Source organism: Pseudaeromonas sp. HNCC25DJ180 (assembly GCF_055413345.1).
This window is the reverse complement of the sequence record NZ_JBVAYF010000002.1, coordinates 114672-230014: the sequence shown is the minus strand read 5'-3', so window position 1 is coordinate 230014 and position 115343 is coordinate 114672. Positions and strand designations below refer to the sequence as shown.

105 protein-coding genes and 7 tRNA genes (2 of these 112 cut by a window edge) are annotated in these 115343 nt (G+C 56.8%); 57 read left to right on the top strand and 55 right to left on the bottom strand.

Annotated elements, in window-relative coordinates; translation table 11 throughout:
• The 12 genes from ACZYTD_RS02955 to ACZYTD_RS02900 form a co-directional block, all read right to left on the bottom strand.
• Window positions 1-28 carry the start of an ATP-dependent zinc protease family protein gene (locus ACZYTD_RS02955; RefSeq protein ID WP_463888986.1) on the bottom strand. The gene continues 608 nt to the left of window position 1, outside the view, so the window shows 28 of its 636 coding nt (coding positions 1-28); the start codon lies at window positions 26-28; its stop codon lies off the left edge, out of view.
• Between the two features lie 146 nt (window positions 29-174).
• Window positions 175-750 (bottom strand): GNAT family N-acetyltransferase, encoded by a 576-nt coding sequence (locus ACZYTD_RS02950; protein WP_463888983.1) that lies wholly within the window; start codon window positions 748-750, stop codon window positions 175-177.
• Window positions 747-1157 (bottom strand): hypothetical protein, encoded by a 411-nt coding sequence (locus tag ACZYTD_RS02945; protein WP_463888980.1) that lies wholly within the window; start codon window positions 1155-1157, stop codon window positions 747-749. Before ACZYTD_RS02945 ends, ACZYTD_RS02950 begins: the two co-directional genes overlap by 4 nt.
• A 71-nt stretch (window positions 1158-1228) precedes the next feature.
• Entirely contained in the window at window positions 1229-1654 is a 426-nt protein-coding gene (gene arfB, locus ACZYTD_RS02940) for an alternative ribosome rescue aminoacyl-tRNA hydrolase ArfB (protein ID WP_463888977.1), read from the bottom strand.
• Window positions 1655-1686: 32 nt separating this feature from the next.
• Window positions 1687-1890 (bottom strand): hypothetical protein, encoded by a 204-nt coding sequence (locus tag ACZYTD_RS02935; RefSeq protein ID WP_463888974.1) that lies wholly within the window; start codon window positions 1888-1890, stop codon window positions 1687-1689.
• A gap of 126 nt (window positions 1891-2016) precedes the next feature.
• The gene (locus ACZYTD_RS02930; RefSeq protein WP_463888970.1) at window positions 2017-2445 is read right to left on the bottom strand and encodes a hypothetical protein; all 429 of its coding nucleotides are present in this window, start codon (window positions 2443-2445) and stop codon (window positions 2017-2019) included.
• Between the two features lie 115 nt (window positions 2446-2560).
• Entirely contained in the window at window positions 2561-3820 is a 1260-nt protein-coding gene (locus ACZYTD_RS02925; RefSeq protein ID WP_463888967.1) for a glutamate-5-semialdehyde dehydrogenase, read from the bottom strand.
• Between the two features lie 25 nt (window positions 3821-3845).
• Window positions 3846-4949 carry a glutamate 5-kinase gene (gene proB, locus ACZYTD_RS02920; protein WP_463888964.1) on the bottom strand — a complete coding sequence of 368 codons (1104 nt, stop codon included), beginning with the start codon at window positions 4947-4949 and terminating at the stop codon, window positions 3846-3848.
• Between the two features lie 111 nt (window positions 4950-5060).
• Window positions 5061-5441, bottom strand: a complete 381-nt coding sequence (locus ACZYTD_RS02915; RefSeq protein ID WP_463888962.1) for a Crl family RNA polymerase assembly factor — start codon at window positions 5439-5441, stop codon at window positions 5061-5063.
• Window positions 5442-5522: 81 nt separating this feature from the next.
• Entirely contained in the window at window positions 5523-6794 is a 1272-nt protein-coding gene (gene frsA / locus ACZYTD_RS02910; protein WP_463888960.1) for an esterase FrsA, read from the bottom strand.
• Between the two features lie 93 nt (window positions 6795-6887).
• The gene (gene gpt / locus ACZYTD_RS02905) at window positions 6888-7355 is read right to left on the bottom strand and encodes a xanthine phosphoribosyltransferase (protein WP_463888957.1); all 468 of its coding nucleotides are present in this window, start codon (window positions 7353-7355) and stop codon (window positions 6888-6890) included.
• A gap of 616 nt (window positions 7356-7971) precedes the next feature.
• Window positions 7972-8871: a beta-1,6-N-acetylglucosaminyltransferase gene (locus tag ACZYTD_RS02900; RefSeq protein ID WP_463888954.1), complete on the bottom strand. Its 900-nt coding sequence runs from the start codon at window positions 8869-8871 to the stop codon at window positions 7972-7974.
• A gap of 879 nt (window positions 8872-9750) precedes the next feature.
• Between ACZYTD_RS02900 and ACZYTD_RS02895 the strand changes: the two genes are divergently transcribed.
• Window positions 9751-10155 (top strand): type II toxin-antitoxin system TacA family antitoxin, encoded by a 405-nt coding sequence (locus ACZYTD_RS02895; protein ID WP_463888953.1) that lies wholly within the window; start codon window positions 9751-9753, stop codon window positions 10153-10155.
• A gap of 40 nt (window positions 10156-10195) precedes the next feature.
• A complete protein-coding gene (locus ACZYTD_RS02890) occupies window positions 10196-10606 on the top strand; it encodes a GNAT family N-acetyltransferase (RefSeq protein ID WP_463888950.1) in 411 nt (136 codons plus the stop codon).
• A gap of 109 nt (window positions 10607-10715) precedes the next feature.
• On the opposite strand, the gene ACZYTD_RS02885 is transcribed toward ACZYTD_RS02890, so the two are convergent.
• Complete coding sequence (locus tag ACZYTD_RS02885; RefSeq protein ID WP_463888947.1) at window positions 10716-12035, bottom strand: NCS2 family permease; 1320 nt, start codon at window positions 12033-12035, stop codon at window positions 10716-10718.
• Window positions 12036-12885: 850 nt separating this feature from the next.
• On the opposite strand from ACZYTD_RS02885, the gene ACZYTD_RS02880 reads away from it, so the two are divergent.
• Both ACZYTD_RS02880 and ACZYTD_RS02875 read left to right on the top strand, forming a co-directional pair.
• Window positions 12886-14349 carry an aminoacyl-histidine dipeptidase gene (locus ACZYTD_RS02880; RefSeq protein WP_463888945.1) on the top strand — a complete coding sequence of 488 codons (1464 nt, stop codon included), beginning with the start codon at window positions 12886-12888 and terminating at the stop codon, window positions 14347-14349.
• 100 nt (window positions 14350-14449) lie between these two features.
• Window positions 14450-14935, top strand: a complete 486-nt coding sequence (locus ACZYTD_RS02875; protein ID WP_463888942.1) for a hypothetical protein — start codon at window positions 14450-14452, stop codon at window positions 14933-14935.
• A gap of 58 nt (window positions 14936-14993) precedes the next feature.
• On the opposite strand, the gene dinB is transcribed toward ACZYTD_RS02875, so the two are convergent.
• Window positions 14994-16058: a DNA polymerase IV gene (dinB, locus tag ACZYTD_RS02870; protein ID WP_463888940.1), complete on the bottom strand. Its 1065-nt coding sequence runs from the start codon at window positions 16056-16058 to the stop codon at window positions 14994-14996.
• Window positions 16059-16190: 132 nt separating this feature from the next.
• On the bottom strand, window positions 16191-17225 hold the full coding sequence (locus tag ACZYTD_RS02865; RefSeq protein WP_463888937.1) for an FAD:protein FMN transferase: 1035 nt from the start codon (window positions 17223-17225) through the stop codon (window positions 16191-16193).
• Between the two features lie 438 nt (window positions 17226-17663).
• Here ACZYTD_RS02865 and ACZYTD_RS02860 point away from each other — a divergent pair, with 438 nt between their 5' ends.
• A complete protein-coding gene (locus ACZYTD_RS02860; protein WP_463888935.1) occupies window positions 17664-17861 on the top strand; it encodes a hypothetical protein in 198 nt (65 codons plus the stop codon).
• A gap of 2 nt (window positions 17862-17863) precedes the next feature.
• Here ACZYTD_RS02860 and ACZYTD_RS02855 read toward each other — a convergent pair whose 3' ends face one another.
• From ACZYTD_RS02855 to ACZYTD_RS02845, 3 genes are all read right to left on the bottom strand, one after another.
• Entirely contained in the window at window positions 17864-18799 is a 936-nt protein-coding gene (locus ACZYTD_RS02855; RefSeq protein ID WP_463888932.1) for a DUF1848 domain-containing protein, read from the bottom strand.
• Between the two features lie 69 nt (window positions 18800-18868).
• Window positions 18869-20236: an anti-phage deoxyguanosine triphosphatase gene (locus tag ACZYTD_RS02850; RefSeq protein ID WP_463888930.1), complete on the bottom strand. Its 1368-nt coding sequence runs from the start codon at window positions 20234-20236 to the stop codon at window positions 18869-18871.
• Window positions 20237-20301: 65 nt separating this feature from the next.
• Window positions 20302-21264: a DMT family transporter gene (locus ACZYTD_RS02845; RefSeq protein WP_463888927.1), complete on the bottom strand. Its 963-nt coding sequence runs from the start codon at window positions 21262-21264 to the stop codon at window positions 20302-20304.
• An 83-nt stretch (window positions 21265-21347) separates the two neighbouring features.
• On the opposite strand from ACZYTD_RS02845, the gene ACZYTD_RS02840 reads away from it, so the two are divergent.
• A complete protein-coding gene (locus ACZYTD_RS02840; protein WP_463888924.1) occupies window positions 21348-21956 on the top strand; it encodes a LysE family translocator in 609 nt (202 codons plus the stop codon).
• A gap of 41 nt (window positions 21957-21997) precedes the next feature.
• On the opposite strand, the gene ACZYTD_RS02835 is transcribed toward ACZYTD_RS02840, so the two are convergent.
• The 6 genes from ACZYTD_RS02835 to hrpB all read right to left on the bottom strand — a co-directional run bounded on the left by ACZYTD_RS02835 (window position 21998) and on the right by hrpB (window position 30491).
• A complete protein-coding gene (locus tag ACZYTD_RS02835) occupies window positions 21998-22297 on the bottom strand; it encodes a DUF1889 family protein (RefSeq protein WP_463888922.1) in 300 nt (99 codons plus the stop codon).
• A gap of 269 nt (window positions 22298-22566) precedes the next feature.
• Window positions 22567-23700 (bottom strand): glycerate kinase, encoded by a 1134-nt coding sequence (locus ACZYTD_RS02830; RefSeq protein WP_463888919.1) that lies wholly within the window; start codon window positions 23698-23700, stop codon window positions 22567-22569.
• Between the two features lie 30 nt (window positions 23701-23730).
• On the bottom strand, window positions 23731-24156 hold the full coding sequence (locus ACZYTD_RS02825; RefSeq protein WP_463888916.1) for a GNAT family N-acetyltransferase: 426 nt from the start codon (window positions 24154-24156) through the stop codon (window positions 23731-23733).
• Window positions 24157-24259: 103 nt separating this feature from the next.
• Entirely contained in the window at window positions 24260-25378 is a 1119-nt protein-coding gene (locus ACZYTD_RS02820; protein ID WP_463888913.1) for a hypothetical protein, read from the bottom strand.
• Between the two features lie 258 nt (window positions 25379-25636).
• A complete protein-coding gene (mrcB, locus tag ACZYTD_RS02815; RefSeq protein ID WP_463888910.1) occupies window positions 25637-27991 on the bottom strand; it encodes a penicillin-binding protein 1B in 2355 nt (784 codons plus the stop codon).
• A gap of 1 nt (window position 27992) precedes the next feature.
• Window positions 27993-30491, bottom strand: coding sequence for an ATP-dependent helicase HrpB (gene hrpB, locus ACZYTD_RS02810; RefSeq protein WP_463888907.1), 2499 nt, complete (start codon window positions 30489-30491; stop codon window positions 27993-27995).
• A gap of 319 nt (window positions 30492-30810) precedes the next feature.
• Here hrpB and ACZYTD_RS02805 point away from each other — a divergent pair, with 319 nt between their 5' ends.
• Both ACZYTD_RS02805 and thpR read left to right on the top strand, forming a co-directional pair.
• Window positions 30811-31980, top strand: a complete 1170-nt coding sequence (locus tag ACZYTD_RS02805; RefSeq protein WP_463888905.1) for an iron-containing alcohol dehydrogenase — start codon at window positions 30811-30813, stop codon at window positions 31978-31980.
• A gap of 91 nt (window positions 31981-32071) precedes the next feature.
• A complete protein-coding gene (gene thpR / locus ACZYTD_RS02800; protein ID WP_463888902.1) occupies window positions 32072-32587 on the top strand; it encodes an RNA 2',3'-cyclic phosphodiesterase in 516 nt (171 codons plus the stop codon).
• Here the strand turns inward: thpR and sfsA are convergent.
• Window positions 32584-33345, bottom strand: coding sequence for a DNA/RNA nuclease SfsA (sfsA, locus tag ACZYTD_RS02795; protein ID WP_463888900.1), 762 nt, complete (start codon window positions 33343-33345; stop codon window positions 32584-32586). The genes thpR and sfsA overlap by 4 nt on opposite strands.
• Window positions 33346-33767: 422 nt before the next feature.
• Between sfsA and dksA the strand changes: the two genes are divergently transcribed.
• From dksA to ACZYTD_RS02745, 10 genes are all read left to right on the top strand, one after another.
• A complete protein-coding gene (gene dksA, locus ACZYTD_RS02790) occupies window positions 33768-34217 on the top strand; it encodes an RNA polymerase-binding protein DksA (protein WP_463888897.1) in 450 nt (149 codons plus the stop codon).
• A 158-nt stretch (window positions 34218-34375) separates the two neighbouring features.
• A complete protein-coding gene (gene gluQRS, locus ACZYTD_RS02785) occupies window positions 34376-35266 on the top strand; it encodes a tRNA glutamyl-Q(34) synthetase GluQRS (RefSeq protein ID WP_463888894.1) in 891 nt (296 codons plus the stop codon).
• A gap of 152 nt (window positions 35267-35418) precedes the next feature.
• Window positions 35419-36780 (top strand): polynucleotide adenylyltransferase PcnB, encoded by a 1362-nt coding sequence (gene pcnB, locus ACZYTD_RS02780; RefSeq protein WP_463888891.1) that lies wholly within the window; start codon window positions 35419-35421, stop codon window positions 36778-36780.
• Window positions 36777-37268 carry a 2-amino-4-hydroxy-6-hydroxymethyldihydropteridine diphosphokinase gene (gene folK / locus ACZYTD_RS02775; protein WP_463888888.1) on the top strand — a complete coding sequence of 164 codons (492 nt, stop codon included), beginning with the start codon at window positions 36777-36779 and terminating at the stop codon, window positions 37266-37268. The genes pcnB and folK overlap by 4 nt, the downstream gene beginning before the upstream one ends.
• 12 nt (window positions 37269-37280) lie before the next feature.
• Window positions 37281-38075, top strand: coding sequence for a 3-methyl-2-oxobutanoate hydroxymethyltransferase (panB, locus tag ACZYTD_RS02770; RefSeq protein ID WP_463888885.1), 795 nt, complete (start codon window positions 37281-37283; stop codon window positions 38073-38075).
• A gap of 68 nt (window positions 38076-38143) precedes the next feature.
• Window positions 38144-39007, top strand: coding sequence for a pantoate--beta-alanine ligase (panC, locus tag ACZYTD_RS02765; protein WP_463888883.1), 864 nt, complete (start codon window positions 38144-38146; stop codon window positions 39005-39007).
• Window positions 39008-39057: 50 nt separating this feature from the next.
• Window positions 39058-39438, top strand: a complete 381-nt coding sequence (gene panD / locus ACZYTD_RS02760; protein ID WP_463888880.1) for an aspartate 1-decarboxylase — start codon at window positions 39058-39060, stop codon at window positions 39436-39438.
• Between the two features lie 230 nt (window positions 39439-39668).
• Entirely contained in the window at window positions 39669-40262 is a 594-nt protein-coding gene (gene pth, locus ACZYTD_RS02755; RefSeq protein WP_463888878.1) for an aminoacyl-tRNA hydrolase, read from the top strand.
• 23 nt (window positions 40263-40285) lie between these two features.
• Complete coding sequence (gene ychF, locus ACZYTD_RS02750) at window positions 40286-41377, top strand: redox-regulated ATPase YchF (protein ID WP_463888875.1); 1092 nt, start codon at window positions 40286-40288, stop codon at window positions 41375-41377.
• Between the two features lie 141 nt (window positions 41378-41518).
• Window positions 41519-41908 carry a ribosomal maturation YjgA family protein gene (locus tag ACZYTD_RS02745; RefSeq protein ID WP_463888872.1) on the top strand — a complete coding sequence of 130 codons (390 nt, stop codon included), beginning with the start codon at window positions 41519-41521 and terminating at the stop codon, window positions 41906-41908.
• Window positions 41909-41945: 37 nt separating this feature from the next.
• Here the strand turns inward: ACZYTD_RS02745 and ACZYTD_RS02740 are convergent, their stop codons facing one another.
• The gene (locus ACZYTD_RS02740) at window positions 41946-42875 is read right to left on the bottom strand and encodes an AraC family transcriptional regulator (protein WP_463888870.1); all 930 of its coding nucleotides are present in this window, start codon (window positions 42873-42875) and stop codon (window positions 41946-41948) included.
• Between the two features lie 193 nt (window positions 42876-43068).
• Here ACZYTD_RS02740 and ACZYTD_RS02735 point away from each other — a divergent pair, with 193 nt between their 5' ends.
• The 9 genes from ACZYTD_RS02735 to ACZYTD_RS02695 all read left to right on the top strand — a co-directional run bounded on the left by ACZYTD_RS02735 (window position 43069) and on the right by ACZYTD_RS02695 (window position 47342).
• A complete protein-coding gene (locus ACZYTD_RS02735) occupies window positions 43069-44085 on the top strand; it encodes an aldo/keto reductase (RefSeq protein WP_463888869.1) in 1017 nt (338 codons plus the stop codon).
• Window positions 44086-44216: 131 nt separating this feature from the next.
• Complete coding sequence (locus ACZYTD_RS02730; RefSeq protein WP_463888867.1) at window positions 44217-46205, top strand: methyl-accepting chemotaxis protein; 1989 nt, start codon at window positions 44217-44219, stop codon at window positions 46203-46205.
• 178 nt (window positions 46206-46383) lie between these two features.
• Window positions 46384-46460: transfer RNA gene (locus tag ACZYTD_RS02725), tRNA-Met, on the top strand.
• Between the two features lie 4 nt (window positions 46461-46464).
• Window positions 46465-46539: transfer RNA gene (locus tag ACZYTD_RS02720), tRNA-Gln, on the top strand.
• An 89-nt stretch (window positions 46540-46628) separates the two neighbouring features.
• Window positions 46629-46703: transfer RNA gene (locus tag ACZYTD_RS02715), tRNA-Gln, on the top strand.
• A 54-nt stretch (window positions 46704-46757) separates the two neighbouring features.
• Window positions 46758-46832 (top strand) — tRNA-Gln (locus tag ACZYTD_RS02710).
• A gap of 170 nt (window positions 46833-47002) precedes the next feature.
• Window positions 47003-47079, top strand: a tRNA-Met gene (locus ACZYTD_RS02705).
• Between the two features lie 5 nt (window positions 47080-47084).
• A tRNA-Gln gene (locus ACZYTD_RS02700) sits at window positions 47085-47159 on the top strand.
• A gap of 106 nt (window positions 47160-47265) precedes the next feature.
• Window positions 47266-47342: transfer RNA gene (locus ACZYTD_RS02695), tRNA-Met, on the top strand.
• 86 nt (window positions 47343-47428) lie between these two features.
• Here the strand turns inward: ACZYTD_RS02695 and ACZYTD_RS02690 are convergent.
• A complete protein-coding gene (locus ACZYTD_RS02690; RefSeq protein ID WP_463888864.1) occupies window positions 47429-48634 on the bottom strand; it encodes an FAD-dependent monooxygenase in 1206 nt (401 codons plus the stop codon).
• A 232-nt stretch (window positions 48635-48866) separates the two neighbouring features.
• Between ACZYTD_RS02690 and miaB the strand changes: the two genes are divergently transcribed.
• The 5 genes from miaB (at window position 48867) to lnt (ending at window position 54456) form a co-directional block, all read left to right on the top strand.
• Complete coding sequence (gene miaB, locus ACZYTD_RS02685) at window positions 48867-50297, top strand: tRNA (N6-isopentenyl adenosine(37)-C2)-methylthiotransferase MiaB (RefSeq protein WP_463888861.1); 1431 nt, start codon at window positions 48867-48869, stop codon at window positions 50295-50297.
• A 65-nt stretch (window positions 50298-50362) separates the two neighbouring features.
• A complete protein-coding gene (locus tag ACZYTD_RS02680; protein ID WP_463888859.1) occupies window positions 50363-51427 on the top strand; it encodes a PhoH family protein in 1065 nt (354 codons plus the stop codon).
• A complete protein-coding gene (ybeY, locus tag ACZYTD_RS02675) occupies window positions 51424-51888 on the top strand; it encodes an rRNA maturation RNase YbeY (RefSeq protein WP_463888856.1) in 465 nt (154 codons plus the stop codon). Before ACZYTD_RS02680 ends, ybeY begins: the two co-directional genes overlap by 4 nt.
• A 17-nt stretch (window positions 51889-51905) precedes the next feature.
• Window positions 51906-52793: a CNNM family magnesium/cobalt transport protein CorC gene (corC, locus tag ACZYTD_RS02670; RefSeq protein ID WP_463888854.1), complete on the top strand. Its 888-nt coding sequence runs from the start codon at window positions 51906-51908 to the stop codon at window positions 52791-52793.
• A 97-nt stretch (window positions 52794-52890) separates the two neighbouring features.
• On the top strand, window positions 52891-54456 hold the full coding sequence (lnt, locus tag ACZYTD_RS02665; protein ID WP_463889071.1) for an apolipoprotein N-acyltransferase: 1566 nt from the start codon (window positions 52891-52893) through the stop codon (window positions 54454-54456).
• Here lnt and ACZYTD_RS02660 read toward each other — a convergent pair.
• The 4 genes from ACZYTD_RS02660 to ACZYTD_RS02645 form a co-directional block, all read right to left on the bottom strand.
• Entirely contained in the window at window positions 54431-55006 is a 576-nt protein-coding gene (locus ACZYTD_RS02660) for an NADAR family protein (RefSeq protein WP_463888852.1), read from the bottom strand. The two genes, lnt and ACZYTD_RS02660, sit on opposite strands and share 26 nt — an antisense overlap.
• A 30-nt stretch (window positions 55007-55036) precedes the next feature.
• A complete protein-coding gene (locus ACZYTD_RS02655; protein ID WP_463888849.1) occupies window positions 55037-55513 on the bottom strand; it encodes a hypothetical protein in 477 nt (158 codons plus the stop codon).
• 209 nt (window positions 55514-55722) lie between these two features.
• Window positions 55723-56646 carry a L,D-transpeptidase family protein gene (locus ACZYTD_RS02650; protein WP_463888846.1) on the bottom strand — a complete coding sequence of 308 codons (924 nt, stop codon included), beginning with the start codon at window positions 56644-56646 and terminating at the stop codon, window positions 55723-55725.
• Between the two features lie 251 nt (window positions 56647-56897).
• Entirely contained in the window at window positions 56898-57374 is a 477-nt protein-coding gene (locus tag ACZYTD_RS02645) for a zinc ribbon-containing protein (RefSeq protein WP_463888844.1), read from the bottom strand.
• A 163-nt stretch (window positions 57375-57537) separates the two neighbouring features.
• On the opposite strand from ACZYTD_RS02645, the gene leuS reads away from it, so the two are divergent.
• The 19 genes from leuS to ACZYTD_RS02550 all read left to right on the top strand — a co-directional run bounded on the left by leuS (window position 57538) and on the right by ACZYTD_RS02550 (window position 78271).
• The gene (gene leuS / locus ACZYTD_RS02640; RefSeq protein WP_463888842.1) at window positions 57538-60117 is read left to right on the top strand and encodes a leucine--tRNA ligase; all 2580 of its coding nucleotides are present in this window, start codon (window positions 57538-57540) and stop codon (window positions 60115-60117) included.
• 10 nt (window positions 60118-60127) lie between these two features.
• Window positions 60128-60616: an LPS-assembly lipoprotein LptE gene (locus ACZYTD_RS02635; RefSeq protein ID WP_463888839.1), complete on the top strand. Its 489-nt coding sequence runs from the start codon at window positions 60128-60130 to the stop codon at window positions 60614-60616.
• Window positions 60616-61641: a DNA polymerase III subunit delta gene (gene holA, locus ACZYTD_RS02630; protein WP_463888838.1), complete on the top strand. Its 1026-nt coding sequence runs from the start codon at window positions 60616-60618 to the stop codon at window positions 61639-61641. The genes ACZYTD_RS02635 and holA overlap by 1 nt, the downstream gene beginning before the upstream one ends.
• Window positions 61638-62285 carry a nicotinate-nucleotide adenylyltransferase gene (nadD, locus tag ACZYTD_RS02625; protein WP_463888836.1) on the top strand — a complete coding sequence of 216 codons (648 nt, stop codon included), beginning with the start codon at window positions 61638-61640 and terminating at the stop codon, window positions 62283-62285. Before holA ends, nadD begins: the two co-directional genes overlap by 4 nt.
• A gap of 66 nt (window positions 62286-62351) precedes the next feature.
• A complete protein-coding gene (rsfS, locus tag ACZYTD_RS02620) occupies window positions 62352-62693 on the top strand; it encodes a ribosome silencing factor (RefSeq protein ID WP_463888833.1) in 342 nt (113 codons plus the stop codon).
• 2 nt (window positions 62694-62695) lie between these two features.
• A complete protein-coding gene (rlmH, locus tag ACZYTD_RS02615) occupies window positions 62696-63166 on the top strand; it encodes a 23S rRNA (pseudouridine(1915)-N(3))-methyltransferase RlmH (protein WP_463888831.1) in 471 nt (156 codons plus the stop codon).
• A 1-nt stretch (window position 63167) separates the two neighbouring features.
• On the top strand, window positions 63168-65057 hold the full coding sequence (gene mrdA, locus ACZYTD_RS02610) for a penicillin-binding protein 2 (protein ID WP_463888828.1): 1890 nt from the start codon (window positions 63168-63170) through the stop codon (window positions 65055-65057).
• A complete protein-coding gene (gene rodA, locus ACZYTD_RS02605; protein WP_463888825.1) occupies window positions 65054-66157 on the top strand; it encodes a rod shape-determining protein RodA in 1104 nt (367 codons plus the stop codon). The genes mrdA and rodA overlap by 4 nt, the downstream gene beginning before the upstream one ends.
• Before the next feature lie 14 nt (window positions 66158-66171).
• On the top strand, window positions 66172-67143 hold the full coding sequence (gene mltB, locus ACZYTD_RS02600) for a lytic murein transglycosylase B (protein WP_463888822.1): 972 nt from the start codon (window positions 66172-66174) through the stop codon (window positions 67141-67143).
• Window positions 67133-67909: a septal ring lytic transglycosylase RlpA family protein gene (locus ACZYTD_RS02595; RefSeq protein ID WP_463888819.1), complete on the top strand. Its 777-nt coding sequence runs from the start codon at window positions 67133-67135 to the stop codon at window positions 67907-67909. The genes mltB and ACZYTD_RS02595 overlap by 11 nt, the downstream gene beginning before the upstream one ends.
• Before the next feature lie 210 nt (window positions 67910-68119).
• Complete coding sequence (locus ACZYTD_RS02590; protein WP_463888817.1) at window positions 68120-69016, top strand: septal ring lytic transglycosylase RlpA family protein; 897 nt, start codon at window positions 68120-68122, stop codon at window positions 69014-69016.
• Window positions 69017-69145: 129 nt separating this feature from the next.
• On the top strand, window positions 69146-70375 hold the full coding sequence (locus tag ACZYTD_RS02585; RefSeq protein ID WP_463889069.1) for a serine hydrolase: 1230 nt from the start codon (window positions 69146-69148) through the stop codon (window positions 70373-70375).
• Between the two features lie 134 nt (window positions 70376-70509).
• Complete coding sequence (gene ybeD / locus ACZYTD_RS02580) at window positions 70510-70773, top strand: DUF493 family protein YbeD (RefSeq protein WP_463889066.1); 264 nt, start codon at window positions 70510-70512, stop codon at window positions 70771-70773.
• A 58-nt stretch (window positions 70774-70831) separates the two neighbouring features.
• Window positions 70832-71494, top strand: a complete 663-nt coding sequence (gene lipB, locus ACZYTD_RS02575) for a lipoyl(octanoyl) transferase LipB (RefSeq protein ID WP_463889064.1) — start codon at window positions 70832-70834, stop codon at window positions 71492-71494.
• Window positions 71494-72459 (top strand): lipoyl synthase, encoded by a 966-nt coding sequence (gene lipA, locus ACZYTD_RS02570; RefSeq protein ID WP_463888814.1) that lies wholly within the window; start codon window positions 71494-71496, stop codon window positions 72457-72459. The genes lipB and lipA overlap by 1 nt, the downstream gene beginning before the upstream one ends.
• A gap of 77 nt (window positions 72460-72536) precedes the next feature.
• Complete coding sequence (locus ACZYTD_RS02565; protein ID WP_463888812.1) at window positions 72537-74270, top strand: hypothetical protein; 1734 nt, start codon at window positions 72537-72539, stop codon at window positions 74268-74270.
• 37 nt (window positions 74271-74307) lie between these two features.
• Window positions 74308-75798, top strand: a complete 1491-nt coding sequence (locus ACZYTD_RS02560; RefSeq protein ID WP_463888810.1) for a hypothetical protein — start codon at window positions 74308-74310, stop codon at window positions 75796-75798.
• Window positions 75799-76025: 227 nt separating this feature from the next.
• Window positions 76026-76889 (top strand): DNA adenine methylase, encoded by an 864-nt coding sequence (locus tag ACZYTD_RS02555; RefSeq protein ID WP_463888808.1) that lies wholly within the window; start codon window positions 76026-76028, stop codon window positions 76887-76889.
• A gap of 59 nt (window positions 76890-76948) precedes the next feature.
• On the top strand, window positions 76949-78271 hold the full coding sequence (locus tag ACZYTD_RS02550) for a hypothetical protein (RefSeq protein ID WP_463888806.1): 1323 nt from the start codon (window positions 76949-76951) through the stop codon (window positions 78269-78271).
• Window positions 78272-78284: 13 nt separating this feature from the next.
• Here the strand turns inward: ACZYTD_RS02550 and ACZYTD_RS02545 are convergent, their stop codons facing one another.
• From ACZYTD_RS02545 to ACZYTD_RS02530, 4 genes are read right to left on the bottom strand one after another with little or no spacing between them, the layout of a single operon-like run.
• Window positions 78285-79304: a TniQ family protein gene (locus tag ACZYTD_RS02545; protein WP_463888804.1), complete on the bottom strand. Its 1020-nt coding sequence runs from the start codon at window positions 79302-79304 to the stop codon at window positions 78285-78287.
• Window positions 79304-80203: a TniB family NTP-binding protein gene (locus ACZYTD_RS02540; RefSeq protein ID WP_463888802.1), complete on the bottom strand. Its 900-nt coding sequence runs from the start codon at window positions 80201-80203 to the stop codon at window positions 79304-79306. Before ACZYTD_RS02540 ends, ACZYTD_RS02545 begins: the two co-directional genes overlap by 1 nt.
• Window positions 80200-82086, bottom strand: a complete 1887-nt coding sequence (locus tag ACZYTD_RS02535; RefSeq protein ID WP_463888799.1) for a transposase — start codon at window positions 82084-82086, stop codon at window positions 80200-80202. Before ACZYTD_RS02535 ends, ACZYTD_RS02540 begins: the two co-directional genes overlap by 4 nt.
• Complete coding sequence (locus ACZYTD_RS02530) at window positions 82083-82652, bottom strand: TnsA endonuclease N-terminal domain-containing protein (RefSeq protein ID WP_463888797.1); 570 nt, start codon at window positions 82650-82652, stop codon at window positions 82083-82085. Before ACZYTD_RS02530 ends, ACZYTD_RS02535 begins: the two co-directional genes overlap by 4 nt.
• A gap of 419 nt (window positions 82653-83071) precedes the next feature.
• Between ACZYTD_RS02530 and ACZYTD_RS02525 the strand changes: the two genes are divergently transcribed.
• Entirely contained in the window at window positions 83072-83548 is a 477-nt protein-coding gene (locus ACZYTD_RS02525; RefSeq protein ID WP_463888795.1) for a WbuC family cupin fold metalloprotein, read from the top strand.
• 170 nt (window positions 83549-83718) lie between these two features.
• A complete protein-coding gene (locus ACZYTD_RS02520) occupies window positions 83719-84396 on the top strand; it encodes a SanA/YdcF family protein (protein ID WP_463888792.1) in 678 nt (225 codons plus the stop codon).
• Here the strand turns inward: ACZYTD_RS02520 and ACZYTD_RS02515 are convergent.
• Window positions 84393-88217, bottom strand: a complete 3825-nt coding sequence (locus tag ACZYTD_RS02515; RefSeq protein WP_463888790.1) for a response regulator — start codon at window positions 88215-88217, stop codon at window positions 84393-84395. The two genes, ACZYTD_RS02520 and ACZYTD_RS02515, sit on opposite strands and share 4 nt — an antisense overlap.
• A gap of 435 nt (window positions 88218-88652) precedes the next feature.
• Between ACZYTD_RS02515 and norR the strand changes: the two genes are divergently transcribed.
• A complete protein-coding gene (norR, locus tag ACZYTD_RS02510) occupies window positions 88653-90206 on the top strand; it encodes a nitric oxide reductase transcriptional regulator NorR (protein WP_463888788.1) in 1554 nt (517 codons plus the stop codon).
• A 54-nt stretch (window positions 90207-90260) separates the two neighbouring features.
• Here the strand turns inward: norR and acuI are convergent, their stop codons facing one another.
• Window positions 90261-91241, bottom strand: a complete 981-nt coding sequence (gene acuI, locus ACZYTD_RS02505; RefSeq protein WP_463888785.1) for an acrylyl-CoA reductase (NADPH) — start codon at window positions 91239-91241, stop codon at window positions 90261-90263.
• Window positions 91242-91516: 275 nt separating this feature from the next.
• Here acuI and ACZYTD_RS02500 point away from each other — a divergent pair, with 275 nt between their 5' ends.
• On the top strand, window positions 91517-92395 hold the full coding sequence (locus tag ACZYTD_RS02500; RefSeq protein WP_463888783.1) for a GGDEF domain-containing protein: 879 nt from the start codon (window positions 91517-91519) through the stop codon (window positions 92393-92395).
• Window positions 92396-92471: 76 nt separating this feature from the next.
• Here ACZYTD_RS02500 and tilS read toward each other — a convergent pair whose 3' ends face one another.
• From tilS to rpsB, 18 genes are all read right to left on the bottom strand, one after another.
• Complete coding sequence (gene tilS, locus ACZYTD_RS02495; RefSeq protein ID WP_463888781.1) at window positions 92472-93845, bottom strand: tRNA lysidine(34) synthetase TilS; 1374 nt, start codon at window positions 93843-93845, stop codon at window positions 92472-92474.
• Window positions 93846-93968: 123 nt separating this feature from the next.
• Complete coding sequence (gene accA, locus ACZYTD_RS02490; protein WP_463888779.1) at window positions 93969-94925, bottom strand: acetyl-CoA carboxylase carboxyl transferase subunit alpha; 957 nt, start codon at window positions 94923-94925, stop codon at window positions 93969-93971.
• A gap of 17 nt (window positions 94926-94942) precedes the next feature.
• Window positions 94943-98431 (bottom strand): DNA polymerase III subunit alpha, encoded by a 3489-nt coding sequence (dnaE, locus tag ACZYTD_RS02485; RefSeq protein WP_463888776.1) that lies wholly within the window; start codon window positions 98429-98431, stop codon window positions 94943-94945.
• 92 nt (window positions 98432-98523) lie between these two features.
• Window positions 98524-99126: a ribonuclease HII gene (rnhB, locus tag ACZYTD_RS02480; RefSeq protein ID WP_463888773.1), complete on the bottom strand. Its 603-nt coding sequence runs from the start codon at window positions 99124-99126 to the stop codon at window positions 98524-98526.
• Window positions 99123-100265 carry a lipid-A-disaccharide synthase gene (gene lpxB, locus ACZYTD_RS02475; protein ID WP_463889061.1) on the bottom strand — a complete coding sequence of 381 codons (1143 nt, stop codon included), beginning with the start codon at window positions 100263-100265 and terminating at the stop codon, window positions 99123-99125. The genes rnhB and lpxB overlap by 4 nt, the downstream gene beginning before the upstream one ends.
• Window positions 100266-100279: 14 nt before the next feature.
• Complete coding sequence (lpxA, locus tag ACZYTD_RS02470) at window positions 100280-101068, bottom strand: acyl-ACP--UDP-N-acetylglucosamine O-acyltransferase (RefSeq protein WP_463888771.1); 789 nt, start codon at window positions 101066-101068, stop codon at window positions 100280-100282.
• A 3-nt stretch (window positions 101069-101071) separates the two neighbouring features.
• Window positions 101072-101533, bottom strand: a complete 462-nt coding sequence (gene fabZ / locus ACZYTD_RS02465; protein ID WP_463888769.1) for a 3-hydroxyacyl-ACP dehydratase FabZ — start codon at window positions 101531-101533, stop codon at window positions 101072-101074.
• A 17-nt stretch (window positions 101534-101550) separates the two neighbouring features.
• Complete coding sequence (gene lpxD, locus ACZYTD_RS02460; RefSeq protein WP_463888766.1) at window positions 101551-102576, bottom strand: UDP-3-O-(3-hydroxymyristoyl)glucosamine N-acyltransferase; 1026 nt, start codon at window positions 102574-102576, stop codon at window positions 101551-101553.
• A gap of 3 nt (window positions 102577-102579) precedes the next feature.
• Window positions 102580-103095 (bottom strand): OmpH/Skp family outer membrane protein, encoded by a 516-nt coding sequence (locus ACZYTD_RS02455; RefSeq protein ID WP_463888763.1) that lies wholly within the window; start codon window positions 103093-103095, stop codon window positions 102580-102582.
• A gap of 25 nt (window positions 103096-103120) precedes the next feature.
• On the bottom strand, window positions 103121-105547 hold the full coding sequence (gene bamA, locus ACZYTD_RS02450) for an outer membrane protein assembly factor BamA (RefSeq protein ID WP_463888760.1): 2427 nt from the start codon (window positions 105545-105547) through the stop codon (window positions 103121-103123).
• A gap of 31 nt (window positions 105548-105578) precedes the next feature.
• Window positions 105579-106928 (bottom strand): sigma E protease regulator RseP, encoded by a 1350-nt coding sequence (gene rseP / locus ACZYTD_RS02445; RefSeq protein WP_463888758.1) that lies wholly within the window; start codon window positions 106926-106928, stop codon window positions 105579-105581.
• Window positions 106925-108121 (bottom strand): 1-deoxy-D-xylulose-5-phosphate reductoisomerase, encoded by a 1197-nt coding sequence (gene ispC / locus ACZYTD_RS02440; protein WP_463888755.1) that lies wholly within the window; start codon window positions 108119-108121, stop codon window positions 106925-106927. Before ispC ends, rseP begins: the two co-directional genes overlap by 4 nt.
• An 11-nt stretch (window positions 108122-108132) precedes the next feature.
• Window positions 108133-108990: a phosphatidate cytidylyltransferase gene (locus ACZYTD_RS02435; RefSeq protein WP_463888753.1), complete on the bottom strand. Its 858-nt coding sequence runs from the start codon at window positions 108988-108990 to the stop codon at window positions 108133-108135.
• Window positions 108991-109019: 29 nt separating this feature from the next.
• Window positions 109020-109790 carry a polyprenyl diphosphate synthase gene (gene uppS, locus ACZYTD_RS02430; RefSeq protein ID WP_463888750.1) on the bottom strand — a complete coding sequence of 257 codons (771 nt, stop codon included), beginning with the start codon at window positions 109788-109790 and terminating at the stop codon, window positions 109020-109022.
• Between the two features lie 75 nt (window positions 109791-109865).
• Window positions 109866-110423, bottom strand: a complete 558-nt coding sequence (gene frr, locus ACZYTD_RS02425) for a ribosome recycling factor (protein WP_463888748.1) — start codon at window positions 110421-110423, stop codon at window positions 109866-109868.
• 75 nt (window positions 110424-110498) lie between these two features.
• On the bottom strand, window positions 110499-111233 hold the full coding sequence (gene pyrH / locus ACZYTD_RS02420) for a UMP kinase (protein ID WP_463888745.1): 735 nt from the start codon (window positions 111231-111233) through the stop codon (window positions 110499-110501).
• A 73-nt stretch (window positions 111234-111306) separates the two neighbouring features.
• Complete coding sequence (tsf, locus tag ACZYTD_RS02415) at window positions 111307-112185, bottom strand: translation elongation factor Ts (RefSeq protein WP_463888743.1); 879 nt, start codon at window positions 112183-112185, stop codon at window positions 111307-111309.
• 113 nt (window positions 112186-112298) lie between these two features.
• Window positions 112299-113027 carry a 30S ribosomal protein S2 gene (gene rpsB / locus ACZYTD_RS02410; RefSeq protein WP_463888741.1) on the bottom strand — a complete coding sequence of 243 codons (729 nt, stop codon included), beginning with the start codon at window positions 113025-113027 and terminating at the stop codon, window positions 112299-112301.
• Between the two features lie 359 nt (window positions 113028-113386).
• On the opposite strand from rpsB, the gene map reads away from it, so the two are divergent.
• Both map and glnD read left to right on the top strand, forming a co-directional pair.
• Complete coding sequence (gene map / locus ACZYTD_RS02405; protein WP_463888739.1) at window positions 113387-114172, top strand: type I methionyl aminopeptidase; 786 nt, start codon at window positions 113387-113389, stop codon at window positions 114170-114172.
• 90 nt (window positions 114173-114262) lie between these two features.
• Window positions 114263-115343: the start of a bifunctional uridylyltransferase/uridylyl-removing protein GlnD gene (gene glnD / locus ACZYTD_RS02400; RefSeq protein WP_463888736.1), read on the top strand. 1547 nt of this gene lie beyond the right edge of the window; only the first 1081 of its 2628 coding nucleotides appear in the window; it begins with the start codon at window positions 114263-114265; its stop codon lies off the right edge, out of view.

Below are 115343 nucleotides of genomic sequence, written 5' to 3'. Positions count from 1 at the left end.
GCCGGCCAAACCAATCTCTTGATCTCATCTTCATGTTCCGACTACCTCACTGAGGTGTACACATCAGGGGGAATACCCGCACGGCGGCGCCACCATATGACCAGTGCCACAGTTACAACTAACACGATCCCGGCAACAGGAGCATATGGTGCCATCAATCCAGTGGATCCATAGCTACAAGGTCTGATCCGGCGTGAAACCTGCCTGCCACTGCGTCCGATGAAGACCATAGATAAGATGGTCAACCAGCCGATCTGCCAACTGCTCGGCCTGCGGGCAGCGCCTCTCCAGAACAAAGCCCAGACGTTCACAGACAGCCCGACTGGGGTAGTTATCTTCCGCCGTCGCTATCACTATGTGCTCCAACCCCAGGACACCAAAACCATGGGCCAATAGCAGGCGACAAGCCCGAGTCACTATGCCGCGCCCCTGCCAGGCGTCAGCCAGCCAATAGCCCAGTTGGGCCTGTTTGCGGCTATGATTGAGGCTCTGGAAACCGCACATCCCAACCAGCACGCCCTGATAGCGCAGCGTACACTGCAAGGCTCGGCGCTGGGCCAGTTGCAGTAGGGACGTGCGGATAAAGTGCTGGAGATCCGCCACCGAGCCTATGCCCTGTGGCCAGAGCAGCCAATGGGCCAGATAGGCTCGATCCTGCTGGATCAAGGCAAATAGCGGCTCGGCCTGAGCCGAGTGCAAGTGCAATAGGGCCAGCTCCGACTCTTCAACCAGCAGCAACTCGTTCTTCACGGGCCGGGCTCAGTGTCGGGGCTAGCCCGCTGTTTCTCTTCATCGAAGCGTCTTTCGGCCTCGCTCAGGTGGCTGATCATCACATGAGCGATGAGATTGATGCCAATCCCGGCTGCCGTCAGCGGTAACAGATAGAGGGCCACCGACACCTCGGAGGCAAAGATGCGCTCATCCCAGAGACTGGGGGTGAGGTGCGCCAGCTTGGCCAGATAGTTGAGCAGCACAGTATCAGCCGCCGAGAGTAACAGCAGCACCATCCCCAGCAGCAGGACGGTCCAACGGGAGATGGAGCGGGAGAACATCAACCAGCCATAGATGAGAGCCGGGATGAGAAAGGAGAAGAGGATGAGCAGGAAGAACTCCAGCTCCAGAAACACGCTCTGCGACACCATATCTTGCAACATCATACTCTGCGCCCCCTTGACCAACTCATGCCAGATCCGGCCCTTTCCACGCCCAAGCAAGCAGCGACTCTCGGCTAATAATCGACCTTACGCAATGCCTTGACTTCACCGCGCCGGGCCTTGCTCTCGACCCGACGCCGCTGGGAGCCGCGAGTGGGCTTGGTGGCGATCCGCTTGGCCTGAACCTGCCCCACGCTGCGGATAAGCTCGGCTAGCCGCGCCAGGGCATCCTCCCGGTTCTGCTCCTGAGTCCGGTATTGCTGGGCCTTGATGACGATGACGCCATCCCGGGTCAGACGCTGATCCTTGAGCGCCAGCAACTGCTCCTTATAAAACTCCGGCAAAGAGGAGGCCGCCACGGCGAAGCGTAGATGGATGGCAGAGGAGACCTTGTTGACATTTTGCCCGCCCGCCCCCTGAGCACGGATAGCGGAAAACTCAATCTCCGCCAGCGGCAGGGTGACACGGGCCGAGATCAACAAAGGATCAGTCACAGACATGGGGGTTCTCGAAGTGAATAGTCGTACTTATGTTACGGCTTGATGAACCAGGGCGCCAGCAGCGGCGGCAGACTCAGCAACAGGAGCAAAGGGATAGAGTCAATAAAATAGGGAATACCGCACAACAACAGGCCACAGAGCAACGCCAGCAGATGCTGCTGTCGCTTGCCATAGATAAAATAGCCCATGCCAAACGAGCTCAGGACAACGCCGATAAACAGTGACCAGGGGTCCATACTCTCTCCACACCACCAGCCACAAGGCCGGAGTCTCACTCTGCTGCCAACATAGCATATTCCCCTACTGCAGGGCAGAGCGCCGCGCAGGGGGAAAACCCTGGTTGCGTCAACACGCTCCCATGGTTAAAACAGGAAGCGGCGTCCTTCCAGACAACGGCGGCAGGCGGGCTGGCCATGCAGACTGCCTAGCGACTCCTGAGGCACCCGCTGACCACAACAGCTGCATTCACGAAAGCCCTTCATCCGCAACAGCATGGTTCGCTCGATCAACGCCTGCAGTTCAGACAAGGAGCCCGTGGCGGGAACCACCCCTTGGGAAATGGGCTTCAAGCGCGCGACGCTGCTCATGGTGGACTCCAGCTGAGGCAACAGCACCTCGACCCGCTGAGCATCAAAGGCGATGATCACCTTAAGCGGCTCACCGACAAACAGGGTCTGCTCACCCGTGATGGGGGCAGGTAACTGACGCAGCAGAGTCTGCCGCCACTCCTCTAGGGTAGGCGGCAACGGCAAATTGGGCGGCAGCAGATCCGTCAATCTCGACTTATTCATACAGGTCATCCATATAGCCATCACTCATGACGCCAGCATCCATAAAACCGGAGGGCGGCTCATCATAACTGATGAGCCGCCCTCCCTACCAGCCTAAGCGCCTAGCGACTCCGCCTTAAGCCCGGCTCAGGTAGTCAGCCTGCCCCACCCACTTGTAGCTGGTGAGCTCGGTTAACCCCATAGGGCCCCGGGCATGCAGCTTCTGGGTCGAGACCGCCACCTCGGCACCTAACCCAAACTGGGCGCCATCGGTGAAGCGGGTCGAGGCGTTCACATAGACGGCGGCCGAGCCAGCCCCATTGATAAACTGCTCCGCATGACGCAGATCGTTGGTGAGGATGGCATCGGAGTGACAGGCGTTGTGCTCCCGCAGATGGGCCAAGGCCTCACCCACATTCGCCACCAGCTTGACCCCCAGGGTCAGCGCCAACCATTCAGTGTCGAAGTCGTCCGCACCGGCCTCACGCAAGGAGGCGGCGCCCGCTTGCAGCAGCAGGGCATGAGCCTTGGGCTCCGCCACCAGGGCCACCTTGCGCTCATTCATCCTCGCCACCAGCAAGGGTAGGAACGGGGCGGCAATGGCTTCGTGAACCAGCAGGGTGTCCAGGGCATTACAGGCCGAGGGACGCTGCACCTTGGCGTTATCGATCACCTCCACCGAGCGCGCCAGATCGGCACTGGCATCGACAAACAGATGGCTAACCCCGAACCCACCGATGATCACGGGTATGGTGCTCTGCTCCTTGCACAGCTTGTGCAGGTTGGCGCCGCCCCGCGGAATGATCATGTCCACATACTGATCCAGACGCAGCAGCTCGCCCACCAGCGCCCGATCCGGGCTCTCGATATATTGGACTGAGGCGGCCGGAAAGCCGCTCTTGGCCAAGGCCGCCTGGATCACCTGTACCAGCGCCATGTTGGAGTGGAAGGTCTCACGGCCCCCTCGCAGTATGCTGGCGTTACCCGTCTTCAGGCACAGAGCGGCAATGTCGATCGTCACATTGGGACGCGCCTCGTAGATGACTCCGATGACGCCGATCGGCACCCGACGACGGGAGAGGCGCATGCCATTCTCCAGCACCCGGCTGTCAATTTCGGCACCCACGGGATCATCCAGCGTTACCACCTTGCGCACATCGGCCACAATCCCGGCCAGACGGGACGGATTGAGCAGCAGACGATCCAGCATGGCCTCGGTGAGACCCGCGCTACGACCGGCCTCGATATCCAGGGCATTGGCGGCCAGGATGGCCTCTTGCTGGCTTTCCAGCTCATCGGCCATGGCCAACAACGCCTGGTTCTTGCAGGCGGTACTGGTCACGGCCAGCTCGAAGGCGGCGGCGCGTGCCGCCTGGCCCATAGCGACTAAACTCATTCCTTACTCCTCATTTTGCAAACCGTTACAGCAGCACCAGATCATCGCGATGGATAGCCACGGGGCCATAACCATAGCCGAGGCAGGCTTCAATTTCATCGGAGTGCTTGCCAGCGATGCGTGTCAGATCGGCGGCATTATAGCGACAGATACCCCGGGCCAGTTCCTTACCCTCAGGGGTCAGAATGCGCACCACATCCCCACGTTCAAAATCGCCACGCACTTGGGCAATCCCCTTGGGCAGCAGACTGGAGCCCTTGTCATGGACGGCGGTGACCGCCCCGGCATCCACCTGCAATTCGCCATGGGGCGGCGGGCCGGTCAGGATCCAGCTCTTGCGACTCTCCAGCGGGTTAGCCTGGGCAACGAAGCGGGTGCCCACCCGTTCCCCCTGGGCCAGACGGCCGATTAGCTCCGGCTGTTTTCCGCTGGCAATCACCACCTCGATCCCGGCACGGGTGGCCACATCGGCGGCCTGCAGCTTGGTGGCCATGCCCCCAGTGCCCAGACCACTGACGCTATCGCCCGCCAGGGCGCGCAGCGCATCGTCAATGAGATCGACCCGCTCTATAAGCTGGGCATCTGGATTGGAGCGCGGATCGGCGGTGAAGAGACCCTGCTGGTCGGTGAGCAGGATCAGCAGATCCGCATCGGCCAGGATGGCGGCACGCGCCGAGAGGTTATCGTTGTCACCCACCTTGATTTCGGTGGTGGCCACGGCATCATTTTCGTTGATCACCGGGACTATGCGATGGGCCAACAGAGTGTTGAGCGTATCTCGCGCATTCAGGTAGCGCTCTCTGTCTTCCAGATCGGCGCGGGTCAGCAACATCTGGCCCACATGTAATTCATAGATGGCAAACAGGCTCTGCCAGATCTGAATAAGGTGACTCTGGCCGACGGCGGCCAGCATCTGTTTGTTGGGCATGGTAGCCGGCAGGGTCGGATGCCCCAGCAGCTCACGGCCAGCGGCGATGGCACCCGAGGTGACCACCACAACCTGATGACCCGCTCTGTGTAGGGCGGCGAGCTGACGGACCAACTCCACCATGTGGGCCCGATCAATACGGCGCGTCCCACCGGTCAGAATGCTGGTGCCCAGCTTCACCACAATGGTTTTCTTTTCCATAAGAAGAAGGCTCTGCGAAGAGAAGTCCCCCTTTATACCCATGCCTCCGCTCACCTGCAACGGGATTTGCAAGCAAGGGGCGAGCCAACGGAACGGCTGCTTATCTCTGCGTCAACTTAACACCGATGTTAGCCGAGCTAGCTCGCGCCTCTCGATGTCCAGCAACTCCAGTCGCCACTGCCGACACAACCCCTCCACCCGGCCGAGAAACTGATCGCGGGAGGACGCCAACTCAGGCCAGAGGCTGCGGGGAACGGGGCGGTTCAACCAGATGCCGGTGGCCGAATAGCCAGCCAACTCGCTCTGGCCACTGAAGCCGCCTTCACAGGGCTCCAAAAGCAACCACCAGCCCCAGCCAGAGTGGCGCGGAAACAGAGCAGGGTTACGGGAATCGAAGAAAAAACGGTCAGGTTCACACTGCTCTGGGCGCAAATAGGGGCCGAGGGCCCCAAATTCGCGAAGCAGATGCGAGTAGGACAATCTATATGCCATGAGTGACAGCCTCCCAGATGTGGAGCCTTCCCTGACAGGGGGCGTCAGGGAATGAGCACCACGCTGCCGTCACTCTATCCTTCAAATATTAAAATGAAGTTTCAACCACTCACCGGTTTCCGACAGGGCACGATCAAATACCTCCATCACCGGCAGCTTGTCGAGTACCAACGCCTTGCCGTAATGGCTGGAGGAGGCCAGGGTGCGAATATCCGACTCGGGGCAGATGAAGTCGCGCCTGTGGCCTATGCTCAGGATGGGCACCCGGGTACGGGTCACCCCCACCAACCCCTGACGCTTGAGGGAGAAGATCTGGTATTGGGGCTGCAACTCGTCCCAGTGGGCCGCATCAGCCCCCAGCCGGTTGGCCAGGGAGGCCCGCAACATGGGCGGCGCCTGGTTGAACAGTTGCGGATCGGTAAAGAACTGATTGAGTCCCGGACCGATGCACGCCACCGCCTTCAGATGAGCCGGCTCCAGATAGGCCAAACGGGCCGCCACGTTGCCACCCAAACGGATGCCCACCATGCCGATACGCTGGTTATCCACCCAAGGCACCTGCTCCCGCAAGTAGTGCAGCGCGGCCTGGTGCAGACGACTGGTATCCTGAACCAGCGGGAACTGACTGGAGTAGCCGATCCCCGGCATATCCAGGGTCAACATGCCGATGCCATTGGGCGCCAGATATTGCTCGTAGAGGCGATAGAAGTCGATCTGCAGGCTGTCGATGCTGCCGCTGACCATGACGACCGGCATGGGCTTATCATCGTGAGGCAGGTGCAGATAACCCGAGATCTCCTTGTCACGAAACGGGATCTTCAACTCCTTGAGCGGCACAGGCATCAAACGCCCAGCATCCCGATAGGCCACATTGCCCAGCACCTGAGCCTGTTCCGCTAGCTCATCCCCCTTGAGATGGGGATAGCTGGCAATGGAGTAGTAACGAGCCGCACGCAGATAGCAGTGCCGTGCCGCGGGCAAACTCCCCTCCTGCTCCTTGGCTTTACCCTGCTTGTGATAGTGACTCGCCAATTGACTGAATTCGAAGATCCAGTTGCCTGGCACATAGCCTTGCAGGGTATCGAGTTTATCAGGGCGACTGCGCTCCCCCTCGCCGGTGGCGACATGGGAGAGAATATCCTCCAACTCGATGGGATCGGCCCCCTGCCAGATCCAGAAGGAACGGCGCAGGACCCGATACCAGGCGCTGGAGCAGATCCCCTCGATCAACACCTGCTCGCACTGACTTGGATCCAGGGATTCCGCCGAATTGGAGATAGTGGACGTCTCCTGCACCTTGCGGACTCGGCTAAAGAGCTTTTCGCTCAGATTGAGTTCTTCGTTATCAAGCATCTCTTTTTCCACAAGCGTAGTGGCTCTGCTTTAAAGGTATGACAAGAAGCCGTAAAAGGAAAAGGCCCCGTCAGGAGCCTTTCATTCTATCACTTACTCTTCGCTCTCACACAGGGGCGGCACGAAGGAAATCGCCATGTCCCACGGCTGCTCGATCCAGGTGTCCTGAGGAATGCTAACCTCGAAATCATCCACCAGGTGCTCGCCCTTGGGCTTGGCAAAGATGGTGATAAATTTGGCCTTGGGGTAAAGCTCGCGGATCACTTTGGCCGTGTTGCCACTGTCCACCAGATCATCGACCACCAGGAAGCCTTCACCATCCCCCTCCACCTTCTTCAGCACCTTCATCTCGCGCTGATTGTCATGGTCGTAGCTGGAGATACAGATGGTATCCACAAAACGGATGCCAAGCTCACGCGCCATCAAGGCCGCCGGCACCAGACCGCCACGACTCACGGCAATAATCCCCTTCCACTGGGAAGAGGGTAGCTGACGACGGGCCAGACGACGGGCCTCCCGTTGCAGGTTGTCCCATGAGACATAAAACTTTCTGTCACCCATATTCCACTCAACCATTCAGATATAAATCAATATGCATGTGTCTGACCTGCACCAGCGACACACCCTCACGCGAACAACCCGCTAACCAAGGTCAACTGACCCTAGTCTGATACACAGCCACGCCGCCAAGCAAGCGTCAGCTTACCTACCGACGCGAGGCTCAGATCAGAGGAGATCGCCGCCGTTCGCCGAAAGTGGCGAATAATAGCGCCATTTCATGATAAGTGCGATGTTTACATCGGGATAGGGCGGAACAAAACGCTGAAATGCAGCGGGAAACGAGCGAGTAACAGATGACATGCAGACAAAGATGAGCCCCTGTTCCTTAGGGTGCAGGGCAGGACTGGAACACGGCCCATGCGCCCGGAGCATGACTCTCGGGGAGAGGTTATTGTCCCGGCCGACAAATAGTGGGGCCCCAGACCCAGCTCCCCCTCACCCACTTTCAGGTGGCTAGCGAGCGATTCCCCCGCGCCTTCATCCGCGCCCTGGGCCTGGTCAAACAGTGCGCCGCCCTGACTAGCGCCTCTCACCAAAGAGGGGGCTAGCAACCGGCTAGCCGCATACCCGTAAGCTTAGCCGACCAGCAGAAGCTAACCTCACCAGCCGCTCAGGTTCAGCTCAACACAACGGCTTGGCTTGAGCGTGACTCACGCCCACGCGCTGCGCTGGGCTGAGTGGTCGATGCCAACAGACCGGCCTCCAGAATATCCAGGATCTCCGAATCTACGGTCTCATCAAATTTACGGGCAAACAGGTGCTCACTGTGCTGTAACGTCATGGCATCGTCCACCGTGTAATCCCGTGGCCGCAGCTTGATATCGCCCATGGGCACCCAGTCGATGGCCCGCTTATCGTCATTTACCAGATCACTTTGATAACTGGTGTTCATGATCACGGTCTGAAAGAAGCCTTCATCGGGGATCAGGGTATGCTGATAGAAGTGTTTGATCGCATCGACCTCCTCGCTATGGGTGACAAACTCGCAAAACTCCCGGCTCACTATCATCCACTGATTGCCAATATAGGGTGTCATCCCAGCCAGAAACGGACGGGTGGCGGTGGATTCGCACAGCAGATCATGTTCGGTCTCGGTTACATACTGAGTGATGCGATGCAGGGTATCGGGCCGACACTGGCGCTGATCGGCCACCTTGATAAAATCCTTGCCACTGTGACGGCGCAGGAAATCGTGAATATCGTCCTGGCTACGCAGCGGGAAATCTTGGGCGCTCAGATTGATGAAAAACTCCCAATTGGCATCCTTCTTCAACAGCGCGGCAATACCGCGTAATTCGGCATCGACCAGGCTATAGCCACCCCACAGGGCGTTTTCACTGGGCAACAACTCCGCATTGGGATAATCCAGCAAAAAAGTGGCAATCTCCTGCTGCAGTTCGCTCCCGGAGCGTTTATCCACATGGATCAGGTAGTGATTGGTCGGGTGATAGATCGCCTTGAACATGCGTTTGAATAGCTGGGGATAGCGATGAACAAGGATCAGATAGGCAATCATGAGGAGGTATCCTGTTGGGCATAGGGCAAGACAAGCAGGCAGCGACCACCTACCTCAAAGAAGTGAGGGAGCAGTCGTTACGAAACAAGCAGCCGTGAGCGTCGGAGCATTGGAACAGTCAGAACAACTGAACAGAGCAAGGCGCTATGTCAGCCGATCGGCATAGTAGGTATGTGTGAAGTAAAAACAGAAGAGGGCAGTGATAGCCCTAGATCGCGGCTCCCAGAATATGCCCCAGTGGAGCGAAGGGCTAGAGAGCGGCCAGCGAGATGAAGTGACAGGCCACTGTAACACAGATCACACATTCAGCGTGGTTTATCCCACCCAGAGCACAGCTCAGCACCTAACCCAGGCAGCACCACGAGATCCGTATAGCGATAAATCGCCGATAAAAAAATCCGCGCCCCTTGCGAGGGTCGCGGATTTTTAGCCATGCACAGGTCAATGACGCTTAACCGGCTCGCCGAGCCGATAACCTAGACGAGTGCACCATGAAAGCGGCGTCATGACGGCAAGCCGCTCACGACAGCCCCGGTATTTCACCCTGCATTCTCGTCATTAAGTGTTTACTGAATGGATGTTCAGATTAAGTGATGGGGCAAAATGTAAGATTAATGCAGATCAATATTACTAGGTACTGCCTACATCACGGAGTTAGGGGTGAAGAAGGTAAGTACGGAATAATGCCGTACTTCCTCAGGATCCACTTGATAGTCCGGGAGTCGGCGAGTATATTTACAGTGTACGGCATAGAGCTGTACACAATATAGCGAGCTAATAAAGAGGAACTCAGCAATGGAGCAAGTCTCAGCGAGAAAACCAAACAGTTAAAAAAAAAGGAGATAGATGCGAAAAAAATAAACCCTAGTGGAGAGTCAAATGCAAAAAACCATTAATTCCATTACCCCAAACAGGCTCAAGAGCCATGGGGACACTGCCGATTCAGAGCGACTTGACCTTCGCCTGAGTCGGGAACTTAAAAGCCTATTGGAAGCAGCGGCTTCAACTGCGAGCTTATCAATGTCTGCCTTCGTGAAGGCGGCTGCGAAGCAAGCGGCTGAGGAGGTCATAGAGCGTGAAAGAGTGATCAAGCTGACTAGAGAATCGTCCTTCATCATTATGGAGCTTCTCGAAAATCCGCCTGAACATAACGAACGCCTGATTGCTGCTATGAATAGAGCTAAATCGGGAGAACTGAACATTGTTGGCACAAGAGAACAACGCAAGCGTAAACGCGCAGAGTCAGCCAGAGACGGAGAACGCCCTCGTCTTTGTGAAGTTTGACGGACAGATAGACCAGAGCTTTAGCTGTGGGAATGAACAGTTGGACGACTACTATCGGGACAGAGCGACAGAGCATTCGGACAAAGGCCTTAGTCGAATGTATGTGGGGAGGTTGGGAGGGGAGACCGTTTCATTCGCTACATTGTCGAGCGCACACCTGTCTCGCGAATCATTCGATGATATAGGCTACACGCTGCCATTCCCGGACGTACCAGCGCTGAGAATAGGGAAGCTGGCGGTAGATAAAGAGTTCCAGGGAGAGGGGATCGGCGAGACGATGGTTGGGCATCTGCTTAACGTGGCAGAGCAGATAAGAGACCTGGCAGGATGCTTAGGAGTATTTGTGGATGCTGTACCGGAGGCCGAGGGGTTTTACTCAAAGCTGGGGTTTTTAAAGCTGAAACAAAAGGGCAGGGCTCGCAGAACCATACTGATGTTCAAGCCGTTATAACGCGAATGAAAAAGGGGGTTTATCCCCCTTCCTCGTTTCTGTCAGGCCGATCTGACAGTCTGAAAGTGAGCGCTAATGACGCTGAAGGCATGAGCGAACAGATCAGTAATCACGCCGCGTGAGAAAGCACTATGTGCGCCAGGAACAGCACAGACAGTACCCAAACACTGATGCTCACTTCCTTATGCCGGCCGCTCAACAGCTTGATGGCCGCATAGGAGACAAAACCCAGCTCTATGCCATGGGCAATGGAGAAGGAGAGCGGCATCATCAGGGTGACGACGGCCACCGGTGCCGCTTCAGTCAGATCGTCCCAATCTACCTTGGCCAGTGACGACATCATCAGGATGGCCACATAGAAGAGTGCCCCCGCTGTGGCGTAGGCCGGAACCATACCCGCCAGCGGCGAGAGAAACAGGGCCAGCAGGAATAGGGCACCGACCGTTACAGCGGTCAGACCGGTACGGCCACCCACGGCGACACCGGAGGCACTCTCGATATAGCTGGTGGTAGAGGAAGTCCCCAGCACAGAGCCTGCAACGGTGGAGACCGCATCAGACATCAGTGCCTTGCCCAGGCGGGGCAGGCGCCCCTGCTTGTCCAGCATGCCCGCCTTGTCGGCCACAGCAATCAGAGTACCCGAGGTGTCAAACAGGATGACAAACAAAAAGGCAAACACCACTGAGAGCATGGCCACGTTGAAGGCACCGGCAGGAGTGGTGAAGCCGCTGGTCAGATCCAGTTGCATAAAGGTCGGAGCCAGACTCGGCGGCATGGAGAATACGCCACCAAATTTCACATCACCCAGGGCCAGACCCAGCGCTGTGATGATGAGGATGGCATAGAGCACGGCCCCCTTGATCTGTCTGTGCGACATGGCAATGATGAGGAAGAAGCCCAGTACGGCCAGAGCCGATGGCAGGGCAGTCACATCCCCCAGACCCACTATGGTGGCCGGGTTGCTCACCACTATGCCGGCATTCTTCAAGGCGATCAGTCCCAGGAACAGACCGATACCGGCACCTATGCCGATACGCAGGCTGTTGGGGATGGAGTTGACGATCCACTCCCGCACCTTGAACATGCTGAGGAACAGGAAGGCCACGCCAGAGAGGAAGACAGCGCCCAGCGCCACCTGCCAGGTGTAACCCATACCCATCACCACCCCGAAGGTGAAGAAGGCATTGAGCCCCATGCCTGGCGCCTGCGCCACCGGATAGTTGGCGTACAGACCCATAATGAAACAGCCAAATGCGGCGGCAAGACAGGTGGCCACAAACACGGCACCATGATCCATACCGGTCTGGGACAAAATTCCCGGGTTAACAAAGATGATATAGGCCATGGTCAGGAAGGTCGTTACCCCTGCCAGGAGCTCGGTGCGCACACTGGTGTTGTGCTCAGAGAGTTTAAACAGTTTCTCTAACATGGATTTTCGATTCCTTGGAGAAGTTGCAATAGTCCTGTGTCTTGTCGAAGGTACTCACCCATTCCCCATCGCACAGTCGACACAACAGTCCCGGCAAGCGCCTGAACCATTATCTCATCTCTCAGCGTAGAGACGGTTCGGTTAAAAACAGCAGAGGGAACAGCCTTGGCCCGACACTTATCCTGCAGAGAGCAGGATTGGAGCGCAATTATAGAGGGGGGCTCCGGCGCATGCCAGCAGAAAACCAGGAGGCGACAAGCAAAGCGGGAGAAAAACAAAAGCCTTTCGGCAGACGCCGAAAGGCCAAACAGCGGAATTAAAACTCTACGAAGGAATCGTACCTGATAGCATGAGCTCAATCAGGTCTTGCGACGGGTACAAACGGCTCTAAATCCAAAGAGAGTGGCGACTTATACCCCCTCTCCTCTTCTCGGCACACCACGCTTTTGGGCTGGCCCAAGGCTGACTCATCACTCATCGAGATCCTGGTGCAGAGGTCGGACAAACGGATCCAACACTGGCTGACACCCCTCCCTCAACAACGCCCGGCACGGATACTACGCCCAGCTTTGGTGCGATGCAACTGGGGCTACTGGCGCCATTCGCCCTCAGGGTGGCATCGCCATTCTCATGTTAATGCCCAGCTAATCTAAACATTACGCTGTTAAAAAATCACGTAACAGAATAAACAGCAGAGCAATAGCCAAGTTGCTGACATAAACCGCTAATGGCGCGTATGATGTATTTTCTGACTATTGACGCCATAGCCAGGCCGCATTAGCCGGCTAACTATTGAGCCCAATCCACATTGGCCTTAGCCTTAGATCCCACCCAAGTTAGGAGCCCTGCCGTGACCGCCTTGACCGAACTCTCCCCCAAGTTACTCTGGTTCTTTTTCGAGCAGATATGTGCCATCCCCCACCCCTCCAAGCATGAGGCGGCGCTCAGTCGCTGGATCCAGTCCTGGGCTCAGGCCCAAGGCTTGAGTGTGCAGGAAGATAGGGTGGGCAACCTCATCATCAAGAAAGCGGCGACACCAGGGATGGAACAACGCAAGGGCGTGGTGCTGCAGGCCCACATCGATATGGTGCCTCAAGCCAATGCCGATACGCCCCATGACTTCACCCGCGACCCCATTCGGCCCTATATCGATGGCGAGTGGGTGCGAGCCCGCGGCACCACACTGGGCGCCGATAACGGCATAGGGGCCGCCGCCTGCCTGGCGGTGTTGGCCGATGACACGCTGCAACATGGCCCGCTGGAAGTGCTGCTGACCATAGATGAAGAGGCCGGGATGACTGGTGCCTTTGGTCTGGAGCCCGGCCTGCTGCAAGGAGAGATACTGCTCAATACCGACTCAGAGCAGGATGGCGAGGTCTACATGGGGTGTGCCGGCGGCATAGATGCCAACATCCACTTCGACTTTAACAGCGAAGCCATTCCGGTCGGCCATCAAGCCCTGCGCCTCTCAGTCAAGGGGCTGCGTGGCGGCCACTCCGGGGTCAACATCCATCAGGATCGCGGCAATGCCAACAAGTTGCTCGCCCGTCTGTTGCAAGGTGCCTGCGAGCAACTCCCCCTGCGCCTGGCTCACATCGAGGGGGGCACACTGCGCAACGCCATTCCCCGTGAGGCCTCGGCCCTGCTGCTGGTGCCCGAAAACCAGGTGACCAGGCTACAACACCTCATTGCCGAGCATGGTCAACGGCTGCAAACCGAGTTGCAGGAGGTGGAACGCAACCTGACTATCGAGTTGCAGAGCAGCGAACCGCCGCTCCACTGCCTGGATGGTGACACCCAGCAGCGACTGCTCGCCGCCCTCGTCGCCTGCCCCAATGGGGTGATCCGCATGAGCCAGGCGATCGCGGGCGTGGTGGAGACCTCCACCAACCTGGGGGTCATCCAGACCGAAGGCCAGCAGGTCTACATCCAGTGTCTGATCCGCTCCCTGAATGAGGAGGGTCGTCGCTATGTGGAGCAGATGACTCGCTCTCTATTCACCCTGGCTGGCGCCCGTTGCCAACTTGGCGGCGGCTATCCGGGTTGGGCACCCGACCCGGCCTCCCCCATCATGGCCCTGTTGCGTGAGCAACATGAGGTGCTATTTGGCAGCGAACCCAAGATCATGGTGATCCATGCCGGGCTGGAGTGTGGTCTGTTCAAAGCCTCCTATCCCCACTGGGACATGGTCTCCTTCGGACCCACCATCCAGGGTGCCCACTCACCGGATGAGAGGGTGCACATCCCCGCCGTCGCCCACTTCTGGCAACTGTTGACCACTCTGCTCACCCAGATCCCGCAGCGGGAAGCCTAGGCGGCAACGGAATGATAACTCGGGGCGCACATGCGCCCTTTTTTCTTCTCCACCACTAGAGTAAAGTGTCGGCGCTTTCGCTGCGCAATAGGGACTCCTCATGAAGACACTATTACCCATAGTCATCAGCCTCGGCCTGCTGATCCCCTTCAGTCCGGTGGGTGAATATTTATGGCACACGACCGAGCAACAGAGCAGCACACTGCTGCACAACACTCAGCAGCGACTGCACACCTGGACGAGTGAGTTCAATCACGCCTCCGCTCTGTTCGCCCAGCAGTGGCGCCAAACTACCCATGAACTGGCCGAGACAGGAGCGCAGAGTCAGCAGCAACTGGCACTTAGTGGCGAAAAACTGGCCGCCGCGTGGCAGCAAGAGCATAGCCAAGTGAGTTCGAAAGTGGCCCAGCAATGGCAAACTACCGCCACGACCCTAGTGCAATGGCCTCAACAGCTGTGGCAACAGGCCATGAGCTCAGGCGAGAGTCAGTGGGCCAACCTGCAGCAACAGCAAGAGCAGTGGCAACATCGCATGAGTCACTCCCTGAGCCAACTCGAAGCCCAGGTCGCCACGCAGACCGAGTAATGTCCAATCGAAATCAAGCGGCAGACCAGGGCGCAGCACAGCCACAGTACTCGCCCACTTAAAACCCCAGAGAGAGCTGAACCGGCGCCGTCAGCGTCGGCGCCATAGCTGGCAAGCCCACCACCAGCCCCAATAGCCGTACCCCCTTACCCTCTCCCCGGCTCCAGGCTTGCTGCAACAGCTGGAGTAACAAGGCGCGGTCCAGCCGTTCACTGCTACGCTCCACCGTCGTCTGTTGAAAATCGGCAAACTTAAGTTTAACCCCCTGGCGCACTATCTCCCCTTCTGGCGAGTGACGTCCCAACCGCCGCCGCAGATCCGCCTCCAGGCGCTCGAGTATGGGCAAGGCCTCGCTCATCTGTTGCAGATCCTGAGGCAAGGTCAGCTCGACCCCCACCGACTTGCGCACCCGACTCACCTCCACCGGCCGCTCATCAATACCCCGCACCCGCTGCAACAACATTTGACCGCACTTGCCAAACTGACGCAGCAACTCATGGGGCGGATAGCTCAGCACATCGGCGCCATTATGCAGACCCAGGGTTGCCAAGCGCTGCGCCGTCTTGCTACCCACACCCGGGATCTTCTGCAATGGCAGATGAGCGACAAACTCTGCCACCTGCTCCGGCCTCAGCACAAACAGGCCATCAGGTTTGTTGAGATCCGAGGCGATCTTGGCCAGAAACTTGTTGGGCGCCACTCCGGCCGAAGCCGTCAACCCTAGCTCACGACGGATATCGGCACGTATGGCCTCGGCTATCAGGGTGGCACTGCCATGCAAGAGGGGCGAATCGGAGACATCCAGATAGGCTTCGTCCAGCGAGAGGGGCTCCACCCGCTCGGCATAGCGCTCGAAGATCGCCCTCAGTTCGGTTGAGACCTGCTGATAGAGCGCCATGCGCCCGGGGATCACCTTCAATTGAGGGCATAAACGCAGGGCATAGGCCGTGGCCATGGCCGAACGCACACCGTAACGGCGAGCCTGATAGTTGCAGGTGGCGATCACGCCTCGCCGATCCGATGCCCCCCCTATGGCCAGAGGGATCTCCCGCAGGGCCGGATCCTCCCGCATCTCCACGGCGGCGAAGAAGCAATCCATATCTATGTGTATGATTTTTCGCATGGCAGATACTGTATGAATAAACAGTTATCTAAATTTAGTCCCTGGCGGCGAAAAAGCCAAGCAGAATAGCCTGCGCAGCAGATAAAACGAAAAAGCCCACCAGCAGGTGGGCTCAGCGCTGAGAGAGCAAGATTAGTGGGGCTCAGGCAAATAGGGCTTGAAGGCGCGGCTGTACTGCTCCTTGAACCCCTCATCTGTCTTGGTAATGGTATAGATGGGCAGATGATGTTCGTTAGCAAACAGCAGGGCTTTCTGGGTACCCATGACCATCAAGCCCGTATCCAGAGCATCGGTGTGCAGGGCCCGGGGCGCGATGACAGTGACCGACATCAAACGATGGGTGATGGGCTTGCCGGTGGTCGGATCTATGATGTGGGAGAAGCGCTGGCCATCCTTCTCATAGTAGTTACGATAGCTACCCGCCGTGCTGATGCCATTGTCGCCAGGCAGTACCACATTCTGTACCGCCCCCAGCTCATCCACGGGTTTGGAGATGGCCACTCGCCAGGGTTGACCCTGGCCATTGTGCCCCTTCAGACGCAGAGCTCCGGCTATCTCCACCATGTAATTGGTGACGCCTCTGTCATCCAGCCACTGGGCCACCTTGTCGGCGGCAAAACCTTCCCCCAGCGTGGAGAGATCCACATAGAGATCCGGATCATCCTTACGCAGGCTGGCCTGCTTGCTGCCCACCTCCACATGCAACTTCTCCAGCCCGATATGCTGACGCGCCAGGGCTATCTGCTCGGTCGAGGGCACCTTGCTGGGACGTTTATCCGGGCCAAAACCCCAGAGATTGACCAGAGGCCCGACCGTAATATCCACGGCCCCCCCCGTCAATTCCCCCGAGCGCAACCCCTCGATCACCACATCAGCCAGATCCTGAGAGACGGGAAAGGGCGTGGTGGCCTTATGCTGATTGAAACGGGAGAGTTCCGAGTCAGGCTTGTAGGTGGAGAGCTGATCGTTGATGCGCGCCAAGATCTGCTCCACCTCATGCTGCAGTTGTGGCTCCCCGCCCGGGTAGTTACCCACAACCTTGACGCCATAATGAGTCCCCATGGTGGGGCCGCTCACCTGCAATTCGGGTTGGGTCGACGGGTTGGACTGTTCACACCCCAGCAGAGGCAGCAGGCAGAACGCCAGCAATAAGGTTATGTGCTTCAAAAATGTACTCCTTATGAGGATAACGCCTGGAACAGGCAAGGCCTGCTTCTGTTGTAACTAAGCAAGGAAGAAGCCAGGCCATTTTCAGAACAAGATACCAGCAAGAGACCACTGGCTAGTTTGTCTGGCTAAAATGACACTTAAATCAGGTCAACTCGTCCGAGGCAAACCGACAATGACCATAACAAAGACAAAGGCAGCGCAATGATAACAAAACCACCAAGCCAAAGCTGGACCTCTCTGATCCTCAGCCTACCTTCCTGAGTTGTGACGTCATCACCTCATAAATAAAAACCCATGTGAATCCATCACTCTGCTCAATCTCACATTCCCGATACTAAGCGCCATGATGGTACAAATTACATACAGCCATTCAGATCCGGTTCAGCCCAACTGGTGATAATTCACTCGTCAGCCCTTGGTCGTTTTGGAGTCGCCATGTTGCCTAACCTTATCGAAATCAGCCGTGCCACCCTGTTTTACGAATATTTGAAACACCTGCAGATCAAAGCCCCGGACATGCGCCACCCCTGGAGCCTAATGCGCGGCAACCGCATGATCGCCTGCATCCAGTGCGACTCTTCCGGCAAACCACACTTCTTCATCGATGGTGCCATGACGCGCATGCCGGCTTAGGGCTAAAACAGCCGCCCCTGAACCTCCTCTTCGGCTAGCCAGGCCAGAGTGTCGGCATCTGGCTCCCCCAGCAGAAAGGGGCTCAGGGGGTTATGGAGCAGGTAGTTGCGCCTGGCCAGTTGCGGATCCGTAGTGGCATAGCAGTAATGACAACCATGCAGGCAGCTCTGGTAGCTGCCAATATCGACACTCTTGATACACAGGCACGCCTCCCGCTGCCCCCTATCCTTTTGCCCCGAGAGGGTGAGGCCAAACAGACGCTGGATCAGCGCCTCATCAATACACTTGCCCCGCGCAATACCCCACTGCGCCAGCGGCAGCGTCTCGGCACAAGAGAAGATTGCCATACCGTGCCGTTGTGCTACCTGCACCAGCCCGCTAGCTAACTGCGCTAGATCCGCCTCACTTAGAGGATGCAGCTCCAGCCCGGCAATCTGACGCAGATTGCGCGCCACTCTGGGGTAGAGATCGGCCAGGCTGACGACCACCCGTCGGGTGTGACCCGCCAGTTGCGCCGCCAGCCGTTCAAAAGCGCGCAGATGGTCGGCTATGGATAACCCGTTACACACCAGTATGGGATCGTAACGCCAGATCACCCGTTCAGACCCTATACGGCGAGCCAACTGCTGGAAGCTGGCCACCGCCTGCGCCACGGGGGGCGTAGCTGACTCCAAGGCACGGGGATAGTCAGTGAGGGTGAGATGAAAATAGTAGCGGTAGCCCAGGCTATCGAGCTCGGGCAGATGACGCAGCAGAGGTTGCGGATTCCGGCTCCAGAAGACGATGAGATCCACCTCCGCCGGCAGCAGCGAAACCCGGCGGATCTGCTGGGCATTGTAAGGGTTGCGGGTCAGCAGAAAACCGGCCCGCACCCGCTCCATCCACCACTTGGCATAGAAGGCGGGAATATCGGTTCGACGGCTGGCACTGATGATCATCTATCCCCCTGCTGTATCAAGCCGGATCCCGCTGACTATGACCCGCCCCGAGGCGCGGTTTCGCGCCCCTCACCAGGGCTCGAAGATGGAGCCATTACCCGGCAGGAAGAGGCGCTGATAGATGGCCGTCGCTTCCCCATCACTCATGCTGGCGATGTAATCGCAAACGGTCCGATTCAGGGAGTGACGGCTACCTGGCGTGATGCGTGCCGAGATGCTGCGTGGCAGCAGATCCTTAGGGTTGTCGCGAAACGCCTCAAACAGCTCGGCTATGATCTGCTGCCCCTTGTACTCCAGAGTACGAATACGCGGCTGGGCTATCACCTCATCAAACACATAGCTCTTAAGCCGTTTGAGGATGGCTTCCCCTTCCGGGCGCAACCGCATACGGTAATCCAGCAACGGATGGGCAAACTGTCCCAGCCGGACGGCCTCGGTCTGATTGACCAGAAAGTGGACCAGATTGGTGATGGCCTGTTTCAGCAGGCGCGGCTCACCGCTGGCGATGCGGCTGGTGTAGTAATCTGGGTCCCGACTCTTGCGGCTCTTGCTGCTCTCCAGGCGTGCCACATCCTGTAACAGCTCGGCCAGCTCACCCGCTACCTTATGGGGGCTCAATAAGCCCACCGCCAGCGCATCCTCCAGATCATGGACGCCGTAGGCTATGTCATCGGCCAGCTCCATCAGGCTGCAATCCAGGCTCTTGTGTACCGAGCGCAAACCACGGATGCGGATCCCCGCCTCGATCTTCTCCACCTCCATGGGCTCGCAGAAGAGCTGGCGATCGGCGGCAGAAAAGGGGGCCAACAGCCAGTCACGGATCTCGGCCTCGTCATCATGAATGCATTTGGGTGGGTGCCAGGAGGTGAGGTTGCGCGGCGGAGCCAATGGGCGATCCGGGTAAGCCGGAGCCACGTCCCGAAACAGGACCGGATATTTGAGCACGGCCAGCAGGGTACGACGGGTGAAGTCATAACCGTAACCATCAGAGTACTCACCCAGCCGGCTCAGGATGCGCAGGGTCTGGCCATTGCCCTCGAAGCCGCCAAACTCCAGCATGAAGTAGTTGAGGATCTTCTCGCCATTGTGACCAAAGGCCGGATGACCTATGTCATGGGCCAGACAAGCCGTCTCAATAAGGTGTTCAGGCGGCACCCACCCCAGCAGGCCAGCCTGCTCCTCCCGGTGGGCAAACCAGCTCAGGCGGTTGGTGAGTGTGGCGCCAATCTGGGCCACCTCCAGGGAGTGGGTCAAGCGGGTACGAAAGAAGTCATTTTCGCCCACCCCCACCACCTGGGTCTTGCCCTGCAAGCGGCGAAAAGCGGCCGAATGGGTGATGCGACTGCGATCGATGCGCGCCAAAAACTCCAGTGCCGCCCCCTTGCCCCCCTCCTTACTGCTGGAGCGCCGTTCGCCCCATTCTACTCCACACTCCATAACCGCTCCCGCCTCTCACCATTTGCCATAGCAAGACATAAAGCGCCCCGCTTGTACAGATGCCATCAGGCCTGCACCTGTGCCACCTGCTCGCTGCGGCGCAAATTGACCGGCAACTGCCCCAGCAGCACACCGCCTAAAATGGCGGCGGCGGCCAGCCACTGCAGCGAGCTCAACACCTCGCCCAGCCAGAGCCAGCCCAGAAAAATGGCAATCAACGGCACCAGATTGATGCTGATCGCCGCCTGGGAGGCCGGCAGCCAGCGCATGGCCATGTTATAGAGGCCAAAGCCACCCAGGGTCACTATGCCGCCCAGATAGAGCACGCTGAGCCACGCCTCTTTGGGCGCAGAAGTAAGCATCCCCTCCGGAGCCAGCAAGATGCCCGGCAGGAAGAAGAGCACGCCGAAGAGATCCTGGCTGCCGGTGAGCCACCAGGTGTCATAACGCTGGCTGAAACGCTTGATGGCCACCATATAGAAAGCGATGGAGAAGATGGCCAGCAGTTGCAAGAAGTTGCCCAGCAGCGGATTGGGCGCCGAAGCCCCCTTGCTGGCGCCCAGGGAGAGCAGCAAGACACCGCCCAGCGACAGCAGCAGACCGGCGATGGCCGCCACACTCATGCGTTCTTTAAGCCAGATCCAGGCAAAGAAGGCGACAAACAGCGGCGCCAGGGCCGCCACCGCTCCCACCTGAGAGGAGGTGGAGTAGTGCAGCGCCTGCACCTCCAGCAGAAAGTAGAGACAGGGCTGCAGCAGCCCCAACCCCAGCAGCCACTTGGCATCGCCGGGGCGATAGTCGGGCTTGGGCAGCTTGCGCCAGAAGGGCAGCAGGATGAGGCTGGCCATCACCATCCGCAGCCAGATCAGCAGCATGGGCGAGAAGTGGGTAATGGCCGTCTTGGTGGCGGCATAGGAGGTACCCCACAGCAGTACGGCACCCAGCAGCGCCAGAAAGGCCCAGAGGGTTTGCCTGTTTTTAGTCGATGAACTGGCGTGATCTGCCAGTTGGGTTGCCGAGGTCGTCATATCTCTCTCACTGCGCTAGACTGAACGCCCATATCATACTCCCCTGCCGCACCCAGGCACAGGGGCATACGCAGGAGCAGAGCATGACGTTGGCAAACTGGTTTCCTCTGGCGTTAATCTGTCTGCTGGGGGCCATGAGCCCGGGCCCCAGTCTGGCGCTGATCATACGTAATACCCTGCAAGGGGGGCGTCTGCAGGGCGTAGCGACTGGCTGGGGACACGGTATAGGGGTGGGGCTCTATGCCCTGTTTACGGCGCTGGGGCTGGCGCTGCTGATCAGCAACACCCCCTGGCTATTTCAGCTCATTCAATATGGCGGGGCTCTCTTCCTGGCCTGGTTGGGGTTCAAGGCATTATGGCCCCGCGCTCAGAGTACAAGCCAGGAGCAGGCAACCCACCAGATTAGCCGCCGTCGTGGCGCACTGGAGGGCTTCGCCGTGGCGTTTTTGAACCCCCAGTTGGCCCTCTTCTTTCTGGCCCTGTTCAGCCAGTTTGTCCATGCCGACACCGGCTGGCGCGAGGGCAGCATCATGATGCTGACGGCCGGAGGCATAGACGCCCTCTGGTACAGCCTGGTGGCGCTGCTGCTCTCCCACGGCCCAGTGCTAGCGCGGTTGCAAGCCAGGGCCCGAGTCATAGATAGAATAAGCGGTCTCATCCTGCTCGGCCTGGCGCTGAAGGTGGTGTTCTGAGCGCGCTGTTCCCGCCATCCAGAGGGCTCGACTTAATAAACTCAGCGTGAATTCAGCTTGGTCCAGACATCATTTTCCGTCAGCTTGGGATTTTTATTCGTCAGCTGAACCTTGCCGCCCGAACTGATGGCTTGCGCCCAACTGACAATAGTCGTCACGGATTTCTGCGACCAGTTATTGGCCTGCAACCACTGCTCAATCTCCGCCGGATTGATGGGGATGCGATTCTTGTGCAACACCTTGAGGGTGAGCTTGATGCGATCCTCATCGTTGGCTTGCAGCATGGCTTTATTGCAGGTAACGGAAAACGAACTCAGGGCTTTTAACAGAAGACTATTCATCACTATTCTCGGATTTATTGCATTCCGCCGGGAGCGGTTGGGCGGATTGACGGGTTAGCAGATCTTGACCTTGTCCACGGCTGACGGCGTATCCCGACGCACTGAACCATTAGCGCGCCAAGGAGCCCATGCCTCAGTAACGCACTCAGGCTGCCGACAATCCAATATCAGGGCGAACGATACACGCGTTTTGCTAACACATCCAGCCACAGCCGCCGCCGCCCTCTACAACCAGGGCGGAGGAGGCGATGAGCCGCCGTTAGCCCCTCTTAGCGCTTAAGCTGCCACAGGGCGGCGACGTTGCGGGCAGTCAGCCGCAGATTGTCATGGGCCGAGTTCAGCGCCTCAGGCAGAGTCATGGCTCGAGGAAGAATCACAAAGATGGCATCAATTCCCTGCGCGTACACCGCTTCGCCCCCCTCACCCAGGCTACCGACCAGGGCGATCACCGGCTTAGCAAAACCCTTGGCACAACGAGCCACGCCTATGGGCGTCTTGCCATGGAGCGTCTGACCATCCAGCCGCCCCTCTCCGGTCACCACCAGATCGGCATCCGCCACGGCAGAGGCCAGATCCAGCGCCGCCATCACTAGCTCGACACCCGGTGTCAGCGCGGCACCCAGCAGCCCGACCAAGGCCGCCCCTATGCCACCGCCCGCCCCTGCACCGGGAAAATCCAGCACCGCCCTGCCGGTTAGCGTTTCGATAGCACGCCCATAGTGGGCCAGCGCGGCATCGAGCTGCGGCACCATCTGCGGCGTCGCCCCTTTTTGTGGGCCAAAAACGGCCGACGCCCCCTTGGGGCCACAGAGCGGATTATCCACATCGCACGCCACACGGATCCGCACCTTGGCCAGACGCGGATCCAGCCCGCAGAGATCAATCCGCTCCAGCTCACCCAGGGCGGCACCACCCCGGCCTAGCTCGCTACCATCGGCCTTGAGTAATCTTCCCCCTAGTGCCTGGAGCATACCGGCGCCCCCATCATTGGTCGCGCTCCCGCCTATCCCCAAAATCAGCTCGCTTACGCCGAGATCCAGCGCAGCGACTATCAACTCCCCCATGCCATAACTGGTGGTTAGCAGGGGATTGCGCAACTCAGGCGCCACCCACTGCAAGCCGGATGCCGCCGCCATCTCAATGACTGCCGTCTGGCCATCACCCAGTAGCCCGAAAAAGCCCGCCACCGGATGCCCCAAGGGGCCCGTGACGGTAACGGGCACAATCCGGCCTGCCGTTGCGTCCACCAGCGTGCGAACCGTTCCCTCCCCCCCATCGGCCATGGGCAGCTTCACATAACTGGCATCAGGGAAAACCTGCTTAAACCCCGCCTCGATGGCGTCAGCCACCTCACTGGCCGAGAGACTCTCCTTAAAGGAGTCTGGTGCAATCACTATCTTCACTATGACCTCCATCGCTCAGATGAGCCCGGCTCAAGCCAGCGCCAGGGAGAAGTGGTGGGAGCTGATCTGCAGCTTGCGCCCCAGATAGAGGCGATGGGCATCGTGGCGCTGCACGCCGGAGTCGAGATGAAACTGCTGGCAGCCGGACGCTTTGGCCAGCCCGATCAGATGATCCAGCAGTTGCCCCGCCAGCCCCAGCTTGCGGGCGGTACTGGAGGTCACCAGATCATCCACATAGAGCGCCCGGCCCCAGGCCAGATACTCCACAAAGCGAAAGCCGGAAACCGCGGCGACCTGCCCATCGTGCGACAGATAGGCCAGACGGTAATCGTGGTTGGCCATCTGCCGCTGGACCTGCGCCATAAAGTCCGCCTCCTGCAGATGGGGCCGTAACAGGGCCATCACCGGATAGCAGGCACGGATCGAGGCATCACAGGTGGCATATTGCACCGACATAAGGCGCTCCTTGATAAAACTAGCGGAATGGACAAGCTAGCGCGTTTTTATCGAGGACCAAAGCACAGGATGCTCGCTCATATGGATCTCTTTTTCGCTAAAGCTAGCGCCACGCGCTGCCTACCTGCAGATAAATGGCGGTGGTCTCCGGGCCACGCGCCACATCGATGCCACTATAGAGCCCCAGCTTGCGGGCGATCAGATAGCGAAAACCCACACCACCGGCAGCGACCGACTCGGCCTCACTCCAGTTGGAACGCTGTCCATAGGCCTTGCCGACACCACCAAACCCCAGCAGCGCCCAGCGCGGCGTCATATCCCAGCGCAGCTCGGCTTCGCCGACCAGCGTCTGCTGATCCTGATAGCGCATCGCGGGCACCCCGCGCAGCGAGATATAGGGCTGGGCGAAGAAAGGAGCCTGTTCCCCCACCTGACGGCTATCGCCACGCATGCCGAGGATCCACCCTGTGGTGAGCGGCTGATAATAAAAACCGCGAAGTGCCAGGGTGTTGTACTCCACACTCGCCCCTAGCCAATCGCGTACCGTGGCCAGCTCCGCCTCCATAAAACCGCCCTTACCCGGGGTAAACATATTGTCCCGCGAGTCATAATCGACAATCAGCGACAACTGCCCTATCTGCATATCCAGATCCCTGGTCGGGACCGTCACCTGGGAGTGATGGGCAAAATGGGCGTCACTGGAGAAGTAGATATAACGCGGCCCCAACCACCAGTTGCTGCTGCCCACTCGCGCCAACAACTGCTGCACCAGACCGGCGCCCTCCAACTGATAGGCCGCCGCCGTTGCGGACCGGGGCAGGTAGTAATCCAGATTGAGGCTCACCTTGCCCGCACCGCCCAGATAGCGGTAGCGATCCTCATCCAGTGGCATAAAGTAACCCCCACCGGCCCCCCAGCTGCCATTGCCGCTCTTGAAGGCAAACAGACCGCCAATGCTCGGTGGCACCATGGGGCCATCCCCACTCTTGTGCTTGGCCTCGCCCAGCGACTCACTAAACCAGAGCGCCCCCAAGCCACCGCCATAATCGAGCGCCGGTTCGGTGATGATGATGGGCACCGGCATAAATCCCTTCTGCTGCAACAGATGATCACTCAAGTCAAAATGCCCATCCTGGGGATCGGTAAAACGCCCCTGGGCCCCGGCCATCATGGCCACCCACCACAACCCCAGCCCCCACCAGGCCTTACTGCAACTCGTCATTCCATGGCTCCCGACACTCGCCTAAACACCCACAGCTTCCCCCGATAAGGAGCGGTAAATCCCATAATAACCCTATCTATGACATGGTAATAATGGGAGCCATCCCCTTTTGCCTCTCCGCCATGCCGCTTGGGCTAAGCTTGCGAAGTCATTCAGCTAAAAACCCCATCAAATCAGAGTGATTATTTAACTCTTATCGTGACTCCTCCAATAAAAAAGCGGCGAGGAGCTCGCCGCTTTGCTGATCAATAGTGCTGCTCAACCGTGGGTAAGGCTCGCCTCGTCATGGAGACTGAAGAGCTGCTTGAACCAGTCGATGGGATTGTCCGGGCGACCATCGCTGCTGCCCCCCGAACTGCAGGGAACGGTGGGGCCCAGCAGATCCAGGCGCGCAGGCAGGGCCAGCGCACCGGGGCAGCTGCCTGCCACCGGCTTGCCAGAGCGGGCGAAGTTGGCCCAGCCAATCCCCTTGGGCACCGCCAGTTGCAGTGAGTTGACACCACGGCGCGTCATGTAGTCGCCAAACAGTTGCAGGGCACCGTTGGCGCCGGTGAGACCGGCCGGCTGATTATCATCGCGACCCACCCAGACGCTCACCAGCTCGTCGTTATCCAGCCCACTAAACCAGGAGTCGCGCAGGTTGTCGGTGGTGCCGGTTTTGCCAGCCAGCACCACGCCGGGGAAGCGGGCGGCCAGGGAGCGGGCCGTACCCTGGCTTGCCACCTTGGTCATGGTAAACAGCGTCAAGTAACTGTCGCGAGTATCTAAACGACGCTCGGCCTTCAACTGCTTCTGGTAAAGAGGCTCATTCTTGTCGTTGAGCACGGCCCGCAGTGTGGTCAGCGGCTGGTAGAGTCCCTCGTTGGCCAGAGTCAGATACATCTGGTTCACCTCAAAGGGCGAGAGGGCCACAGTACCGAGAAATAATGAGGGAAATGGCTGGATAGGTTGGGTCACCCCCAGCGCTTTGAGGGTCGCCACTACCTTCTCCACCCCCACATCCATGCCCAGACGCACGGTCGGCAGATTCAAGGACTCCGCCATCGCCTGATAAAACGGCACAGAGCCGCGATAACCGCGATCATAATTCTTCGGCTGCCAGCTCTGCCCCCCCTGATTGCGCAGGGTGAGGGGGGCATCCTTAAGCGGCGAGGCCAGGTTGTACCCCTTCTGCAGGCCGGTCAGATAGACGGCCGGCTTGACCAAAGAGCCGATGGGACGTCGGGCATCCAGCGCCCGATTGAAACCGGCGAAACGGATATCCCGCCCGCCCACCACAGCCGAGATCTCCCCTGTCTTCCAGTTGGAGACCACCATGGCCCCCTGCAGATCCGGCCGCTTTCGCTCCTTCTCTATCCTGTCCAACTGGCTGGTGACCGCCTCCTCGGCGGAGAGCTGGGCCACCGGATCCAGGCTGGTGAAGATCTTGAGCCCCGACTGCTTGAGGAAGCCCTCACCGAAGCGATCCCGCAGCTCGCGCTTGAGCAAATTCATGAAGGCAGGTGTGCGGCCATAGCTCATCTGGCCACGGGGCAATAGGGCCAGCGGACGGCTCAGGTAAAGCTGATACTCGGGCGGCTCGATCTTCAGATTATCCAGCAAGAGTTTAAGCACCAGATCCCGCCGCTCCTGGGCGCGATCCGGGAAACGCCAAGGGTCATAGTAGGAGGGGCCCCGCACCATGCCGACCAACAGCGCCATCTGATCTGGCTCCAGCTCGTTGAGCGGCAAGCCGAAGTAGAAGTAGGATGCCAGGCCAAAACCATAGACCCCTTGCGCCTTGTTCTGCCCCAGGTAGATCTCGTTAAGATAGGTCTCGAGTATCTGCCCCTTGCTGTAACGGTAATCCATGATCACCGCCATGTAGGCCTCCTGCACCTTACGCCACAGGCTGCGCTCCGAGCTCAAGAAAAAGTTCTTCGCCAACTGCTGGGTCAGGGTACTCCCCCCTTGCACCGCCCGTCCGGCCTTGAGGTTGGCAAAGAAGGCGCGACCGATGGAGAGTAAAGAAACCCCACCATGGTGGTAGAACTCTCTATCCTCCACCGTCAACAGGGTGTCGATAAAGCTCTGGGGCACCTCATCCAGGCGCAGCAGCAGCCGATCTTCTATCTCTTCGGCGCTCAGACGATCCAGCAGCACGGGATCCATGCGCACATAGCCCAGATCCCGTTGGCTATCCGCATTCTGAATGCGCTGCAGCCGCTGACCATTGAAGGTGAGCAGCAGCGGACGGGCGAGTTCGTTACCATCGGCAAACTTGAAGGGGCGACGGATCAGCACCAGCTTGTTGCCACCGAGGGCGTATTGCCCCGCACCATGGGGCTTATCGCTCACCCGATAGTTGAGCAGCTTGAGCTCATGAAGCATCTGTTTTTGCGACAAGCGCTGGCCCGGATAGAGCTCCAGAGGGCGGCTGTAGACCAGAGCCGGCAGTTGCCACTTTTGGCCATCAAATTTCTCGCGAATGAGGCTATCCAGATAGATGCCGGTCACCAGTAGACAGGCAAACAGCACCAGGGCCAGTTTGGCGGCCAGCCAGCCCCAGCGACGCCAGTCGATACTCTGATGCCAAGCCTCTTTCTTCTTAGAGCGGGGTTTACGCGCAGCCATCTTATTGATTCATCCTCTGCTTGGTATAACGGGTGGGGATGGCCTCCAGTGGATCATCTGGCCAGTAGTGCTTGGGATAGCGCCCCTTCATCTCTTTTTTTACTTCGCTGTAGCTACCCTGCCAGAAGGCGACCAGATCCTGGGTGATCTGCAAGGGGCGCTGAGCCGGGGAGAGCAGCTCCACCAGCAACGGCACCTGGCCCCGGGCTACGCTCGGCGTCTGGCGCTGGCCAAACATCTCCTGGATCCGCACCGGCAACACGGGGGCCAGGCCCGGCTGGTAGCGAATACGCAAGCGTGTGCCGGTGGGTGCGGTGAAGTGGGTAGGCAACAGCTCATCCAGCTCCCGTGGCAAGGGCCAGGACAGACTCTGGCGCAGTATGTTACCCAAATCCAGCCGCTTAAGCTGCTCCAGCCGACTCATACCACTCAGATGGGGCAGTAACCAGCGATCCAGAGTCGCCAGCAGGCTGGCCTCATCCATGGCAGGCCAGGCCAGATCCGGTAACCAGAGGGTGGCGCAGCGCAGCCGGGCCAGATACTGCTCGCTCTCCTCATCCCAGGGCAAGCAGGCCAGCCCCTTGCTCTGGATCCCCTCCAGCAGACAGCGCCCCTTCTGCTCATCGCTGAGATTGGCTAGCGGTTGTCGCTCCAGCACTATGCTGCCCAGTCGCTTCTGCTGCTCGGCTCGCACCCGCCCTTCGCGCTCATCCCAACCAAACCAGCTCTGCTGGCTAAACAGCTCGGGCAGATAGCGCTGCAACTCGGCAAGATCTAGAGGCTCGGCCAGATAGATGCGAACCCCCTGGGGCGTCAGAGTCAACTCGACGGCCACTAGCCACTCCTGACCACTTAGAGCATGCTCCAGTGGCAGATCGGCACTCTGGCCACCGGAGAGCTGGTAACGCTGGCCACTGCGCAAGCGGGCCAGGCGATCAGGCCAGGCCAGGGCGCAGAGCAGCCCCAACCACTGGCCGCCACTGGCTCGCCCCAGCGCCCCTAGCGGCACTATCTCAGCCAGACGCTGGCGCCAACGGGCCGCCTGAGGCTTGAGCCCAGAGGCATGTCGGCTAAAGAGCTGGCTCAGCCTGTCACAGCCGCGCTTCTCCTCCTCCAGCAGCGCCACCAGAGTGCAGGCCTCCTCGACCACACCGCTGAGCCCCTGCTGCTCCAGGGTGACGGCACACAGCAACAGATGGGCTAATCTGGGATGGCAGGGTAAGCGGGCCATCTGTCGCCCGCGCGCACTCAAGCGCCCAGCCTCATCCAGTGCCTCCAGTTGCTGCAACAGCCGCTGAGCCGCGACCAGATTGGGGGCCGGCGGCTGCTCCAGCAGCGGCAGCTCGGCCACCTCACAGCCCCAGAGTCCGGCCTCCAGCAAGAGACGCGAGAGCTCCACCACCCGAATATCCGGCGGGCTCTGCTCATCCAGTCGCTCCTGCTGCTCGCCACTCCAGAGCCGATAACAGACCCCCGGCCCCAGACGACCGGCACGGCCGGCGCGTTGGGTCGCCGAGGCGCGGGAGATGGGCTTGAGCTCCAGCCGCTCTATGCCGCTGGTCACATCAAAGCGCACCCGCCGCTCCAGGCCACCATCGACCACCACGCGGATCCCCTCTATGGTGAGGGAGGTCTCGGCCACATTGGTGGTCAGCACTATTTTGCGCCACCCCTCAGGAGCAGGCTGAATGGCTCTCTGCTGCTCGGCAAAGGGCAGGCGACCATGCAGGGGCGCCACCACCACCTGGTTTTGCCCACTTAACCGCTCCTGCAACCACTCGGCGGTTCGCTCTATCTCGCCCGCCCCCGGCAGGAACACCAGCAAACTGCCAGACTCGGCAGCCAGAGCTTCCAGCACCACGGTGCCCAGTTGCGGCACCAGATGCTGCTGGCGGTTGATGGGCCGGTAGTAATAGTCGATGGGGTGGGCTCGCCCTGCGCTTTGCAGCACCTGGGCCTGGGGCAGTTGAGTCGAGAAGTCGAGGCCATCCAGGGTGGCTGACATGATGAGCAGCTTAAGATCGGGACGCAGGGCACTACGAGCCTCTATGGCCAGCGCCAGCGCCAGATCCGCATGCAGACTGCGCTCGTGATACTCATCGAAGATCAGCAGCTCAACGCCACTCAATTCCGGATCGGCCTGCAACATGCGGGTCAGGATCCCCTCGGTGACTATCTCCAGCCGAGTCTTCGCACTCACCTTGCTCTCGCCACGCACCCGATAACCGACTCGCTGCCCCACCTCTTCCCCCAGTTCGGAAGCCAGAAAACGGGCAATGTTGCGCGCGGCCAACCGTCTGGGCTCCAGCATGATGATACGCCCCTGCAGCTGGTTTGATCTCAGCAAGGCCAGCGGCAGGGCCGTCGATTTACCGGCGCCAGGCGGTGCCTGCAGCACCACGGGCTCATCCGCAGCCAGGTGAGCAAACAGGGTGGGCAGCAGCGCCAGTACGGGCAAGGGCTCGCCCGCAGGCCGAGCAGAAACTGAGGATAGAGACACACACACTCCAATGCGCCGAAGCGGCAAACAGCCATGGCGGGCATTGTGCCAAACCCAACGCCTGGCACCAAGCACTCCCCCTTTTTCTCTTCCTAATTCACGCGGTGGATGACTACAGGCCTTGTGGCAAGTTTTGCCCTACACAAAACATGGTTTTGTTAACTGACACCAGGCGAGACTTCAGAGCTTACGGCATCATGCCATGAGGATGGTACAAGAGAGTCCTCCCGCTACGTTGTCATAGTGATGCCGGTATGACGCCCGCTGCCGTCCCTGGTACCCAATGCTACGCTAACTTGTTACTTTCAAAGGAGTTATTATGTCGGTCATGCGTTTTTCCATTCCCCGCGACATCATCTACGGTGAAAATGCCCTCGCCCACTTAAGCCAACTCAAGGGAAAGCGAGCCATGCTGGTCACAGGTGGCAGCTCTATGCAGCGCCTGGGTTTTATCGATCAGGCCACCAACCTGCTGCAACAAGCGGGCATGCAGACCCAACTTTTCGATGGTGTGGAACCCAACCCCTCAGTAGAAACCGTGTTGCGCGGCGCGAAGGCCATGCAGGAGTTCGAACCGGAGTGGATTGTTGCCATAGGTGGCGGCTCCGCCCTGGATGCGGCCAAGGTGATGTGGTGCTTCTACGAGCATCCTGAATTGAAGTTTGCCGACATCATTACGCCTGGCTCCATGCCCCCCCTGCGCAACAAGGCACGCTTTGTCGCCATCCCCTCCACCAGCGGCACGGCATCCGAGATCACCGCCTTCTCCGTCATCACAGACACCGAAAATCACATCAAGTATCCGATTGTCGCTGCGGATATGGTGCCCGATATCGCCATTCTGGATCCGGCGCTGCCGACCAAAATGCCGCCCCATATCACCGCCAATACCGGCATGGATGTGCTGGCTCATGCCATGGAAGCCGTGGCCTCAACGGCTGCCACCTCCTTCACCGATCCCTATGCCATCGAGGCCATCCGCCTGGTACTGGGCAACCTGGAGACCGCCTACCACCACCCCGAGGACAAGGCGGCACGCTTTAACATGCACAATGCCTCGGCGCTGGCGGGTATGGCCTTCACCAACGCCTCGTTGGGCCTGGTTCACTCCCTGGCTCACAAAATTGGCGGCGAGTTTGGCGTCACTCATGGCCTGGCCAACGCCATACTGCTGCCCTATATCATCCGCTTTAACCGTCAGTTTACGGATAAGTACAGCCAGGTAGAGAAGCTGCTGGGTATCGATGACCTACCCACCACCATCGAAACCCTCAATGGCAAACTGGGCATTCCCTGCTGCTTCAAACTGTGTGATGAGGTGTCATTTGATGAGAGCAAATTCCGCGATGTGCTGGAGCGCATGAGCCAGAATGCCCATGCCGACCCCTGCACCTGGACCAACCCTGGTAAACCGACTGTGGCCGATGTGAAGAGACTCTACGAGCAGGCCTACTATGGCCAGAGTGATGATGGCAAAGCCTGCTGCTAACCGCTTGAACCCAGGATAAGATGGCCACATGCGTCGGGGGTGTACTAGGCACCCCTATTATGTGATACCGCCATCTTGCTCCGGGTTCCGTATGACCAACAAACGTCTCTTCTTTGGCCTGGATGCCACCAGCCAACGCGCCCCGCTCACCCGACTGCAACACGCGCTGGCGCTGGACGCCAAGCCCGTTGCGCCGGAGAACCTGCACCTGACCCTGCTCTTTTTGGGGCTGGTCGCCGAAGAGAGGCTGGAGGCGCTTTATCAACTGGGCCATGCCGTGGCCTGGCACCATGCCCCCCTGAGCATAACGCTGGATAAGCTGGGGCTGTTTCATCACGCCCAGGTGGCTTGGATGGGAGCAACACAGCCCCCTGCCGGGCTGCTGGCTCTGGAACACGCGCTAAGAAGTGGCGTAACCGCATTGGGCCTGCCGCTGGAAGCCCGCCCCTATCGCCCCCATGTGAGCCTCTACCGCAAAGCCCGCGTCCTGCCCGCGCTCACGCCACCGCACATCACCCTGGAGGCTCAAGCGTTGCACCTCTATGAATCCTGCTCCAACCCGGAGGGGGTGCGCTATCTCAAGCTGGCCAGTTGGCCATTAGGTTAGAGGGTTACCGACAGGCGCTGCACCACGCCCATGCTGGTAGGTGAGATGGCGGTGCCATAGGCCAGCAGCTCGACCCCGGCCGCCTGGGCCTCAACCAGTAACTGGGCATATTCAGGATCGATATGCCGAGCCGGGCACACCTGGCGGATCCCCGTATGCTGGACGCAAAACAGCACCATGGCCCGCTTGCCTTGCGCACGCATCCGCATCAACTCCCGCAGGTGCTTGCTGGCTCGTTCGCTGGGCGCATCGGGGAAAAAGCCCACCCCCTCAGCAGCCAGCTCAGGACGGGCCGCATCCCCCAGCAGGGTGACGCTCTTGACCTCCACGAAACAATCCGGCTCATCGCCCTGCGTCAGCAAGAGATCGATGCGGCTCCCCTCCTCCCCATACTTCACCTCCTGGCGCAGTGAACCATACCCGGCCAGCTCGCCAATCACCCCGGCGCCGACGGCATCGGCGATCAGGCTATTGGCGCGCCCGGTATTGACGCCGATAAAGTGCCCCGCCGCCGTTTGCGTCAACTCCCAGGTGGCGGGGTATTTACGTTTGGGGTTGGCAGAGCGGGAGTACCAGATGTGCCAACCTGGTTCGGCACACCCTGTCATGCGCCCGGTATTGGGGCAATGCAGCGTCATGACACTCCCGGCATCCCCCGTGACATCCGCCAGAAAGCGTTGATAACGACGAATAAGGCACGCACTTTGCAGTTGCAGTGACTGGAAATGGGGCAAGGGGTGAAAATGTAGGGAGTTCACGTCATCCAACCTGACTTTTGTCTGCTATAACCTAGGGAAGTACTGTTTATAGTAACGGGATGCACGACAGAGCCAAGAGAAAGCCGCCAGCACAGGCACACTCTCGGGCCAGCACTAGAGTCTGAGTCGGGGATCTCAGGCTATTTCTTCGCCACCAAGCCAGAAAAATGATGGGCTTTGGTAAAATTGTCAGCTCTAAGCCTTGAAAATGGCAAAAACGACACAATATAGCAGTACCCAAGTACAGGTAGTTGTGGCCCGAATGGCTACGACAGGTAGGCCGAGAAGGGAAAAGCAGGTCTGGCTAACAAAATCAGTCAAGTGATTTGCTCGCCCCCCAACCTTCTGATATAGATACCGGCCTTAATTATTAGTAGCCAGCACACGGTGACGTGCTGCGTTGTGCGAATTAGGAGATCAACATGCCTATGGGCGATACCAACAAATCTCTGGGACCTCTGGCCATCGCCGGTGTGGAACCTTATCAGGCGAAAGCTGGTGAGGAGTACATGAATGATGTGCAGAAGACGCACTTCCGCAAGATACTGGAGGCCTGGCGTAATCAGCTGCGTGAAGAAGTGGACCGCACCGTCGATCATATGAAGGACGAAGCCGCTAACTTCCCGGATCCGGTGGACCGCGCCGCCCAGGAAGAGGAGTTTGCCCTTGAACTGCGCGCCCGCGATCGGGAACGCAAGCTCATCAAGAAGATCGAGAAGACCCTGGTCAAGCTTGAAGAGGACGACTTCGGTTACTGCGAACATTGCGGCATCGAGATTGGCATCCGTCGTCTGGAAGCCCGTCCCACCGCCGAGCTGTGCGTGGACTGCAAGACCCTGGCCGAGATCAAAGAAAAGCAGATGGTCGGTTAAACCGCACTGCCTACACCTATCACAAGAGGGAGCCACTGGCTCCCTCTTGCTTTTCCAGAACGGCCACATAGCAACACCTAGGCACGATTCTGCTTGGCTCCCCCCGCCGCCTTGTGTCAGACTGCGGCGGCTTTTTGCTGGTTGTTGATCCGGTTGCTATGACCCTCTGTTCTCTCTCTCGCTCTGATTATGTGGGTCGTTTTGCCCCCTCGCCTTCCGGCCCCTTGCATTTTGGCTCGCTCATCGCTGCCTTAGGCTCCTTCTTGCAGGCACGCAGCCAGGGTGGCCGCTGGCTGGTGCGTATCGAAGATCTGGATCCACCGCGGGAAATACCCGGGGCTGCCGGAGAGATACTGCGAACCCTGGAGCGTCTCGGGCTGACGTGGGATGGCGAGGTGCGCTATCAAAGCCAGCACCATGAGCGTTACCAAACTGTGCTGGATAGCTGGTATCGGCAGGGGCTCGCCTATTATTGCCAATGCAGTCGAGCACAAATTCAGGCGGCCGGCGGCCTCTATCCTGGCACCTGCCGCACTCTGGGCCTGCCTGCGACAGGCAACGCCTTACGCCTGCGCTTGGCCGAGCCGGTATATGACTTTATCGATGAGCTTCATGGCCGCATCCAGGTGCCATCCGCCCTGGCCGCCGAGGAGTTCATCCTCAAGCGTCGCGACGGGCTCTTTGCCTATAATCTGGCGGTCGTGATCGATGATGCCGACAGCGGCGTGACACAAGTGGTCCGCGGCGCCGATCTCATCGAGCCGACGGTGCGACAGATAGCCCTCTACCGCCTGTTGGGGCGGCCAGAGCCCAGTTGGCTACATCTGCCTCTGGCGGTACAAAAGGCGGGCTTCAAGCTCTCCAAACAGAACCATGCCCCGGCGCTACTCCCGGGCGCAGAGGCCCGCCAGCTCTGGCAGGCACTGCAATTTTTAGGACAAGAGCCACCAGCGGAACTGCAGGGTGATCGAGATCTGCTACTGCATTGGGCCATAGCCCACTGGCAACAGCATAAAATTCCGCAAACGCTGGAGATCTTGTGGCAATAAGCCAGCCTCAGCCACTGGTTTCTCATTTTTGCATGCTGCGCTATCATAGCGCCGCTGCAACAAGCGGGTGACAATCCCGGAGGTGTACTATTTTTTCTCAGATCGCGAATTTCTGCCGTAAGGTGCTCGGTAAGGATGATGAGGGCAATTCCATGGCAGGCGAACGCCGCATTCTTACGCGGGACCAGCATCCCATCTCTCGACGCCAGATCAGCGACAATGCGCTGAAGGTACTCTATCGCCTGAATAAGTCCGGGCATGAGGCCTATCTGGTGGGCGGCGGGGTACGCGATCTGCTGCTAGGCAAAGCGCCCAAAGACTTTGACATAGTCACAGATGCCACCCCGGAGCAGATCCGTAAACTCTTCTCCAACTGTCGTCTGGTGGGGCGTCGCTTCCGTCTGGCACACGTGGTCTTCGGCCGGGATGTCATCGAGGTGGCCACCTTCCGCGGCCATCACCACAAGGTCAACACCAGTAAGCATATCTCCAGCCAGTCTGACGAAGGCATGCTACTGCGCGACAACGTCTACGGCACCATAGAAGAGGATGCCGAACGCCGGGACTTCACCGTCAACGCCCTCTACTACAGCATCAAGGATTTCAGTCTCCATGACTTCCATGGCGGCCTGGACGATCTGGAAGCCGGCACGCTGGAGCTGATTGGTGATCCCGAGACCCGCTACCGGGAAGATCCGGTGCGCATGCTGCGCGCCATCCGCTTCGCCGCCAAGCTGGATCTGCAGATCAGCGAACGCTCTGCGGCCCCGATCCTGGAGTTAGCCCCTCTGCTGCAGGACATTCCAGCCGCCCGTCTCTTCGAGGAAACGCTCAAGCTGTTCCAGGCGGGTCACGCGCTGAAGACCTATCAGCTGTTGCGGGAGTATGGCCTGTTTGCCCCCCTCTTTCCGCAAGTGGCGACTCTGCTGACGCCCGCAGGCGACAGTCCGTTTGAGCGCTTCCTGACCCAAGCGCTGCAAAATACCGATGAGCGGGTACGCGCCGATCTGCCCGTCAACCCGGCCTTCTTCTACGCCGCCCTGCTGTGGGGTGTGGTGGAGAAACGCAGCCGTGACTTCGGCAACGAGAGTTCGCTGCCGCCCCAGGACACCATGCTGTTGGCCATGAACGAGGCCATAGATCAGCAGATCAAGACCATCGCCATACCACGCCGCTTCACCTCGGACGTGCGCGAGATCTGGCTGCTACAAGACCGCCTGCCCCGCCGCTCCGGCAAACGGGCCGAGCGTCTCTTCACCCACCCGAAATTCCGTGCCGCCTTCGACTTCCTGGAGCTGCGCAGCCGCATCGACGGCCGCCTGAAGGAGCTGGTGCAGTGGTGGGCCGAGTATCAACAGGCCAATGCCGGGCAACGTAGTGAGCTGGCCGTACACTCCCGTGGCGACCACGCTGATGGCGATGCCGCGCCTGTGCATGGCGAAGAGGGCGAGAAAGCCAAGCCCCGTCGTCGCCGCCGCCGTGGCCCGCGCCGTCCCAAAGAAGGCGCGGCATGACCCCACTCTTCATCGCGTTAGGCGCCAACCTGGCGGATCCGCTACAGCAGATCCGTCAGGCCGTCAACGCCCTGCGCCAGTTGCCTGAGTCCCAATTTCTTGCCTGTTCCCCGCTCTACGGCTCCCAACCCATGGGGCCAGCCGACCAGCCCGACTATGTAAACGGCGTGGTCGCCCTGCTGACCACCCTCTCCCCCCATGCCCTGCTGGATGCCACCCAACGCATCGAGCTGGAGCAGGGCCGGGTGCGCAAGGCCGAGCGCTGGGGACCTCGCACCCTGGATCTGGATCTGCTGCTGTATGGCGACCAACTGATCGACGATGAACGCCTGACCGTGCCCCACTACGGCATGAAACAGCGCGCCTTCGTGCTGCTACCCCTATTTGATCTCGCCCCCGAGTTGGTGCTCCCCTGCGGAACCCCCCTGCGCTCGCTGGCCATCACCTGTGACCGAACCGGGCTCGAACCCCTCGCGGTCAGCCTGTAATAAGGAGTCTCCATGAGCAAAACCACAGTTAACCAACTGCTGAAGATGAAGCAGGAGGGCCAGAAGTTCTCCTCCATCACGGCCTATGACGCCACCTTCGCCCGTCTGTTTGATGAGGTGGGTGTGCCGGTGATCCTGATCGGTGACTCCTTGGGCATGGTGATGCAGGGCCACAGCGACACCCTGCCGGTGACAGTGGAAGAGATGGCCTATCACACCCGCTGTGTGCGTCGCGGCACCACCAATGCGTTGGTCATCGCCGACCTGCCCTTCATGAGCTATGCCGATACCGCCTCCGCCTGCCAGAACGCCGCCAAGCTGATGGCCGCGGGCGCCAGCATGGTCAAGATCGAGGGTGGCGAGTGGCTGGGCGACACGGTACGTCAACTCAACCGTAACGGTGTGCCCGTCTGTGGCCACCTGGGTCTGACCCCGCAATCAGTCCACGTCTTTGGCGGCTTCCGGGTACAGGGGCGCGATCTGGATCAGGCCGAAGAGATCTACCGCAACGCCCTGGCGCTGCAGGCCGCTGGCATTCAACTGCTGGTGCTGGAGTGTGTGCCCAGCAGCTTGGCCGAGCGCATCACCAAGGCGCTGCGCATTCCAGTCATCGGCATCGGTGCCGGTAATGGCACAGATGGTCAGATATTGGTGATGCACGATGCCTTTGGCCTCACCTCAGGTTATACCCCGAAATTTACCAAGAACTTCCTGGCCGAAGGGGGCGACATCCGCGCCGCCGTGCGTCTGTATATGGCACAAGTGGCCGACGGCAGCTTCCCCGGCCCCGAACAAACTTTCAATTAATTCCACTCCTGCGCCCCGGTGTCGCCAGCTGGCCGCCGGGCAACGCGAAGCGTCTCGAGGAGAGTCTCATGCAAGTGGTTAACGACACGCAAAGCCTGCGCGCCGCCCTTCGTCAGTTGCGCCAGTCAGCGGCGCGTATCGCCTTCGTCCCCACCATGGGCAACCTGCATCAGGGCCATCTGACCCTGGTCCGTGAAGCCAAGGCGCGGGCCCAGGTGGTGGTGGTCAGTATCTTCGTCAACCCCATGCAGTTTGATCGGGCCGAAGATCTGGCTAACTACCCGCGCACCCTGGAGCAAGATTGCGCCCTGCTGGCCGATGCTGGCGTGGATTTGGTGTTTACCCCCACGCCGGAGATCATCTATCCCCAGGGCTTGGGCACTCACACCTTTGTCGATGTCCCTGGCATCTCCACGCTGCTGGAAGGCGCTCTGCGTCCAGGCCATTTCCGTGGCGTAGCGACCGTGGTGACCAAGCTATTCAATCTGGTGCAGCCGGATGTGGCCTGTTTCGGTCAGAAGGATTACCAGCAATTGGCCCTGATCCGCAAAATGGTCACCGATCTGGCCCTGCCCATCGACATCATAGGCGTGCCGACAGTGCGGGCCGACGATGGCCTCGCCCTCTCCTCGCGTAATGGTTACCTCACCGCCGAGGAGCGCGCCAAGGCACCGCTGCTGGCCCGCACCATGGGCTGGCTGGGAGAGCAAGTGGCCGCTGGCGAACGAGATTTCGATGCCCTGATCCAACAGGCCAGTGAGCAGTTGGATGAAGCCGGCTTTCGCCCCGATGCCATCGATTTTGTCGATGCCGATACCCTGCTGCCCATCAGCGAACAGAGTCAAGCCGTCGTGATCCTGATCGCCGCCTTCCTGGGGCGGGCCCGTCTCATCGATAACTTAGTGGTGAATTTGCACCCACAGGGCAGATAGTTTATATTCCGCCCGCGGGCGTTCCCGGCGGGGTTGAGAGAGGAAAAGCAATGCAACGAATTATGCTCAGAGGCAAACTGCACCAGGCGCGCGTCACCCACGCCGTGCTGAATTACGAAGGCTCCTGTGGCATCGACCTGGACTTGCTCGACGCGGCAGGCATAGTCGAGAACGAACAGATCGACATCTATAACATCGAGACGGGTGATCGCTTCCACACCTACGCCATCGCCGGCGAGCGTGGTTCCAAGATGATCTCCTTAAACGGCGCCGCCGCCCGCAAAGCGGCCGTGGGCGATAGGGTCATCATCTGTGCCTATGGCCAGTTTGATGAGAGCGAAGTGGCCAGCCACAAGCCGCGCCTGGTCTACCTGGATGCCAGCAACAGCATCATTCGCACTGGCAAGGATATCCCGGTTCAGCTGACCTAAGCACAACCCGGTAGCCAATCCAGCACGGAGGCGGCCTAGGCCGCCTCTTGATTTTATCAAGGATGGCGTTTTATCAAGGGCGGCACTTGGCGGCATGGTTGAGCCTAGGGCCTCAGCTGGCTAGAATACCGCAGTCGGCCAAGGTACGAGCTGCCCCAGCACGACCCGATCGCCAATCTGCGCTTTGCTGCCATGCTTCACATGGCCACAACCGGGTGAATGAATACACCATGAGTAATGATATCCGCCTGATCGTCGGCCTGGGTAATCCAGGCCCCGAGTATGCCTACACCCGCCACAATGCGGGGGCCTGGTATGTGGCCGAGCTGGCCGCCCGGAACAACGCCAGCCTGCGCGAAGAGCCCAAGTATTACGGCCTGACCGCCCGAGTCACCCTGCAGGGTCAGGAAGTACGCTTGCTGGTGCCGACCACCTTCATGAATCTGAGCGGCAAGGCGGTATCGGCCCTGGCCAAGTTTTTCCAGATCCCGGTGGAGTCTATCCTGGTGGCCCATGATGAGTTGGATTTGCCCCCCGGCGTCGCCCGCTTCAAGCAGGGCGGCGGCCACGGCGGCCATAACGGTCTCAAAGACATCATCAGCAAGATGGGTAACAGCAAAGAGTTTCACCGTCTGCGGTTGGGCATTGGCCACCCGGGCGACAAGAATCACGTGGCTGGCTTCGTGCTGACCAAGGCTCCCCAGAAGGAGCAAGAACTTATCGATGCCGCACTGGACGAAGCCCTGCGCTGCACCGACATCCTGTTTCAACAAGATATGACCCGCGCCATGAATCGCCTCCATGCGTTCAAGGCCGGATCCTGACCTTTCTTTAGGAGAAAACCTCGATGGGTTTCAAATGCGGTATTGTCGGTCTGCCTAATGTGGGCAAATCCACCCTGTTCAATGCGCTGACCAAGGCCGGTATCGAAGCGGCTAACTTCCCTTTCTGTACCATTGAGCCCAATACCGGTGTGGTCCCCATGCCGGATCCGCGTCTGGATGCCCTGGCCGAGATCATCAAGCCTCAGCGCGTAGTCCCCACCACCATGGAGTTTGTGGATATCGCCGGTCTGGTGAAGGGTGCCTCCACCGGTGAAGGTCTGGGCAACAAGTTCCTGACCAACATCCGCGAGACCGAAGCTATCGGTCATGTGGTGCGCTGCTTTGAAGATGACAACATCATTCACGTCGCGGGCAAAGTTCACCCGGCCGAAGATATCGACACCATCAACACCGAGTTGGCGCTGGCGGATCTCGACACCTGCGAGCGCGCCATCCACCGCATCCAGAAGAAGGCCAAGGGTGGCGACAAGGATGCCAAGCTGGAGCTCTCGGTACTGGAGAAGTGCCTGCCTGTGCTCTCGGAAGCCGGCATGCTGCGCACCCTGGAGCTGACAGAAGAAGAGAAGGCAGCCATTCGCTACCTGAGCTTCCTCACTCTGAAGCCCACCATGTACATTGCCAACGTCAATGAAGATGGCTTCGAGAACAACCCCTTCCTGGATCAGGTGCGCGCCATCGCCGCCAAAGAGGGTTCCGTTGTGGTACCGGTCTGTGCCGCCATCGAATCAGATCTGGCCGAGATGGAAGATGCCGACCGTGACGAGTTCATGGCCGAGCTGGGCCTGAAAGAGCCGGGTCTCAACCGGGTGATCCGCGCCGGTTACGAGCTGCTGAACCTGCAAACCTACTTCACCGCCGGGGTGAAGGAAGTGCGCGCCTGGACCATTCCGGTCGGCGCCACCGCCCCGCAGGCAGCAGGCAAGATCCACACCGACTTCGAGAAGGGCTTTATCCGCGCCCAGACCATCGCCTTTGACGACTTTATCACCTACAAGGGTGAGCAAGGCGCCAAGGAAGCCGGCAAGATGCGCGCCGAAGGTAAGGATTACATAGTCAAAGATGGTGACGTGCTGAATTTCCTCTTCAACGTCTAAGCCCTCTGCTGGCCGAAAAAACAAGCCCTCTGTTCTGGAGGGCTTTTTTGTCTCTCTCGCATCTGCTCATGCTACCAGTTTTCATCCCGCCCCCGGCGCGTTAGCATGCTGGCCATTCGGCACTCGCTAAAAGGAATTCCCATGCAATGGGGCTTTTATAAACACTATGCACTCCTGGCCATGGGCCTGTTTCTGATCGAATTGGGGATAGCACTGTTTATCCATGATCAGCTGATCCGTCCCTGGGTCGGTGACATGCTGGTAGTGATACTGCTGTTTGCCCTTTGCCGCAGCGTGATACGCATGAATCACTATCTCCTCTCTTTGGCGGTATTGCTCTTTGCCTACGCCATAGAGATAGGGCAATACTTCAATCTGGTTGCGCTTCTGGGGCTGGAGCAGAGCCGGCTGGCTCGGGTAGTCATTGGCTCAACCTTCGATCTGCATGATCTGCTGGCCTATTCGCTGGGCGCTCTGCTTATCTGCCTGGTACAGATGTCAAGCTGCAGGCGCCGCGCTCCAGCAGCGTAGAGCGCCCGCAGCCCAAGCTCTTCTTTTCAAGCTCCCATCAGGCTCGCACGCTCTGGCTCGGAACTTGGCCAAATAGCCGCTTATACTCCCGGCTAAATTGCGACAGACTCTGATACCCCACCCGATAGGCCGCCTCGCTGACAGAGCTTTGTGCCCGGCAGACCAGCTCATGGGCCTGGTGCAGACGCAGCGCCTTGATGTATTGCAATGGCGAGGCGTTGGTCACCGCCTTGAAGTGCAGATGCAGGGTGCTGGGACTCATGTTGGCAAGATCAGCCAGGGTCTCGATATCCAGAGGTTGATCAAAATGGGCCTGGATATGACCTATTACCCTGGCAATCCGTTGGTGGTGGCGCCCCTGGGTTACAAAGGCCGCCAATTGTGGCCCCTGGGGGCCCTGCAGGGCATAAAACAGGGCCTCTTTCACCAGCAGAGGCGCCAGGATCTGTGCCTTTTGCGGCGACCCCAGCGCCTCCAGCAGACGCAGTATTACCTGGTTCATCTCGGCCGACATAGGGCAGATACAGACACCGCGCTGACTGGTCAAGGGGTCGGGCGGCTGGCTAGGTTCTCCCATCACCTCGCGCACCATATTCTCATCAATGGCAATTTTGAGCGCCAGGTAAGGCTCATTGGCCGATGCCACTGTCACATGGCCCTCCATGGGCAGTGGCACTGAGAGCGCCAGAAAATGCAGCGGGTCATACTGATACTTCTCCTGCCCCAGGTAGCTGCGCTTCTGCCCCTGCAGCACTATGTACAAGACAGGTTGGTAGACTATGGCCTGCCGCCCTGTGATGCCATTGCTGCGCACCAGGGTGATGCCGCTCGCCAGGCTCGGAAATATGCCCTGCTCCGGCACCAGGGGTAACATCTGCTGCACTAGGCTCTGCTGCTCTAGGTTCTGCTGTTCTGGGCACTGCAGCACCGGATTGGCCGCTATTGGGCTGGGCTGTGATCCACTCATCTTCTGCACTCCTCCTGCTGACTCGGCTGGCGACTGACGCTGACCAGTGTACGAGAGATAGTCCCAGCCAGTATGGGGAATTCCACAAGATCGGAGGATTAGGCAACTCCTCAGGAGGAGTGTGCTACCGGCCTCCCCCCTCTCACCGACCATACTAGCCTCGCATCATCACCCTTAGCACGAGGACACCATCATGTTAATGCGTCAATTAGGCCACCAGGGGCTCAGCGTTTCCGCCATAGGTCTGGGCTGTATGGGCATGTCGGATTTTTATGGCAGTAGCGACCAGGCCAGCAATCTGGCGGTACTGGCCAAGGCCCTGGAGCTGGGCGTTACCTTCTGGGATACCGCCGACATGTACGGTCATGGCAGCAATGAAGAGCTGCTGGGGCGCTTCTTCCAGCAGCACCCGGCAGCCAGAGAGCAGGTGCAACTGGCCAGCAAATTTGGCATCCAGCGCAATGCCCAGGGCGACTACACCGGCATAAATGGCCGCCCCGAGTATATCAAGCAGGCCTGTGATGCCTCCTTGCGTCGCCTGGGAGTCGAGCAGTTGGATCTCTACTATCAACATAGAGTGGATCAACAGGTGCCCATAGAGGAGACAGTCGGCGCCATGGCCGAGCTGGTCAAAGCGGGTAAGGTCAAATATCTGGGGCTCTCCGAGGCCAGTAGCCAGACCATAGCCCGCGCCCACAAAGTCCACCCCATCAGCGCCGTCCAGAGTGAATACTCCCTGTGGAGCCGGGATATCGAAGAGTCTGTGCTGGGTACCTGCCAGCGCCTGGGGATTGGCTTTGTCCCCTACAGCCCGCTGGGAAGAGGGTTTCTGACCGGTGCCATCCGCCAGCGTAGTGATCTGCAAGCCGATGATTGGCGCCTCTTCTCTCCCCGTTTCTCCGAGGAGAATTTTGCCCAGAATCTGCTACTGGTAGATAAGGTGGCCGCCATGGCCCAAGAGAAGGGGTGCACCAGTGCGCAACTGGCCCTGGCCTGGCTCTTGGCTCAAGCCCCCGGCATAGTGCCGATCCCCGGCACCCGCAGCAACCAACGCCTGGCCGAAAATGCGGCGGCCACTGACCTCACCTTGAGCACGATTGAGCTCACCGCACTCAATCAGACTCTGGAGCAAACCCTGATCCAGGGCGATCGCTATCCTGAGGCATTCAAGTCATTGCTGTTTGCCGATACCCCCGCCCTAGCCCTATAAAACACGAAAAAATACGCATGAGACCCGTGATAGGGTCTCATTTTTTTCCATATTTCCACTCGCCACCGATCTTTTTCCAATCCAGAACTAACTTTAAATGCAGACTGCCTGACTTTTAAGGAACAGATGCCATGCAGAAGCTGCTCCGTCACTTCAAGCTCACCACTCTATTACTGGCGATTGTCATCTGCCCTATCACCTACGCCGTCCTGATTGGTGGCTTTCTCATCTTCGGCCTGCAACAAGAGGTGACCCATGACCAGGAAGCGGTGAATCTAATGCGACTCATCACAGTACTCAACCTGGTGGTCGACACCAATGCCGCCGAGCGTGGTATCAGCATGGGGTTCCTAGCCAGCCAAGGAGCACGCTTTCGCAGTGAACTGCAGCAACGACAACAAGCCAGTGATGCCGCTTATCAGGCACTGCGCCAACATCTCGTCACCCTCCCCACCTACCAGACCCAGTTAACCGACATTCTAAGCAGCGAGGCCAAGCGGACAGAGATCCGGGAGCAGGTAGCCACACTCAAAACTCAGGGGGTATTCCTGGGTTTTAGCCATATCAATCAGCAACTCCTGGATGATATTCGTCTGCTGATAGGGAGGATACCCGTCGCCTATATCCGCAATGAAGGCGAAGGCGTGATCGCCCTCCTCCAACTCAAGGAACAAGCCGCCCAGATCCGAGGCTTGGTCAATGGCCTGCTCACAGCCAACCAGGCCACCCCGGAGCAACAAGTTAGCCTGAGCATGCTGCGCCGGGAGGAGCAACGGCAGTTGGAAATGCTGCATACCCTGGCTCTCACCTCACAACGGCAAACATTACAAAGTTGGAATGCCCAGAGCGAGTGGCAGCAGGTGATACACATACTGACCCAGATCAGCCAACAGGGAGCCGGCCCCTTCCCCGGTCTGGAGGCGAAAAGTTGGTTTAACCTAGCCACACGACGAATTGAACAAATGACGGCGCTGGCCGACCAACAAATTAGTGCTATGACGGCCGAAAGCGAAAAGAAGATCCAGAAGAATCAGTGGGCTGTCTGGATTTCCTGCTTCATGGCGGTGACCTCGACCCTGTTTTTGCTCGGTATCAGCCTGATGATTATCCGTATCACCAGCCACAGAGTGAGGCACATTGAACTGACCCTGGGACAGATAGCCGATCAGCAAGACTTGAGTCTACGGATCAACGAAAGTGGAAACGACGAACTGGCGCATATTGGTCTCGCCGTGGATAACCTGCTGCAAAACATGGTGTACCTACTCGATGGACTAAAAAATCACGCCGCCGAAGCACAGCAAGTAGCGGCGACCGTTGATAAACTCAGCGAGCAAGGCACACAACAAGCCCTAGCCACCCACCAACATGCCGATCAAATCGCTGCCGCCATAACCCAGATGGCACAATCGAGTATTGATGTAGCAGAGCACACCAAACAAGCCTCATTAGACACACAAGCTGTGCGCACTCTCGGAGCCGAAAACCGGGCCGTGAGTAGCCAGGCCAATCACTCTATTCGTCACCTGATGCAAGAGATCCAGCAAACTCACCATGAAGTAGACAGCCTAAGCAACGATAGTCGGCAGATAGGCTCTATCCTCGATACCATCCATGCCATCGCTGAACAGACCAATCTGCTGGCTCTGAATGCCGCGATTGAAGCCGCCAGGGCCGGTGAGCAGGGGCGCGGATTCGCGGTAGTTGCCGATGAGGTTAGGCAACTAGCCAACCGGAGTCAAAATGCGACCGGAGAGATCCGTACCATGATCAATCAACTGCAACAAAGTGCCGCCAGCGCACTGCAGCAGACGGCCCGCAGCCACACCAGCAGTGAAGAGACGGTTCAAGCCATCAGTCAGGCCGAACGAGCCATGCTGACCCTGTTTGAACACATAGATAGCCTCAATGGCATCATAGAGCAGATAGCCCTCTCCGTAACCGAACAGACCAGAGTTGCACAGCTGATCAACGAGCAGGTAGAGGGGGTGGCCACCCTGGCCGATGGTACTCACCAGATGGTCACAATGAGCCACCAACAGACCCAACTGCTGGACCAGACAGCCAGTCGGATCCACCATGAGCTGGATGCCTTTCGCTTACATCGTCAGATAAACTAGATAAGCCGAGTGAGTTTTATACAATTTATCCCGCAGCAGAGGGGCTAACCCCGCTGCTGCGGCCAATTCTTCGCCAAGCGGTAGACGGCACGGGAAAAAGGGGTTGACGCCCAAAGGGCAGATCCGCATAATTCGCCCGCACAGTTGAGCAGGGTACTGTTTAACAGTGAAGAGAGATGGCTATGTAGCTCAGTTGGTTAGAGCATCGCACTCATAATGCGGGGGTCACAGGTTCGAATCCCGTCATAGCCACCATAATTGGGGTGTCGCCAAGCGGTAAGGCAGCGGGTTTTGATCTCGCCATACCTAGGTTCGAATCCTAGCACCCCAGCCATCTCTTTGATGTCTCGCATCGTCTTGATGGTTGACTGATGGTTAGCTGGTCACCAGCATCTCTTCATATTGTGCAGCAGAATTTTTGATTGGGGTGTCGCCAAGCGGTAAGGCAGCGGGTTTTGATCTCGCCATACCTAGGTTCGAATCCTAGCACCCCAGCCATCTTCTACATTTCCTTGCAGAAGTTGGTTGGTCAAGTGAAATTCTGTTCCCGGATGGGGTGTCGCCAAGCGGTAAGGCAGCGGGTTTTGATCTCGCCATACCTAGGTTCGAATCCTAGCACCCCAGCCATCTCTTTGATGGTTGACTGAGTTGTTGGTTTTGATCTCGGCAATATGCCTAGGCTCAAATCACAGCACCCCAGGCATCTATTACTGTGTAGATAGTTTTTAGCTAGGTGTTACACCTAAGTCCAAACTCAGCTACCAGCAAGCAGGTTCCAATAGTAAAAGTTTCAAAATGGCTATGTAGCTCAGTTGGTTAGAGCATCGCACTCATAATGCGGGGGTCACAGGTTCGAATCCCGTCATAGCCACCATCCACTGGGGTGTCGCCAAGCGGTAAGGCAGCGGGTTTTGATCTCGCCATACCTAGGTTCGAATCCTAGCACCCCAGCCATATTTTGATACATTGGATTGAGTTGTTGGTTTTGATCTCGGCAATATGCCTAGGTTCGAATCCTAGCCCCCCAACCATATTGCTCCGATAGTAAAAAATTCAAAATGGCTATGTAGCTCAGTTGGTTAGAGCATCGCACTCATAATGCGGGGGTCACAGGTTCGAATCCCGTCATAGCCACCATCTCCCCCTGCACCTCGTTAACTTCACTTTACTGACCATCCGTTTCGTGGCTAATGCCTGCGCCTCTCATCACACCCCCACTCTCATTACAGACCCAGTGCATAACGCAGCGCCTTACGCTTGATAGGCCCGGCATGTTCTGCGGCCAGCAACCCCACGTTGCGCAATAAGCGCAGTGGCGCAGCCTGATTGCTAAAAGTCAGGTAGAAGAGATCCATGGCCGACTGCATCAACAGATTGTCGCGCCGCCTAACCCTCTCATACCCCTTGAGCACGAGCCCATCATCCCATGCCTCACCACTTTGCTGTGCCTCGGCAATGCGCTGACAAAGTTCGGTCACATCACGAAACCCCAGATTCACCCCCTGCCCCGCTAGCGGGTGTATGGTATGCGCCGCATCGCCTAACAACACGACCCGTCCCGCCACATAGCGCTGAGCATGACGCCGTGTCAGGGCAAAGCTGCCGCGCCCCGTCACCTGGAACTCAGGCAAACGAGAGGGGAAATGGCTCAGGATCTCCTGGGCCAGTTGCGTAACTGGCATGGCTTCCAAGGCGCGGATCCGCTCAGGCGTGTCATACCAGACCAGGGAAGCATGGGAGCCCGCCAGCGGCAGGAAAGCCCGAGGCCCCTGTGGGGTGAACTGCTGCCAGGTAATATCCTGTTGCCCTCCCGCTATATCCACATTGACCAGCAGGCAGCGCTGGCGATAGTCCCAACTGGTGGTACCAATATGACTCAGGCTGCGAGTCAGGGAGTGCGCCCCATCCGCCCCCAGCACCAGACGCGTGCGTAACCTCTGGCCGCCACTCAAGGTGAGATCGACCCCGCTGGCATCCTGCTGCAACGCCACCAGCTTGGCGGGCACACACAGGCTGACGCCCAAGCGTTCCAACTCTTGCCAGAGCGCCAGCTGGATCAGCCGATTCTCGACTATATATCCCAGCTCGCTCACCCCCAGCTCGTCGGCATGAAAGCGGGTCGCCATCTCCTCCCGCTCCCAGACTTCCAACCGCCGATAGGCGCAAGCGCGCATGGCCAGCAGCGGCTGCCAGACGCCGCAGGCCTTCAGCAAGGTGATAGAGGCCGGACTGATGGCCGACACCCGCAGATCCATGGCCTGCTCGGCACAGAAGGGTTGGGGCACGGCGCTCTCAAGAACACAGACACGCAAACCGCTCTGGGCCAGGCGACAGGCCGCAGCCGCCCCCACCATGCCACCACCAACCACGGCAATATCACACTCTGCAGGCAAAGAACTGACGGGCATAGCGCAGGGAAGGGTGGACATGGGCACTCTCTTGATAAGGATCAGGCTCGGAACTGCCATTCTACCTGACAGGTAGCGATTTGGCCTCACCCCCGCTTCACCCTTGGCTAACCCGCAATAACCCCATAAAAATGGGGGCTGGATAGAATCTGGTCACCACTCGGGATAGGGGGTAGAATAGCCGGTCCTTCAGGCCCGAAGCGTCAGCGCCTCCGGCCTTAACCGTTTTTTAGGTAAGTACGCAAGAATCTCCATGAGCAAAAAAGTGCATATCAAGACCTGGGGCTGTCAGATGAACGAGTACGACTCGTCCAAAATGGCCGATCTGTTGGGCGCCTCCCAAGGCTATGAGGCCACCGAGCTGGCCGATGAGGCCGATGTACTGGTGCTTAACACCTGTTCAATCCGGGAAAAGGCCCAGGAGAAACTGTTCCACCAACTGGGTCGCTGGAAAGAGCTGAAGAAGCAAAATCCTGATCTGGTGATCGCCGTCGGCGGCTGTGTCGCCTCCCAAGAGGGTGATGCCATTCGCCAGCGAGCGCCACAGGTCGATATCGTCTTCGGCCCCCAGACCCTGCACCGCCTGCCTGAGATGATCAAGCAAGTGCAAGGTGGCAAGGGCGCTCAGGTGGATGTCTCCTTCCCCGAGATCGAGAAGTTCGATGCCCTGCCCGAACCCCGCGCCGAAGGCCCGACCGCCTATGTCTCCATCATGGAGGGGTGCTCCAAATACTGCACCTACTGCGTGGTGCCCTATACCCGGGGCGAAGAGGTGAGCCGTCCACTCGACGATGTGTTGTTCGAAATTGCCCAGCTGGCCGCCCAAGACGTGCGTGAAGTCAACCTGCTGGGGCAGAACGTCAACGCCTATCGGGGCCCGACCCATGATGGCGAGATCTGCTCCTTCGCCCAGTTGCTACGTCTGGTCGCCGCCATCGACGGGATAGATCGCATTCGCTACACCACCAGTCATCCTATCGAATTCACCGACGATATCGTCGAGGTCTACAAGGATACCCCCGAGCTGGTCAGCTTCCTGCACCTGCCAGTGCAGAGTGGTTCGGATCGTATCCTGACTATGATGAAGCGCCCGCACACGGCGCTAGAGTACAAATCCAAGATCCGCAAGCTGCGGGCGGCTCGTCCGGACATCACCATCAGCTCCGACTTTATCGTCGGCTTCCCCGGTGAGACGGATGAGGACTTCGCCCGCACCATGAAGCTCATCGACGATGTGAAATTCGATATGAGTTTCAGCTTCATCTTCAGTCCGCGCCCCGGCACGCCGGCCGCCGACATGCCGGATGACACTCCCATGGAGGTGAAGAAGGAGCGTCTCTATCACCTGCAGCAGGTCATCAACAACCAGGCCATGCAGTACAGTCGGGAAATGTTCGGCACCATCCAGCGCATTCTGGTGGAAGGTCCGTCGAAGAATGACGTGATGGAGCTGCGCGGTCGTACCGAAAACAGTCGCGTCGTCAACTTCGAGGGGGATGCTCGCCTGATTGGTCAGTTTGTCGATGTGGAGATCACCGAAGTGTTCCCCCACTCCCTGCGTGGCAAGCTAGTACGTACCGAAGCCCAGATGGCGTTGCGCCAAAGCATTCGCCCCAGCGAGATCCTGGCCCGTCGCCCCGATGGCGTGGCCGATGAGCTGGGTGTCGCCACCTTCCGTCCCTGAGCCTGCCGGGGGCCGCTGCGCCCCCGTTTTCTAATTCGTCCGAGAGCATTGCCCGAGAGGATACATTGAGCCGTCATATCACCACCCTGGATCTGCACCTAGAGCCAGCCGATGCACAACGGCTGGCCAGCCTGTGCGGCCCTTTTGATGACAACATCAAGCAGATCGAACGCCGTCTAGGGGTCGAGATCGTCTACCGCCACAACCACTTCCAGATACTGGGTAAAGCGATCCAAGCCCAAGCCGTCTTTGAGCTGCTCAAACAGCTCTATGTGGAGACGCAGCCCCTACGCGGCCAGAAGCTTATCGACCTGACGCCAGAGCAGGTTCATCTGGCCATAGCGGGTTGCCACGCCCTGGAGCAAGCGCAGAGCGAACCGGATGAGGCTGCGGGCACCCTCCCCTATGGCAAGGAGGTCAACATCAAGACCAAGCGCGGCATGGTCAAACCCCGCACCCCGAATCAAGCCCAATACCTGGCCAATGTGGTAACCCATGACATCACCTTTGGCATAGGCCCAGCCGGTACCGGCAAGACCTATCTGGCCGTGGCCGCTGCGGTGGATGCCCTGGAGCGGCAAGAAGTACGTCGCATCCTGCTGACCCGCCCGGCGGTAGAGGCGGGCGAGAAACTGGGTTTTTTGCCGGGCGATCTCTCCCAGAAGGTGGATCCTTACTTGCGCCCCCTCTATGACGCCCTGTTCGAGATGCTGGGTTTCGAACGGGTGGAAAAATTGATCGAGCGCCAGGTGATCGAGATAGCCCCACTGGCCTATATGCGCGGCCGCACCCTGAACGATGCCTTCATCATACTGGACGAAGGGCAGAACACCTCGGTAGAGCAGATGAAGATGTTCCTCACCCGCATCGGCTTCAACTCCAAGGCGGTAGTCACAGGCGACATCACCCAGATCGACTTGCCGCGCAACCAAAAATCGGGCCTGCGCCATGCCATCGAGGTGTTAAGCGGTGTCGAGGGGCTCTCCTTCAACTTTTTCCAGGCCGGCGATGTGGTTCGTCATCCGGTTGTCGCACGCATAGTCCAGGCTTATGAATCCTTCGAGGAGCAGCAACGCCGCCTCGAGGCCGAACGTAAGTCGGGTCATCATCCTCAGGAGCCACAAGCATGAGTGTCATTCTCGATCTGCAACTGGCCTGCGCCGATGAGAGCGGCCTGCCCACCGAAGCCGAGTTTCAACGCTGGCTGGATGCCGCCATCCTTCCCTTCCAACAGGAGGCCGAGGTGACCATTCGCCTGGTGGATGTCGCCGAGAGCAATGAGCTGAATCTCACCTATCGCGGCAAGGATAAACCCACCAATGTGCTCTCCTTCCCCTTTGAGTGCCCACCCGGCATTGAGCTCCCCTTGCTGGGCGATCTCATCATCTGCCGTCAGGTGGTAGAGCAGGAAGCCCAGGAGCAAAACAAGCCATTAGCGGCCCATTGGGCCCATATGGTTGTGCATGGCAGCCTGCATTTGCTAGGGTATGATCATATTGAAGATGACGAAGCCGAAGAGATGGAAGCCCTGGAGATAGAATTCCTGGCGGCACTCGGCTTTGCCAACCCTTACCAAGACGATGAGATCTAAGGACACATCCAATCATCATGAGTGACGAACAGAGTCAGCCCACGACCCCACAGCGCAAGAAATGGCTCGATCGCTTGAGCCACCTGTTTCAGGGCGAACCTAAGGATCGCCATGAGCTGGTAGGCATGATCCAGGATGCCGAAGAGCGCGACGTCATTGATGAAGAGACCAAAGAGATGATCGAGGGGGTGCTCGAGATCGCCGAGCTACGGGTACGTGACATCATGATACCCCGCTCCCAGATGGTCACCATACGCCGCAATCAGCCGGTCGCCACCTTCCTGCCCATCATAATCGACTCTGCCCACTCCCGTTTTCCGGTCATCAACGAAGACAAGGATCATGTAGAGGGGATCTTGCTAGCCAAGGATCTGCTGCAATTCGCCTTCGGCCTCACCGACGAGCCCTTCACCTTTGATAAGGTGCTGCGCCAGGCCGTAGTGGTACCGGAAAGCAAGCGCGTGGATCGCCTGCTCAAGGAGTTTCAGCAGCAGCGCTATCACATGGCCATAGTGGTCGATGAGTTCGGCGGCGTCTCGGGCCTAGTCACCATAGAGGATATACTGGAGCTTATCGTCGGCGAGATCGAGGATGAGTACGATGCCGGAGACGAGGAGCAAGAGCAGATCCGCCGGATCAGCAAGAGTGTCTTCGCCGTTCATGGTCTGACGCCGATTGAAGAGTTCAATGAATTCTTCGACAGCAACTTCAGCGATGAAGAGGTCGATACGGTGGGCGGTCTGGTGATGCATGCCTTCGGCCATCTGCCCAAGAAGGGAGAGTCAGTGACGCTGGCCGACTTCAGCTTCAAGGTGGTGCATGCCGATCGCCGTCGTCTGCTGCAACTGCAGGTGAAGATCCCCCAGACCCACGAAGCTGAGGGTGATAGTCAAGAGCAGCCGTAAGAGCGGACCAACTGCCGTTGACGACAGCTTAAATTGGCCGGTGCCCTGCACTGGCCTTCCCATTTTCTGACTCAAGCTCACTAACTTAGACCCTATGATGACTCGACTCGCTTCTCTCACAGCTGGCTGGCGCGCCCCCCTTATTGCCACCCTGCTGGGCGCCGCTACTGTACCTGCCTTCGCCCCCTGGAATATTTGGCCCCTAGCGCTGTTGACCCTGGTGGGCCTGAACCTGCTGCTGCCTGGGCAGGGCGCGCGCCGCGCTGCCCTGCTGGGCTTCTGTTTCGCCTTCGGCCTCAACCTGCCAGGTCTGTGGTGGATCCATGTCAGCATGACGGCCTTTGGGGGCATAGCCCTGCCGGTCGCCTTCTTGATGGTCGCGCTGCTGGCGGCCTACCTGGCGATCTATCCCGCCCTGGCCTGCGGCCTGTTGGCCAAGCTGTTTCCCCGCGCGAAGCAAGAGCCCGCCTGGCTACGCCCGCTCTTCACCCTACCCGCCCTCTGGCTGCTATCAGACTGGGCCATGGGCCATATTCTTACCGGCTTTCCCTGGCTCTGGTTTGGCTACAGCCAGATCGACTCGCCTCTGGTGGGGATAGCCCCCGTGCTGGGAGTTCAGGGCGTGACGCTGGCCCTGCTGATTGCCGCAGGCGCCATCTCTCTGGCACTGCGCCAGCGCCGCCCGCTCTGGCTGCTGCTGCCCCTGGCGCTGTATGGCGCGGGTGGCCTGTTGCAACGCATCGAGTGGACGCAAGCTGGCAAGCCCGTCAAGTTTGCCCTGATGCAGGGCAATATTCCTCAGGCCGCCAAGTGGGATCCGAAGAACATCAAACCCACCCTGCTGCGTTATCTGGACATGAGCCGGGATCACCAGGACACCACCATCATGGTCTGGCCTGAATCGGCCATCCCCGCCCTGGAAAATGAGATGCAGCCGTTTCTCGCCAATATCGACAGTGCCATGCGCTTCAATAAGGTGGGTTTTATTACCGGCATCCAGTATATGGATCCTGATCATGGCCGCTTCTACAACGGCCTCATCAGCATAGGTCAGATCGATACCGCAGGTAAGGAGGCATATCGTTTCGGCCAAGGTAGCCGTTATTACAAGAGTCACCTGCTGCCAATTGGCGAGTTTGTCCCCTTTGGCAATCTGCTGCGCCCCATTGCCCCCTTCTTCAATCTCCCCATGTCCTCATTCAGCCGGGGAGAGACAGTGCAAACTAACCTGTTGGCCAATGGCTATCGCTTCGCCCCCGCCATCTGCTACGAAATGGCCTTCTCCGATGAGCTACGGCAGAACGTCCATGCCGATACCGACTATCTACTGACGGTGAGCAACGACACCTGGTTTGGTACCACCCACGGCCCCTGGCAGCATATGGAGATCACCCGCATGCGCGCCATTGAATTTGGCAAGCCGCTCATTCGCGCCACCAACAGTGGCGTCACGGTCGCCTTTGATGGCAAGGGTAAGCAACTGGGTATCTTGCCCCAGTTCAAGCAGGAGGTATTACGCGTGGAAGTGGCACCGGCTAAGGGACAAACCCCCTATAACCGCATCGGCAGCTGGCCGCTATTTGGCTTTGTAGTCATGGCGTTGCTGGGCGCCTTCTGGTATCAGCGCAAGTTCGCCCTTAAGAGTGACGCAGCTGGGCTCTAACCTGCATCAGGGCAAACCCCAATAGATTGGCACCACGCCACAAGGCGGGCGTGGTGACCTCTAGCGCATCATCGGCATAGCCTATGCTCCATACCCGGTCAGTGGGGTTGGCGGAGACCAGTACCGCCTCCCCTGTCCCCACCAGGTAATCCTGCAACGGCCTATGCTGGCTGAACTTGTGCAGATTACCCTCGACAACAATCGCATAGCGGCGACAAGCCCACAGGGCCTCATCATAGCCCTGTACCTTACGCCCCAGATATTGGGCTTCGCTAGGATCTTGCGAGGCGACAATTCGCGCCACCATCTCCTCATCACCAAACAGTCTGGCCTTAGCCGCCATCATGTAGTGCTCGGCGGTTGAATAGCGCACGCCTGCCACCTCAAAAGAGGCATCCCACCACTGGCATAGCACGCCAGGTCCAAGCGGCTTACCCAGAGTGGGGATGGGCCCCCAAAACGCAAGGTACTCCAGTTCAGGCTCCCGCGCCGCCTGCTCGATCAGACGTGCCAATAGCGGGTGCGGATAGCGATGGGATGGCTTGGTCATGAGAGCCTCCTGTTGGTAAGGGAGCGGCGGCTAGGCACCTGGCGCGGGGATCTGCCCGCAGATGCCATCAATAAAGGTTTTCAAGGGTTTTACCAGAGGCGAATCATTGCGCACGCCGCCAAACTCATCCGAGACAAGGATCTCCTTTTTCGAGCCATCCTTTTGTAACTGATAAGCCAGGTACATATGAGCCCCGCCGCCAATCAACATATTGCCGCTAATGTTGCCATATGACAATTGTTCGATAGCCGAGCGGAGTGTCTTGGCGCTGAGTTTGACGTTTTTGGTCTCGACCGAGCGCAGCGTATCTTGGGTGCCCCACAACCAGACTGATCTCTCTATCACCACAAATCCCGTGCTACTGATACGGCACGAGGTGGAGTAGAAATCGGTCGGGGTGGTTGCCGAGGAACGACTCACCTGAAACAGCATCTCAGCCGAAGCGCTGGAAACCAGCACGGGGAGCAACAACAAGGGCCACAACGGGCGGAACACAGATCGCAGCATGGATAAACCTCCTGTTTAGCTAGCCGCCAGTTCGGCCAACAGAGCCATTCTAAGCTCTTGGCATCGGCATACAGCTATCCACTCCCGTAATTGGTATTACCATAAAAAAATGAGCGGCACTCCACCTTGGCCAAGTGACCGCACCGTCACTCTTTATTAAACAAAAACGGCGACCCTAGGGTCGCCGTTGACTGAATCTTTGCCGGCGTTTAGACCGGATTGAGGCGCTCTGGCATGCCGGTACGCTGCTCCAGGGTCTGCTTGACCATGAAGGAGTCACTATCCTTGTTGGCGATGAAGCGGGTAATAGTCGGCGTCATGGGCAGCGGAGCATCCAGGGTGGATTGCAACTCATCCTGGCTGCGAGACAGGGGCTGGTGCACTTCCAGGTAGCGACCGCCATCCGGCTCTACTGTCGCCTTTACGGGTTGGTTCACGAATTGCACTCGGGTACCGACCGGGACCTGGTTAAACAGGTATTCGATATCTTCGTTGCGCAGACGCACACAGCCATGGCTGACCCGCAAGCCAATGCCAAACGAGGCGTTGGTACCATGCACGGCGTAGAGGCGGCCGATGTAAAGAGCAAACAGCCCCATGGGGTTTTCAGGACCGGCCGGAACGACGGCGGGCAGAGGCTCACCTTTGGCGGCGTACTCGGCATGGACCTTAGCTGTCGGCGTCCAAGTCGGATTGGCCCGCTTGCGTTGCACCGAGGTCACCCAGTTTTCCGGAGTATCAGTCCCCAGCTGACCTATGCCGATCGGCAAAACCTCCACCACATTGCGCCCCTTGGGGTAGTAGTAAAGACGCATTTCCGCCACGTTGATGACAATACCTTCACGAGGTGCATCCGGCAGGATCAACTGGTGCGGTATCTTCAGCACGCTGCCAGCCTTGGGCAGGTAGGGATCCACACCCGGATTAGCTTCCAGCATGTTGGTCAAACCCAACTGAAACTGAGCCGCAATCGTCTCCAGAGGCTGTTTATCATCAGGAACCACATACTCCTGGTTATCACCAATCAGTCGGCTGTTGGCCGCAGGCAGGGCGTATTCGAGGGCCGAGGCCGGCAAACTGTTCAAGGTCAGACCAAACAACAAGGCTGAGGCGGTGGAGCGAAGGATGTTCATAAAAGTCCTGTAAGGTTCTCTGATACCAAGCAAATAACCACGGCATGTGGTGGGTCTGACGCTCATGACAGATGAGTTCGTGACCAAGCCCGGCATTTTTCCCCGAACCGAGCAAGATTTCAACTCTAGCGTGATGGCTGGCACAGAAAAAAGGACCGAAGAAGGCGCAGAGGAAAGAGAAGGGCGCACTTGGCGCCCATCTTTACTCGGGGTATTGCGTTGCAGATGCCAAATATCTCAAAACAACCGTATCAGGGAGCCAAGGCCTCGCGACTAAATTCACTGCCGCCACACTCGATACAACTGACTATGCGCTCAGGGTGCAGCACCCAACGGCGGTGGCCGCACTGGTTGCACACCAAGACCCCCAAAGACATACGATCACCGACCTTATAGACGCCTTTGTGCTGCACCTCATCCAGCACCGCCTGCCACTCCACCTGAGTGCGGTCGGTCAACTCCAGCAGCCAACCCCAAATGGACTCCTGCAAGGCATTAAAGAAGGCCGAGTCCTTATAGCCGCCGGGAGCCTCCTCGAACTCCCGCAGATCCTCCCGGACATACTCGGCGATGAGCGCCAGCTCATCTCGAGTCAGCTCACCCGCGGCCTCCAGATAGGCTTGGGTGCGCTCCAATAACTTGCTTAAATTGGCCTCAGGCTCGGCGGCACGCCACTCGGCCTTCAGTCGCTCGATAAACGCGGCATAGCCTCTCAACTCTTTGGGCATAACCTGACTCCTCTTGGCAACTAAGGAAAGCAGCCAACCGCACTCATGGTTGACTGCCAGCCCATCACTATTGTTGGTGTGAACGTTAGCAAGTATTCTATGGTGGTTTTCTAACAGGATAGCCTATCCAATTCACACATATCGGATGTCACTGATGTCAGCCATGCAAGAACATTATAATCCCCAAGACCTGGAGCCGGCCGTACAGCAGCACTGGGATAAGAATCTGACTTTCAAGGCCGTAGAAAAGGTCGACAAAGAGAAGTTTTACTGTCTCTCCATGTTCCCCTATCCGTCTGGTCGTCTACACATGGGGCATGTGCGCAACTACACCATCGGTGATGTCATCTCCCGTTACCAGCGCCTGAATGGCAAAAATGTGATGCAACCCATAGGTTGGGACGCTTTCGGCCTGCCGGCAGAAAATGCCGCCATCAAGAACAACACAGCCCCCGCCAAGTGGACCTACGAAAATATCGCCTACATGAAGCGCCAGTTGAAGATGCTGGGGCTGGCCTACGACTGGGATCGCGAAATCGCCACCTGTACGCCGGAATACTATCGCTGGGAACAGTGGTTCTTTACCGAGCTCTATAACAAGGGGCTGGTTTACAAGAAGACCTCCTCCGTTAACTGGTGCCCGAATGACCAGACGGTGCTGGCCAACGAGCAGGTGCAGGATGGCTGTTGCTGGCGCTGTGATACCCCGGTGGAGCAAAAAGAGATCCCCCAGTGGTTTATCAAGATCACCGCCTATGCCGAAGAGCTGCTGACCGATCTGGATAAACTTGATGGCTGGCCGGAGATGGTCAAGACCATGCAGCGCAACTGGATTGGCCGCTCCGAAGGCCTGACCATGACCTTCGCCGTCGACGGCAGTGACGAACACTTCGATATCTACACCACCCGCCCAGACACCCTGATGGGCGTTACCTACGTGGCCGTGGCCGCCGGGCACCCGCTGGCCAAGCAGGCTGCCGAGCACAATCCGGCCCTGGCTCACTTCATCGAAGAGTGCAAGAACACCAAGGTGGCCGAAGCCGAGCTCGCCACCATGGAGAAGAAGGGGATGGCTACTGGCCTCTATGCCCTGCATCCACTCGCTGGTCGCCGCGTCCCCATCATGGTGGCTAACTTCGTACTGATGGACTACGGTACCGGCGCTGTCATGGCCGTACCGGCCCACGATCAGCGCGACTACGAATTTGCCCAGAAGTATGGTCTGGAGATCCGCGGCGTCATCCGCCCGACAGATGGCAGCGAGCTGGATATCAGTGCCGTGGCCTATACCGACAAGGGCCTACTGTTCAACTCTGGCGAATTTGATGGTCTGGCCTTCCAGGCCGCCTTCGATGCCATCTGCGCCAAGCTCGAAGCCCTGGGCAAGGGCAAGCGCACTGTCAACTTCCGCCTGCGCGACTGGGGGGTTTCCCGCCAACGCTACTGGGGCGCCCCTATCCCCATGCTGACCCTGGAAGATGGCAGTGTGGTGCCCGCGCCTCACGATCAACTGCCGGTGATCCTGCCGGAAGAGGTGGTGATGGATGGGGTACAGAGCCCCATCAAGGCCGATGCCGAGTGGGCCAAGGCCAGCTTTAACGGCCAACCGGCCCTGCGCGAGACCGACACTTTCGACACCTTCATGGAGTCCTCCTGGTACTACGCTCGCTACTGCAGCCCCGATTACCAAGAGGGGATGCTGGACAGTGAACGCGCCAACCACTGGCTGCCGGTGGATCAATATATCGGTGGCATCGAACACGCCTGTATGCACCTGCTCTATGCCCGCTTCTTCCACAAGCTGCTGCGCGATGCCGGCATGGTCAAGAGCGATGAGCCCTTCACCCGTCTGCTCTGTCAGGGCATGGTGCTGGCCGATGCCTTCTACTACACCGAACACGGCGCCCGCGTCTGGGTCAGTCCGGTGGATGTGAAGGTGGAGCGCGACGAGAAGGGGCGCATCATCAAGGCCGTGGACAACGAGGGGCGTGAGGTGATCCACACCGGCATGACCAAGATGTCCAAGTCCAAGAACAACGGCATAGACCCGCAACTGATGGTCGAGCGTTACGGCGCCGATACCGTGCGTCTGTTCATGATGTTTGCCTCCCCGGCCGACATGACCCTGGAGTGGCAGGAGTCCGGAGTCGAGGGAGCCCAACGCTTCCTGCGCCGACTGTGGAAGGCGGTGGCCGAGCATACGGCCCGAGGCCCAGTAGGGGCTCTGGATGTTGCCAGCCTCAGCAATGAGCAGAAGGCGCTGCGCCGTGAGCTGCACAAGACCATAGCCAAGGTATCCGATGACATAGGTCGTCGTCAGACCTTCAACACCGCCATCGCCGCCATCATGGAGCTGATGAACCGGCTGGCCAAGGCAGCGCAAGAGTCCGAGCAAGACCGCGCCCTGACCCGCGAAGTGCTGAGCAAGGTGATCCTGATGCTCTACCCCATCACCCCCCACATAGGTTTTGCCCTGTGGCAAGAGTTGGGTGGTAGTGGCGTCATCGATGATGCCCAGTGGCCAGTGGCCGACAGTTCCGCCTTGGTGGAGGATGAAAAGCTGGTGGTGGTACAGGTCAACGGTAAGGTGCGCGGCAAACTTACCGTGCCTGCGGATGCCAGCGAAGAGCAGGTCAAGGCTCTGGCTTTTGCCGATAGCAGCGTGGCCAAATTCACCGAAGGCAAGGAAGTGCGCAAGGCCATTTATGTGCCGGGCAAGCTGCTGAATCTGGTTGTGGCATAAAGAGGTGATGATGAACACAGGCCTAACTCGTTGGTTGCTGTTGCCCCTGCTGGGCCTGTGGCTCTCTGGCTGCGGTTTACATATGCGGGGGGCGATCAACATCCCCCCCGAATATCAAAAGGTGCAGTTGAACGGCGACGATAAGAGCGATCTCTACCGCATGGTCGCCATCCGTCTCGAGCGGGTGGGCGTCCAATTGGTGGAAGGACGATCCGATGTCCCCCAACTGACCCTGGGCAATATCCAGATTAACAATCAGGTAGCCTCGGTGGATAGCCGCTCCCAAGACGTGGAGTACATAATGCAGTTCAATACCCAGTACAGCCTCTCGCTGCCAAATCATGAGCCCCAGAAGTTCAACGCCACCTTTAACCGCAGCTTCCTCAACAAGAGTTCGGAGGCCCTGGCCTCCAGCCGTGAGCAGGAGCAGCTCACTCATGAGATGCTCGAGCAATCGGCGGATCTGATCCTGATCCAGCTCAGCCGCCTCAAGTACTGATGCGGCTCTACCCGGAACAACTCGACGCTCATCTCAAGGCAGGGCTCAAGCCCTGCTATCTGGTGTTTGGCGATGAACCTCTACAAAAGCAGGAGGCGCTGGATGCCATCCGCGCCGCCGCCCTGCAGCAAGGCTTTAGCGAGCGCTACCGTTATGCTACCGATGACAACCCGGATTGGGAGCAGGTGCTGGCCAGCTGCCATGCCCTGAGCCTGTTTGCCAGCCGCCAGATATTGGAGCTGGAGTTGGGCGAGAAGTCCCCCAAGGAGTGGGCCGAACGCATCCAGGCCATCCAGGCGGCCCTGCATCCCGATCTGCTGTTGCTTGTCTCCGGGCCCCGGCTCTCTGCAGCCCAAAGCAAGGCCAAATGGTTCGACGGCCTCAATCGCCTGGGGGTCTACCTCCCCATCACCTTTCCCGAGGGACGCCACTTCACCCGCTGGATGCAGAATCGCTGCCAGCAGGCTGCCATTGCTCTGCAGCCAGAGGCGATCCAATTTCTCTGCCACGCCTTCGAAGGCAATCTGTTAGGCGCCGCCCAAGCGGTGGAAAAACTGGCCCTGCTAGGCCTGCCACAACCCATCAAGCTGCAGGCGCTGCAGGAAAACATCACCCAGCAAAACCACTTCACCCCCTTTCAGTTCATAGACACCCTGCTGGAGGGCAAGGCCAATCGCGCCCAGCGTATGCTGCTGCAGCTGCGTGGCGAAGGGGTGGAGGCGGGCATGCTCTGCTGGAGCCTGGCTCGGGAGCTGGAACAGTTGCTTCGGCTGAGATTGGCCATGGAAGAGGGGCAAGCCTTGGGCCCCTTGCTGGAGCAGGCTCGAGTCTGGTCCAGCCGTCAACCTCTGTATCAGAGCGCCCTGCAGCGGCTGAACAGTCACCAGCTACACCAACTCGTCAGTTTGACCGTGCAACTGGATAGCAGTGTGCGCCGCTTTGAGCAGGAGGAGGCCTGGCTGTTGCTACAAAGCCTCTGTATTGGCTTCAAGAACCCGAGCGGCCTGGAGTTTCTGCTGCCATGAAGCGGGCCATCGGCATACTGGGGGGCACTTTCGACCCCATCCACAACGGCCATCTGCTACCGGCCCAGCACGCCATGCAACAACTGCAGCTGGCCGAGCTACGCCTGCTGCCCAACCACATTCCACCCCATAGACCCCAGCCTGTGGCCAGCAGCGCACAGCGTCTGGCCATGGCCCAGCTGGCAGCCAGCAGCCTGCCCGGTTTTCGGGTGGATGATAGAGAGCTCAAACGTAGCCACCCCTCCTATACCATCGATACCCTGATTGAACTCAGGCGCGAGTTGCCGGATACCCCGCTCTGTTTTCTCATCGGCATGGACTCCCTGCTCGGCCTCAGCCGCTGGCATCGCTGGCAAGAACTCACCGACTACGCCCATCTGGTGGTGAGTGTGCGCCCCGGCTGGCAACCCGACTTCTCACCCGAGATCCAACAATTTTTAGCCCGCCATAGCTGCCAGGATCCGCTGGCCGTGCATGGTCAACTGGCAGGTCTGTTGTTGCTGCTGAACAACGATCCCATCGCCATTTCCGCCACCGCGCTGCGCCAGGCGCTACGGTCGGGCGAGCTTCCTGCCGCCTGGTTGCCTGAGAAGGTGGCGGAATATATTCGCCATGGGCGGATCTATGGCGACAGCGTGTTATAATCTGCGCCCCGTTGCGCACCAACCCATTTTGCGCCACTCGCTGATACTCATACCGGAGGTTTCTCTTTGCAAGGCCAGCCACTCCACGCTTTTATTGCTGACAAGATCGACGATTTGAAAGGCCGTGACATCGTCATGATCGATGTACGCGGCAAATCCAGCATCACAGACTGCATGATCATCTGCAGTGGCAACTCCAATCGCCATGTTTGCGCCATCGCCGAGCATGTGGCCGATGAGCTGCGTCATGCCGGCCTCCAGCCCCTGGGTATAGAGGGCAAAGAGCTGGGCGAGTGGGTGCTACTGGACATGGGTGATGTGCTCATCCATGTGCTGCAGGACGAGACCCGCCACCTCTATCAGTTGGAAAAACTGTGGCGTGGTGACTTTGCCGAGGCGGCGGCCTGAGCATGAAGATCCAACTGTTTGCCGTCGGCACCAAGATGCCGGATTGGGTCACCACTGGCTTCAATGAGTACCAGCGGCGCTTTCCCAAGGATCTACCGCTAGAGCTGGTTGAGATCCCGGCGGGCAAACGGGGTAAGAATGCGGACATAGCCCGCATCCTGCAAAAGGAGGGGGAGTTGACCCTGGCGGCTATCGCCAAGGGAGCCCGCATTGTCACCCTGGATATTCCCGGTAAACCCTGGACCACGGAGCAACTGGCGAATCAGCTGGAAGCCTGGAAGCAAGATGGCCGCGATGTCGCCCTGCTCATTGGCGGCCCGGAAGGACTCTCTCCCGAGTGCAAGGCCCTGGCCGAGCAGAGCTGGTCCCTCTCGCCCCTGACCCTGCCACACCCCCTGGTGCGCGTGGTGGTAGCCGAGAGCCTCTACCGGGCCTGGAGCATCACCACCAATCACCCCTATCACAGAGAGTGACATGCTGAGCCAGCGTATCTCCATCAAGGATAACAGTGCCGAAGCGGCGCTATTTCGTCGCCGGGCCATGGTCGCCATGGCGGGTGTCATAGTCCTGACGCTGATGCTGCTTGCCAACCTCTATGTGGTGCAGATAGTGCACCACGATGACTATCAGACGCGCTCCAACGACAACCGCATCAAGGTCGTACCGGTGGCACCGCCTCGCGGTCTCATCTTCGATCGCAACGGCACCCTGCTGGCCGAAAATCGCCCCGTCTTCAGCCTGGAGATCATACCCGAAGAGGTGGATGATCTGCCCAAAGCGCTGGATGAGCTGATCGCCATGCTGAAGCTGGAGCCGGAGGAGAAGGAGCGATTTCTCAAGGAGGTCAAGCGCCACCGCCGCTTCAATCCCATCACCCTGGCCGAGCGACTCAGCGAAGAGCAGGTCGCTACCTTCTCGGTGAATCAGCACCGCTACCCCGGTGCCAGCATCGAGGCTTATCTCAAGCGCTTCTACCCCTTTGCCGACACCTTCACCCATGCTCTGGGTTATGTGGCCCGCATCAACACCACGGATCTACAGCAACTGGATGAGCAGGGTAAACTGGCTAACTATGCCGCAACCCGGGACATGGGTAAGCAGGGCATAGAGAAAAACTATGAGGAGCTGCTGCATGGCCAGGCCGGCTATCAGGAGGTCGAGGTCAACAACCGTGGGCGCGTCATCCGCACCCTCAAGTATCAACCGCCGGTGGCGGGCAAGGATCTCTACCTGACCCTGGATCTGCGCTTGCAGCAGAAAGCCCAGGAGCTGCTCGCCGGACGCCGAGCCGGCATAGTGCTGCTGGATCCGAAGAGCGGGGGCGTACTGGCTCTGGTCTCCTCCCCCAGCTATGACCCCAATCTGTTTGTGCGCGGCATCCGCACCAAGGAGTATGCCACCCTGCTCACCGATCCGGCCCGCCCCCTGATCAACCGGGTGAGTCAGGGTGGGTACGCTCCCGCCTCCACCGTCAAACCCCTGCTGGCGGTAATGGGGCTCAACGAGGGGGCTATCACCCCCTATAGCCGCTTCTTCGGCGGCCCCTTCTTCCAACTGCCCGGCTCCAGCCACAAATTCCGCGACTGGAAGAAATGGGGCCATGGTTGGCTGGATGTCTACCGGGCCATCGAAGTCTCAGCCGATACCTTTTTCTATGATCTGGCCTACCGTACCGGCATCGACACCATGCACAAGTACATGACGGCCTTCGGCTTTGGCCAATATTCGGGGCTAGACCTCAAAGAAGAGAGCACAGGGGTCATGCCCTCCCGTGACTGGAAAAAGCTGCGCCGCCATCAAACTTGGTATCTGGGTGACACCATATCTGTGGGCATAGGCCAGGGTTACTGGACAGCCACCCCGATCCAACTGGCTCGCGCCCACAGCATTCTCACCCAACATGGCCACAACGTGATACCCCACATGCTCAAGAGCATCCGCGAGGGGGATGGTCATCAGGAGCCGTTCCGGGAGCCGACCAATAAGGCCCTGGCGGTCAAGGATGATAACTATTGGAAAGTGGCCATGGAGGGGATGTATCGCGTGATCAACGGCAGCGAAGGTACGGGTCGCAAGGCCTTTGCCAACACTCCTTACAAGGCGGCCGGCAAATCAGGTACCGCCCAGGTGGTGGGCCTGAAGCAAGATCAGAAATATGATGCCAAGCGCATCAAGGAAGAACACAGGGATAATGCCCTGTTTGTCGCCTTCGCCCCCTATGACGCCCCCAAGGCGGTTGTCGCCTTGATCCTGGAAAACGCGGGCGGCGGTAGCGCCAATGCGGCCCCGGTCGTGCGCGCCATGCTGGATGCCTACCTGCTTCCCGAACAGCCGGCCAGTGCCGCAGTGGAACCTACCCCATGATTAGACAAGACTCTAACGCATCACTCTGGCAGCGCTTCCATATCGACATCCCCCTGCTGCTGGGGCTGTTAGCCCTACTGCTGGTCAGCCTGGTGGTGCTCTACTCCGCCTCAGGTATGCATGTGGATATGCTGATCCGTCAACTGCTGCGTACCGGCATGGCCTTCGGGCTGATGATCTTTATGGCCCAGTTGCCTCCCTCCTTCTACGCCCGCTGGGCGCCACCAGCCTTTGCCTTGTGCATAGTGCTGCTGCTGTGCGTCATGGTGTTTGGCCATATCGGCAAGGGGGCGCAACGCTGGCTGGATCTGGGCTTTATCAAGTTCCAGCCCTCAGAGTTTTTAAAACTCATCATGCCGATGACCATAGCCGGCTACCTGAGTCGGCATGCTCTGCCACCCAAGTTTAAACACCTCATCATAGCCCTGATATTGGTGCTATTTCCCACCCTGCAGATTGCCGAGCAACCCGATCTGGGCACCGCCATCCTGGTGGCCGTTTCCGGTATCTTCGTCATCTTTCTGGCGGGGATTAACTGGTATCTGATCTTGGCCGCCGGGGTGGCACTGGCCAGTTTCCTGCCGGTACTCTGGTTCTTCCTGATGCATGATTATCAGCGGCAGCGGGTCCTCACCTTCCTGGATCCAGAAACTGACCCATTGGGCACCGGCTACCACATTATTCAGTCGAAGATCGCCATCGGCTCCGGTGGCCTGTTTGGCAAGGGGTGGCTCAATGGCACCCAGTCTCAGCTGGAGTTTTTACCCGAGCGACATACCGACTTCATCTTTGCCGTGTTCAGCGAGGAGTTCGGTCTAGTGGGCTTCTGCCTCTTGATGTGCCTCTATCTCTATGTCATCAGCCGCTGCATGACCATCAGCCTGCAAGCCCAAGGTTCCTTCGAGCGCCTGCTGGGTGGTGCCCTGACCCTGACCTTCTTCTTCTACATATTTGTTAACATCGGCATGGTCAGTGGCCTGCTGCCCGTGGTGGGGGTACCCTTGCCGCTCATCAGCTATGGTGGCACCTCAATGGTGACGCTGGCCGCGGGCTTTGGCATTCTGATGTCTATTCAAACCCACCGTCGACTACTCGCCTGACCCTGGAGCCCTGCATGCGTCTACTTGCCCTGATCCTGGCCCTCATCACAGCGGGCTCTGCCCTGGCTGCCCCCCTTCGCCCTGAGGATGAACTGCGGCTCCACCAGTTGAGCCAGGAGCTGACCATACCCTATGCCGATCTCGTAGAGGCCATAACCCTGGCCACCTACCGTCCAGCGGTGATCGATGCCATCACCCGCCCCTGGGAAGCCAAGCCCTGGTATCAATACCGCCCCCTGTTTGTCACCCCGGCACGTATCGAAGCCGGTGTCCGCTTCTGGCGACAACATGCCGTTTTGTTGCAGAAGGCCCAGCAGCAGTTCCAGGTGCCGGCCGAGGTGATCGTCGCCATCATAGGGGTCGAGACTAAATATGGCAGCCAGATGGGCGACCACCCACTGCTGGACGCCCTCTACACCCTGGGTTTTTACTATCCTGCCCGCGCCCCCTTCTTCAGCAAGGAGTTTGCCCAGTACACCAAGCTGGCAAAAGCCCAAGGCTGGCCCCTGGCCGAGCGTAAAGGCTCCTACGCCGGCGCCATGGGCATGGGACAGTTTATGCCCTCCAGTTACCTGCACTTCGCCGTCGATTTTGATAGTGATGGTCACACCGATCTCTTCACCAGCCCAGCCGATGCCATAGGCAGCGTGGCCAACTACTTTGCTGAACACAAGTGGCATTACGGCGAGCCAGTGGCCCACCTGGTTCACGTCACCAATCCGGAGCAAGTGGTCTCATTCCTGACCCCAGGGTTAGCGCCCAACCAGAGCTGGCAACAACTGCAAGCAGCCGGTGTGAGCAGCCGCACAGAGATAGCCGCCAACACGCCGGTGAAATTGCTTAAACTGGATCAAGCCACAGGCCCAGAGTACTGGGTAACGGAACAGAACTTCTATGTGATCAGCCGTTACAACCGCAGTCCGCTCTACGCCATGGCCGTCACCCAATTAAGTGAGAGCATAGCCCAAGCCTATCATGCGAAATAAGGTCATACCCTACCTGCTGCTCGGCTGCCTCGGCCTGGCAGCTTGCAGCAGCCCCCCCCCTGCTCCGCGCCAGAGCTCGACTCCCGCCAAAGCGGGGGGGCCGGATTTGAGCGGAGTAGGCGGCGTCACCCCGCGCTTTGAACCCCCCAGCCGCATTGGCAACAAGGATTATGTGGTGTTCGGCCAACCCTATAAGGTGTGGAATGGTATCGATCACTATCAGGAAGAGGGCACCGCTTCCTGGTATGGGCCGGGATTTCATGGCCTCTACACCTCCAACGGCGAACTCTACAATCAGGAGGAGGTCTCGGCAGCGCATAAGAATTTACCCCTGCCCTCCTATCTGAAAGTCTCCAACCTGGATAATGGCAAGGCGATCGTGGTACGAGTCAACGATAGAGGCCCCTTTCACGGTGATCGCATTCTGGATCTCTCCCACGGTGCCGCCAGCCAGCTGGGGTTAGTGGGGCCAGGCACCGCGCGCGTCAAGGTTGAGTTGGTCAAGGTGTCGCCCCCAGCCAATGCAGCCGAAATCATAGCTCGGCACGAGGCCAGAACCATTCAACTGTTGGCCACCAACTCTGAGCTCAAAGCCCAGGATGCCGCCAAGGCGCTGAGCAAACGCTTCGGTCATCCCGTGAAGGTGGTGAAGATCAATCCGCAGATCTACCGCCTGCACTTAGGACCACTGGCGCGCAAGGAGGCCGAGCAGATGCTCTCAACCCTGCGTGGCTCGGGCTATCGCCAAGCTTTCTTTGTGAATTGACGGCAAAACCACACTCCTGACTCAGAGCAAATTGGTCATTTTGCCAGCTTGATCTGCCATGCAAAAATCATAAAACTGTCACGCTTCGCATTTTGGACAAAAATAGAGCAAGGATCGTGTTTGGATCCTAGCGCCTTACGGCACAATTATTGGGGATCCCGCAACCTGATGCGCTCTGTGACAGGATGCGTTAACTAGCAACGGAATGGAATGATGAACGGAATCAGTCGATGGCTGCTCGTCATGAGTATGCTGGGGGGCTTAACCGCCTGCGTTACCGAAGTCCACGAATACCGGACTCGCGTAACTACCACCACAGTACATACCGATGACACTAACCCCGATGCCGGTTTCTTTTTCCGCACTGTGGCGGGCCCGTTGCCGGGAGAACAAGCAGAGCAGGTCTCTTACGTCGCTAAAGACAACCGCAGCTTCAAACCGGATCCGGCGCTGATCCAGATGGAGGGGGTCATTCCACAGTTTGAACCCTACAGCCGTACCGGTAATAAGAATTACAGCATAGCGGGTCAACCCTACAAGGTGTGGCGCGATATCGAGCAGTACAGTGAAGAGGGAACCGCCTCCTGGTATGGCCCCGGTTTTCATGGCCAATACACAGCCAATGGCGAAATGTACGATCAATACAACCTCTCGGCCGCTCACAAACATCTGCCTATCCCCTGCTACATTCGAGTGACCAACAAGGTGAATGGCCGCAGCCTGGTGGTTCGGGTCAACGATCGCGGCCCCTTCCATGATGACCGCATCCTTGACCTCTCCTTCGGCGCCGCCCAACGGTTGGGGATAGTCGGCCAAGGTGTGGCCAAGGTGCGGATCGATCTGGTCAACCCACCGCGGCCCGCCAATGCCGATGAGATTATCGCCCGCAATGAGGCCAAAACCATCCAGCTGCTGGCAACCGACTCAGCAGAGCAGGCCCGCAAGGCCGCCACCAAACTTAGCCAGCAGTTCGGCACCGCCATCACCATAGTCAGTCATCACCAGATGTATCGACTGCACATGGGCCCCATGCCCCCCCAACGCGCCGAGCAGATGCTGGCCATGGTCAAAGGGGCAGGGCTGGATCAAGCCTATTTTGTCTATTAAGGCCACAGCCATAGTGACATTGGAACACCACAATTGTTGGCTCCCCTCGTTCACCGAAGTTTGCTATAGTGGCAACCCTCACAGAATGACCTGATTTATATCAGGCAACCCCCTCTGAAAAGGATAAAGATTTTGAAACTGGCGAAAACTCTTCTTCTTTCCAGCGCCGTCGCTTTGTCCACGGCCGTCTTAGCCGCACCGACTCCAACGCCCGATGCCCTGCCCAAGCCCGATCCGAAGCCGGTGGCGACGCCAGCACCAGTGGCACTGCCCAGCCCGCCACAGATCGCCGCTAAGGCGCACTTGCTGATGGACTACCATACCGGACAGCTGCTGATCGGAAGTAATGAGCACGAACGTTTGCCACCCGCTAGCTTGACCAAGATGATGACCTCCTATGTCATTGGCCAAGAGCTCAAATCGGGTCGCATGAAGCCAGAAGATATGGTCACCATCAGCCAGAATGCCTGGGCCAAAAACTACTCCGACTCCTCCAAGATGTTTATCGAAGTCGGCAAACAGGTCAGTGTCGATAACCTGAATAAGGGCATCATAATTCAGTCGGGCAATGATGCCTGTATCGCCATGGCCGAACATGTGGCTGGCTCTGAAGACTCCTTTGCCAGCCTGATGAATCAATGGGCCAAGCGTCTGGGCATGAACGAGAGCCACTTCGTCAATGCTCACGGTTTGTATAACGTCGATCACTACTCCAGCGCCTATGACATGGCGTTGCTGGGGCAGGCACTAATCCGCGATCTACCGGAAGAGTACAAGATCTACTCCCAGAAGGATTTCACCTTCAACGGCATCATCCAGCACAACCGTAACCGCCTGCTGTGGGACAAGACCCTGGTGGTGGATGGCATCAAGACGGGTCACGTCAGTGAAGTCGGTTACAACCTGGTCGCCTCGGCCACGGGTCCTGACAACATGCGCCTCATCTCCGTGATCATTGGCTCCGGTAGCGAGGCCCAGCGGGCCGAAGAGAGTAAGAAGCTGCTGACCTACGGCTTCCGCTTCTACCAAAATGTTACCCCCTACAAGCAAGGCGCCGAGCTGGCCACCCAAAGGGTATGGATGGGCGACAAGAGCGAAGTCAAGCTGGGTACCGATCGGGAGATCAACCTGGTCATTCCCCGCAATAGCAACGGTAAGCTGAAGGCCGACTTCCAACTGAAGGGTGAACTCGATGCACCGCTGAAGAAAGGCGAAGTTGTCGGTACTATCTTCCTGAAACTGGATGGCAAAGATGTGGCCCAGTATCCGCTGGTCACTCTGGATGAGGTGAATCAAGGTAGCCTCTTCAGCCGGTTATGGGATTACCTGATATTGCTGTTTCAGCGTCTGATTGGCTAAGCCTTGGCCCAGAGCACTAAACGAAACAGGCCCTGCATGTCAGGGCCTGTTTATTGGTGCCGATCCTGTCATCGGCGGCTAAAATAAGGTTAAATGCCGCCCATCCCGGTCATCCTAGAGAGAATGTTATGTCCTTGAACACCAAATTTGACGAACTCCTGGACTTTCCCTGTCAGTTTCCCTTCAAGGTGCTGGGCGTCGCCCACCCTGAACTGACGGACCAGGTGATTGCCGTATTACAACAACATGCCCCGGGCGATTACAGCCCCACCCTGCGCCCCAGCGCCAAGGGCAACTATGTTTCCCTCACTGTGACCGTCACCGCTCACAGCAAGGAGCACCTGGAGACCATGTATGTCGCGCTCGGTCAGTTGGAGCTGGTTCGCGTGGTACTGTGACCAGGCTCACGGCTGGCAATCTGGCCTCCGCTCGGTATAATGTCTCGCCAGTTGTCACATTGGGGAAACAATTTTGCAGCAATCCGGTCTCATTGTCCGTCACCTTGGTCTCCGCCCTTACCTGGAAACCTGGCATGCCATGCAGGCGTTCACCAATGGACGCACGGCTGACACGCCAGATGAGATCTGGTTGCTGGAGCATGAGCCCGTTTACACTCAGGGCCAGGCGGGTAAGGCCGAGCATCTGCTGCAGCAGACCACAATCCCGGTCGTGCAATCGGATCGCGGCGGCCAGATCACTTACCACGGCCCGGGCCAATTGATTGTGTATGTGCTGATCGATCTCCGCCGCAAAGGGCTGGGCATTCGAGAACTGGTCACCCACCTGGAGCGGGCCGTGATCGCCATGCTGGCCCGCAGCCAGATCCCGGCCCAGGCAAAATCCGACGCCCCGGGCGTCTACGTTCATGGCAACAAGATAGCCTCGCTGGGGCTGCGCATTCGCCGCGGCTGCTCATTTCATGGCCTGGCGCTGAATGTGAACATGGATTTAACCCCCTTTACCCATATCAACCCCTGTGGTTACGCTGGCCTGGCCATGACCCAGTGCACTGACCTGCAGGGGCCGACCACAGTCGAAGCGGCAAGCCCCCTGCTACTGGCCGAACTCACCCGAGAGCTGGGTTATTCCACCTGGATCGAACCAATCGAGAGCAAGTGATGAGCAAACCTGTACGTGTAGAAGCCGGTGTCAAACTGCGAGATGCCGACAAGATGGCCCTGATCCCGGTGAAATTCATGCCGGATGCCGATGAGGCACCCCTGAAGAAACCCGATTGGATGCGCATACGCCTGCCCGCTACCAGCGAGAAGATCCAGGCCGTGAAGAACATAATGCGCAAGAATAACCTGCACTCGGTCTGCGAGGAGGCCTCCTGCCCCAATCTGGCCGAATGTTTCAACCATGGCACCGCCACTTTCATGATACTGGGCGCCATCTGCACTCGCCGCTGCCCCTTCTGTGATGTTGCCCATGGCCGCCCCCTGGCTCCGGATAGCGAGGAGCCGCGCAAGCTGGCCCGCACCATAGCCGAGATGGCACTCAAGTACGTGGTCATCACCTCGGTAGATAGAGACGATCTACGGGATGGTGGCGCCCAGCACTTTGCCGACTCTATCAGCGCCATCCGCGAGGAGTCGCCCACCACTCGCATCGAGACACTGACACCCGATTTTCGTGGCCGCATGGAGATGGCGCTGGAGATACTCAAGCTCAATCCACCGGATGTGTTCAACCACAACCTGGAAACCGCCCCCCGCCTCTACCGTACGGTACGACCTGGTGCCGACTACAAGTGGTCTTTAGAGCTGCTGCGGCGCATGGGTGAGCAGCATCCCGGGCTCCCCACCAAGTCCGGCCTGATGATGGGGCTGGGAGAGACGAAGGAGGAGATAGTCGAGGTGCTCAAGGATCTGCGGGCCCATGGCGTTACCATGCTGACGCTGGGCCAATACCTACAGCCTAGTCGCCACCATCTGCCGGTGAAGCGCTATGTGCCACCCCACGAGTTTGATGAACTCAAGCAGATTGCCCTGGATCTCGGCTTCACTCACGCCGCCTGCGGCCCATTTGTGCGCTCCTCCTACCACGCCGACTTACAGGCTCAGGGCAAGGAAGTTAAATAATTGTGAATTCCATCGATCTTCACGACTCAACATCGCTTTATTGTACTCTACATCGGTAAAGACGACTGGAGGCGGCCATGCGAACGGTAATTCCCCAAATCAAGGAGTTCCCTGACGATGGCCGCATCTGGCGAATTGACTGGGTAGGAAACGTCGAACTGAATCCCGCCATCCCCTCTGAACCTCGTCTTGAAGTCAGCATGGTCCCTCTTCGTGATGGGATTGGTGACAAATACGATTCAACCAGTTCCGCTATCAACAGCGAACGCCGTGAAATTTATATCGGGGTTGGTCAACTCCCTGTTTTAATGATTGGCTCACTCTGGAAACAAGGCCGCTGCCTGCAAGAAAGAGCGGGTAAAGAAGTCGAGTTCAACGAGCTCACCATCAACTCTTTAACGACACAGGTCATACACGCGCATAAGGTGGACGAGGGTCAACCACTTATTCCTCGCCAGTACTATATGATGGGCAAAGGCTACAGTAATCCTTTGCTGGCTGTTGAATGGAAAGGCGACCCATTCGGCATATTAGTACCGATGGCAGAGCTATTACGGTACTACTACGCCACCTCGACCGATCTGGCACTAGCTCTGTTTGCTGGGGCTTTCCGCCACGAGCTACATGAAATCATCAATCTCGACCATAGCGGATTCATCTCAGCCGAACATCGTTGTGTACTGCATCTGAGGCAGCATCTCTGTAATGACGATGGCTGGGTGATAGGCCGGATCCTGAACGCGCCCGAGGCATTCAGAGGGGCCACCATGTTGCACGATCAGTTGATGAAAGACTCACTCAACCGCAAGACCTCACACATTGAAACCTGTTTTCCATTCTCTGGTGATACAAACCTGAGAGCCTATACCAAACGGATTAACTCTCAGGGCAAATGGCGATATCTAGTACTCAGTCTCAGCCATTGCACGGGGACATTCCCCTTTGATGAATTGACGATATTTCGTGATAACGACAACCGATTACCACCCGATCCCAGTACCGATTTACCTATAGAGAAGAAGCTCCCTGCCTTTCCTCGCCCTCAAGCCAAAGACGGTGATACGTTGGATGTCCCACTCCAAAGCCAACACGAAATCAATCAACAGATCGATCCAGTACATATCACATTACCCAGTGATCGATTTGGCGCACTCAACGGCAAGAAAATCGACTACCCCAATCAGAAAACAGAGTGTCGCTATAGTGGCAGATTAAAACCTTGTTTGGTCAATACAGCAGTCAACGATTTTGGCACAGGCCGCGGGCAATATAATGGAAGTGCATCCGCTAAAGCTAAACTGGCGCATAAGCAGGAACGCCGAAAAGGACTACCTGCCAGTTTTGAGCACTTTATTGCTGCTATTGAGTTGATTAATCAAACTCCGGGGTGGAGAGCATCCATTCGGGAGGCTGATGAGTCAATACGCTATGTGCCATTACTGAAAAGCCCACATAAAAGACAATGGAGCTACTTGGATTCAAAGACCAAGAAAAAACGCAATGTCATAATAGCAAACATTATATTTCAAAACAGAAACTATTGCTTAGTCGAGGTTGAGAGTAGACAATCAGAACACTATTGCCTTGGCTTACTTGAATTAAAAGAAAAGACAACAGCAGCCGAAGATCATCACATCCATTCGATTTTGAAGCAGCTGGCGAAAAATGAAGGAAAATGGTCTGAAATGCCCAATAGTTTCGTAACTCAACTAAAGCACACTTGGGCTAGAGTTGAAGATTTCCACAACACAATCATAACAAACATACAACAAAATAAATTCAAAGTTTCCACCTTAAATTCAATCCATTAGATGCTACCACCATACTCGGGATAAAAAAGGAAAAATAATGAAGCGAAATATTCAAGCAATATCTCTTGACCTTATTAAGCTTGATCAAGAAAACGTCCGATTTGGTGGTGATATAGCTCAAAATCAAAGAGAAGCTATTGACCTCATGATGGCAGACCCTGATGAATCCAAAAAGCTTCTCAGACTAGCCAACCACATCGCAGAGCATGGATTGGATCCAACAGAATTGCAGCTTGTCACTCCAGACCAGGATGGAAGTTATATTGTTTTGGAGGGTAATAGACGCTTAACCGCTCTCAAGCTACTTCAAAGGCCAGATTTGTGTCCTGATGAGAAAATGGTTAAAAGCTTTATGGCGGCCCACAATAGGCTAAACGGCAACCTCCCCACTGAAATTGACTGCAGTGTTGTATCATCTCGTTCCGCAGGGGATATGTGGATAGAGCTCAAACATACTGGACAAAATGGTGGGGTTGGTCGTGTAAACTGGGATAGTGATATTCGAGATGAACGCCGAGCTCGTCAAACTGGTATTGAGTCTATAGGTCGTCAAATCAGAAATTTGGTAAAAGATAACTCAGATATTTTCTCATCTTATACGGTTAGGGATATTTTTGCGATTCATGTAACCACGTTAACCCGTCTTTTTTCATCAACACCAGCCCAAGATGCGTTTCAGATTAAAATAGAAAATAAAGAACTTATTCCATTACTACCCTTGGCATACATAGCTCCCTCCGTAGAGTTTGCGATAAATCTTTTTAAAAACGAAGGGTACAATGTTAATGATATTCGCAGCGATGAAGATCGCCGCCGTTTTGTTGGACATATTCCGCCTGAACTACATCCATTAAAAATAAAATCATTCGCAGACTCAAATCATCAAACTAAAACTGTAGATGACTCGACTCCACCTAGCTCTGGATGTGAACCGGGTGATGTTGGTGGAAATCAGCCGACTGGACCTAATGTTACTGACTTAGGAAATGGGCCTGATACAACCTCAGGAAAAACCAATGGAGTTGACACTCGTGAGCCTGGGAAAAAGCTTCGAGCAAAACCATCATCGCGTGCAAGAAAATATTTATTGCCTTGGTCGTTGAATATAAAAAACACACGCGTTAATGAAATATATAGGGAATTACGCTCTGTTTTAGAAGTAGATAGAAGTCCGAATGCAACAGCAATTGCTTTTCGGGTTTTTATCGAAGTTAGCTGTGATGCTTATATCCAGCAACAAGTACGGAACGGCACGCCAATTGTGCGCGAAGACAACCATAAGCACGTTACTGAAGATACAACGCTCTCAATAAAAATAAAGTCAGTTGTGTTATCTCTTGAGGGACAGAATAAAATAACTAATGCAGAATCAAAGGCAATTAGTAAGCGAGCTAGCACAAAGGATACTATCGGGTCCGTCGATCATTTCAATCAATTTGTGCATGGTTCGGCGAGTGCGCCCATACCATCAGAACTGAAAGACATAGCGGATGAGTACAAACCGATGTTAGAAGCCATCTGGCAGTGACAGGCACGAGAGCTCTTTGATTCAGGATGTTTTTTGCTCAAAAAAAGCTACCCAACTCCCAAAAAGTGGAGAAAAATTTCCTTTTTAGGATGAAATCTTAAGGCTGCATCCCTAAGGTGAGCAAATAATAAACGAAGCCTGCTCCTAACCTGCAGGCACTGAGGGCTGGCCAACAACATCAAAATATGTTTTCATAGTGTAAAGCTAGCATCATTAATGGACTTTTTATGGCAATCAGGGCCTTTTCCACTCCCCTACGTTACCCTGGCGGTAAGGGCAAGTTTGCTCATTTTGTGAAGCAGCTATTTGAAACAAATGAGCTACTCGACGGACACTATGTAGAGCCCTATGCAGGGGGCGCAGGTGTGGCTCTTGAATTGTTATTTCAAGAATATGCATCCCGCATACATATCAATGATATTGACCCTGCGGTTTTTTCATTTTGGCAGGCAGCTGTTCATCACACGGAAGATCTTTGCAGATTAATTCATGATACGCCAGTTACCATAGATATTTGGCATCAACAACGATCTGTACTAGCAAACATACAGCAACATTCTTTGCTTGAAATTGCACTAGCAACATTTTTTTTAAATAGAACTAATCGTTCAGGCATATTAAAGGCAGGCGTCATTGGTGGGTTAACCCAAGCTGGTAAATGGAAGTTGGATGTAAGATATAACAAAATAGACTTAATCCGGCGGATTGAATTGATTGGTAGGTTTCAAAATAGAATAAAAGTTTACAATCTCGATGCGGTGACACTTCTAAAAGAAGTTGTCCCATATTTACCTGAAAAAACACTAATTTATTTAGATCCTCCATACTACATGAAAGGCGCTGGACTTTATCGCAATTTTTATACGCATGACGATCATGTTCAGATAGCCAAAACCTTGGAAGACGTGCATCACCCCTGGGTGGTTTCTTATGATGACGTGGTTCAAATAAAGGAAATTTACAAGAATTATCGGCAAGATGAGTATATTCTTAGCTATACAGCACAAGAAAAAAAGAAGGGGACAGAAGTAATGATTTACGGCCCTAATGTTAAAATACCGCATCAAGCTTTGCATAAGCAGGCTAGTTAAACTCACCACTGACCTAATGTCATGGAAGACATGAAAAATGACGACATGGAGGACTGATAATGACATTCACAGAAAAAGAAATTCATATTAAAAATATTTTCTTAGATATAAAAAACCCAAGGCATGATCCCATTGAAAATGAAGAAGATATAATTCATTACCTGATTACCAAAGAGAATGTAAAACAACTTGCAAAGCATATATCAAAAATCGGACAGATAAGCCCTCTTGAAAAAATTGCAGTAATTCCCCATTCAAAAATTAATGGCGCATACATTGCAGTAGAGGGTAATAGACGTGTCTGTGCAATGAAACTACTTGCTCATCCAAACAAAGCAGATAATGACAAAAATATTGCTTACTTCAAGCGCTTAGCTCTCGATATGATTGCGATACCATCTATAGTTGATGTTGTTGTTTTTAATTCACCGTCTGAAGCGAGACCGTGGATATCTTTACGACATGAAGGAGAGCAGGATGGTATTGGAACAAAGGCATGGAATTCCAGTCAAAAAGCCAGATTCAACGCCCACGGTAGTAGTGAAGAAAAAAATCCAAACATCCAAGCTTACTTACTTAAAACATATGTTAAAGACAACCAATTAATAGATTTAGATGATTTAGAAAAACTCAGCATTACAACAATTACTCGATACCTAGGAACCCCAGCATTCAGAACTGCTTTAGGTCTGATAGACAATAAAACATTACGTGTTTCTGTGCCAAAGGATGAGTTCGAGCAAGTAATTAAACATTTTCTTCTTGATATGTTGTATGAAAAAGAAAGTGTCAACTCTCGTTCTCATGCAGCGGAGCGTGTGGCGTATTCTGAAAGTCTTCGTGCAAATAATATTGCACCTAGTACAAGAGACCTACCAATCTATGATATATCAACGGTAAAAAAACCAACTATTCAGGCTAAGCCACTCCCACAAAAATTTGACAACAGAAGCCCAGATACTAGATCATTTATTATACCCAAAAAATACACAGCCAAAATAAATGACCCCGTATTAAAAAGATTATATGATGAATTGAAAAAAATAGATGCTGAAATGTTTTCATTTTCAGCAACATATCTTTTAAGAGCTATTATAGAGCAAGCAACAACCCAATATTTGAAAAAAAGAGGTATAACAGTGGATGGAGAGTTGCATAAAAAACTATCCAAGCTAGCTACCATCTTATCAGAGTCTGGAATGAAAGACCGCGAATTGAAAACACTTCGCGTGATGTCAAATGACAAAGACAGCCATTACTCACCAGATACATTGGGACACTTCATACATGGAGGGGCTATTCCGTCTCATGTTCTTGGTATTAAACTGTGGGATTCTATAGAACCAGTAATGACTCGAATATTAGATGAATTAAACAAATGATTTCAGTGTGTAACTATCTACAGGGTAAACGTCTATTCATTTTTTTAATTGCATCAACAACTGAAACGTACTGTATGGCCGGATTTTTGTAATCCTTCATTAGAACATTGTATTTTATAACCTTCATTTTCCATGCACTTAATAGCCTCCTCGGCCACCCCATCATTAGCCACCAGGCGAGACCAAGCACATAGTGCCGTTCCGCTAGGCTGCGTTGCTCAAAGGAGATCCGATCTCGTAGCAGAAGATGGATGGGTTGATGAGCCAGCGAACAAATGTGGCCTTGTAGCTTGGGAGCAAGACGCATAGAAACGATGATGGCACATAGCTGATGCAACACATCCAGCCGACTGTAGTCAAAACGACTTTTACAGCGCCCACCTCGGGCCAGAAGCCGTAACACTCTATCCCATGTGGCAAACACCATACGATCCCATTTCTCGACCGGTTCAACCGTTGCCTTACGCAAATCAAAGCCGCACTGCCAACAAGTAGCTAACGAATCGACATCTATCTTCTGAGGCCGTCCTAACTCAATACGATGAAACTCAATGGTACTGCCACATTCCGGGCAGCGATCCAGCAGCATGGTCTGATGCTTGGGGCAATAAGTGAATAAAGCCAAGCGCCAGGCTCGTCTAAAATAGGGCTCTTCATCTTCGGCCAGACAGAGCGGACAACACTGTAGACCAAAGCCACGGTGTTTACGGTGGTAGATACTCAGAGGCAGAATCCAGCGTAGTTGGCCTGATGAGTGGTTTGCATGAAACAGCACCTGCTCAAATCCTGTCAGCGTCGTAGACTTAACCCGTGACATGCTACAGCCGCGGCCTTTAGCCATCTGCGCAAGCAACCACTCAGGAGCCAGTCGATCCATATCCCGATTCCAGATCTGGTGGTAAGCACCAAAGACCCGATCACAGAAGGTCTGCGCCTTTACACCATTGGCATGAGCAATACGCACTAGCCAGGAGGTTAGTAGTTCATCCCTGTATGGATGAGGGTGCGCAGGCCAACATTGTCCAGAGAGCATCAGCCACCCCGCCTGTCCAATTGTCGTTTACGCTCTGATGGCGTACACCAGTCCATGCCATCCAATAGTTGAGAGTCTATATGCTCCTTGCCACTTTTAATGGCAAGTACTGCCGCCTCGTTCAAGATCCGGGATAGCTCACCTATCAGTCCCTCACTCATCCCAAGCAGCCGATTGGCCAGCTCGGGATTATGCAGCTCCGAAGCTTCTCGCAATGGCAACATGCGCTCGAAACTCACTAACAGACGCTTAAAATCAGTGTCCATCTGCCAGCGAGGTAGCCAGATCGGTTCAAAGCGGTTCGCCAACTGCGGATCGGTTTGGATGGCCCGAAATGCATCTTTGATCCCGACAGCAACAATCGGAACCTGAAGTTCATTTCCTATATACTTCAACACGTTGAGAAAGGTTCGTTGTCGATTCAAGCTCCCAGCCAACACATGCTGGATCTCATCAATGATCAACATCCGCAACCCAACCGACTTCAATAGTTTGAGCACCTGAGATTGTTTCTTGTCTATTCGCTCTCCCGCACGGTAAGGAGCAAATAGCTGTTCAAGGATGTTGTTATAGAGTCGCCCTTCATCCGGTACCGGAGGAGCTTGCACATACAGCACTGGTACAACTATGGCATCACCATGCGGATTATCATGGGCAGGATGCTGATTACGAAAACGCTGTACCAGCATGGTTTTTCCATTATTGGTATCACCAACAATTAACAAGTTTGGCATCCGGCTGATCGGGGGATGAGCCAGTAACTCATTCAAACGAGCCATTGCCAATTTTGCTTGCGGATAACCAATCCACCGACCGCTGCGAATACGTTCAATACGCTCGTCATCATTCAATCCCAAGGCTTGAATGGCTGATTCCTGCAGATGTGCGAATGGACTCATGACAGTTCATCCAATTCGTCAAATGGCTGAATATCCTCTGTTTTATCAAAATGTTGCTCACCACCTGTTGGTTCAGGTAATGAGTCGAATACAACAGGAGGAGCCACTAATACCTCCTTACTCGCCTGTTTTCGACGTTGCGCAGCCCGTCTTGCTGCATTAGTTTTGGTTATCGCCTGTTGCTGAATTTCTCGCATCTGCTCATAGGCGTCAAAAATAGCGTTTTCGTCAATATGCCGCCTTCCGTCAGACTCTGCCCGCAACTTCGCTTCCCTGAGCTCCCAGATACTCATTGGTGGGTGAGTCATATTGCGATATGGAATGGCAAAATAGTCATTGAGCTCAGGATCGAAAAACCAGATCTGGCTGATATCACGCGGATCTCTTCGAAATATAAACTTGCGCTTATGCAGAGGATCCACGGGATCTTGGGCATCAATCCAGCGTCGAATGACGTCATGGTAGTAGTGAATATCGTCAATCAGAACACCATAATCTTGTATGGTGCGCTCGATAAATGGCATCAAATCCAGACGTAATCTGGCTTCATTGTTGACCTTAGCCGGGAGCCCTCGCCCTACTTCAGTACCGAACCCAAACACCCCTCTTCGATATTTTTCCAGCGGTGCCATATCTATGCCGGTGTGATTGCGTTGGTGATACACATTTACTATGTACGTCACCAACCACTCCTCAAATTCGGTAAGCGTTAAGACGGCCTCGGCTTCTGCATCGTAATCCTTCCGCTCTTGGGTATTGGCAAAAGTTGTCCCTGGAAGAGTATGGATCTCCTTGGCAAAGGTGCCTAACAGCCGTTCGATATGACCACCAAAATGGGGTCTGGCCACGGGGCGCCATTCAATATCAACCCCATACTGCCGACATGCTTTTTGCAGCAGGTGCCCACGGAACTCTTTGGCATTATCCATATGCAACTTGCTGGGTAATCCCCAGCATGGCCACTCCCCTTTCACTCCATGCTTCGCCAACCAGTTATCTTTTGGCAGAATAGCATTGGCCAAACATAACCCCGTAGATAAGCCACTAGGCGGGTCAAACGAGACGTAAAAGCCAAATACCATGCGGCTAAAAACATCGATAGCCAACGTGATCCACGGGCGGCCAATCGGCCGGCGATAGAGGTCATCCACCAGAATAATATCCAGCTTGGTATGATCAATCTGAACCACAGCTAAAGGCCAATCAGCTCCAGGGAATTCCCCCCGATTTGGAGAATACTGCTCCTCAGCCGCCTTCCGGCCTCTTCTTTTTAATACACAAATTTGTTTATCCAGATGTTTTACCCGATTGCGGATCGTGTTGTCGTGCGGGGCGGTAATCTTGGCTTGATGACAGCGTTTCTTAATGCTCGCAATCAGCTTGGCAACAGAAACCCGCTGTTTGGTAAGATATAACTCATTGATCTCATAGGAAATGATAGCTTCCTGTTCTACAAGAAGTTTGGTGGATCCTTTATCTTTACGCCTCTTGGGTAACAACGCCGTCAGTACACCCGCTGCTTCATATTCCCGTAGCCATCCATAGAGAGTAGAAGCATGGAGATCAAAGTCAGCAGCCCTGATCTCCACATCAATTCGAGTTCTTCCCGGCTTATTAAGTAGAGGCTGAATGACCTGGTAACGCCTGTTCGCCTCACTCCACTCTTCATCTGAAATTGCATTCAAATCTGGTGACAATGTAGCCTCAACCAATGAGCTACCCAACTGCAAATCAGCGATGGCCGCCGTCATTACCTGAGCAGTCTCATCATCCTTCAATAGCACCTGACTCAGATCAATCACATGGGAGATGTGTGCTGGCCGCCCTAGATATAGGACGGCAACTCCAGGTTTTATTTGCAATATGGTTGTTGCTTGACTCATGACTGAATGCTCCAAATAGGGCTATCCATCGTTAGTTTGCACTGTAAATTGCATCCCACTTGTCCCAGACCAAGCAAATACCAGAGAACAGACAGTAGACCAGCTTGCTCCCATTGATTCTCTGATAGGCGGTTGATAAGCATTGCGGGTGTCGCGGCTTGCATGGCATTGAGTTGATCCAGTATTCGCTTTTGAATATCCATATCCGGGACCGACTGGCGCATGATGGGCAGAAGGAACTTCACGTTCTCAAGGTAAGGCGTTTTGATTTCTACATCTGTGATCAACTTGAAGCGCCAACCACGGGAACGGGCGAAATGATAAGCAGCCTTGAATTTTGATCGCAGATCAGGCCAATGCTCTCTCAACTCACTACGATACTTAACCTCGTAAAGTACCGATTTTTGAGGCTCGGTATAGGAAACCAGAACATCAGGGGTATAGCGGTGAGGTTTGCCCTGGGCATCAAGCCAATGTATCTGAACGGGCTGAACCTCGAATGAGGTGACTCGTGGATCAAACGCCAGCAACGAGAGGAAATCTCGCTCTAAGGTAGATTCATACATCGCTTGTCCTTCCGACTTACGATGAGCCGCAACCCCCGTTACATTGCGGTAGTTCTTCGGGATCCTGCGCACCGGCATAATTCACCGAACCAGTTCAAAGAAACGATGTAATTTATAGTCTGGTTCATAAGATCGATGTTCGCCAGTCGCAAATATCGATGTAGAAACAGGCTTTCTATAGCCTCTCAGTACACAAGAGCGATGGAATTCACAATAATAGCCTCCGCTAACAGGGCACCCTCATGGGGTGCCCTGAAACGATCCGCACAGGTTTCGTCACCTCGGCAATCCCAAATATCTCTACCAGAACTAGCCAGCCCTCTTCTGGTGTCATAAGCTAGCCCCATAATCGAGCCAATTCCCTGCTTCATCAGTAAGATAGAGGCCATGGTCCTGTTCCCTGTTATACAGAGAGACACATGAATAAACTCACTTTTACACAGCTGACGGAGCTCAGCCACCAGGCACAACACGACTCGCGCCGACGGATGAATCACAATCTGCATCCAGAACTGGCGGACCCTATTCAGCGCCTGGCCATTGCCATGGAGCCGGAAACCTACGTGCGCCCACACCGACATGCCCAGACCTGGGAGTTGCTCACCGCGCTGCGGGGTCGCTTCTTGGTCCTCACGTTTGATGCGGAGGGGGTGGTACGCGATCGCTGTGTATTGGGAGAGGAGGTTTCGGTAGTCGAAACAGGTAAAGGCGTATGGCATGCCGTTCTGTCGCTCGATGCTGGCGGCGTCATCTTTGAAGTCAAGCATGGCCCCTATGCTCCCTTTCAGGCACAGGATTTGGCGCCCTGGTCACCCATGGCCGAAGAGGCTGGCCATCAGAGTCTTATGGCCTGGTACCGCACCGCAAACATTGGTGAACGCTGGCCAGCCATGTAAGCCCAGGTTCGGGCGGTGAGCTTGCACCTAGATGAGCCCTACGCTTTGGGACAATGAAAAACAGCAATCCAAGTTTACCTGCCCGAAAGCGGATAGTAACCTGCTAGGGTTGAGTCTCACTGATGGCAGGAAAGTGGCTTTATTTTCCCGCCGGCAATAGCAAGGTGCCTTTGAAGTTGATACGTTTTCCCAAGCTAGCTACCCTCACCCCCCTACTACGCTGGTTGCTCTGGAGCCTGTTCAGCATGCTCGGACTCTCAGCCCTGCTGCTGCTTATTGCCGATCAGGTGGTCAGCAGTGCCGCCCAGTACACCTATGATGATGCCTCGCTCATCCCCTATAACAAGGTGGCGGTCATTTTGGGTACCTCTAAATACCTGGTCGATGGTCGTCGCAACGAATATTTTGCCAACCGTATCAGCGCGGCGGTGGAGCTCTATGAGCAGGGCAAGGTGAGCTATTTTCTAGTCTCGGGTGACAATGCCACGCGCAGCTATAACGAACCGCGGGAGATGCGTAGGGAGCTGGTTAAGGCCGGCATACCGGTGGAGCGGATCTACAGCGACTATGCTGGCTTTCGCACCCTGGACTCCATAGTGCGAGCCAACGCCGTGTTTGGCCAGGAGAGCTTCACCATAGTCTCCCAAGGCTTTCACAACGAACGCGCCCTCTATCTGGCTCGCCACTTCGGCATTAAGGCCATAGGCTTCAACGCTAGGGATGTGCGCGCCTATAGTGGCCTAAAAACCAGAGCACGGGAGCTGATGGCTCGCGTGCTCTGTCTACTGGATGTCTACATTCTGGATAAGCAACCCAAGTTTCTGGGCGATAAAATAGCAATAGGTTAGCCTTCTGCCTTGACCACCAGTGACTGCAGTTGTACCTCTTGCCACTCCACCCGGTTACGCCCCCCCTCCTTGGCCTGATAGAGCATGCGGTCGGCCTCTTCCAGCGCAGCATTCATGTCCATCCCCTCTTCCGGGATCACTGTGACGCCGCCCTGACTGGCGGTGACTCGACCCAGTTGAGGCAAGGAGATCTGCTCTATACTGCGGCGCAACCGCTCGGCCACCGCCTTAGCGCCCTCCTGGTCGGTCTCGGGCAGCAGCAGCACAAACTCTTCCCCACCCAAACGAGCCGCCAGATCGGATGGCCGCAGCAGAGTCTGCATGGTGCGACCCACGGCACGCAACACTTCGTCGCCGCTGGCATGACCATAGGTGTCGTTGAAGCGTTTGAAGAAATCCACGTCGAGGATCAACATGGAGAGGGGTTGACGCAGGGTCATGGCACGCTCCCACTCCTCCTGCAGCGTCATCTCCAACTTGCGGCGGTTGGGCAGGCTGGTGAGGCCATCTAAGTGAGCTAACTGTTCCAACAACTTACGCTGCTGCACCATCTTCAAGGCATTGCGCACCCGGGCCCGAACTATGCCGGGGTGGAACGGCTTGATGATGTAGTCGCAGGCGCCCCACGCCAACCCCTGCTCTTCATCCTGCAAGGCGTCCTTGGCACTGATGATCATCACGGCTATGTTGCGAGTCAGCCCGTGCTCCTTCAAGGAGCGCAGCACAGCCTCACCACTGGTGCCCTTGAGCACCATATCCAGCAGGATCAGATCCGGCTGGCGGTTGACCGCCATCACCAGCGCACGGCTTGCATCATCGATCTCCACGACATCAAATTCATCGCTGAGCAGGGCCGAGAGTACCTGACGGTGAATCGCCCCATCATCGACTATCATGATGCACGGCTTGCTCTGCTCTTCCCGCCGCTCGCGCACCAGCTCCTTGCTCTCACTGGTCATCGGCATGTCTTTGAGACGCGCCAACACCTGGATCAAAGCATCACTCACCCGGCGCTGAGCAGAAAGTAACTCCTCCGGTGACCCCTGCTTACTCTTGAGCAGGCGTTCCAACTGTTCGGCCTGGGCGGAGAGAATATCGGCCCCAATATAGCCAGCCACAGATTTAAGGCTGTGGGCCATACGTTCCAGTTCATCCATCTCTCCTGATGTCAGCAGCCGGACCAACTGCTCTGCCCCTTCACGATACTCATGATAGAAACGCTGCAGGATTGAGCGGTAGAGTTGATGGCGATTGCCGACCCGCCGCAAGCCCGTCCAGGGGTCCAGTATCTCGGAAGGCTGAATGTTCGGCATCAAATCCTGCGCAGGCAAGGCGGTCGCCGAGGCATTGCCGGGCAACCAGCGCCGCAACACTGTAACCATCTCATCCGGGGTGAATGGTTTGGCCAAATGATCATTCATGCCGGCTTGCTGGCAGCGCTGCCGTTCCGTAGCCAAGGCATGAGCCGTCATGGCGATGATAGGCACACGGATACCCTGCTCCCGCAGCAGACGAGTAGCCGTAATGCCATCCATCTCCGGCATCTGGATATCCATCAGGATCAACGAGAAGGGCTGGTGTGTGGCCTTTTCGATGGCTTGCAGCCCATTCTCAGCCACCTCGACTTTCAACCCAGTCCCTTCCAGGCTCTCGAGGGCAATTTGCCGATTGATGACATTGTCTTCCACCAGCAGCACGGAGAAACGCGACCAAGCCCCCTTATTCAGGTTGTTCTCTTCGGTCTCTCCTTCCCGCTCCAGGCGGAGCTTCTGACCACTGAACACCCCTTGCAGGGTTTTCAACAAGGCATCATAGGCGACGGGCTTGACCAGCAGACCATTGAGCCCAAGGCGTACCGCCTCTTGCTGCTGACTATCCCGGCTGCCCACCGTGCTTAGCACCACCACAGGCAAGGTGGAATACTCAATTGAGAGGCGCAATTCGCGCAACCACTCCACCGCACTGCGCCCGGCCACATGATGATCCAGCAATAACATGTCCACGGGTTCATAGGAGCGCTGCTGCGTCGCCAACCAAGCGAGCATCCCGTCCTGCTCTGGCAGTGTGGCCGTAGTCACCCCCAGCGCCTGCAGCATCTCGGAGATCACGCGCCGAGCCAAGGGATCATCATGTAAGACCAATATGCGCTTACCGCGCAGAGCCACCGCTTCCGTCTGGAAGGAGCGGCGAGTCGGCATGCTAAAACGCATCGGGAAGACCAACTGAAAACCGAACAGGCTGCCTTGCCCCGCTTCGCTCTTCACCTGGATCTTGCCCCCCATCTGGGTCACCAAGTGCTGACTGATGGCCAGGCCCAACCCACTGCCACCGTACCGGCGCGCCATGGATTCATCGGCCTGGCTGAAGGCTTGAAACAATCGGGCTTGCTGACTCTCGGTCATGCCAATACCGCTATCCTGCACATCGAAACGCAGCTCAACCTCGGCGCCTTCCTGACGCACCCGCTGCACCCGCAACAGGACATGGCCCTTATCGGTAAACTTGATGGCATTGTTGATGAGATTGATGAGCACCTGCTCCAGGCGCAGAGGATCGCCAACAATGAGCACAGGTAAATCGGGAGCAATGTCGAAGATGAGCTCCAGCTTTCTCTCCTCGGCACGCCCTACCAGTATGCTGGCGACCTTTTCCAGCAGCTCATCCAATTTGAAATCTGTCTTCTCCAGCTCCAACTTGCCCGCCTCGATGCGGGAGAAGTCCAGCAGATCATTGACCACCGCCAGCAACAGCTCGGCCGAGTAGAAGATCTTTTGCAGGTAATCCTTCTGATTTCGGTTGAGCGTTGTCTTTTGCAACAATTGTCCCAGACCCAAAATGGCATTGAGCGGAGTGCGGATCTCATGACTCATACGCGCCAGAAAATCTGATTTTGCCTCATTGGCCAGGCGCGTGGTCTCGACGGCCGCCTCAAGCGCGATAGCCCACTGTTTGAAGAAACGGTAACCCACAAAGGTAAGCATGATGACCAGAGAGCCAATCACCGCATAGACCGACATGGTGGCATCGTTCATGGTCTGCAGCGCTTGAGGCCACATGACAGCCGTGGGCAACAGACCTAATCTGGGCTCCATGGCCAGTTGCGACAGCGTATAAGAGAGGAGTAAGAAGAGCAGTATCCCCAGCACCAGAGTGGAAACCGCGAGCAGCACATGACGCTTCTGCAGCGTCGGGCGCACCGTAGTAAAGTGTCGTTCTCGTAAACGGGTCACCCAGGGGGTCAACACAAAGAGAAAGGGAGGGAGAGTCAATATGCTCTGGATAAAGCCGCCCAACCACCAGCTCTGCCACGTGCTGAAAGCCGTGCTCAGTTCACCCGTGCTGTAACACCAAATCAAGGAGCCGATGGAGCCGAAGGTATGGCCAATGAAGCTGAGCACCACAAACAACACAATGGAGTCCAGATTACGCAGCGACAAGGAGATGGGCAGGGTTCGATAGGCAATAGCGATGACGGCTAAGGCTATCGGTTCGGCACAAGCATAGACCCAGGCCAACTCGTAAGGCATGTTGGAGTAGAGCGCGAAGGTCAGTGTGGCAATGTAGGCCGGGATCGCTCCCCACCAGAAACCAAACCACATCATCCACAAGGCACAAAAGGTCAGCGGCGGGTAGATGAGTAAAGAGAAACGCCACTCGCCCAGTTGGATAGGCACCAGGGACCAGGCATTAAATACCGAAATCAGCCCCAGGGCGACGCACAGCACCATGGAGCTGACCCACAGCAGCATTAGCGTCCGGCTCGATTTGCTGGACTGCAATCTGCGGATGGACAGAGCCCGGTAATAAATATCTTCGTTCATACTCTTCCTAATATCCGGTATCCGCCACAAGGCATCAATGAGCAGTAGCACATGTGATGCTGACGACTTGGCAGCGGAATACAACAACCTTCCTACTCATCAGCAGGCAACCACTCTGGGGGGGTGCCGGTTTTAACGGCCGCACGCTTCGTAGCCACAAAGGCTCTATTCCGAGCAAAAAATGTCTTACTACACTGTAATGGGCTCATACGGGGTCATTGTAATGCCAACACCTCAGTCATTCTACCGACTGCGGCCACAATATCCCAACCTGCGACAAGGGCGTTATTTCTAAAGCAATTCACGATCCAGATTGGCTGAAAATTGGATGAAAAAAGCGTGGTCACGCCAAACGACGAGCAACAACATATATTTTTCACGTCACTTTGATTAGCATCAACTTCCCCCTCCTCGCCACCTGATGGTTATAACCCTATGGTCCCGTTTTTCCCCCCCTTACGCGATCAGGCCTGGCTGCAGATCGCCGTCGGACTCTCCAGCTCCATGCCAGGGGCGTTGCAATACCAACGACTGGTGCAAGCCATCTGTGATGTGCTGCCCTGCGATGCGGTGGCCCTGTTGCAACTGCAGGAGGGAGAACTGATACCCGTGGCAGTCCAGGGGCTGGCCCCCGAGCTGATTGGTCAACACTTCCTGCCCCAGCAACACCCCAGACTGCAACAGATACTCGCCAGCCGTGAGCCGGTACGCTTTGCCGATCAGAGCCAGTTGGCGGACCCCTTTGATGGCTGGCTGCTCAATGACCCGGAGCGCAAAGCCGATGTTCACTCCTGCATGGGTTGCACCCTGTATGTGGATCACCAATTAGTGGGGGTCTTGACCCTGGATGCCCTGACACCCGGCGTGTTTGATGCGGTCGATGACATGACCATAGCCGCCTTCGCGGCTCTGGCCGCCGCCACCCTGCGCAACGTGGCCCTGATCCGCGCCCTGGAGCGCGCCAGCGAACAGCAAAAAGCCCTGGCCCGGGAACTGGTCCAGGAGGCACAACGCAAAGAAGGAGAGTTAGTCGGTCATAGCCCGCCACTGCAACATCTGCGCGAAGAGATACGCCTGGTGGGCGCCACCGATCTGGCTGTGCTCATAACAGGGGAAACCGGCACCGGCAAAGAGTTGGTCGCCCGCACCCTGCATGCTCATTCCCGCCGCACTGAGCAGGTTCTGGTGCATGTGAACTGTGCCGCGCTACCTGAGTCCATCGCCGAGAGTGAGCTCTTCGGCCATGTGAAAGGCGCCTTCACCGGCGCCATCAGCGATCGAGCTGGCAAGTTTGAGCTGGCCGATGGCGGGACCCTCTTCCTGGACGAGATAGGTGAGCTGCCCCTGACCCTCCAAGCCAAGTTGCTGCGTGCCCTGCAGCAGGGCGAAGTACAACGCGTGGGGGCGGACAAACTCCACAGGGTGAATGTGCGACTGATTGCCGCCACCAATCGGGATCTGGAGCAAGAGGTGGCCGCCGGACGCTTCCGTGCCGATCTCTACCATAGGCTCAAGGTCTATCCCATCGCAGTGCCGCCACTGCGGGAGCACAAGCAGGATCTTGAGCTGCTGTGTGGCTACTTTCTCGATCAAGCGCGCAGCAAGCTGGGGCTACGGCAGATTGGGCTGCATCCCCTGGCCCTGCTGAGGCTCAAGGAGTATGAATGGCCGGGCAATGTTCGCGAACTGGAGCACCTGCTGCTAAGAGCCAGCCTGAAGGCGGCACGGGAGAACAACCTCAGACCGCTGATCCGCGCCGAACAGTTGGATCTCTTCCCTATGCCCCTAACCGAGACAGCGCCGCACTCTCCCACGGAACGACCGGCTAGCGAGGTCGGAGGGCTCCGCGAGGCGGTGGATCGCTACCAGGCCCAACTCATTCAGCAGGCCCTGCAACTCAGTGACGGCAACTGGAGCGCCGCCGCCAGACGGTTGCAACTGGACCGAGCCAATTTGATGCGTCTGGCCAAGCGGCTCGCCATCTCTTAATTTCCAGCCCAGCTCACCTCCAATGGGCAAAATGGCGACGTTATGTAGAGTGGACTAACGGCAATTGACCAAGACGCGCCCCGTCACCTGCCCCAGAGTGATGGCCTCAGCCAGGGCACGCACCTCGCTTAAGCTGACCTCATGACAGGCTTCAAGATAAAAACTGGCAGGCAGCAGTTCCGCTAACCGTTGCCAGGCCTGCTGGCGACGGAGCGGCGGGCACATGACCGAATCAATCCCCTGCAACCGCACATTACGCAAAATAAACGGCATGACACTGGTGGGCAGGTCAGTACCGGCCGCTAGCCCACAGGCCGCTACCGCCCCCTGGTACTTGACCTGGGAGAGCACCTTGGCCAATAACTGGCTCCCGACCGTATCCACAGCCCCTGCCCAGAGCTGTCGATCCAAGGGTTTGGGCGCCCCGTCCCACTCTTCCCGCAACATGACCCGGCTCGCACCCAAGCTTTGGAGATAGTCCAGATTCTCACGACGCCCCGTGACCGCCACGACCTGATAATCGAGCTGCGCCAACAGACTCACAGCGACGGAGCCCACGCCACCACTGGCCCCCGTCACCAGAACCTCACCCTGCTCCGGGCTGACGCCAGCCTCTTCTAGCGCCATGACACAGAGCATGGCTGTGAGACCGGCTGTCCCCAACTGCATGGCCTGCTGTTCGCTCAGCAACGCAGGCAAGGGCAATAACCAGTCAGCCTTTAACCTGGCCCGTTGGGCCATACCGCCCCAGTGATGCTCCCCGACTCCCCAGCCTGTGCTGAGCACCTTGTCTCCCGGCATAAAGCGCGGATCGCTTGAGGTGATCACCTCACCCACCAGATCGATGCCAGGAACCATGGGCCACTGCCGCACTATGGGCCCCTTGCCGGTAATGGCCAGGCCATCTTTATAGTTAAGCGAGCTGTAATGCACAGCCAGCAGCACCTCGCCGTCAGGCAGGGCCGACTCGTCCAGCTCGGCAAATTCAACCTGGGTTTTTCCCTCAACTTGCTTAAGTAACAATGCCTTGAACATGCTCCCTCCGAAAATGGATAAGTTGACGCTCTGAATTGGGATCCTCGCAACGGCGGACCAGGTGTCGAAAACTTGGCGCGCCTCACCTCGCTGCACAAACCTACAGCCCCATCAATCGACCAGTCCCAGACGGTAGCTCACTCAATAGATTAAAATAAAAAGCCTATTAATCAATTGATTAAATTTGAATCACACAAACTGCGACAAGATAAATCAAAACAGGCATGAGTATTGCTTTTTATGAGTAACTGCTCTTGGATTTGCCGGAGGCACTCATGGAAAGGCTTCAATTAGTTGGTGGTTTCGGTCGTCATGGTGACCTGCCTATCAGCCGCATCAGCACCTTCAACCCTATCGCTAGCAGCGAACGGCTGGAACTGCTGGAGTGCCTGATGGCCCAGGAAAAGCTGGGCGACTTGCTGCAAACTTTTGCCACCTGGGTCGGCAATCATTTGCCGATCTGCCGCCTGGCTTATCACTACATGACTCAGCAGCATAAACTGATCGAGGGTGAACGCAAAGGCGCCAAACAGAGTTTCGCCCTGCAGGACAGCAGCATGCAATATCTGGGGCAACTGGAGTATGAGTTTGCCAACACGCTCTCCCCCAATCAGCAACGGATACTGCAGCAACTCCACCCCTTGCTGGCACTTCCCCTGCGCATGCTGCTCAAGCTAGAGCAGATGGATCAGCGCAGCCGGATGGATCACTTAACCGGCATTGGCAACCGCGCTTATTTTGATGAGTCGCTGCAACGTGCGGTCGATCAGAACCAGCGTCATGCCGATGGTTTGACCCTGATCCTGATGGATCTGGATCACTTCAAGCGGGTCAACGACACTCACGGTCACCCGGTTGGTGATCGGGTGTTACAAGCCTTCGCCGAAGTGCTCTCTCGCTGCATTCGCCGTACCGACATAGCGTTTCGTCTGGGGGGCGATGAGTTTGCCCTCTTGCTGCAACCAGCCGATGGCCCAGCAGCCGAGCGAGTGAAGGCGCGCATCGCGTTTCATCTGCAGAATCACCCCGAACTGCTGCAGTGGCAGGTGGGGTGCAGCATTGGCTACGCCATTTGGCAACCAGGCATGATCCAAAACGAGCTCTATCAAGAAGCCGATGCCGAGCTCTATCGTCAGAAGCATCTGCGCCCCTAAGAGATGGGCAGATAGATGAAAAAGTAGGGCCCGGCGAGATATCTCGCTGGGCCCTACAGCTATCGGGAGTCCAACATTATTCAGGCAACAGCCCCCACTGCAGCTGCAGTTGCAGCGCCACCGTCTCCGGCACTGCGGTAAAACCCTGACAGACAAAATAGCCCAAAGCGGCCACCAACTCTTCGCCGTAAAATAGCAGGGGCACCCGCCCCCGCAGCCAAGGGGCCACCTCATACTCCTGCCACAGCTTCTTCAACTCCCGAGAGCCTTGTCGCCCCAGGGGGCGAGCCCGCAGGCTGCCGACGGCCCCAAAGCGTAGGCTCATCGCTTCGCTAACCTGCGGCAAGCGTAACCACTGGCCACTCGTTGTGCCATTCCAGGGCTGAACTTGCCAACGGCAAAGACGCCCATCCGCCAAGGTCACCTGGCCGGCCTCCAGAGTGAGGGGCAGACTGGCGGGTAATTCGGGGAATTGATGGGGCACCAGGTAGAGCCGACCGGCATAACGGCGCAGATCCCCCCCTTGCCAATGCAGCAGCGGAGTCGCATCGGCGCGGGCCTGTACCAGTTGCGGCCAGATCTGCAGCAGTTGCTCCCGGGATGGCACCTGACCGCTCAACTCCCGCAACCAGTGACGCAGCAGGTTGTGCCGTCTTGGCAGGCTCAATGCCCCGACACTTGCCAGCGTCAAACTTCCGTCAGCCGCCTGACACTGCTGTAAATCACTGCTGGCCAGCTCCTGGCAGAGGCGCTCCTGCTCGGCGCACAGTTCGCTACTGCGCCGCGCCGTAGCCGCGTAGCTTGGCCAGCGCTCCCGCAGCAAGGGCAAGATCCGGCTACGCAGAAAATTGCGATCGAAGCGCTCATCCTGGTTACTCTCATCCTCCACCCACACCAGCCGCTCTTGTGCCGCCCAGGCCGCCAACTGAGCACGACTCACCGTCAGTAGAGGCCTAAGCAACTCCCCATCTAGCAACTTGCTGGCAAAAGGCTGCCGGGCCGGCATGGCCGCTAGCCCCCTGGGGCCAGCCCCCCGCTTGAGCGCCAAGAGCAGCGTCTCTAACTGATCATCCTCATGATGTGCTGTGACTAAAGCGCCGCCCGGCACGAGTCGTTCGGCCAGCGCCTGATAGCGAGCGATACGCGCCTGGGCCTCCAAACTCATCCCGTTCCCGAGCTGAACCTTGACTCTGACAACCTCACAAGGCACCTGCAACTGAGCGCACACCTGCTGGCAATGCAGAGCCCAGCCATCGGCCTTGGAATTGAGACCATGGTGCACATGGCAAGCTTGTAGCGAATACCCTGGCCGCGCACGGATAAGCCGTGCCAGCAGGGTGAGCAGCACCAGAGAGTCCAGCCCACCGCTGAACCCCAACAGCAGAGGGCGCGGCGTCAGTTCCTGATCCAGCCAGAGTGCCAGGTGTTGCTCGAGGGAGGGTTGCGACATGGTGACCAGATCCAGAAAGTACAATGCGGGGATGATAACAAACCCGCCCAAGGGCTTACACGCCAAGCACGAGAAACAATAAAGGCACCCGCAGGTGCCTTTATCCAGCTAGACCCAATTAGGTTAGCAATAACCGAATGACATCAGACGCTTATAACGCTCATCCAGTAACTGCTCGGTGGAGAGACGACGCAACTCGGCCAAATCGGCCAGCAGGCGCTTACGCAACAGAGCCGCCATCTCGTCATAGTTGCGATGCGCGCCACCCAGGGGCTCAGACACCACATGATTGATGAGCTTCAGCTGCTTCAGACGCGGAGCCGTGATGCCCATGGCCTCGGCGGCAACTGAGGCCTTATCGGCACTCTTCCACAAAATAGAGGCACACCCTTCCGGCGAAATGACCGAATAGGTGGAGTATTGCAACATGTTGACCCGATCACCCACCCCTATGGCCAGCGCACCACCGGAGCCACCCTCGCCAATCACGGTACAGACGACGGGAACCTTAAGGCTGGACATCACCTTCAGGTTGCGCGCTATAGCCTCGGACTGACCCCGCTCCTCGGCTCCAATGCCAGGATAGGCGCCTGGCGTGTCGATGAAGGTGATGATGGGCATCTTGAAGCGCTCAGCCATCTGCATCAAGCGCAGCGCCTTGCGATAGCCTTCCGGCCGCGGCATGCCGAAATTTCGACGGATCTTCTCTTGGGTATCACGCCCCTTCTGCTGACCAATCACCATTACAGGTTCGCCCTCGAAGCGGGCTATGCCACCTATGATCGCCTTGTCATCGGCAAAGGCGCGATCACCGGCCAGTTCATCAAAGTCGGTGAAGAGGCGGTCGATGTAATCCCGGGTATAGGGACGCATAGGGTGACGGGCCACTTGAGAGATCTGCCAGGCGCCCAGATCGGCAAACAGCTTGCGCGTCAGCTCTTCATTTTTCTTTTCCAACCGCACTATCTCTTCGGAGAGATCGACACGGTTGCCGACCCCATCCCCAACATGCTTCAGCTCTTCAATCTGAGCCAACAGCTCGGCGATGGGTTGTTCAAATTCGAGAAAATTCAGGTTCATAGTGATATCCGAAATCGCTACTCAAAAATCAGGTCGACATTCTGCTTGCCCAAGAGCATGCACAAGTCGTCCAGTAGTTGATCGGTGGGCGTAACTCGCCACTCGGTGCCTAATTGCAAAGAGGCCTGTACGCCAGGTGTGCGGTAGCATACCTGAACCGGACAGATACCGGCACGATGAGGTTGCATTATTTCGCCCAAACGGGGGAAAAATCGCTCATCAATCTGGTTTTGTGCCACGTTGAGACGCAAGCCGCGCGCATAACGCGCCCGGGCGTCCGATATATCCATTAACTCACGGGCCGACATTTTAAGCCCACCGGAGAAGTCGTCAAAGCCGACCTGTCCACTCACGACCAGTATCTTGTCTTGGACAAGTAAATGCTCATAACGTTCAAGGGCTTCACTAAAGAGTGTGATGTCCAGCCGCCCGGAACGATCATCTATGGTCAGCAAACCCATGCGAGTACCACGCTTGGTCACCAGCACACGGGTGGCAATGACCAAGCCCGCCGCCGTGGTGATCTTGTCCCGCTCTGTCGGGTGCAACTCGCTCAAACGACCGGAGACATAGTGCCTAAGTTCAGGCAAGTACTGGTTGATGGGGTGGCCCGTCAGGTACAACCCCAGGGTCTCTCGCTCCCCCTCCAGCCACACCTTGTCCGGCCACTGGGGCACCTGGGCAAAGCAGGGACTGGGCAGCACCGCATCCTCATCGGTACCGAAGATATCGCCAAACAGATCGTCCTGGCCGCGCGCCGCATCCTTGGCCTTCTGCTCGGCGGCTTTCATCGCCTCCTCCAGGCTGGCCATGGTTGCCGCCCGGTGCGGCCCCAGCCGATCCAGCGCCCCCGCCAGGATCAGCTTCTCCATCACCCGCTTATTGAGGCGTTTGATGTCCACCCGGTTACAGAAATCAAACAGATCCCGGAAAGAGCCACCGGCTTGGCGCGCCTCGATGATGGCTTCTATTGGGCCTTCACCCACCCCTTTGACCGCCCCTATGCCATAGACGATATGACCCTGAGCGTTGACGGTGAAGCGATACTGCCCCGAGTTGACATCCGGCGGTATTATGGTCAGCCCCATACGCTGACACTCGTCCACTAACGTCACTATCTTGTCGGTGTTATCCATATCGGCGGTCATGACGGCCGCCATGAACTCCGCCGGAAAGTGCGTTTTCAACCAGAGCGTCTGATAGGAGACCAGGGCATAAGCAGCCGAGTGGGACTTGTTGAAACCGTAACCGGCGAACTTCTCCACCAAGTCAAAGATCTTCATGGCTAACTCGCCATCGATGCCATTGTCCACGGCGCCCGCCTCAAAACCGGCTCGCTGCTTGGCCATCTCCTCCGGCTTCTTCTTACCCATGGCCCGGCGCAACATGTCCGCCCCACCCAGCGTGTAGCCCGCCAGCGTCTGGGCGATCTGCATGACCTGCTCTTGGTAGAGGATGATGCCGTAGGTGGGCTCGAGTATGGGTTTGAGCGACTCATGCTGCCACTGAACATCCGGGTAGGAGATGGCTTCACGACCATGCTTACGGTCGATGAAGTTATCCACCATCCCGGATTGCAGCGGCCCCGGACGAAACAGGGCCACCAGGGCTATCATATCTTCAAAGCAGTCGGGCTTGAGGCGCTTGATGAGATCCTTCATGCCGCGGGATTCCAACTGGAATACCGCCGTCGTCTCATAGGCCAACAGGGTCTTGAAAGAAGCCCTATCATCCAGCGGAATGGCCTCGATGCGTACCGGCTCCTTGCCCTCCTGAGCCATGCGCGGATTGATCATATCCAGGGCCCACTGGATTATGGTCAGAGTGCGCAGCCCCAGGAAGTCGAACTTGACCAGCCCCGCGTACTCCACATCGTTCTTGTCGAACTGAGTGACAGGGTTGGCCCCTTCGGCATCGCAGTAGAGGGGAGCAAAGTCGGTGATCCGGGTCGGCGCTATCACCACACCCCCCGCATGTTTACCGGCGTTGCGGGTCACCCCTTCTAGCTTGCGCGCCATGTCGATGAGCGCCTTGACCTCCTCATCCTGCTCATAGATCTCGGGCAGCTTGGGCTCGGCCTCAAACGCCTTGGCCAGCGTCATACCCGGATCGGGCGGTATCAACTTGGAGAGGCGATCGCAAAAGCCATAGGCATGGCCCAGCACTCGACCCACATCGCGGATGGCCGCCTTGGCAGCCATGGTGCCGAAGGTGATGATCTGGGAGACGGCCTCCCGACCATACATCTCGGCCACATGGTCGATCACCTCATCCCGGCGATCCATGCAGAAATCCACGTCGAAGTCAGGCATGGAGACCCGCTCCGGGTTCAGGAAACGTTCGAACAGCAGATCAAATTCCAGCGGATCCAGATCGGTGATCTTCAAGGCATAGGCGACCAGTGAACCGGCCCCCGAGCCCCGACCCGGCCCCACCGGAATATTGTGATCCTTGGACCACTGGATAAACTCCATCACGATCAGGAAGTAACCCGGGAAGCCCATCTGGTTGATCACCTTGAGCTCGATATCCAGACGCTCATCATACTCGAGGCGCTTCTCGGCTCGCACGTGTGGCTCGGGAAACAGAAACTCCAGCCGCTCCTCCAACCCCCGTTTCGAGCACATGACCAGATAATCTTCTGTGCTCATCTCACCGGTGGGAAACTGCGGCAAGAAGTACTCGCCAAGTCGTACCGTGACATTGCAGCGCTTGGCGATCTGCACCGTATTGGCCAACGCCTCAGGCAGGTCGGCAAACAGCTCGACCATCTGTTCCTGGCTCTTCAGATACTGCTGGGGGCTATAGCGCTTGGGGCGGCGGGTATCATCGAGGGTGTAACCATCGTGAATGGCTACCCGGATCTCATGGGCGTCGAAATCTTCTTCATTGCGAAAGACCACCTCGTTGGTGGCCACCACGGGCAAGGCCAACTCTACGGCCAGCGGCACCGCCATGCGAATATAGCTCTCCTCATCGGGGCGGCTGGTACGCATCAGCTCAACATAGTAACGATCAGGAAAGTGCTGACGGTAGAACTCGGCACAGCGGGCCACCATGGCCTGGTTGCCCTTGAGCAGAAACTTGCCCACGTCCCCTTCGCGCCCACCGGAGAGTAGGATCACCCCATGGTGGTGCTCGATGAGCCACTGCTTATCGACCACAGGTTGCCCCTGCACATGGCCGCGCAGATAAGCCTTGGAGATGAGCTGCACCAGATTCTGCTGCCCCTCGTTATCCATGGCCAGGCCCGTCAGACGAAACAGCTCTTCGCCCAGCTCCTCACTCTGCAGCCAGAGATCGACCCCGACCAAGGGTTTCATCCCCTTACCATGGGCATCACCATAGAAACGCACCAGACCACACTGGTTCATCTGATCGGTGAGCGCCATGGCTGGCATGCCATACTCGGCCGCACGGCCGACCAGGGGTTTAATCTTCTGCAAGCCATCGACCATGGAGAAGTCGGAATGGACGCGCAGGTGTATGAAACGAGGTTCTGCCATCTTCGTCTATCCCTCACTTAGGGGGCGGTTAAGGGAGTATTACCACAGGCGATTGCACCAGATCGCTAATCTAAATCGCTAAACCCGGTCGATTAAATCAGGCCCAAGGCCTGGCGGACCGGACGAAAGCTGCGTCTATGCTGAGGGATAGCGCCAAATTGTTGCAGGCGGGCCAGGTGCTCGGCGGTCGGATAGCCCTTGTGCTGGGCAAAGCCATAATCAGGGTAGAGCCGGTCCAGTTCGGCCATCTCGCTATCCCGGGTCACCTTGGCCAGGATGGAGGCGGCGCTGATCTCGGCCACCTTGCTATCCCCCTTGACTACGGCCAGGGCGGGAATGCCAAAATCCGGCGTCCGGTTACCATCGACCAGCACATAACCTGGCTGTAGCGGCAAGGCCGCGACGGCCCGCTGCATGGCCAACATAGTGGCCCACAGGATGTTCAAGCTGTCGATCTCGCTCGGTGAACAGCGACCAATAGCATAGGCTGCGGCCTTGTCGATGATCTCATCATACAGGGCCAGACGCCGTTTCTCGGAAAGCTTCTTGGAGTCGTTGAGACCCAGGATGGGGCGGGTGGGATCCAGGATCACGGCGGCGGTGACCACATCACCGACCAGGGGGCCACGGCCCACCTCATCGACACCCGCCACGCGCACCAGGCTCACATCACAAGGGTAGAGAAAATCACTCATGCAAGATCCAGCAGTTGCAACACGGCAGAGGCCGCCTGTTTATCGGCATCACAGCGGATAAGCTGGTGCAAACGGGTAAATTCGGCCAGCAGCGGCTGGTTATCCTGCCCCAGCAGACGACTCACCTCGCGGCAGATGGCCACCGGGGTGCACTCCTCCTGGATCAGCTCTGGCACCAGCATCTTAGCCGCCAGTAGATTAGGCAGCGCAAAGGTGCGGATCTTGACCAGTCGCTCGGCCAGCCAATAAGTCAGGGCATTCACCTTGTAGCCGACCACCATGGGACGCTTGACCAGCATGGCTTCCAGGGTCGCGGTCCCTGAGGCCAGCAGTATGGCATCCCCTGCAGCCATCACATCCCGCGCCTGACCATCAAATAAATGTATGGGTAGTTCAGGGGCTACGGCTTGCAAAATAGTCACAAACTGCGCTCGCCGTCTGGCATTGACCAGCGGCACCACAAACTCCAGTTCTGGATGCTCACGGCGCAGCAATTGGCAGGCTTGCAGGAACAAGGGCGCCAGCATGGCCACCTCGGCCTGCCGACTTCCGGGCAGCAGAGCCAGGTAGGGCTTGAGTGGATCGAGACCTAAGCGCAGGCAGGCCTCGGCCTTGTCGTTCACCAGAGGCACGGCATCCGCCAGGGTATGGCCAACGAAGCGGCAGGGCGCCTGGTGAGCATCATAAAAAGCTTTTTCGAAGGGCAAGAAGGCGAGCACCAGATCAGTGGCCGCCTTGATCTTGTGAATACGGGAGTGACGCCAGGCCCAGACCGAAGGGCTGACATAGTGGACTGTCTTGATACCCTGGCGCTTGAGTTTCAGCTCGACACCAATATTGAAATCCGGAGCATCGACGCCGATGAAGAGATCTGGCGGATTGAGAGTCAGAGCACGGATCAGCTCCCGTCGAACCTGCAACAGGCGAGGCAGACGCCCTAGCACCTCGACCAAGCCCATGACAGAGAGCTCTTCCATCTCGAAGAGTGTCTCGACGCCAATCTCCTGCATGCGCGGTCCGGCAATACCGATAAACTGGGCATCAGGATGGCGAACGCGGAGCTCGCGCATCAGACCTGCAGCAAGAATATCGCCGGAGACTTCTCCGGCGACAATGGCAATACGCAAGGGACGCATCATGTCAGACATGGGCATCAGCGGACAATGCCGCGCTCATTCTGCTTGAGGAAGTCGACTAGTGGTATCACGGCGGGCTCATCGGCCGCCATGACTTCTAACTCAGGCAGCGCCTCTTCGACGGTCAAGCCTTGACGATAGATCACCTTGTAGGCGCGCTTGATGGCGGAGATAGCCTCTGGGGTAAAACCACGGCGCTTCAACCCTTCACTGTTAACACCAAAGGGTTTGGCATAATGACCCGCCGCCATCACATAGGGCGGCACATCCTTGTTCAGGGCGGCCATACCCGCCACAAAAGCATGGGAGCCGACGCGACCAAATTGATGAATCGCCGCCAAGCCACCAAAGATGACCCAATCACCAATATGCACATGCCCGGCCAGCGTGGCATTGTTAGCAAAAATGGTGTCATCACCAATGACGCAGTCGTGGGCCACATGAACATTAACCATGAACAGGTTACGGCTGCCCACCTTGGTCAGACACTGATCCTGGATGGTGCCGCGATGGAAGGTGCAGTGTTCACGAATGACGTTGTGGTCGCCGATCTCCAGGAAGGTACGCTCACCCTTATATTTTTTGTCCTGGCAATCTTCGCCAATGGAGCAAAATTGGAAAATCTTGTTGCCCTGGCCAATCTTGGTCGGCCCCTTCAGCACCACATGCGAGCCGATCCAGCTCCCCTCGCCAATTTCAACCTCGGCACCCACGACCGACCAAGGACCGATCTCGACCCCGGCGCCGATGACGGCGCTGTCGTGAATGATGGCAGTTTCATGAATCAGAGCACTTGGATGGATCATGTCTTAGCTCTCGCGTTTGGCACACATCAGCTCGGCGGTACAAACCACCTCACCATCCACAGTCGCAACACCGGTAAACTTGGCGATACCGCGACGCTCTTTCAGAAACTCCACATCCAGCACCAGTTGATCTCCTGGTACCACGGGGCGTTTGAAACGGGCATTATCGATGGAAGCAAAATAATACAACTCGTTTGGCTTGGGCTTACCTACCATGCGGAAGGCCAGAATCCCGGTAGCCTGAGCCATGGCCTCCAGGATCAAAACACCAGGCAATACCGGCTTCTGCGGAAAATGTCCCTGAAAAAAGGGCTCATTAAACGACACATTTTTTATGGCTCGAAGCACCTTACGACCCTCGCCGATCTCGTAGTTAACCACGCGGTCAACCAACAAGAAGGGGTATCTGTGGGGCAGCAGTTCCAGAATTTCCTGGATGTCGAGTTGGTTAAGTTCGTTGCTCAAACCTGTATCCTTATCACTTATTGTTCTTGGTCTTCGACCCGTTTTTCCAGCTGGTTCAGCCGTTTATGCATGTCATCGATATGCATGACCCGCGCCGCCATCTTGCGCCACTCCTTATTGGACTGGGCTGGAACGCCAGAGGAGTAGACCCCTGGCTCTGAGATCGACCGCATCACCATGGACATCCCCGTGATGGTGACCTGATCGCACACCTGAATATGACCGTTGATGACGGCAGCGCCGCCAATGATACAGTATTTGCCGATTTTGGTGCTACCCGCGATCACTGTCCCGCCCGCAATCGCCGTTCCATAGCCAATTTCCACGTTATGAGCAATCTGGCACTGGTTATCTATGATGACATTATCAGCGATCCGAGTGTCATCGATCGCGCCTCTATCTATGGTAGTTGAAGCACCAATTTCGACACGATTGCCGATCCGCACACCGCCGACCTGGGGGATCTTAATCCACTCACCACGCTCATTGGCATAGCCAAAACCATCCGCACCGATGACACTTCCGGCTTGCACCAGGCAAGCCTCACCAAGGCGTACGTTGTGATAAAGAGTAACATTGGCCCACAGACGTGAGCCTTTGCCTAATTGGCTGTTTTTACCGATGAAACAGCCGGGCCCCACTATGACCCCCTCGCCGAGTACCACGCCCGACTCAATCACCGCATTAGCGCCGATAGCCACGCCAGGAGCCAACTGCACATCCTCGGCTATCACCGCCTTGGGGTGAATAGTCGTTGCCGGTTGCGGTGTGCTATCCAGCAACTGAGCCACATGGGCAAAACCCACATAGGGGTCTTTGACCACCAGGGCATTCGTTGCGCAGATAGCTAAATCCGCCGCCTTCACCAGGACAGCACTCGCCTGACTCTTGGCAAGAAACGCATGGTACTTGCTATCAGAGAGAAAACTAATCTCACCGACCTGCGCCGTTTCCAGGTTGGCAATACGGGATACCTCAACCGAGGCATCCCCATGCAGCTCGGCACCCAGAAGATCGGCTAGTTGTCCGAGGGTCACGCTCATCGCTTACTTGCTCTTGCTAACTTGTTGGATAACTTGAGAAGTGATGTCCAGCTTCTCGGCTCCAAAGACTACCGCCTGGCCATTCAGCACCATGTCATAGCCCTGCGCCTTGGCGATGCTATCAATGGCAACTTGAACCTTATCAAACACCTTCTTCTGCTCTTCGCTGAAGCGACGACGTTGATCTTCTTGCAGTGCCTGTCCCTTCAAGTTGAAGTCTGATTGCAGTTCAGCCAGCTTGCGCTGCAGCTTGGTGCGCTCATCGGCACTCATGAAGGACTCATCCTTCTTCAACTTGGCGGCCAAGGTTTCACCTTCGCTTTGCAGGCGCTGCATTTCACGCATACGAGAGTCAAACTCCGCCTTCAACTTGCTGTCAATAGCCTTAGCCTGGGGGATCTCTTGCATGATACGCGGGACACTGATCACGGCAATCTTGCTTTCAGCCGCAGCCTGAGCAGAAAAACCGGTAGCCATCATAGCCAGGGCCAAAGTGGCCACATGTAATACTTTATTCAATTTACACTCCTTGATATTTCTCACCTTAGAAGGTGCGACCAATGTTGAAGTTAAACACTTCCGTTCTGTCACCCGGTTGCTCTTTTAGCGGTTTAGCAAATGAGAAGACCAGAGGTCCCAACGGCGAAATCCACTGCAAGGATACCCCTAATGATGAGCGCCAGTTAGTGGGATCTGAGTAGTCATAGAGATTGTCACAGCCGGCAACGCAGACACCGTAAGCGTTCGGGTCAAAGGTGGTATCCCATACCGTACCTATATCGAAGAATACTGAGGTACGCAGCTGCTTGCGGTAGGACTCGCTGGCAAAAGGCGTAGGGACGATAAACTCAAAGCTGGCCACACTCATGGCATTACCCCCGATCGATTGATCGGTGCCTATGATGCTGTTTTCGCCCTGATTATTATAAAGATAGAGCGCCTTGGGACCCACAGTATTGCTCTTAAAACCACGCAGCCACTCGCTGCCCCCGGCGTAGTAGTTCTCGAAGAAGGGCAGTATCTGGTCATAGCCATTCACCTGGCCATAGCCATTGCCATAAGCCAGCTTGAAACGGCCAGAGATGACCCAGTCATGTTCACGATCCAACGGATAATAGTGGGCATCATCAATGCTCAGCTTATAGAACTGCAGATCCGAGCCAGGTATGGTGACCTTGGCCGATGCCTGCTGCTTATTGCCCTGGGTCGGAAATACCCCCTTGTTCAGATCGTTACGGATCCAGCTGGTGGTGATGTCAAAGTCGTTGAAGACCACACGCCCTTGCCCATCCTGTTGTTCGGAGTAGATATCCCAGAACTTGCGGATCTGGGCATAAGCCTGGAGCTGTGACAGCTTGTTGTTCTCATAGCCGAGGCTATATTCCAAGCGGTTGATCTCATTGATGGGGTAGCCCAGGGTCAGACGTGTACCTATGGTCTGATTGGTATAGTCGACCAGGTTGGCATCGCCGGCCTTAAACTCAGTGTAGTAGACTCGACCACCCAAACTGACGCCATCTATGGTGAAGTAGGGATCGGTATAGCTGACATCGAAGGTCTTGCTATAGTCGTTCATGTTAAAATTGAAGGCCGCCTTCTTACCCGTGCCCAGGAAGTTATCCTGCTGCAAGGCAAACTGGAAGCTGACCCCGGATTCAGTACCGTAACCCACGCCGCCCGTAATGGATCCTGCGGGCTGTTCCTTGACCGTCACATCCAGATCCACCTTGTCATCGCTGCCTGGCAGACGGCGCGGCTGGATCTCGACAGTTTCGAAGAAGCCCAGTCGATTCAAGCGATTCTTGGAGTTTTCAATATTCTCATTGGAGAGCCAAGCGCCCTCCATCTGCCGCATCTCCCGCCGCACCACACCATCCTTGGTCACCTGGTTACCCTGTACGCTGATGTTGCGCACGTAGATACGCGGGCCCGGCATCACATTGATGTTGAGGGACACCACCTTCTTGGCATCATCTATGGTTGGATAGGTAGTGACTTGCGGATAAGCATAACCAAATTTGCCCAGAAATTTGGCCAGGCTCTCTTCGGTATGAGCCACATTGGCTGCCGAATAGAGCTCGCCAGCCGTCAGCGGGATAAGCTTTCGCATTTCACTGCCACGGCCAATCAGATCCCCCTTCAGGTCTATGGTGGAGATCTTGTACTGCTCGCCCTCATTGACATTGATGGTGATGTAGATGCCTTTCTTGTCGGGGGTCATTTCCACCTGAGTCGAGGTCACCTTGAAGCGCACATAACCACGATCCATATAATAAGAGCGCAGCGCTTCCAGATCCCCAGCCAGCTTCTGTTTCTGGTACTTCTGGTCGCCGATGAAGTTCCACCAAGGCACTTCATCACGCAGCGAAATCTGTGCCAGTAAACGCTCTTCATCAAAGACTTTGTTGCCCACTATGTTGATTTGCTGGATCTTAGCGGAGACCCCCTCAACAAAATTGAACTTCAAATCGACCCGGTTACGAGGCAAGGGCGTCACAATAGCCTGCACTTGAGCGGAATACTTACCCACGCCGTAGTAGAAATCCTCCAGCCCTTTTTCCAGGCTGCGCAGCATGGTGCGATCCAAAGGCTCACCAACGCGAACCCCAGCAGCTTCAACAGACTCCTTGAGTTGTTCTTCCTTGATGTCCTTGTTGCCCACATACTCGATGTTGCTGATGGTAGGACGCTCTTTGACCTCCACCACCAACACATCGCCCTCGCGTCTGAGCTGGATATTCTCAAAGTTGCCGGAAGCATAGAGCTTCTTGATAGCATTAGCCGAAGCCTGGCTATCCAGACTGTCACCAACCCGAACAGGCAAATTCAAGAGCGCAGCGCCCAGCGTCACCCGCTGCAGCCCTTCCACGCGAATATCTTTCACTACGAAAGAGGGAGTCTCCCCTGCCGCCTGAGCCAATATACTAACGCTCAGCAGACAAGAGGCAACCAGTGCTTTTCTTACGGCCATGTTGTTCTCGTAGTCCTAGTTGCCGCACCTATCACAGGCGCGCAAAGTCATTAAACAGCGCAATCCCCATCAAACAGACCAGAATGGCTGCGCCAAATTTGAATGCATACTCCTGTACCCGCTCCGGTACAGGCTTCCCGGTAACTGCTTCAATCATGAAGAACATCAGGTGTCCCCCATCCAATACGGGCAGAGGAAACAGGTTGATAATGCCTAGATTGACACTCACCAGTGCCAAAAAACCGAGGAAGTATACCAGACCAAAACTGGCCGTGCTGCCCGCCCCTTTGGCAATCGAGATAGGACCACTCAAATTATCCAGCGAGACCACACCTGTGATGAGCTTGCCAAGCATCTCCAGGGTCAATGAGATGGTAGCGCCGGTTTTCTGCATCCCAACCCACAGGGCATCCAGAGGACCATAACGCAACTCAATACGGTAACGCTCGTCCAGAGGAATAACCAGGGGAGCAATTCCTACATAGCCCACGTCCTGCTCCTTGAGCTGACGTTTATCCGGGGTCAAAATCACATCTTTACGCACGCCGGCGCGCTCGATAGTAACATGCAGGGGATGCAGCGGCGAAGCCTGAACCAGAGTGACAAAATCCTGCCAATCCAGGAGTGGTTCCTCTTCTGCGGCGATCAGTTTGTCTCCAACCTGAACCCCGGCACGAGCCGCACTCCCCCCCTTGATGACCTGAGCCACTTCCAGGGTCACTTCAGGAGCAAGAGGCAGAAAACCCAGAGGTGCAAAAGGTAGTGTCTCATCATCGTTGCTCAGTTGCCAACCCGCCAACGAGAGCCGTTTGCGCAGCCGCTGGCCCTGGTTCAACACCTCCAGCTCAACCTCCTCGCTACCTAGCTGGCTAACCAGGGCATAGGTTACACTCTCCCAATCCCCAGTGAGCTTCCGGTTGACGCTCAAGATCTCCATGCCTGGCTGCAAGCCTGCATCAGCCGCCGCCGACTGGGGGATAATCTCACCGATAACCGGTTTGACTGTGGGCACCCCCAGCATGAACATCACCCAGAAGGCGAACAGAGCAAATACGAAGTTAGCCAAAGGACCGGCCGCGACTATGGCAAAGCGCTGTGCCACCGTCTTGTTGTTGAAGGCCTGGGACTTCAACGCCTCGGGAACCTCATCGACGCGTTCATCCAGCATCTTGACGTAACCACCCAGAGGAATCAGTGAGAGTGAAAACTCTGTGCCCTGTTTATCCTTCTTGCTCCACAGTACCTTGCCAAAGCCTAAGGAAAAGCGCTCAACCCTAACCCCACATAGGCGAGCCACCCAAAAGTGACCCCACTCATGCACCGCGATCAGGATCGCCAGTGCCAGGATAAACGAGAACAGATTCCACAATACCTCAGTCATGCTCTCTCTCCTTGTATGAGTTTAAGTGCCAAACAACGCGCCTCGGCATCCAACTCCAGAATGGTAGCCAGATCCGGGGCGAACTGGCCAGCCAGTTTTTCCACCACCTGAGCACAAACCCGATAGATGGCCATGAAACCAATTTGCTGATCCAAGAAGGCACCTACCGCCAGCTCATTGGCTGCGTTGAGTGCTGTGGTAGCCGCCTGTCCACTCCAGCAGGCATCGATAGCCAACTGCAGACAGGGGTAACGGGCAAAATCGGGTTTGAGAAAACTAAGTTCCCCCTGCGAGAAGAAGTCCAACGCTTCCACCCCGGAGGTAACACGCTCAGGATAGGCCATGGCATGGGCTATCGGCGTGCGCATATCCGGCTTACCCATCTGCGCCAGTACCGAGCCGTCTCGATACTGCACCATGGAATGAATAACCGACTGAGGGTGAATAATGACCTGGATCTGCTCCGGCGCCGCATTAAATAGCCATTTGGCCTCGATGAACTCCAACCCCTTGTTCATCATGGTCGCCGAATCGACAGAGATTTTGCGCCCCATGGACCAGTTGGGGTGAGAGATAGCCTGAGCCGGCGTCACGGAATCCAACTCCGTGATCGGGGTGTAGCGAAACGGGCCCCCTGAGCCGGTAAGCAGGATGCGCTCCACCCCGGCTTGGGCCAGCTCGCAGTAACCCAGCTGTTGTTGAACCAACTCGGGCAGACACTGGAAGATAGCATTGTGTTCACTATCCACCGGCAAGACCGTGGCACCTGAGGCCTTGGCTGCCGTCATGAAGAGGGCACCGGACATCACCAGCGCCTCCTTGTTGGCCAGCAATACACGTTTACCCGCCTCAATCGCCGCCAGCGCCGAGAGCAGGCCGGCTGAGCCGACTATGGCGGCCATCACGGTATCCACCTCGGTGAGACGCGCCATTTCGCACAGGGCCTGGCTGCCGCTCAGCACAACTGTGGTACTGCCTGCCTCCAGCAAAGCCAGACGCAGAGCCAGCGCCGCCTCCTCCTGCACCAGCACAGCATAGCGCGGCCGAAACTCCAGGCAGTCGGCCAACATGCGGGTGACATCACGGTGAGCGGCGAGGGCCTGAATGGCAAATTTTTCAGGATGGCGACGCACAACATCCAGAGTGCTGCGGCCTATAGAGCCTGTTGAGCCCAACACAGTTAGCTGGTGCATGACTACTCCCATTAGCCGAGCCACTGCGTCAATAACAGATAGCTAACCACAAAAACCGGCAGAGCCGCCGTCAGGCTATCGATCCGATCCAGAATACCGCCATGTCCCGGCAACAGAGTCCCTGAATCCTTGATCCCGGCCTGCCGCTTGAACAGACTCTCGGCCAGATCGCCGAGCACGGACGCCAACACGGCGAGCATGCTACAGGCGATGATCACCCCACGCTCCGACCACGTCGGCACCACCTGACAAGCCACGCCAGCCGCGACAGCAGTGGCCAGCAGTAGACCACCGGCCAATCCTTCCAGCGTTTTGTTGGGACTCACCGCTGGCAGCATCTTGTGTTTACCCAAGGCTCGGCCAACAAAGTAAGCCCCGGAGTCGGCACACCACACCAGCAGCATGACAAAGAAGAGAACCCAGCCCCCCTGTGTCGGGTGCAAGGCATATTCATGACTGCGCAGCACCAGCAGGGACCAGAAGAAAGGCAGCAGGGTGAGCAGGCCAAACAGCCCCTTGAACCAGGGGCTGCGGCGCCAGACCCGAGTACCCAGTGGATAGGCGAGCACCATGCTCAACGCCAGCAGCCACCAGAGACCACCGACATAGAGGATACCGCGTACCAGGCCACCTGCCGGCTGTTGCACCAACAGCTGGGCTGGGTGCCCCCATAAGGAGAGCGCCAGGGCCCCGCCAAAAGGTAACAACAACCAGTTAGCATGGCGGGGCAAGACAAAGCGTCCCCACTCCCGACTGGCCAGCAAGAAGAGCAGTACAGCCCCGAGAGAAAACGCAGCAAACGGCAAAAAAAACATCCAACCAATGGCCAGAGGGATCAGGATCAATGCGGTAATAATTCGTTGTTTCAAACAAGAAACCTCTTAATGGCCTATTCAGTTCACGCCGAATTGCTCAGCATGTTGCGGATCTGCTCTCCCGTACAGCCAAACCGTCGCTCCCGGCTGGCAAATGAAGCAACGGCCTCACAGAACAGAGTGTCATCGAAATCAGGCCACAGTGCAGGAGTAAAATAGAGTTCGGCGTAAGCCAATTGCCAGAGCAGAAAGTTACTAATACGATGATCGCCACCGGTGCGGATCAGCAGATCGACATCCGGCAGATCGAAGGTCGACAGCCTATCATTAAGCATCTGCTCATTAATGGTATCCGCATCCAGTTCACCGCGCTGAGCCTGTTGCGCCAGGGTTCGCGCCGCCTCTGTGATATCCCAACGCCCACCATAGTTGGCGGCAATGTTTAGAATCAGACCGGTATTGGCGGCAGTCAGCTGTTCGGCCGCCGCTATTTTATCTTGCAGCCGGCGGCTAAAGCGTGAACGTTCGCCTATGACCCGCAGGCGAATATTGCTCTTGTGCAACTTTTTTACTTCGCCACCCAACACATGCATGAAGAGCTCCATCAAGGCCGAAACTTCCGACTCAGGACGGCGCCAGTTTTCACTGGAAAAAGCAAACAGGGTCAAGGCATCCAATTTCAGACGAGCAGCAAAGGAAACGGCATCGCGAACCGCCTTCACTCCCGCCTTATGGCCGAAGACTCGCATCTTGCCACGCTGCTGTGCCCAGCGACCATTGCCATCCATTATGATGGCAACGTGCTTGGGCAGGCACTGGCCAGCAAGCTCACCAAGAGATGCAGCTAACGACATGCTTCCTCTCCTACAAACAAAAAAGCGCCGTGCAGAGGGTCTACACGGCGCCCGGTACTATACCTGATGTGACAATCAGATTTCCATTAGCTCTTTTTCCTTGGCCGTCAGCAGATCATCGACCTGCTTGACATAACCATCGGTCAGCTTCTGGATCTCTTCCTGAGCACGACGGTCATCATCCTCGGAAATATCTTTGTCTTTGAGCAGGGTCTTCAGATCAGCATTGCTGTCGCGGCGCACGTTGCGCACGGCGACACGAGCCTGTTCAGCTTCAGCCCGCACCAGCTTAATCAGATCCTTACGACGCTCTTCGGTCAATGCCGGCAAGGGCACACGAATGGTTGTACCCGCCGAGCAGGGATTGAGCCCCAGATCAGAAGTCATGATGGCTTTCTCGACCGCCTGGATCATGGAGCGATCGAATACGGTCACCGCCAGGGTCCGAGCATCTTCGGCTACCACGTTGGCAACCTGACGCAAGGGGGTGGAAGAGCCGTAATAATCGACGGAGATACCATCCAGCAGTGCCGGTTGGGCACGACCCGTACGGATCTTGGACATCTGACTCTTGAGCGAATCAACGCTCTTGGTCATACGATCTTTTGCACCTTGCTTAATATCATTGATCACTGTCGTTATCCTTCTTCTGTGTCGTCTGACTTTACTGATGATTGTAACCAGTAAATGCGATCGGCAAAGCCAGTGTTACTTGTTTTTGTGATGGATCAGGGTACCTTCCTGCTCGCCCATGATGACACGACGCAGGGCCCCCGGCTTATTCATGTTGAATACCCGGATCGGCAGGTTGTGATCCCGCGCCAGGGTAAAGGCGGCCAAGTCCATCACCTTCAACTCTTTATCCAGCACATCGCTGTAATCCAGCTCGCTATAGAGCTCGGCATCCGGGTTCTTTACCGGATCCTCGGAGTAGACGCCATCGACCTTGGTGGCCTTCAACACGCAATCCGCTTCAATCTCGATGCCACGCAGACACGCTGCGGAGTCGGTGGTGAAGAAGGGGTTGCCGGTACCGGCAGCAAAGATCACCACTTTACCGGCACGCAGTTGGCTGATCCCTTCGGCCCAACTGTAGGAATCACAGATCCCCTGCAGGCTGATGGCTGACATCAGGCGCGCATTCACATAGGCACGATGCAAGGCATCCCGCATGGCCAAGCCGTTCATAACGGTGGCCAGCATACCCATGTGATCACCCACCACGCGGTTCATGCCAGCTTTGGCCAGACCTGCCCCGCGAAACAGATTACCACCGCCGATGACCAGACCGACTTGTACCCCGAGCTCGACCAGCTCCTTGATCTCCTGAGCCATACGTTCCAGCACAGCCGGATCGATACCGAAGCCTTCGTCACCCTGCAAGGCCTCACCACTCAGTTTCAGCAGAATTCGTCTGTAAGCAGCTTTAGGATTGGTACTCATCTTTTCTTCCTGGTCATAGAAAGACCGCGACATAGGTCGCGGTCTGAATTGGCTTGGCTAACTTTATCTCAGATTAGCTCTTCATGGCAGCGATTTGCGCCTGAACTTCGGCAGCAAAGTCAGTCTCAATCTTCTCGATACCTTCACCCACTTCGAAGCGGACGAATTCCAGCACATCAGCGCCTTCTTTCTTCAACAGATCGGCAACCAGTACGGAAGGATCCTTGACGAAAGGCTGGCCGGTCAGGGAGATGTCGCCAGTGAATTTCTTCATGCGACCTTCAACCATCTTCTCGGCGATCTCTTTGGTCTTGCCAGAGTTGATGGCGATATCGACTTGGATTTCGCGCTCCTTGGCAACCACTTCGGCAGAGACATCTTCCGGCTTGACGAATTGCGGGCTGTTGGCCGCAACGTGCATGGCCAGATCCTTCGCCAGATCGGCGCTACCGCCAACCAGCTTGGTAACAACACCGATACGACCACCGTGGATATAGGTACCCAGGTTGTCACCTTCGACCACTATCATGCGGCGCAGGTTCATGTTCTCGCCCAGCTTGGCGATCAGGTTGTTCAGCGTCACTTCAACGCTTTCACCATCGGCGAATTCGGCAGCCTTCAGGGCCTCCAGATCGCTGATCTTGTTGGTCACGGCGATGGCCAGAACCTGTTCACCGAAGGCACGGAAATTACTATCCTTGCCGACGAAGTCGGTTTCACAGTTCAGTTCGATCATGACGGCGCTGTTGCCTTCGGCACGAGCCAGGATCACGCCTTCGGCAGCGATACGGCCAGCCTTCTTGGCAGCCTTGGCTTGGCCAGACTTACGCATGTTTTCGATGGCCAGCTCGACGTCGCCATTGGCTTCAGTCAAAGCCTTTTTGCAATCCATCATGCCAGCGCCGGTACGCTCGCGCAGTTCTTTAACCAGAGCGGCGGAAATGTTTGCCATGTCCTATATCCTCGGTCTGAGTGTTTTGTATAAAAATGCAGGGGTCACTAGGACCCCTGCTAACCAATTACAATGGGTTAATAAGGGTGAACAGCGAACTGTTCCAGCCTTTATTAGTTGGCTTCTACGAAACCGTCTTGCTCGGCTTGAACTGCAATGTCCAGCTCGCGGGAGGAGTTAACCACACCAGCGGCAGCAGACAGATACAGGGTAACAGCACGGATCGCATCGTCATTACCCGGGATGATGTAATCAACGCCGTCCGGGTTAGAGTTGGTATCAACGATAGACACAACTGGGATACCCAGGTTGTTGGCTTCCTTGATAGCAATGTGCTCGTGCTCGGCATCAACCACGAACAGTACGTCAGGCAGGCCGCCCATGTCCTTGATACCGCCCAGGCTCTTCTCCAGCTTGTCCATTTCGCGAGTACGCATCAGCGCCTCTTTCTTGGTCAGCTTTTCGAAGGTACCGTCTTGAGCCTGGAGTTCCAGATCCTTCAGACGCTTGATGGACTGACGAACAGTCTTCCAGTTAGTCAGCATACCGCCCAACCAGCGATGGTTCACATAGAACTGATCGCAGTTGCCAGCAGCTTCTTTAACGGCTTCAGAGGCGGCACGCTTGGTACCGACGAACAGGATCTTACCCTTCTTGGCAGCAACGCTGCTGATGAAGTTCAGCGCATCATCAAACATCGGAACAGTCTTTTCCAGGTTGATGATGTGCACACCGTTACGGGCACCGAAGATGAACGGCTTCATCTTGGGGTTCCAGAAACGGGTTTGGTGACCGAAGTGAACGCCGGCTTGCAGCATGTCGCGCATTGAAACTTTTGCCATTTTAAACCTCTATTTGGGGTTAGGCCTCCACACATCCCGCGTTCCGACCCAAAGGGCACCCCGGAGAGCGTGTCGATGTGTGTGTGATGTTTAAGGATTTAAGTTAAGTGAGTATGACAGACATTACTCGGCGCGCTTTATACCATAAACCACCCTTTGACGCTACCTTGAGCTGCATCCTGCTCCCGTTTTTACGCGCCAACAGGCCGCCTAAAGCAGAGCTCGGGGCATTTGTTGATCCGGATCAGGAAACTGGAACTCCCCCCCCCAAACCGATACACTGCCAAGTTAAACAGGATCAGAAGAGAGGTCTGAACGTCCGTCGGCGTTCGGCCCTGTAGCGCGAGTCGAGAGAAGCCATGTCTGTAGTGCTGAAAAAACCGGAAGAGATAGAGAAGATGCGAGTGGCGGGCCGTCTGGCCGCCGAGGTGCTGGAGATGATCGCACCCCATGTGCAAGTGGGGGTGACCACCGAAGAGCTGAATCAGCTCTGCCATGACTATATCGTCAATGAGCAAGAGGCGATCCCGGCGCCCCTCAACTACCACGGCTTCCCTAAGTCCATCTGTACCTCGGTTAACGAGGTGGTCTGCCATGGCATTCCCAACCACAAGAAGTTGCGCGATGGTGACATCATCAACATAGATATCACCGTCATCAAAGAGGGCTACCACGGCGATACGTCCCAGATGTTCATCGTCGGCAGCACCTCACCGCGCAATCGTCAGCTGTGTGACATAGCCCAGCAGACCCTCTATGCCGCTATCCGCAAGGTGCGTCCGGGGGCTTGTCTCTCCGAGATAGGTGCCGCGATCCAGCCTATGGCCGAGAGTGCCGGCTTCTCCGTAGTACGCGATTACTGTGGTCACGGTCTGGGCAAAGCCTTCCACGAAGAGCCCCAGGTGCTGCACTATCGCAACAACCACAAGCTGACTCTGCAAGCCGGCATGTGCTTCACCATAGAGCCGATGATCAATGCCGGCGGTTATCGCTGCAAGGTGGATCGCAAAGATGGCTGGACCGTCACCACCAGCGATCGCCAACCGTCGGCCCAGTATGAACATACCCTGCTGGTCACCGAGGAGGGGTGCGAGGTGCTGACCCTGCGCCAGGATGAGAGCCTGGAGCGGTTGGTTCGCGGTTAAGCACGGCGTCAGCCGCATAGCGATGCGGCTGACAAGCCTGTTGGCAAAGCACATCCCACTGCTTTGCCAACACGCTTGGAGAAGGATGTCATGCTAGCGAGTGAGCCCTGCGCAATGGATCTGCCTACCGAACCAGTGCAAATCGCCAACGGCAAGGAGTGTCTGGCCCGGTTTCAAGAGTGGCTTCGCAGCCGCTTCCTGGCCGGCGACAGTGTGGTGGAGCTGGTGGCCAGCCGCTCTCAATTTATCGATGGACTGCTCAGCCGCCTCTGGGAACAGTTTGGCCTGGACGCACACCCCCATCTGGCGCTGATTGCCGTGGGCGGCTATGGCCGCGGCGAGCTGCACCCCCACTCGGATATCGACATACTGATCTTGAGCCGTCAGCCTTTGGGGGCGTCGGTCGGTGAAACCATAGGCCAATTCCTGACGCTGCTGTGGGATCTGCGCCTGGAGGTGGGCCATGCGGTACGCACCGTCAACGAGTGCGTAGAGCAGGGCAAGAACGATCTCACCATAGCCACCAATCTGATGGAGTCCCGGCTCATCATAGGCGCCCTGGATACCTTCGCCGCCCTGAACCAAGCCATTCAGCCGGATCACTTCTGGCCCAGCGAGCAGTTTTTCCAGGCCAAGCGGGATGAGCAGGAAGCTCGGCATCAGCAGTACAAAGAGACGGCCTACCTGCTGGAGCCCGATCTGAAGAGCAATCCGGGCGGGATGCGCGACATCCAGACCCTGGCCTGGGTGGCCCGCCGTCAGTTTGGCGCCACCAGCCTGTATGAGATGACCAGCTATGGCTTCCTCAGCCGCTCGGAATATCTGGAACTGCTGGACTGCCAAAACCTGCTCTGGCGGCTGCGCTTCGCCCTGCACATCGTCATTGGCAAGAATGACAATCGCATGCTCTTCGATCGTCAGCGTGCGGTCGCCGAAATTCTGGGTTACCCGGGCCAGGGCAATGCTCCGGTCGAGCAGATGATGAAGCGCTTCTACCAGACGGTGCGCCGCGTCGCCGAACTCAACGAGATGCTGTTGCAGCTGTTCGATGAGGCGATCCTGGGCAACGCCGCCAGTGAAGTCCGCCTGCTGGATGAACAATTCCTGTTGCGCGGCACCCACATAGATACCCGGGATCCTAACCTGTTCAGCCGGGAGCCGCTGGCCATAC

Excerpts from the sequence above, each read along its gene's own strand:
- ACZYTD_RS02945 (WP_463888980.1), bottom strand. The coding sequence starts at position 1,157 with ATGATGTTGCAAGATATGGTGTCGCAGAGCGTGTTTCTGGAGCTGGAG.
- arfB (WP_463888977.1), bottom strand. The coding sequence starts at position 1,654 with ATGTCTGTGACTGATCCTTTGTTGATCTCGGCCCGTGTCACCCTGCCG.
- ACZYTD_RS02935 (WP_463888974.1), bottom strand. The coding sequence starts at position 1,890 with ATGGACCCCTGGTCACTGTTTATCGGCGTTGTCCTGAGCTCGTTTGGC.
- ACZYTD_RS02930 (WP_463888970.1), bottom strand. The coding sequence starts at position 2,445 with ATGAATAAGTCGAGATTGACGGATCTGCTGCCGCCCAATTTGCCGTTG.
- ACZYTD_RS02925 (WP_463888967.1), bottom strand. The coding sequence starts at position 3,820 with ATGAGTTTAGTCGCTATGGGCCAGGCGGCACGCGCCGCCGCCTTCGAG.
- proB (WP_463888964.1), bottom strand. The coding sequence starts at position 4,949 with ATGGAAAAGAAAACCATTGTGGTGAAGCTGGGCACCAGCATTCTGACC.
- ACZYTD_RS02915 (WP_463888962.1), bottom strand. The coding sequence starts at position 5,441 with ATGGCATATAGATTGTCCTACTCGCATCTGCTTCGCGAATTTGGGGCC.
- frsA (WP_463888960.1), bottom strand. The coding sequence starts at position 6,794 with ATGCTTGATAACGAAGAACTCAATCTGAGCGAAAAGCTCTTTAGCCGA.
- gpt (WP_463888957.1), bottom strand. The coding sequence starts at position 7,355 with ATGGGTGACAGAAAGTTTTATGTCTCATGGGACAACCTGCAACGGGAG.
- ACZYTD_RS02900 (WP_463888954.1), bottom strand. The coding sequence starts at position 8,871 with ATGATTGCCTATCTGATCCTTGTTCATCGCTATCCCCAGCTATTCAAA.
- ACZYTD_RS02895 (WP_463888953.1), top strand. The coding sequence starts at position 9,751 with ATGCAAAAAACCATTAATTCCATTACCCCAAACAGGCTCAAGAGCCAT.
- ACZYTD_RS02885 (WP_463888947.1), bottom strand. The coding sequence starts at position 12,035 with ATGTTAGAGAAACTGTTTAAACTCTCTGAGCACAACACCAGTGTGCGC.
- ACZYTD_RS02875 (WP_463888942.1), top strand. The coding sequence starts at position 14,450 with ATGAAGACACTATTACCCATAGTCATCAGCCTCGGCCTGCTGATCCCC.
- dinB (WP_463888940.1), bottom strand. The coding sequence starts at position 16,058 with ATGCGAAAAATCATACACATAGATATGGATTGCTTCTTCGCCGCCGTG.
- ACZYTD_RS02860 (WP_463888935.1), top strand. The coding sequence starts at position 17,664 with ATGTTGCCTAACCTTATCGAAATCAGCCGTGCCACCCTGTTTTACGAA.
- ACZYTD_RS02855 (WP_463888932.1), bottom strand. The coding sequence starts at position 18,799 with ATGATCATCAGTGCCAGCCGTCGAACCGATATTCCCGCCTTCTATGCC.
- ACZYTD_RS02850 (WP_463888930.1), bottom strand. The coding sequence starts at position 20,236 with ATGGAGTGTGGAGTAGAATGGGGCGAACGGCGCTCCAGCAGTAAGGAG.
- ACZYTD_RS02845 (WP_463888927.1), bottom strand. The coding sequence starts at position 21,264 with ATGACGACCTCGGCAACCCAACTGGCAGATCACGCCAGTTCATCGACT.
- ACZYTD_RS02840 (WP_463888924.1), top strand. The coding sequence starts at position 21,348 with ATGACGTTGGCAAACTGGTTTCCTCTGGCGTTAATCTGTCTGCTGGGG.
- ACZYTD_RS02835 (WP_463888922.1), bottom strand. The coding sequence starts at position 22,297 with ATGAATAGTCTTCTGTTAAAAGCCCTGAGTTCGTTTTCCGTTACCTGC.
- ACZYTD_RS02825 (WP_463888916.1), bottom strand. The coding sequence starts at position 24,156 with ATGTCGGTGCAATATGCCACCTGTGATGCCTCGATCCGTGCCTGCTAT.
- ACZYTD_RS02820 (WP_463888913.1), bottom strand. The coding sequence starts at position 25,378 with ATGACGAGTTGCAGTAAGGCCTGGTGGGGGCTGGGGTTGTGGTGGGTG.
- mrcB (WP_463888910.1), bottom strand. The coding sequence starts at position 27,991 with ATGGCTGCGCGTAAACCCCGCTCTAAGAAGAAAGAGGCTTGGCATCAG.
- ACZYTD_RS02805 (WP_463888905.1), top strand. The coding sequence starts at position 30,811 with ATGTCGGTCATGCGTTTTTCCATTCCCCGCGACATCATCTACGGTGAA.
- thpR (WP_463888902.1), top strand. The coding sequence starts at position 32,072 with ATGACCAACAAACGTCTCTTCTTTGGCCTGGATGCCACCAGCCAACGC.
- dksA (WP_463888897.1), top strand. The coding sequence starts at position 33,768 with ATGCCTATGGGCGATACCAACAAATCTCTGGGACCTCTGGCCATCGCC.
- gluQRS (WP_463888894.1), top strand. The coding sequence starts at position 34,376 with ATGACCCTCTGTTCTCTCTCTCGCTCTGATTATGTGGGTCGTTTTGCC.
- pcnB (WP_463888891.1), top strand. The coding sequence starts at position 35,419 with ATGGCAGGCGAACGCCGCATTCTTACGCGGGACCAGCATCCCATCTCT.
- folK (WP_463888888.1), top strand. The coding sequence starts at position 36,777 with ATGACCCCACTCTTCATCGCGTTAGGCGCCAACCTGGCGGATCCGCTA.
- panB (WP_463888885.1), top strand. The coding sequence starts at position 37,281 with ATGAGCAAAACCACAGTTAACCAACTGCTGAAGATGAAGCAGGAGGGC.
- panC (WP_463888883.1), top strand. The coding sequence starts at position 38,144 with ATGCAAGTGGTTAACGACACGCAAAGCCTGCGCGCCGCCCTTCGTCAG.
- panD (WP_463888880.1), top strand. The coding sequence starts at position 39,058 with ATGCAACGAATTATGCTCAGAGGCAAACTGCACCAGGCGCGCGTCACC.
- pth (WP_463888878.1), top strand. The coding sequence starts at position 39,669 with ATGAGTAATGATATCCGCCTGATCGTCGGCCTGGGTAATCCAGGCCCC.
- ychF (WP_463888875.1), top strand. The coding sequence starts at position 40,286 with ATGGGTTTCAAATGCGGTATTGTCGGTCTGCCTAATGTGGGCAAATCC.
- ACZYTD_RS02745 (WP_463888872.1), top strand. The coding sequence starts at position 41,519 with ATGCAATGGGGCTTTTATAAACACTATGCACTCCTGGCCATGGGCCTG.
- ACZYTD_RS02740 (WP_463888870.1), bottom strand. The coding sequence starts at position 42,875 with ATGAGTGGATCACAGCCCAGCCCAATAGCGGCCAATCCGGTGCTGCAG.
- ACZYTD_RS02735 (WP_463888869.1), top strand. The coding sequence starts at position 43,069 with ATGTTAATGCGTCAATTAGGCCACCAGGGGCTCAGCGTTTCCGCCATA.
- ACZYTD_RS02730 (WP_463888867.1), top strand. The coding sequence starts at position 44,217 with ATGCAGAAGCTGCTCCGTCACTTCAAGCTCACCACTCTATTACTGGCG.
- ACZYTD_RS02690 (WP_463888864.1), bottom strand. The coding sequence starts at position 48,634 with ATGTCCACCCTTCCCTGCGCTATGCCCGTCAGTTCTTTGCCTGCAGAG.
- miaB (WP_463888861.1), top strand. The coding sequence starts at position 48,867 with ATGAGCAAAAAAGTGCATATCAAGACCTGGGGCTGTCAGATGAACGAG.
- ybeY (WP_463888856.1), top strand. The coding sequence starts at position 51,424 with ATGAGTGTCATTCTCGATCTGCAACTGGCCTGCGCCGATGAGAGCGGC.
- corC (WP_463888854.1), top strand. The coding sequence starts at position 51,906 with ATGAGTGACGAACAGAGTCAGCCCACGACCCCACAGCGCAAGAAATGG.
- lnt (WP_463889071.1), top strand. The coding sequence starts at position 52,891 with ATGACTCGACTCGCTTCTCTCACAGCTGGCTGGCGCGCCCCCCTTATT.
- ACZYTD_RS02660 (WP_463888852.1), bottom strand. The coding sequence starts at position 55,006 with ATGACCAAGCCATCCCATCGCTATCCGCACCCGCTATTGGCACGTCTG.
- ACZYTD_RS02655 (WP_463888849.1), bottom strand. The coding sequence starts at position 55,513 with ATGCTGCGATCTGTGTTCCGCCCGTTGTGGCCCTTGTTGTTGCTCCCC.
- ACZYTD_RS02650 (WP_463888846.1), bottom strand. The coding sequence starts at position 56,646 with ATGAACATCCTTCGCTCCACCGCCTCAGCCTTGTTGTTTGGTCTGACC.
- ACZYTD_RS02645 (WP_463888844.1), bottom strand. The coding sequence starts at position 57,374 with ATGCCCAAAGAGTTGAGAGGCTATGCCGCGTTTATCGAGCGACTGAAG.
- leuS (WP_463888842.1), top strand. The coding sequence starts at position 57,538 with ATGCAAGAACATTATAATCCCCAAGACCTGGAGCCGGCCGTACAGCAG.
- ACZYTD_RS02635 (WP_463888839.1), top strand. The coding sequence starts at position 60,128 with ATGAACACAGGCCTAACTCGTTGGTTGCTGTTGCCCCTGCTGGGCCTG.
- holA (WP_463888838.1), top strand. The coding sequence starts at position 60,616 with ATGCGGCTCTACCCGGAACAACTCGACGCTCATCTCAAGGCAGGGCTC.
- nadD (WP_463888836.1), top strand. The coding sequence starts at position 61,638 with ATGAAGCGGGCCATCGGCATACTGGGGGGCACTTTCGACCCCATCCAC.
- rlmH (WP_463888831.1), top strand. The coding sequence starts at position 62,696 with ATGAAGATCCAACTGTTTGCCGTCGGCACCAAGATGCCGGATTGGGTC.
- mrdA (WP_463888828.1), top strand. The coding sequence starts at position 63,168 with ATGCTGAGCCAGCGTATCTCCATCAAGGATAACAGTGCCGAAGCGGCG.
- rodA (WP_463888825.1), top strand. The coding sequence starts at position 65,054 with ATGATTAGACAAGACTCTAACGCATCACTCTGGCAGCGCTTCCATATC.
- mltB (WP_463888822.1), top strand. The coding sequence starts at position 66,172 with ATGCGTCTACTTGCCCTGATCCTGGCCCTCATCACAGCGGGCTCTGCC.
- ACZYTD_RS02595 (WP_463888819.1), top strand. The coding sequence starts at position 67,133 with ATGCGAAATAAGGTCATACCCTACCTGCTGCTCGGCTGCCTCGGCCTG.
- ACZYTD_RS02590 (WP_463888817.1), top strand. The coding sequence starts at position 68,120 with ATGATGAACGGAATCAGTCGATGGCTGCTCGTCATGAGTATGCTGGGG.
- lipA (WP_463888814.1), top strand. The coding sequence starts at position 71,494 with ATGAGCAAACCTGTACGTGTAGAAGCCGGTGTCAAACTGCGAGATGCC.
- ACZYTD_RS02565 (WP_463888812.1), top strand. The coding sequence starts at position 72,537 with ATGCGAACGGTAATTCCCCAAATCAAGGAGTTCCCTGACGATGGCCGC.
- ACZYTD_RS02560 (WP_463888810.1), top strand. The coding sequence starts at position 74,308 with ATGAAGCGAAATATTCAAGCAATATCTCTTGACCTTATTAAGCTTGAT.
- ACZYTD_RS02555 (WP_463888808.1), top strand. The coding sequence starts at position 76,026 with ATGGCAATCAGGGCCTTTTCCACTCCCCTACGTTACCCTGGCGGTAAG.
- ACZYTD_RS02550 (WP_463888806.1), top strand. The coding sequence starts at position 76,949 with ATGACATTCACAGAAAAAGAAATTCATATTAAAAATATTTTCTTAGAT.
- ACZYTD_RS02545 (WP_463888804.1), bottom strand. The coding sequence starts at position 79,304 with ATGCTCTCTGGACAATGTTGGCCTGCGCACCCTCATCCATACAGGGAT.
- ACZYTD_RS02540 (WP_463888802.1), bottom strand. The coding sequence starts at position 80,203 with ATGAGTCCATTCGCACATCTGCAGGAATCAGCCATTCAAGCCTTGGGA.
- ACZYTD_RS02535 (WP_463888799.1), bottom strand. The coding sequence starts at position 82,086 with ATGAGTCAAGCAACAACCATATTGCAAATAAAACCTGGAGTTGCCGTC.
- ACZYTD_RS02530 (WP_463888797.1), bottom strand. The coding sequence starts at position 82,652 with ATGTATGAATCTACCTTAGAGCGAGATTTCCTCTCGTTGCTGGCGTTT.
- ACZYTD_RS02525 (WP_463888795.1), top strand. The coding sequence starts at position 83,072 with ATGAATAAACTCACTTTTACACAGCTGACGGAGCTCAGCCACCAGGCA.
- ACZYTD_RS02515 (WP_463888790.1), bottom strand. The coding sequence starts at position 88,217 with ATGAACGAAGATATTTATTACCGGGCTCTGTCCATCCGCAGATTGCAG.
- norR (WP_463888788.1), top strand. The coding sequence starts at position 88,653 with ATGGTCCCGTTTTTCCCCCCCTTACGCGATCAGGCCTGGCTGCAGATC.
- acuI (WP_463888785.1), bottom strand. The coding sequence starts at position 91,241 with ATGTTCAAGGCATTGTTACTTAAGCAAGTTGAGGGAAAAACCCAGGTT.
- ACZYTD_RS02500 (WP_463888783.1), top strand. The coding sequence starts at position 91,517 with ATGGAAAGGCTTCAATTAGTTGGTGGTTTCGGTCGTCATGGTGACCTG.
- tilS (WP_463888781.1), bottom strand. The coding sequence starts at position 93,845 with ATGTCGCAACCCTCCCTCGAGCAACACCTGGCACTCTGGCTGGATCAG.
- accA (WP_463888779.1), bottom strand. The coding sequence starts at position 94,925 with ATGAACCTGAATTTTCTCGAATTTGAACAACCCATCGCCGAGCTGTTG.
- dnaE (WP_463888776.1), bottom strand. The coding sequence starts at position 98,431 with ATGGCAGAACCTCGTTTCATACACCTGCGCGTCCATTCCGACTTCTCC.
- rnhB (WP_463888773.1), bottom strand. The coding sequence starts at position 99,126 with ATGAGTGATTTTCTCTACCCTTGTGATGTGAGCCTGGTGCGCGTGGCG.
- lpxB (WP_463889061.1), bottom strand. The coding sequence starts at position 100,265 with ATGATGCGTCCCTTGCGTATTGCCATTGTCGCCGGAGAAGTCTCCGGC.
- lpxA (WP_463888771.1), bottom strand. The coding sequence starts at position 101,068 with ATGATCCATCCAAGTGCTCTGATTCATGAAACTGCCATCATTCACGAC.
- lpxD (WP_463888766.1), bottom strand. The coding sequence starts at position 102,576 with ATGAGCGTGACCCTCGGACAACTAGCCGATCTTCTGGGTGCCGAGCTG.
- bamA (WP_463888760.1), bottom strand. The coding sequence starts at position 105,547 with ATGGCCGTAAGAAAAGCACTGGTTGCCTCTTGTCTGCTGAGCGTTAGT.
- rseP (WP_463888758.1), bottom strand. The coding sequence starts at position 106,928 with ATGACTGAGGTATTGTGGAATCTGTTCTCGTTTATCCTGGCACTGGCG.
- ispC (WP_463888755.1), bottom strand. The coding sequence starts at position 108,121 with ATGCACCAGCTAACTGTGTTGGGCTCAACAGGCTCTATAGGCCGCAGC.
- uppS (WP_463888750.1), bottom strand. The coding sequence starts at position 109,790 with ATGTCGTTAGCTGCATCTCTTGGTGAGCTTGCTGGCCAGTGCCTGCCC.
- pyrH (WP_463888745.1), bottom strand. The coding sequence starts at position 111,233 with ATGAGTACCAATCCTAAAGCTGCTTACAGACGAATTCTGCTGAAACTG.
- tsf (WP_463888743.1), bottom strand. The coding sequence starts at position 112,185 with ATGGCAAACATTTCCGCCGCTCTGGTTAAAGAACTGCGCGAGCGTACC.
- rpsB (WP_463888741.1), bottom strand. The coding sequence starts at position 113,027 with ATGGCAAAAGTTTCAATGCGCGACATGCTGCAAGCCGGCGTTCACTTC.
- map (WP_463888739.1), top strand. The coding sequence starts at position 113,387 with ATGTCTGTAGTGCTGAAAAAACCGGAAGAGATAGAGAAGATGCGAGTG.